Here is a 115,343-nt window from a genome sequence, read left to right as displayed (position 1 = left end):
GGCGTTGGCCAGCGCGATCCCGGCCAGCCGGTCCTCCGCGCTCACCCACAGGGTGGCCAGGAAGCCGGGCATGGAGCCCATGTGGCCGTACAGGAACCGTCCACCGCGCCGCGCGAGCTGCATCCCGAGGCCGTAACCGCCGTCCCAGTCCTGGCTGTCGGGCGCGGCGGCGGGCGTCCGCATCTCGGCCAGCGTCCCGGCGCCGAGCACCCGGTCGTCCCCGTCGAGGAGGAAGGCGGCGAACCGGGCCAGATCCGCGGCGGTGGACCACAGCTGCCCGGCCGGGGCCATCCGCCCGGTGTCCTTGGCCGGTTCGGGCAGCAGCACATCCGCCCAGGGGTGCACGGCCCATCCCGCGGCGTACGGGGAACGCGGCTCCAGGGACGTACGCGCCATGCCCAGCGGCTCCAGCACCTCGTCCCGCAGCACCTCGCCCCAGGGCGCGCCGCGCAGCTTCTCGACGAGCGCGCCGAGCAGCGCGAAACCGGGGTTGGAGTAGTGGTGGCGGCGACCGGCGGGATGGACCAGCGGGCGGTCGCCGAAGAGGTCCGCCGTCTCGGGCCGGAGAGTGCCGGGCGTCCGCTCCCACCAGGGGCCGCGTGCCTCGGCGGCGAGCCCCGAGGTATGGGCGAGGAGCTGGGCGACCGTCGCGCCCTCCGCCTCCGGCACCTCCAGATGCTTGGCCAGCGGATCGGCGAGGTCGAGCAGCCCCTCGTCACGCAGTCGCATCACCAACACAGCCACGAAGACCTTGGTGAGCGAGCCGATGCGGTACTGGGTGTCGGCGTCCGGCGCGAGGCCGTCCACACCGCTGCGCGCCCCCGACCACACCAGCCGTCCCTCCCGCATCACGGCGCCCACGAGTGAGGGGGCCCGGCCCTCGCTCTGGCCGACTGCGACGCGTCGCAGCAGGGCACGGCGGGTGGCGGGCAGCAGGTCCGCCCATGCGGCGGCGTCATCCGGTGCGGTCATGTCCGCACCCTACGGCCGGGGCACCGGGCGCGGAATCACTTCTGGCCTTGCCGCCGAGGTCAAGGTCTACCGTCCTTGCATGCGGATCGGAGAGCTGGCCGAACGGGCGGGGACCACCACCCGCACCCTGCGCTACTACGAGTCGCTCGGGCTGCTGCCCGCGCGGCGCACGGGCAATGGATACCGGGCGTACGACGAGGACGATCTGCGCCTGCTCCAGGAGATCCGCATGCTGCGGGACTTCGGCATCGGCCTGGAGGAGACCCGGCCGTTCCTGGAGTGTCTGCGCTCCGGGCATCCGGCCGGTGACTCCTGCCCCGCCTCGCTGGAGGTGTACCGGCGCAAGCTGGCCGAACTGGACGACTGCATCGCGCGGCTGACCGGCGTACGGCAGCGGGTGGAGGAGCAGCTCGCCCAGGCGGAGCGGGCGCGCGCGGCGCTGGCGGCGGAGGCGACGGCGCCCGGGGGAGCGCCCGAGCCGCGCTGTGCGCTGACGCCTCCGCACCTACCCACCAAGGCCCCTACGGGAGAAGGAGACTGAGATGACGACACAGACGCATACCGGGGGACGGACGGGAGCCGGGGGAGTGGCCACCGTCACGGACGGGACGTTCGCGGCGGAGGTGCTGGCGGCCGGGGTGCCGGTGCTGGTGGAGTTCACCGCCTCGTGGTGCCCGCCGTGCCGGATGATCGCGCCGGTGCTGGCGGAGATCGCGCGGGAGGAGGCACACCGGCTGAAGGTGGTGGAGCTGGACGTGGACGAGAACCCGCGCACCACGGCGGCGTACGGGGTGCTGTCGATGCCGACCCTGATGGTGTTCCGGGCGGGCGAACCGGTGCGCTCGATGGTCGGCGCCCGGCCCAAGCGCCGGCTGATGGAGGAGATCGCGGACGTGCTGTAGCGGGGCGGAGGGGGAGATCGGTCTCGGCGAGGAAGCGCAGCGTTGTGCGCAGACGCTCCTTGACCGAACCGGACTCCTCCAACATGGAACCGTGACATCATTCTTGACTTCTTAAGTTCAAGAACTGTCCACGGCCGACCGAGAAGCGAGAAGACAGGGGGATCTCATCTCACCTGTCATGTCGCAGCGCTGTGGCCCGCGGTGCGAGGGGGATGTCTCACGAGATGGCCGAGGACTTGTGTCTCACCAGGGTGCCCGGCCGTGCGGTTCGGTAGCGGGGCAGGGCGCGGCGGCTGACCGCGAAGGCCGAGCGCTGTATTCGGCGTGTTGGGGCGGTGCCGAGCCCTCTGGGTAGGCCACACCGCTCCGATAGCATGTTCGAGCTCACGACGTTCGCCCCCCATTCCCCCGTCGTTCACCGGAAAACCATGCCATCCAGCGCGATGAGTACGCAATTAACCAACATCGAGCAAATCGGCCAAACAATTGATATCTAGAGCATCGCGGGTGTTTTCGCGAATAAGCCGCAGAATGACGTTCGCCGCGTGGCGCCGACCGCGGACGATCCTGTGGGCCACGGCGGGTGTGGTGACCCTCGGATTCCTCATCGCGCTGGAGATCACCGCACGTCACTACGGCCTGCCGGGGCCGATCACCAACCAGGCGCAAGAGGTGATCTTCGCCCCCAAATCGGGGCCGCTGCTGTACGCCGGTATGGCGTTGATGATGGTGGTGCTCACCTGGCGGCAGCGGCTCATCGCCACTGGTGTCGCGATCGGCATCGATGCCGTCTTCTTGCTGGTGCGGTGGGCGGTCGACGCGAAGGTGACCGACGGCCATTTTTTCGGAAACGGCGCGTTGTGGGTGATGTTGGGCTATGCGGTCATCGCTGTCACCCACCGCACCGGCCGGGAACGTGTTCTGCTGCTGAAGGGCGTCGGGCTGGGCCTGCTGCTGGTGGCCGGCCGCAAGACCGGCGATACCTGGCTGCTCATCACGGCGAAGTCCCGCCCGACGGTGCTCGACCAGTACCTGGCAACCGCCGATCACGCGCTGGGCAACCCGTCATGGCTGGCAGGCCGGATCGTCGAGGCCACCGGCCCGATCGGCACCCATCTTCTCGACTGGGTCTACATACAGCTTGCGGTGGCCGCGGTTGTCATCACGGCGTACCAGCTGCGGAACGTGGCGGTCGAGCGCCGCTTCCCGAGCCACCATCTGGTGCGCACCTTCCTGGTGATCGGCCTCCTCGGACCGGGCATTTACATGATCTTCCCGGTGGTCGGGCCGATCTTCGCCTACGGCCCGGGCGCCTTCGGCACCGGCGGCGTGCACTGGGCGGTGGCCGACCTGTGGCCGCATACGCCGCCCCCGGTCAGCATCCCGCACCCGATGCCGTACGACGAGATCACCCCACGCAACTGCATGCCCAGTCTGCACACGGCGTGGGCTACCGCGATCTTCATTCATTCCCGCAAGGGCCCACGGGTTCTGCGCTTCGCGGGCACGTTCTGGCTGATCGCCACGCTCGGCGCGACGCTGGGCTTCGGCTACCACTACGGCGTGGATCTCATTGCCGGCGTGGTGTTCGCGATCACGGTCGAGGCGGCTCTGCGCTCGCTCGCACGTGGCTGGGACCGGTCAGGAATCCAGCTGGTCGCTTACGGCACCACGGTCTTCGCCGCGCTCTTGGTGTCCTATCGCTATCTGCCGGTGGAGATGGCCAAGCATCCGTGGGTGTTCGGACCCCTGCTCCTTCTGGCGATGGCCTCAGTGATCTACGGCTACGTGCGGACCACCAGACTGTGGGAGCCGAAGGCCGCGCCGGCGCTGCAACCGGAGCCGCAACCCGAACTGGTGTGACAACGACACGTCGGCGTCAGGTCTGGGCCATGTCGACGAAGCGAGAGTAGTGGCCCTGGAAGGCGACGGTGATGGTGGCCGTCGGACCGTTACGGTGCTTGGCCACGATCAGGTCCGCCTCGCCCGCGCGCGGGGACTCCTTCTCATAGGCGTCCTCGCGGTGGAGCAGGATGACCATGTCGGCGTCCTGCTCGATGGATCCACTTTCCCGGAGGTCCGAGACCATCGGCTTCTTGTCGGTGCGCTGCTCGGGGCCACGGTTCAGCTGGGAGAGCGCGATGACCGGCACTTCCAGCTCCTTGGCCAGCAGCTTCAGGTTTCGCGACATGTCCGAGACCTCTTGCTGACGGCTCTCGGGGCGCCGGGCGCCGCCGGACTGCATCAGCTGGAGATAGTCGATGACCACCAGCTGGAGGTCATTGCGCTGCTTCAGCCGACGGCACTTGGCGCGGATCTCCATCATCGACAGGTTCGGTGAGTCGTCGATGTAGAGCGGCGCCTGGGAGACATCCGGCATCCGGCGGGCCAGCCGCGTCCAGTCCTCGTCGGTCATGCTGCCGGAGCGCATATGGTGCAGCGCCACCCGGGCCTCGGCGGACAGCAGACGCATCGCGATCTCGTTGCGCCCCATCTCCAGCGAGAAGATGACGCTGGGCATGTTGTTCTTGATGGAGCAGGCGCGCGCGAAGTCCAGCGCCAGGGTGGACTTACCCATGGCGGGACGCGCGGCGATGACGATCATCTGGCCCGGGTGCAGACCGTTGGTCAGCGAGTCGAGATCGGTGAACCCGGTGGGCACGCCGGACATCTGACCGCTGCGCGACCCGATCGCCTCGATCTCGTCGAGCGCGCCTTCCATGATGTCGCCGAGCGGCAGATAGTCCTCGCTGGTGCGCTGCTCGGTGACGGCGTAGATCTCCGCCTGGGCGTTGTTGACGATCTCATCGACATCGCCGTCCGCCGCGTATCCCATCTGGGTGATGCGGGTACCGGCCTCGACCAGACGGCGCAGTACCGCGCGCTCATGGACGATCTCCGCGTAGTACTCGGCGTTGGCGGCGGTGGGGACCGACTGGACGAGGGTGTGGAGATACGAGGCGCCGCCCACCCGGGCGATCTCACCGCGCTTGGTCAGCTCCGCGGCGACCGTGATCGGGTCGGCCGGTTCGCCCTTCGCATAGAGGTCCAGGATGGCCTGGTAGACGGTCTCGTGGGCGGGGCGGTAGAAGTCATGGCCCTTGAGGACCTCCACCACATCGGCGATGGCGTCCTTGGAGAGCAGCATGCCGCCGAGCACGGACTGCTCGGCGTCGAGATCCTGCGGCGGAACGCGCTCGAAACCGGCGCCCTCCCAGGTGCTTCCCCCGTCTCCGTCGCGCCCGCGCTCATGCTGATCGCCACGGCCCCGGCCGCCGCCCTCACCGCGCCCGAACCGGGGGGAGGGGAATCGCTCGGCCGGACCGGAGTCCGCCCACGGGTCGTCCATGGGCTCGGGCACGCTCACCCCGCCACCTCCTCCCGTCCGCGGTAGGACCTCGCCGTGTCCTCTTTCATAGAGCACGGCTACGACATAACTGAGCGGCCGGCTTCCGGTCACGACGCGTCGAGTTCCGGTGGATTCGAGGGACGGAAACGGTGGCGGGCGCCGGACCACGGTAGGCCCGTGGGGACCGCCAGCCAACTTGGTTATCCACAGGCCATGTGGATGATGTGAGTCATCCTGTGGAGAACTCCCGTGAACCTGTGCACGGGTCGGGGGACAGTGCTGTGGACAAACGCACAATCACCCTGAAGTCACCCATCTGACCTGCTGTTTCTCTATCCAGGGGCTGTGCAGAAGAAAAACTTTCGCGCCCGGTGCAAGATCACGACAAAGGGCGCAGAGGAGATCGCGGCGTGCGCCGCCATGTAAGGACTGCTGACACCTTGCGTCTCTTACCTGTGGAAGATTACATTGCCCTCATGACACAGGCCCCCACGAGTTCCCGGAGCACCGCTCGGAGCAGCGTCCGGCGCCATGACCGCGAGATCCTCGCACTCGCCGTACCCGCCTTCGGGGCACTCGTGGCGGAGCCTCTCTTCCTCATGGTCGACAGCGCCGTGGTCGGTCATCTGGGCACCGCCCAGCTCGCCGGGTTCGGGGTGGCCGCCGCCCTGCTGTCCACCGCTGTCAACGTCTTTGTCTTCCTCGCTTATGCCACCACCGGGGCCGTGGCCCGCCGGGTCGGCGCCGGCGATCTGGCCGGAGCGATCCGCCAGGGCATGGACGGCATCTGGCTGGCCCTGCTGCTGGGCGCGGTAGTTGTCGCCCTCGCGTTTCCGGCCGCCCCCGCGCTGGCCGACCTCTTCGGCGCCTCCGACACGGCAGCCCCGTACGCCACCACCTATCTGCGCATCAGCGCCCTCGGCATACCGGCGATGCTCGTGGTGCTCGCCGCCACCGGGGTGCTTCGCGGCCTTCAGAACACCCGCACTCCGCTGTACGTGGCCGTCGGAGGCTTCGCGGCCAACGCCGCGCTGAACGCCACCCTGGTCTATGCGGCCGGGCTCGGTATCGCGGGCTCCGCCTGGGGCACGGTGATCGCTCAGAACGCCATGGCCGCCGTCTACCTCGTTGTGGTCGTCCGGGGAGCCCGGCGGCACGGCACCTCACTGCGGCCCGACGCCGCCGGGATCAGAGCCTGCGCCCATGCCGGAACGCCGCTGCTGATCCGCACCCTCTCGCTGCGGGCGGTGATGCTCATCGCCACGGCGGTCGCGGCGCGCCTCGGCGATGCCGATATCGCCGCCCATCAGATCGTGCTCAGCCTGTGGACCCTGCTGGCCTTCGCGCTGGACGCCATCGCCATCGCGGGCCAGGCCATCATCGGGCGTTATCTGGGGGCGAGCGACGCCGAGGGGGCCCGCGCCGCGTGCCGTCGCATGGTGCAGTGGGGTGTGATCTGCGGGGTGGTTCTCGGAGTGCTGGTGATCGCGTCCCGGCCGTTGTTCATCCCGCTGTTCACGACCGATCCCGTGGTACGGGACACCCTGCTGCCTGCCCTGCTGGTCGCGGCCGTCACCCAACCGATCTCGGGTGTGGTGATGGTGCTCGACGGCGTGCTGATGGGCGCGGGCGACGGACCGTATCTCGCCTGGGCGATGCTGATCACGCTGGCGGTCTTCGCCCCGGCGGCGCTGCTGGTCCCCGCGCTCGGCGGAGGACTCACCGCCCTGTGGTGGACCATGACCCTGATGATGGCGGTCCGTATGGCCACCCTGTGGCTGCGGGCCCGCTCCGGCCGCTGGATCGTCACCGGCGCCGTCCGCGCCTGATCGGATGACCGGGCCCACCCGCGAAACGGCGGAGGACCTTGGCCTCGCCGCGGCGGCGGACCCGGACCACCGGGCGACACCCACGAACCAACCCGACGCCGCCGTCGGCGGAAGGTACGTATTCCGCACAGCGCAGAGCTCGAAGCGCGCTACACAGCGGAGGGCCGCACCCCTGCAGGGGTGCGGCCCTCTCTTACGCTCAGCGGAGCGCCAGGGTCACGCGGCGACGACCTCGACGCCAACCTTGGCGGCAACCTCGGCGTGCAGACGCACGGACACCTGGTGAGCGCCCAGGGTCTTGATCGGCGACGGCACCTCGATACGGCGCTTGTCCACGTCCGGGCCACCCGCGTCCTTGATCGCCGAGGCGATGTCGGCCGGGGTGACGGAGCCGAACAGACGGCCGGCGTCGCCCGCACGGGTCTTCAGCTGTACCTTGACGCCCTCGAGCCGAGCCTTGACCTCGTTGGCCTGCTCGATCGTGGCGATCTCGCGGATGCGACGACCGCGGCGGATCTGCTCGACGTCCTTCTCGCCACCCTTGGTCCAGCGGATCGCAAGACCGCGCGGAACCAGGTAGTTACGGGCGTAACCGTCCTTGACGTCCACGACGTCACCGGCGGCACCGAGGCCGGAGACCTCGTGGGTGAGGATGATCTTCATGAATCGGTCACCCTTCCCTTATCGCGCGGTGGAGGTGTAGGGCAGCAGCGCCATCTCACGGCTGTTCTTCACGGCCGTGGCGACGTCACGCTGGTGCTGGGTGCAGTTGCCGGTGACCCGGCGGGCACGGATCTTGCCGCGGTCGGAAATGAACTTCCGCAGCAGGTTCGTGTCCTTGTAGTCGACGTAGGAGATCTTCTCCTTGCAGAACACGCAAACCTTCTTCTTAGGCTTGCGAGCAGGCGGCTTCGCCATTGTCTCTCTCCAGTGTGATCAAGAAGTTTGTGCTGGTCGCCCGGACCAGGCCGCGCGTTGTTTCACGTGAAACCGCGTGAAACAACGCCCACGGACCTAGAAGGGCGGCTCGTCCGAGTAGCCGCCGGAGTTGCCGGAGCCGCCGGAGCCGCCGCCCCAGCCACCGCCGCCGCCCTGGCCGCCACCGGCGGGTGCGCCGGTCGCCCAGGGGTCGTCGGCCGGAGCGCCGCCACCCTGCTGCTGGCCGCCGCCGGAGCCACCGCCCCAGCCGCCGCCCTGGCCGCCACCGCCGCCGTAGCCACCCTGTCCACCGCGTCCGGTGGTCTTGGTGACCTTGGCTGTGGCGTTGCGCAGGCTGGCGCCGACCTCATCGACATCCAGCTCGTAGACCGTGCGCTTGATCCCCTCGCGGTCCTCGTACGACCGCTGCTTCAGACGGCCCTGCACGATCACGCGCATACCGCGCTGAAGCGACTCGGCCACGTTCTCCGCGGCCTGTCGCCACACCGAGCATGTGAGGAAGAGGCTCTCGCCGTCCTTCCACTCGTTGGTCTGCCGGTCGAACGTACGGGGAGTGGACGCGACGCGGAACTTCGCGACCGCCGCACCGGAGGGGGTGAAACGCAGCTCGGGATCGTCGACGAGATTGCCGACGACCGTGATGACGGTCTCGCCTGCCATTGGGGTACCTCTCGGCGTACTGCTGGGCTGCTTGCTACTCGTTGCGATACGGCCCGGAGACCGATGAACGCCTCAGCGCTCAGTGGGTCTCGGGGCGGAGGACCTTGGTCCGGAGGACCGACTCGTTCAGGTTCAGCTGGCGGTCGAGCTCCTTGACGACCGCAGGCTCAGCCTGGAGGTCGATGACCGAGTAGATGCCCTCGGGCTTCTTCTTGATCTCGTACGAGAGACGACGACGGCCCCAGGTGTCGACCTTCTCGACCTTGCCGTTGCCCTCACGGATCACGGAAAGGAAGTTCTCGATCAGCGGGGAGACAGCGCGCTCCTCGAGATCGGGGTCGAGGATGACCATCACCTCGTAGTGACGCATGTGGAACCCACCTCCTCTGGACTCAGCGGCCACGGTCGTTCCGTGGCAGGAGGGTCGTAATGCGTTCCACGACAGTGCCTGTGCAGACACCACCGCAGACGGTACACACTACCCGCCCACTGCCTCCCGCTTGAAATCCGGGCTACTCACACCGCAATCTGTACACATCGGATGTGAGCGGCGTTACAGTTCGCCGCCCTGCCTATATGGGCCTACCTGGAGGTGCCCCATGGCACAGGCAGCACGACCGCAGCACGGCTTGTTCTCCTTCCTGGACACCGACGGCAAGTCGCACCCCGTCGAGAACACGCTCGCCGTGACCACTCTGGCGATCGGCGTGATCGCCTTTGTGACGGCTGCTTTCACCGGCCTCCACCTGCTCAGCTCATGGGCAGGGCTGGTCGGGATGGTCACTGGCCTCTGGGGCCAGCTGATCTCCGCGACCACCGGTGAGCGCTTCCTGCTGATCATCGGACTCGGTGCCTCCGCCGTCGGCTTCTACCTCGGTATGGCGCACGGAGGACTCTTCGGCGGCCTCCTCGGCTGATCCCGGCCGGGCCCGGGTTGCCCCCGGGCCCAAACGGGGCGCGTCCCGGTCGCAGTAGGCTTCGGCGCGAGAGCTGGAGCCCCGACCATGGGGACAAACCTGCCGAGGAGCGCCCCGCATGAGCCTGACCCTGAGGACGATCAGCCGAGAGCAACATCTGGCATACATCCAGAGCCTGCCCTCGGCCAGCCACATGCAGGTACCGGCATGGGCCGACGTCAAGTCGGAATGGCGCTCGGAGAACCTCGGCTGGTTCGACGCGACCGGCCAGCTTGTCGGCGTGGGCCTCGTCCTCTACCGCCAACTGCCCAAGATCAAGCGATATCTCGCCTATCTTCCCGAGGGCCCGGTCATCAACTGGTACGCGCCCAACCTCGAGGACTGGCTGCGCCCGATGCTCGCCCACCTCAAACAGCAGGGTGCGTTCTCCGTGAAGATGGGCCCCCCGGTGGTCATCCGCCGCTGGGACGCCGCCGCGATCAAGTCCGGTATCCAGAACCCGGATGTGAAGCGGCTGCGCGATGTCGAGGCCACCCATATCGAGCCGCGCGCCTTCGAGGTCTCCGACCGGCTGCGGCGGATGGGCTGGCAGCAGGGCGAGGACGGCGGTGCCGGCTTCGGTGACGTCCAGCCGCGCTATGTCTTCCAGGTACCGCTGGAGAACCGCTCCTTGGAGGATGTCCACAAGAGCTTCAACCAGCTGTGGCGCCGCAACATCAAGAAGGCCGAGAAGGCCGGTGTCGAGGTCGTCCAGGGCAGCTACGAGCACTTGGGCGAGTGGCAGCGGCTGTACGAGATCACCGCGGAGCGCGACCGCTTCCGTCCCCGCCCGCTCAGCTATTTCCAGCGCATGTGGACGACCCTCAACTCCGAGGACCCCAACCGCATGCGGCTGTACTTCGCGATGCACGAGGGCGAAGCCGTGGCCGCCGCCACCATGCTGATCGTCGGCGGCCATGTCTGGTACTCCTACGGCGCCTCCGCCAACCACAAGCGCGAGGTCCGGCCCTCGAACGCGATGCAGTGGCGGATGCTCCGCGACGCCTACGCGCTCGGTGCGACCGTCTACGACCTCCGCGGCATCAGCGACTCGCTCGACGAGACCGACCACCTTTTCGGACTGATCCAGTTCAAGGTCGGCACGGGCGGGCAGGCTGCCGAGTACCTCGGCGAGTGGGACTTCCCTCTCAACAAGCTGCTCCACAAGGCGCTTGACATCTACATGTCCCGCCGTTGACCCCGATTTCTTGCTTCCCCACACACGCTGCATACCTCCAATACACCGCGGCAACGAGAAAGGTTCCGGGACCGGCCAATGGCGCTCACCCTCTACGTCGACACCGCGCGCTGGCGGGCGCATCAGCAGACTGTGCTCCAGCAGTTCCCGGGGATCGTCCCGGTCTGCAAGGGCAACGGCTACGGCTTCGGCCACGAGCGGCTCGCCGAGGAGGCCGCCCGTTTCGGTGCCGACATCCTCGCGGTCGGGACCACCTACGAGGCCGCCCGGATGAAGGACTTCTTCAGCGGTGACCTCCTGGTGCTCACCCCGTTCCGCCGCGGTGAGGAGCCGGTACCGCTCCCGGACCGGGTGATCCGGTCGGTCTCCTCGGTCGACGGTGTCTATGGCCTCGTGAACGCGCGCGTGGTCATAGAGGTCATGAGCAGCATGAAGCGCCATGGCATCACCGAGCAGGACCTGCCGCAGCTCCACGCCGCGATAGAGAACGTCCGGCTGGAGGGGTTTGCCATACACCTCCCGCTCGACCGCACCGACGGCATCGACGCGGTCGAGGAGGTCATCGCCTGGATGGACCGGCTGCGGGCGGCGCGGCTGCCGCTGCACACCATGTTCGTCAGCCACCTCAAGGCCGATGAACTGGCACGGCTCCAGCAGCAGTTCCCGCAGACCCGCTTCCGGGCGCGCATCGGCACCCGGCTGTGGCTGGGTGACCACGAGTCGACCGAGTACCGGGGCTCCGTGCTCGATGTGACCCGCGTGGCCAAGGGGGACCGCTTCGGCTACCGCCAGCAGAAGGCGACCTCGGACGGCTATCTGGTGGTCGTCGCGGGCGGTACCTCGCACGGCGTCGGTCTGGAGGCACCCAAGGCGCTGCACGGGGTGATGCCCCGCGCCAAGGGCGTCGCGCGCGCCGGTCTGGCGACCGTCAACCGCAATCTGTCCCCGTTCGTCTGGTCGAGCAAGCAGCGCTGGTTCGCCGAACCGCCGCATATGCAGGTGTCGATCCTGTTCGTGCCGGGCGATGTCCCGGCGCCGCAGGTGGGGGATGAGCTGGTGGCCCATCTGCGGCACACCACCACGCAGTTCGACCGGCTGCTCGACCGCTGAGCCCTCGTCGGGGACCGGGCTCCTCGGGGAGCCCGGTCCCGGCCGTACGAGAAGCTCAGTCCCGTCCGGCCCCCGGCTTGATCATCGCGGCGCCCTCGTACTGCGCGGTGCGCCGGGCCTCCCCCAGCACAAACACATCCGGCGCCCGGTCCAGCACGCCTCCCGACGGATCGTCCGACCCGTCCCGGCGTACCGGGTCCCGGTCGGGCACCAGCGCGTCCCGCACCACCAGCGCGCACAGATAGAGCGTCCCCAGCAGATGCAGGGCGATCGCCAGCTGGTACCCCTCGGGGGGCAGTCCGCGGTGTTGATCACCGCTGCCGGTGTACGCGAGGTACATCCAGATCCCGAGGAAATACATCACCTCGCACGCCTGCCACACCAGGAAGTCCCGCCAGCGCGGCCGCGCCAGCGCCGCCAGCGGGATCAGCCACAGCACGTACTGCGGTGAGTAGACCTTGTTGGTGAGCACGAACGCCGCGACGATCAGGAAGGCGAGCTGGGCCAACCGCGGGCGCCGCGGGGCGCACAGCGCGAGGGCCGCCACCCCGGCGCAGGCCAGCACCATCAGTGCGGTGGCATAGGTGTTGACGTCGTCCATAGGGCTGCCGCTGCGCTGCGAGATGATCAGCCACAGCGACCCGAAGTCCACGGGCCGCTCCTGGCTGAAGGTGTAGAACATCGTCCAGCCCTCGCGCAGTTGCGGTCCACCGCCCTGCCAGCTGACCATCACGGGGACGTTCACCACGAGCCAGGCCCCCACGGCCCCGCCCGTCGCCGACCAGAAGGCCCGCCATCGCCCCGCGCGCAGACACAGCAGGAACAGCGGCCCGAGCAGCAGCACCGGATAGAACTTCGCGGCGGTCGCCAGCCCGAGCAGGATCCCGGCCTTCAGCGGACGGTCGCGCGACCACATGAGCATGGCCGCGGCCGTGAGGGCGACCGCGAACAGGTCCCAGTTGATGGTGGCGGTCAGCGCGAAGGCGGGGGCCAGCGCGACGAACAGCCCGTCCCAGGGGCGCCGCCGATGGGTACGGGTCACGCACACCGCCATGACCGCGGCGCAGACCATCAGCATGCCCGCGTTGACCATCCAGTAGATCTGCTCGCGGTGCTGCATGGCACTCTGGCTCGTGCCGTGGCCCGGGGTGAGCCAGGAGGCGACCTCCATGAAGAGCCCGGTGAGCACCGGATACTCCAGGTATTCCATCCCGCCCGAGATCTTCCGCGGAATGTGGTTGAAGTACGGGACGAGGTTGTCCGCGAAGCCCCGGCCGCTGTAGAGGTGCGGGATGTCGGAGTAGCAGGCGTGGGTGTACTGGGTGGTGGCGCCGAAGAACCAGCCGCCGTTGTAGCACGGCAGCTTCTGCACCATGCCCAGGGCGAACATCCCGATGGCGACGAGCGCGATGATCCGCACCGGGGTCCACCAGCTGGTGCCGAGCAGCGCCCGGCGCCCGGCCGGACCGCCGATCACCTCGCTGGCCGCCGCGGCGACCGAGTCCTCGGCGGTCGGCCGTACGGGCTGGGCCTGTGGGTCCTCGCGCACGCTCATGGAGCCATCCTGCCGTACGGCCCACAGGGGTGGTGCCAGGACCGCCCGGGCGGCGCTGAGCGGCCCCAGGAGACCACGGAAAGCCCGAGGAAGAGCCTGGCAGGCCGTACGTGGACCCATCGGCCGGGAGAAGGGGCCCCGAGGCACGGAAGGGCCCGGAACGGCGGCGGCCGTGCCGGAGCGGAATGCGCTCCGGCACGGCCGCCGGTCCGGTTGAGAGGCTCGGGAAGAGCTATTGCTCCCTGCGGTAGCCGGTCGGGCCACCGAAGATGCCGCCGCTGTCGTCACCGGATGGTTCGGTACTCGGTGTGGGCGACTCGCCCCCTGGACCGCCGCCCGGGCCTCCGCCCGGACCGCCATTGTTTCCTCCGTTGCCGTTGGCCCCGCCGTCGTTGCACCTGATGTCCAACGGGTCACAGCTCTCGGTGGGAGACGGACTCTCGGAGGGCGTCTCCGACGGCGTTTCGGAGGGCGTCTCGGACGGCTCCTCCGAGGGCGTCTCGGACGGCTCCTCCGTGGGCGTCGGGCTCGGGCTCGCATCGTTGCCGAAGACCTTCTCGCCGATCGGCTGGGCCGCCGGGAAGCTCTTGGCCGGCTTGCCCTTCAGAGCCTCGCGCATGTAGTCGGCCCAGATCTCGGCCGGGTACGACGCTCCGTGGATCGACTCCTGGCCGCCCACGCCACGCATGGACAGGAACTTCTGGCTCTTGGCCTTGTCGTTCACCCGCCACATGCCGATCGACGTGGACAGCTGCGGGGTGTAGCCGGAGAACCACGCCGACTTGTTCTCGTCGGTGGTACCGGTCTTGCCCGCCACCGGGCGGCCGATCTGCGCCGAGGTGCCGGTGCCCTTCTGGACGACGTTCTCCAGGACGTCGGTGACATTGTTCGCCACGTTCGCGTCGAAGGCCCGGGTGACCTTGGCCTTCTCCTTGTGGTTGTAGACCTCGCCGTCCTTGTCGTTGATCTTCTCGACCGAGTACGGCTCGGCCTGCTGGCCGCTGGCCGCGAAGGTCGCGTACGAGCCGGCGAGCCGGATGGCGCTGGGTGCGGAGGTGCCCAGGGAGAAACTCGGCGTGATCTCGGACAGCTGCTCCTTGCTGAGACCCGCCCGCAGCGCCGCGTCCCGCACCTTGTCGGTGCCGACGTCCATGCCCAGCTGGATGTAGGGCGTGTTCACCGAGTACTGCATCGCGGTGCGCAGGGTGATACGGCCCTTGTCCTCGTCACCGTCGTTTCGCTGGTGCCACTCCTTGTTGTGCTTGTCGCGCCAGATCTCTCCGTTGTAGTCGCGCAGGGTGAGCTTGTTGTCACCGTTGTAGACACTGCTCGGTGAGACCAGGGTGCGCTGGGAGGCGGGCTGCTCTCTTTCGCCCTGCGGATCCCGTTTTCCGTCGGTCATCGCCGCGGCCAGGACGAAGGGCTTGAAGGTCGACCCCACCTGGACACCGGTGTAGTCGGCGTTGTTGCGATAGTGCTCCAGCGCGTTCTTGCCCCCGTAGATCGCCTTGATCTTGCCCGTCTTGGGCTCCACCGAGGCACCGCCGAACTGCACATACCTGTCGCGGGCGCGCTTCGTATCGAGGTTCTCCTTGGAGACCTTCTCGACGGCCTTCTTGAGCTGGCCCACCTTGTTGCGGTCGAAGGTGGTGTGGATCTGATAGCCACCCCGGTCCAGCTTCGATTTGGAGATTCCGGTGTTGGCGATGATGTAGTTGTCGGCCAGTTCGGTCAGATAGCCGATCTGGCCCTGCTTGTTCGTCGCGACCCGCGGATCCCGCGGATTCGGGAAGCCCTTGGCGATCGCCTTCTCCGCATTGGCCTTGGTCATCCTGCCCACCTGGGCCTCACGCCTGAGGATCCAGGCCCAGCGCGCCTTGGCCCGCTTCTGGTTCGCGGTCTTGTCGGCGCTGGGGCCGTAGCCGCCGTTCGGGTCGTAGAGATTCGGGCCGTTCAGCGTCGCGGCGAGGAAGGCGGACTCACTGGCCGTCAGTTGCACGCAGTCCTTGTCGTAGTACGCACGGGCCGCGGCCTGGCAGCCGTAGGCACCGCGTCCGTAATACGCGGTATTGAGGTACCCAGCGAGAATGTCGTCCTTCTTCTCGGTCGTGCCCACCTTTATGGAGATGAACAGCTCCTTGACCTTACGCGTCAGCGTCTGCGACTGGTCCAGGTAGGTGTTCTTGACGAACTGCTGGGTGATGGTCGAACCACTCTGTGTCGCACCGCCGCGCGCCATGTTGACGACCGCGCGCGCGATACCCATCGGGTCGACGCCGGAGTCCTCATAGAAGCTGGCGTTCTCCGCGGAGATCACCGCGTTCTGCATGGACGACGGGATCTGGTTGAGCGGCACGATCTGGCGGTTGAGGTCACCGCCGCCCGAGACCACCATCTGCTTGCCGTCCGCCCAGTAGTACACGTTCTTCTGGGTCTTGGACGCGGCCTGGGCGGTGGGCACCTCCACCAGCCAAATCCCTATGCCCACGGCGCCGAGGAGCACCGCGAAGAAGAAGATGAAGGTGCCCGTCACCAGCCTCCAGGACGGGACCCAGCGCCGGAAGCCCGACTTGCCCGCCCGGGGGTAGTCGATGAAGCGCTTCTTGGGGGGCTGACCGCTGCCACGGCCCGCGCCCGGATCGGCCGCTCGTCTGCGGCCACCGCCGCGCTGGGCGGCTCGCCGGGCCTCCGCCCGGCTACCCACGGGACGCTCTTCCCCGCGCCGGCCGGACCCCGACCCGCTGGCGGAATGGTGTGTCGGTGCTGCGCGACGGCCGGACGACTGCTGTCCGGCTCGCCGGGCCGCTGCTCGTCCGCCGCCCTGGGGTTGTGGCGGCTTGCGACGGTGCTCGCTCATGGAACGACTACTCCTCGGGCAGGCTCTATCGCCTGAAAGCGGCAGATGGCTTCCGGTCCCCCCGATGTGCGATCCGGCCACGCGGGGCAACCGGACGCACTGCATCCGGGACGACGACGCATTGGAGCGTCGCATGGTTCCCGTTGGTCTGCATGGCGAACAGAGTACGCACGGTCAAAACCCACCCACCCGCCATGTTCACTCCATAACCGTCAGATTGAGTCCCACGAATTGATGATGTGACGCCGTTCACCGTGGTCCCTCTTGTCGCACCAGACTCGTGGTTCTATCGTCTGGATGTATCGAGCCGATACATCAGCTCGGCATAGCGACTCAGGAGACAGGGGAGGCGGACATGAGCAGACGCTCCGGCGTGCTCGAGTTCGCCGTCCTCGGCCTGCTCCGCGAGTCTCCGATGCACGGATATGAGCTGCGGAAACGCCTCAACACCTCGCTCGGGGTGTTCCGTGCGTTCAGTTATGGCAGCCTCTACCCCTGCCTCAAGACGCTGGTCGCCAACGGCTGGTTGATCGAGGAGCCCGGCAGCGCCCCCGAGGAAGCCCTCGCGGCGACCCTCGCCGGGCGCAGGGCGAAGATCGTCTACAGATTGACCGCGGAGGGCAAGGAGCGCTTCGAGGAGCTGCTCGCCCACACCGGGCCGGACGCCTGGGAGGACGAACACTTCGGGGTCCGTTTCGCCTTCTTCGGTCAGACGTCACGTGATGTGCGGATGCGGGTGCTGGAAGGACGGCGCAGCCGTCTGGAGGAGCGTCTGGAGAAGATGCGTGCCTCCCTCGCCCGCACCCGTGAGCGCCTGGACGACTACACCCTCGAATTGCAGCGCCATGGGATGGAGTCGGTGGAGCGCGAGGTCCGCTGGCTGAACGAGCTGATCGAGAGTGAGCGGGCCGGGCGCGATCAGCGCAGCGGTACCGCCGGGCAGGACCGGACACCGGAGCAGGAGCCGGACCGGTCGCCGCATCAGGACCAGTCAGGAGATACGGGCGGCCTGCCCCGGCACCGGGGTGGTTCCCGGCCGGATCCGTCCGATGACACCGCCATATGAGGCCCCCGCAATCCGAGCAGGGCTTCGTCCAGTACACACAGGGAGCAACCGGAATGGGTTCGGTTCGTGTAGCCATCGTCGGCGTGGGCAACTGCGCCGCCTCGCTGGTGCAGGGCGTCGAGTACTACAAGGACGCCGACCCGGACACCCGCGTGCCGGGTCTGATGCACGTGCAGTTCGGCGAGTACCACGTCCGCGACGTGGAGTTCGTGGCCGCGTTCGACGTGGACGCGAAGAAGGTCGGCCTGGATCTCGCCGACGCCATCGGCGCCAGCGAGAACAACACCGTCAAGATCTGCGACGTGCCGTCCACCGGCGTCACGGTCCAGCGCGGCCACACGCTCGACGGTCTGGGCAAGTACTACCGCCAGACCATCGACGAGTCCGAAGAGACCCCTGTCGACGTTGTGCAGGTCCTCAAGGACAAGCAGGTCGATGTTCTGGTCTGCTACCTGCCGGTGGGTTCCGAGGACGCCGCGAAGTTCTACGCGCAGTGCGCCATCGACGCCAAGGTCGCCTTCGTCAACGCGCTCCCGGTGTTCATCGCCGGTACCAAGGAGTGGGCGGACAAGTTCACCGAGGCCGGTGTGCCGATCGTCGGTGACGACATCAAGTCGCAGGTCGGTGCGACCATCACGCACCGGGTGATGACGAAGCTGTTCGAGGACCGGGGCGTCATCCTGGACCGCACCATGCAGCTGAACGTCGGCGGCAACATGGACTTCAAGAACATGCTCGAGCGCGAGCGCCTGGAGTCCAAGAAGATCTCCAAGACGCAGGCCGTCACCTCGCAGATCCCCGACCGGGAGCTCGGCGAGAACAACGTCCACATCGGCCCGTCCGACTACGTGGCCTGGCTGGACGACCGCAAGTGGGCGTACGTCCGCCTCGAGGGCCGCGCGTTCGGCGATGTCCCGCTGAACCTGGAGTACAAGCTCGAGGTCTGGGACTCCCCGAACTCCGCGGGTGTCATCATCGACGCCCTGCGCGCCGCGAAGATCGCCAAGGACCGGGGCATCGGCGGTCCGATCCTCTCCGCCTCCTCGTACTTCATGAAGTCGCCGCCCGTGCAGTACTTCGACGACGAGGCCCGGGAGAACGTGGAGAAGTTCATCAAGGGTGAGGTCGAGCGCTAAGAACATGCTCGCCGCATGATCACGGGCCTTCGGGTAATACACCCGGAGGCCCGTGTGGTGTGTGAAGGTGGCGTCATGCCTGTTGTGCGTGATCTCCGCGTACTGCTGCAACTCCGCGACTTCCGCCACCTCCTGGCCGTCCGCCTGCTGTCCCAGTCGGCTGACGGGGTCTACCAGGTCGCGCTGGCGACCTATGTGGTCTTCTCCCCCGAGAAGGAGACCTCCGCCACGGCCATCGCCTCCGCTATGGCGGTGCTGCTGCTCCCCTACTCGCTCCTCGGCCCGTTCGCCGGGGTGCTGCTGGACCGCTGGCGCCGTCGGCAGGTCCTGCTCTACGGCAATCTGCTGCGCTCCGGACTGGCCGTCGGAACCGCCGTTCTGGTGCTCGCCCAGGTACCGGACGCGCTCTTCTACGTCTCCGCCCTCTCTGTGACGGCCGTGAACCGCTTTGTGCTGGCAGGGCTCTCGGCCGCGCTGCCGCGTGTGGTGGACAGCCCGGAGCGGCTGGTGATGGCCAACTCCCTGTCGCCGACAGCGGGAACGCTGGCGGCCACCCTGGGCGGCATGGTGGCCTTCATCGTCCGCCTGTCGGGCCCGGGCGGCTCCTCGTCGGACGCACTGGTCGTCCTGCTGGGCGCCGCGCTCTATCTCGCCGCGGGACTCGCGACACTGGTGATGCCGCTCAATCTGCTGGGCCCCGATCCGGCCGTACTCCTGCCCCGGCTGCGCACCGCACTGCTGAGCACCGCACACGGTCTGGTCGCGGGCGTGCGGCATCTGCTGAAGCGCCGGGATCCCACTCTGGCGCTGACCTCGATGACGCTGATGCGCTTCTGCTACGGCGCGCTCACGGTGATGGTCCTGATGCTCTGCCGCTATGAGTGGGCCGGTAACGAGGCCGACGGGCTCGCCCTGCTCGGCCTGGCGGTCGGCGTCTCCGGCGCGGGCTTCTTCGCCGCCGCGTTGATCACCCCATGGGCGGTGGGCCGGCTCAGCGCCATCGGCAGCCACTCCCGCGCCGATGGCCAGCTCTCCTGGATCATGGTGTGCGCGGCAGCGGCCGCTCTTCTGGAACCGGGTCTCGGGCTGCCCTTCGAACCCGCGCCGATGCTCGTCGCCGCCTTCGTTCTCGGACTCACCACCCAGGGAGCGAAGATCGCCACTGACACTGTGGTGCAGTCATCGATCGACGATGACTTCCGCGGCCGGATCTTCTCCCTCTATGACGTCCTGTTCAATGTCGCCTTCGTGGGCGCCGCGGGCGTCGCCGCCGTCATGCTGCCGCCCGACGGGGTCTCGTCCCTGCTGGTGGTCTGTGTGGCGCTGCTCTACGCGGCTACGGCGACCCTGGTCCTGTTTCACGTGAAACAGGACCAGGGGAGGACGCGGCAGCGCGATGTTTCACGTGAAACGTAGACCCGCCGTTGGCCTCAGTCCTGCGACTGGGCCGCCCACCACTCCTTGAGCGCGGCAACGGCGGCGTCCCGCTCCATGGGGCCGTTCTCCAGCCGAAGCTCCAGCAGATGCTTGTACGCCTTGCCGACCTGCGGCCCGGGGGCGATACCGAGGATCGTCATGATCTCGTTGCCGTCGAGGTCCGGGCGGATCGCCTCCAGCTCCTCCTGCTCCTGGAGCTGTGCGATGCGCTCCTCGAGCCCGTCGTACGCACGGGAAAGCGCCCCCGCCTTGCGCTTGTTGCGGGTGGTGCAGTCCGAGCGGGTCAGCTTGTGCAGCCGGTCCAGCAGCGGTCCCGCATCGCGTACATAGCGGCGCACCGCGGAGTCGGTCCACTCGCCCGTGCCATAGCCGTGGAAGCGCAGATGCAGTTCAACCAGACGTGAGACGTCCTTCACCATCTCGTTGGAGTACTTCAGCTTGGTCATCCGCGACTTGGTCATCTTGGCGCCCACCACCTCGTGGTGGTGGAAGGAGACCCGGCCGTCCTTCTCGAACCGGCGCGTCCTCGGCTTGCCGATGTCATGCAGCAGGGCCGCCAGCCGCAGCACCAGATCCGGTCCGTTCTCCTCCAGATCGATGGCCTGCTCCAGCACGGTCAGCGAGTGCTCGTAGACATCCTTGTGCCGGTGATGCTCATCACGCTCCAGCCGCAGCGCGGGAAGCTCCGGCAGAACGCAGTCGGCGAGCCCGGTATCGACGAGCAACCGCAGGCCCTGGCGCGGGCGAGCCCCCAGGACCAGCTTGTTCAGTTCTTCACGCACCCGCTCGGCCGAGACGATCTCGATACGGCCGGCCATGGACGTCATCGCGGCAACGACGTCGGGGGCGACCTCGAAGTCCAGCTGAGCGGCGAACCGTGCGGCGCGCATCATCCGCAGCGGATCGTCGGAGAAGGACTCCTCGGGCGTCCCCGGCGTACGCAGCACCCGGGCGGCCAGGTGCTCCAGTCCGTTGTGCGGGTCGATGAACTCCTTCTGCGGAAGCGCCACCGCCATCGCGTTCACGGTGAAGTCCCGACGGATCAGGTCCTCCTCGATGGAGTCGCCGTAGGACACCTCAGGCTTCCGAGATGTCCGGTCATAGGCCTCTGACCGATACGTCGTGATTTCAATCTGAAAGCTCTGCTGTGACCCGTTTCCGCTGGGAGCGTCCTTCCGGCAGCCGACCGTGCCGAAGGCGATGCCGACCTCCCAGAGAGCGTCCGCCCAGGGACGGACGATCTTCAGTACGTCGTCGGGCCGGGCATCCGTCGTGAAGTCCAGGTCATTGCCAAGGCGGCCGAGCAGCGCGTCCCGGACCGAGCCGCCGACGAGGGCCAGCCGGAAACCGGCCTGCTCGAACCGGCGGGCGAGATCGTCAGCGACGGGAGAGACCCTCAGCAATTCGGCCACGGCACGGCGCTGCACCTGGCTGAGCTCATTGGTCGACTGCGGGGATCGGCTGTCATTGTTGGCGTTCGGCACAACAGCACAGGGTACGTGGCCGCGCGCCTCGGAGCCTCCAGATGATCGGCGCAACCGATCCCGTAACGATCTTGTGGAGCTCTCCACAGCACTTCGCCACAGCGGGCATCGTTACCATTCCGTGGACGCACATTGCGACGACCACTGACGACCACTGACGACGAGGGACGGGCGAGCGCGTGGCCGATGCGGCAGACCACCGGGGGACCACTTCCGCTCGTGCCCGTCGATGGCTGCGGCGCACGGCGGCATTCCTCGCGGCCGTACCGGTGCTTGCGGGCGCGACGCAGATCCCCGCGTCGCCCGCCGCCCACGCGGCCCCGGCGGAGCACACGGCCGGGACGGCACACACGGGCTCCGTGGCGCTGCCCGGGGGCAAAGTCACCCGCTCCCACTCCGTGGACGTCGCCATCACCTCGATGACGCCCACCGCGCCGGAGAAGGGCGACACCCTCACGGTCGGCGGAACCGTCACCAACGGCACCAAGACGGCGATCTCCGCCGCCCATGTCGGCCTCCATGTGGGTCAGCCCCTCAACGGCCGCAACGCGATCGACGATGCCGCCCGGCGCACCAGCTACACCCAGGGCGCGGACGGCACCGAGATCGGCGGCAAGTACATCAAGAAGATCGGCAAACTGGCGGCCGGTGCCAGCCGTGACTTCTCTCTCTCCATACCGGTCGACAAGCTGGACCTCGGCCAGGACGGCGTCTATCAGCTCGGGGTCTCCCTGACCGGACAGACGCAGAACCGGCCCTGGCCGCAGGTGCTGGGGATCCGGCGCACCTTCCTCCCCTGGCAGACCAGCGCGGCCGAGAAGAAGTCCCAGCTCACCTTCTTGTGGCCGCTCATCTCCGCCACCCATGTGACCCCTCGTACGGAGAACGACGAGGACCGCACCCCCATCTTCCGTGACGACCGTCTTGTGAAGGAGCTCTCTCCCGGCGGCCGGTTGCAGCAGATGGTGACGTTGGGGAAGAGCCTCCCCATCACCTGGGTGATCGACCCCGATCTGCTCGCCACGGTCGAGGCGATGACCCGGACGTACGAGGTCGAGGACCCCAAGGGTGGGGACGACACCACACCGGGCCGCGGGCAGGCCGTCGCCAAGCAGTGGCTCAACGATCTTCAGAAGGCCGTGGAGGACCAACAGGTGGTCGCGCTGCCCTTCGCCGACCCCGATCTCGCCTCCCTCGCCCACCGCGGCAAGAACTCCGGCGCCCTCGGCCACCTCCAGGACGCCACCGAGCTCGCCTCCTTGACCGTGCAGACCGTCCTCGGGGTGAAGCCGCGCACGGACTTCGCCTGGCCAGTGGACGGAGCGATCGACTCCTCCGTCGTCGATGTCGCCACCTCCGCGGGCGCCCACAACGTCATCGCCCGCAGCGACAGCCTCCGGGAGACCGGCGGCCTCTCCTACACCCCGACGGCGGCCCGGCAGATCGGCGGCGGCAACACGGCGGTGGTCGCCGACGCACGGCTGTCCACCGCCTTCAACGGCGACATGTCCACGCCGCAGAACTCCACGCTGGCCATCCAGCGGTTCCTCGCCCAGAGCCAGATGATCAGCCTCCAGGCACCGGACAAGCAGCGCAGTATCGTCGTCGCGCCGCAGCGAATGCCCACCGCCAGCCAGGCACAGGCCATGGCGGCGGCCCTGAAGGGTCTCCCCGGGCAGTGGAGCGAGCCCCTCGACCTGAGCCGGGCCGCGAAGGCCAAGCCCGACCCGAACGCCACCCAGCGGGTGCCCGGCGGCCATGCGTATCCCCGAGCACTGCGGAAACAGGAGCTGCCCTCCCAGGCGTTCGACGACATCCAGAAGACCCAGGGCACCCTCGACATGTTCGAGCGGATCCTCACCGCCGACTACCGGGTGGTCCCCCCCTTCGGGAACGCGATCAGGCGCGACATGTCCACCTCGTGGCGCGGTGAGGCCCAGCACGCGACCGGATTCCGGCATGACGTCCAGAGCTATCTGTCCGGGCTCACCAAGAAGGTGCGCCTGGTCCCGAAGACGGACATGACACTGTCCGGGCGGAGCGCCACCATCCCGGTGACCGTGCAGAACAACCTGGTGCAGGGCGTCAAGCTGCGGCTGGTCCTCCGCTCCCAGCAGGGCAACCGCCTGGCGGTCGGCGAACCCCAGGTCGTCACCGTCGAGGGCGGCCACAGCCAGTCCGTGAAGTTCGGCACCACGGCGAACGCGAACGGGCCGGTGTGGGTTTCGGCACAGCTGGAAACCCCGGACGGACAGCCGTACGGCGACGAGATGACGTTCCAGGTGAATGTCACCGAGATCACCTCGACCGTCATCCTCGTCATCGCCGGCGGTGTGCTGCTGCTGGTCCTCGCCGGCATCCGGATCTACGTCCAGCGCAAGCGGTCCGCCGCCGACGGCGATGACGAGGGCGATACGGAGCTGGACGCCGAAGACGGCAAGAGCGCCGAGGACTCCCGCGAAGCCGCGGAGACCGACGAATGTGACGCGTCACACGCTCTCGTGCCCGAGCAGCCGAGTGACCCGGCACCGGACACCGGATCGCAAAGCGCTGACCCGTCCGGCTCGGGTGAGAAAGTGGAGCATTGAGCAATGCCCGGGCCGACCGGCCGCAGCGGACGATGAGGTGGGGTAGCGATGAACGCGCCATATGACGGTGATGGCCAGGGGCCACCACCGCCGCAGCCATCCCCTCACACCCCCCACGACCCTTACGGACCGCAACCGCACCAGCAGGATCCGTATCTGGGCGACGCCCAAGCCCCTGCGGCCGATCCCCGTCAGGCGTACGGCCAGACGCACTACACGCAGGATCCCTATCTCCAGGATCCGTACGTCACCGGCACCTACACGCCCTACCCCCACACGTCCGCGTCGCAGGACGCGTATGGCCATGATCCGCTGACGGACCCGCTGTACGACCGGGCCGCGCCCGCCGCGCCGCCGCAAGGCGGCCATCCTCAACAGCCCTACCCCCAGCAGGCCGCCGCGCCGCGGGGCCACGACCCGCGTGCCTGGCCGCCCGCGGCCGGCCAGGCCCCCGCCGGCCCGCCGCAGCAGCAGTACGCCGACCCCGCGGCCCCGGGATACCCGGGCACGGACGTCGGCGGCTACGGGGCGGGGGAGCAGCCGCAGCGGGATGCCTTCGCACATCTCTACCGCGATCAGCAGCCCTACGAGCCCCGACCCTCCCAGGGCCATCCGCAGAGCCCCCAGGGCTATCCGTCCGCGCCCTCCCAGGGCCAGGCTCCGGTGCCCGGGCCCGCGCGGCCCGCGCCCGCGCCTGCGGCCGAGCCCGCGTCGGCCGCCGCGCCCACGGTGGCCGCACCGGTGATCACCGAGCCCGCCGCCGACGAGGCCGCTCCCAAGCGTTCCGGCGGACGTGCGGCGAGCCTGCTCCAGTCCAGTGCGCTGATGGCCGCCGGAACGCTGGTCTCCCGGCTGACCGGCTTCGTCCGGCAGATGGTGATCATCGCGGCGCTCGGCGCGGCGACCCTCGGCGACACCTACGCCGTCGCCTACACCCTGCCGACGATGATCTACATCCTCACCATCGGCGGCGGTCTGAACTCGGTGTTCGTCCCGCAGCTCGTCCGCGCCATGAAGGAGGACGAGGACGGCGGCGTCGCCTACGCCAACCGCCTGCTCACCCTGGTGATGGTGGTCCTCGGCGTCCTCGTCACCGTGGCCGTGTTCGCGGCCCCGCTGCTGGTGCGGATGATGTCCGCCGACATCGCCGACAACCCCCCGGCCAACGAGGTCGCGGTCACCTTCGCCCGCTACTGCCTGCCCACGATCTTCTTCATGGGCGTACATGTGGTCGTCGGGCAGATCCTCAACGCCCGCGGCCGCTTCGGCGCGATGATGTGGACCCCGGTCCTGAACAACATCGTCATAATCTTCACCTTCGGCCTGTTCATCTACGTGTTCGGCACGGCCAGCAGCTCGAAGATGGAGGTCAGGACCATCACGCCGGAGGGCATCCGGCTGCTCGGCGCCGGCACCCTCCTCGGGCTGGTCGTCCAGGCGCTCGCGATGTTCCCGTATCTGCGCGCCTCGGGCTTCCGTTTCCGGCCACGCTTCGACTGGCGGGGCCACGGCCTCGGCAAAGCCGCCAAGCTGGCCAAGTGGACCGTCATGTTCGTCCTCGCCAACCAGGTGGGTGTCGTCGTGGTGACCCAGCTGGCCACCTGGGCCGGTTCCAAGGCCGACAACCAGGGCTTCCCCGGCACCGGCTACCTCGGCTACTCCAGCGCGCAGCTCATCTGGGGCATGCCCCAGGCGATCATCACCGTCTCGGTGATGGCCGCCCTGCTGCCCCGGATCTCCCGCGCGGCCGCCGACGGGGACGCGGGCGCGGTCCGCGACGACATCTCACAGGGCCTGCGCACCTCCGCCGTCGCCATCGTGCCGATCTCCTTCGCGTTCGTCGCGCTCGGCATCCCCATGTGCACCCTGCTGTTCGGCGCCTCCGGCACCGAGGCCGCCCAGTCCATGGGCTACATGCTGATGGCCTTCGGCCTCGGCCTGATCCCCTTCTCGGTGCAGTACGTAGTGCTCCGCGGCTTCTACGCCTACGAGGACACCCGCACCCCCTTCTACAACACGGTGATCATCGCCGCCGTGAACGCCGCCGCCTCCGCCCTGTGCTTCCTGGCGCTGCCCGCCCGCTGGGCCGTCGTCGGCATGGCCGCCTCCTACGGGCTGGCCTACACGATCGGCGTAGGCGTGGCGTGGAAGCGTCTGCGCGTCCGTCTGGGCGGCGATCTGCACGGGCGCCATGTCGTGCGCACCTACACCCGTCTCGTGGGCGCCAGCGTCCCCGCAGCCCTCCTCGGCGGTGGGGCGGCCTACACCATCACCCAGTCCCTCGGCTCCGGCCTGGCGGGCTCCGTAGCGTCCTTGGCGGGTGGCGGTCTCGTTCTTATCGCGGTCTTCTACATTGCGGCGAAACGGATGCGGATCGAAGAGCTGACGGCCATGGTCGGTATGGTGCGCGGACGACTCGGTCGCTGATCATTGAGCACAACCATCGTCCGCCGTCGCGTGTCGTGCATAGCGGCGGACTGTGGGCACAATTGTCTTGGCTCGGACCAGGTGCAACGGATGGGGAGGCAGGAACGACGGTGGCGGAACGGAGCACGGCTGCCGTCGACGTGGCCGACAGCGGTGATGAGGAGCCGCTGACCGCCGAGGCGGGCAAGGCCACGGCCGACGGGGCGGGGACGGAAGAGAAGGCCGGCAAGGACACAGAGGCCGCTGGCACCCGGGAGACGGGCGCCGCGGCCGACGCGAACCCACCCGAATTGCACAGCGGTCACAAACTCGCCAGACGGTACCGTCTGGAGGAGTGCGTCACCCGTCTGGACGGATTCAGCAGTTGGCGTGCGGTGGACGAAAAACTGCGCCGTGCCGTCGGTGTGCACATCCTCCCGGCTGACCATCCACGGGCCCGTCCGGTCCTCGCCGCCGCCCGCTCGGCGGCGCTTCTGGGCGACCCCCGCTTTGTCCAGGTCCTCGACGCCGTCGAGGAGAACGACCTCGTCTACGTCGTCCACGAATGGCTTCCGGACGCCACGGAACTCACCACCGTGCTCGCCGCCGGGCCGCTGGAGCCGCACGACGCCTATCAGTTGGTCAGCCAGGTTTCCCAGGCGATGGCCGCCGCCCACCGCGAGGGTCTGGCCCATCTGCGCCTGAACCCCGGCTCCGTGCTGCGCACGGAATCCGGTCAGTACCGCATCCGCGGTCTGGCCGTGCTGGCCGCCCTGCGCGGTATCAGCGCCGACCACCCCCAGCGCACCGATACGGAGGCGATCGGCGCCCTGCTGTACGCCGGGCTGACCCAGCGCTGGCCCTACGAGAAGGACGCGTACGGGCTCGCCGGGCTCCCCAAGGGCGTCGGCCTGATCGCACCCGACCAGGTCCGCGCCGGAGTCCACCGCGGGCTGTCCGAGCTGGCGATGCGCGCCTTGGTCAACGACGGGGCCACCGCCTCCCGTCAGGACCAGCCCTGCACCACCCCCGAGGAGCTGGCCAAGGCCGTCTCGGCCATGCCGCGCATCCGGCCGCCCGAGCCCGCCTTCACGCCCTCTCCGGCCTATCAGCGCACCACGTACCAGCAGGGCGCCTACGGCCAGCCCCCGACGCGTGGCGGCACCTCGCGCCCTCCCGCGCCCTCTCCTGTGCCCCCGCCGCCTCCGTTGCAGAGCCGCACCGGAAAGGCCCTCAAGTGGGCCGTCTCCGCGCTTCTGATCGCGGCCCTCGGCCTGGGCAGCTGGCAGCTCGCCGACACCCTGCTGAAGGACGAGAACAAGCCGGACCCGGGCAAGTCCACCAGTGAGAAGGACGACGACAAGCCGGGGCAGGTTGCCAGCAAACCGATCGCCATCAAGGACGCGGTGGAGTTCGCTCCCGACGGCAGCCTCCAGAACGCCGAGCAAGCCGACCTCACCTATGACAAGGACCCGTCGACCTCTTGGCGCACCAGGGGCTACGACGATGGTCCCAATTTCGCCCCGAGCGTCAAGAAGGGCGTAGGGATCGTCTATGACCTCGGCTCGGAGCAAGAAGTCAGTGGTGCTTCCATCTCCTTGCAGTACGGCGGCCCGTTCACCGAGATCTCGCTGTACGCCACGGACTCCCTGAATCCGACCGCGTCGGCCAAGGACCCCGTCAGCTCGTTTACGCATCTGTACACGGGCAAGACGACGACGAAAGCGGCCGACCTGAAGGTCAAGAAGACGGTCAAGACGCGCTATGTACTCGTCTGGCTCACGGCGTTGCCGTCCTCTCCGCCGGAGCAGTACTACGCACGGCCCTTTAAGCAAGCCATCACGGAAGTGAAGTTCACCGGCTGAGCCCGGTTCGATCAGGGAGGGGGCTCGACGTTGGACGACGCCACCATCGGCGAGGCGAGCGACGCCGAGCTCCTTGCCCGGCATGTGAAGGGCGACCCGGACGCCTTCGGCGAGATAGTACGGCGCCACCGCGACAGACTCTGGGCGGTGGCGCTGCGCACCCTCGGCGACCGTGAGGAAGCCGCCGACGCGGTCCAGGACGCGCTCGTCTCCGCCTACCGTGCCGCCCACACCTTCCGCGGCCAGTCCGCCGTCACCACCTGGCTCCACCGCATCACGGTCAATGCCTGTCTGGACCGGGCACGCAAGACCGCCTCCCGCCGCACCTCCCCGGTCGCCGACACCGACCGGCTGGAGCAGCTTCTCGAACCGCATGAATCGGCCGCCGCCCCTGCCGAGCGCGGCGATCTCCACCGCGAACTCCTCCAGGCACTGCGTACCCTCCCCGCCGAGCAGCGCGCGGCACTCGTGCTCGTCGACATGCAGGGATATCCCGTGGCGGAGGCCGCGAAGGTCCTGGAGGTCCCCACCGGTACGGTGAAAAGCCGCTGCGCACGGGGACGCGCACGACTCCTCCCACTGCTGTCGCATCTCCACCCCAATGGGAGGGGTAGTACCTCTTCGGGCGGGGCAAGGAACCGGACGCAGGGGACGTCCGTCCCACCGACGGCAGGACCGAATGACACAGATGCCGTGAAGGGCGGAGGTGGGCGAGCGTGACATCCTCGACGGACACGGACGAGCACCCGGACGTCGCGGAGATCTCCGCACTCACCGAGGGGCTGCTCTCTCCGTCCAGGACCGTCGATGTGCGCACTCACCTCGACGGCTGTGTGCTCTGCGCCGATGTACGGTCCTCACTCGACGAGATCCGCTCACTGCTCGGCACCCTCCCGGGCCCGGTGCAGATGCCCGCCGATGTCGCGGGCCGTATCGACGCCGCACTCGCCGCCGAGGCGCTTCTCGACGCCACCGCCCCCGAGGCTTCCGAGGGCCGCACGGATGTTTCACGTGAAACTCCGGAGCCGTCGGCGTCGCCCCAGCAGGTTTCACGTGAAACGGCCGAGGACAGCGATCACGCGGCGGGAGCGTCCAAGCCGTCCGTGACCGCTGACCGGCCCGCCGGGCGGCCACGAGGCGCCACCGGACCAGGACGTGGATCCACCGGCCCCGGCGCCCGCTCCGGCCGTACCCGCCGCTGGCCCAGGATTCTCCTCGGATCCGCATGCGCCGTGGCCGTCATCGGCCTGGGCACGTTCTTCATCCAGGAAGCGACCTCGGGAGACGGCACCGGCTCCGGGCCGAACGCCAACCGCAACTCCACGGAGCACCAGGACACCGTCTCGGCCGGAACCCTCAAGGACCGGGTCCACGAGATGCTCACCGACCGTAAGACCGCCGCCTCGCCCGGTGGTCCCTACAAGGGCACCCCCGATGTGCCACTCCGTGCCGAGGACCCGAAGGTCCCGTCCTGCGTCCAGAAGGGCATCGGCCGTACAGAGCCGGCGCTCGCCGCACAGCAGGACACCTACGACGGCAAGGCCGCCTATATCGTCGTGCTGCCGCACCCCTCCGACAGCTCGCGTGTCGATGCCTTTGTGATCGACGCGTCCTGTGTCTCGTCCTCACCGTCCTCCACCGGAAAGCTCCTGGAGACCCGCACCTACCCACGGGGCTGAGGAACGGCCCACACGGGCCCCGCCGGAGCGCCACCCGGGAATGCCGGACCCGTAGGATCCGTTGGGTGGGGTGGCAGCGTTTTCCGGGGAATCCCGGGGGCCGCCGCCCAGTCAGCAATGGCAGTCGGCAGAGACAAGGAAGACATCCGTGAGCGACGTCCGCAACGTGATCATCATCGGTTCCGGGCCCGCGGGCTATACAGCCGCGCTCTACACCGCCCGCGCTTCCTTGAAGCCGCTGGTCTTCGAAGGCTCCGTGACCGCCGGTGGTGCTCTGATGAACACCACCGACGTGGAGAACTTCCCCGGCTTCCGTGACGGGATCATGGGCCCGGACCTCATGGACAATATGCGAGCCCAGGCCGAGCGCTTCGGTGCCGAGCTTGTCCCGGACGATGTGGCCGCGGTCGACCTCAGCGAGGACATCAAGACCGTCACCGACTCCGCGGGCACGATCCACCGCGCCAAGACGGTCATCGTCAGCACCGGCTCCCAGCACCGCAAGCTGGGTCTGCCGCGTGAGGACGAGCTCTCCGGCCGCGGTGTCTCCTGGTGCGCCACCTGTGACGGGTTCTTCTTCAAGGACCAGGACATCGCCGTCATCGGCGGTGGTGACACCGCGATGGAGGAGGCGACCTTCCTGTCGCGCTTCGCCAAGTCCGTCACCGTCGTCCACCGCCGGGACACCCTCCGGGCCAGCAAGGCGATGCAGGAGCGCGCCTTCGCAGACCCCAAGATCTCGTTCATCTGGGACAGCGAGGTCACCGAGCTCCACGGCGACGGCAAGCTCTCCGGTCTGACCCTCCGGGACGTCAAGACGGGCGCGACCTCCGAGCTGCCGGTGACCGGGCTGTTCATCGCGATCGGCCACGACCCGCGCACCGAGCTGTTCAAGGGCCAGCTGAACCTGGACGATGAGGGCTACCTCAAGGTGGACGCTCCCTCGACCCGTACGAATCTCCCCGGTGTCTTCGCCTCGGGCGATGTGGTGGACCACACCTACCGTCAGGCGATCACCGCGGCGGGCACCGGCTGTGCCTCCGCCCTGGACGCCGAGCGCTACCTCGCCGCCCTGGGTGACGGCGACGCCACCGTCTGACTCCGCTTCCCACCCCTGCACCAACCCACTAAGGAGATAGCCATGGCCGGTGCCACGGTCACTGTGACGGACGCCGACTTCGAGGAGACCGTCCTCAAGAGCGACAAGCCGGTACTCGTCGACTTCTGGGCCGCGTGGTGCGGTCCGTGCCGCCAGATCGCCCCGTCCCTCGAGGCAATCGCGGCCGAGCACGCCGACAAGATCGTCATTGCCAAGCTCAACATTGACGAGAACCCGGCCACCGCCGCCAAGTACGGCGTGATGTCCATCCCGACGCTCAACGTCTACCAGGGCGGCGAGGTCGCCAAGACCATCGTCGGCGCCAAGCCGAAGGCCGCGATCGAGCGCGACCTGGCCGACTTCATCGGCTGAGCCCTCAGCCACCCACACGAAGGGGCCGCCCCGGAGGGCGGCCCCTTCGTGTTTCACGTGGAACGCTCACAACGGACGGAGCGCCGGCTCTTTCTGAACCGCACCGAGCAGCCGGTCCAGGGCCAGTTCGACGTCCTCCTTCCAGGAGATCGTCGTTCTCAGCTCCAGTCTCAGCCGTGGATAGCGCGGATGGGGGCGGACGGTCTTGAAGCCCACCGCCAGGAGGTGGTCGGCGGGCAGGACACACGCCGGTTCCTTCCAGGTGGCATCCCCGAACGCCTCGATCGCCTTGAAGCCCCGGCGGATCAGATCCTTGGCAACCGTCTGGACCATCACCCGGCCCAGCCCCTGCCCCTGGTAGCCAGGCATCAGCCATGCCGTCATCAGCTGCACAGCATCGGCCGCGACCGGGCTTGTCGGAAAGGCCGTGGACCGGGGGACATAGGCGGGAGGCGCATAGAGCACAAAGCCCACCGGCACCTCATCGACATAGACCACCCGGCCGCAGGATCCCCACTCCAGCAGAACGGCCGAGATCCACGCTTCCTTCTCCAGCTCCGGCCGACCGGCCCTTACCGCGGCTTCGCCGCTGACGGGGTCGAGCTCCCAGAAGACACAGGCGCGACAGCGCTTGGGGATGTCCGGGAGGTTGTCCAGCGTGAGCGGTACGAGCCGACGCCCCATGAAGCCAGTCCCTCACTTCCATGGCCAGCCGCGGCACGGGCGGCTGACAGAGCACTACGCTCCCTGAGCAGACTGCCGACAAACCCGCCGACAGCTCCCAGGCCCAATCCTGTGGCCAACAGTCCGGTGCGGCTCACCGATCGCATGGCCCTGCCCTCCATATGAGGCACCTCCACATGGATCCGCCATACCTGGTCGCATCGTATCCGCGCGGCGAATGCACCGATACCGCGCTGAGGCAAAGAGCGGGCCGTGTTCCGAGATCATCGGAACACGACCCGCCCCGCACTGCCATTCCGTACGGCGGAGCGCCGTACGGCCAGTGCCTTACTCGTCCTCGTCGTCCGCCTCTGCGAGAGGCTGCTCCAGCACTGGTCCCTCGCCGGGGGCGAGGGACCCGAGAATGCGCTCCAGATCCTCTATCGAGGCGAACTCAACGACGATCTTTCCCTTCTTCTGGCCCAGGTCGACCTTCACTCGGGTCTCGAACCGGTCGGAGAGCCGTGACGCCAGATCGGTGAGTGCGGGGGACACCCGGTTACCGGCGCGCGGCCCCTTGCTCTTCGATGTCCCGCCCGAGCGGGATCCCATCAGGGTGACGATCTCCTCGACCGCACGCACCGACAGCCCTTCGGCGACAATGCGATGCGCCAGCCGGTCCTGCTCCTCCCCGTCTTCCACGGAGAGCAGAGCTCGCGCATGCCCGGCGGAGAGCACCCCCGCCGCGACCCTGCGCTGGACGGCCGGTGAGAGCTTCAGCAGCCGCAGCGTATTGGAGACCTGGGGACGCGAACGCCCGATCCGGTCGGCCAGCTCGTCATGTGTGCAGCTGAAGTCCTTCAGCAACTGGTCGTAGGCGGCCGCTTCTTCCAACGGATTCAGCTGGGCCCGGTGCAGGTTCTCCAGCAGCGCGTCGAGAAGAAGCTTCTCGTCCTCAGTCGCTCGGACGATCGCCGGAATCTTCTCCAGCCCCGCCTCACGGCAAGCCCTCCACCGGCGCTCGCCCATGATGAGCTCATAGCGCTCGGGCGCCAGCTGCCGCACCACAACGGGCTGGAGGAGACCGACTTCCTGGATCGAGGTGACCAGTTCGGCGAGCGCGTCCTCATCGAAGACCTCACGCGGCTGGCGAGGGTTGGGGGTGATGAAGTCCAGGGGCAGTTCGGCGAAATGAGCTCCGGCGACTTCCTCCGTCATCGCCACCGGAGCCGCCTCGGGCTCCGGTTCACGCGGCGCGGGCTCGGTTTCCTGTGAAACACCGTTGGTGGCCAGCGCGGCCACCTTGGCCGCCGCCACCCCACGCTCCTGGGTGAGCATGGGGACCGCGGTCGGTGAGGTGGTGCCCCCGGACGTGGTGACCGTTCCCGCCCCCGCCAGGGGTCCGGAGTTGTCCGCCCCCTTCGGCGCGGGAGGGATCAAGGCACCGAGCCCACGGCCCAGCCCTCTGCGTCGCTCACTCACTGAATCCCCTCCTGCATGCTGTGCTGGTCGTGCTGGCTGATCTCGGGAAGAGCATGAGCGTGCTGGCCGTCATACTGCACACTCACCCCCCTGAGCGCGATCTCTCTCGCCGCCTCGAGATAGGAAAGCGCCCCGCTGGATCCCGGGTCGTAGGTGAGGACCGTCTGCCCGTAGCTGGGGGCCTCGGAGATCCGCACCGATCTCGGGATGCTGGTTCTGAGGACCTCACCGCCGAAGTGGCTGCGGACCTCGTCCGCCACCTGCGAGGCCAGCCGGGTACGGCCGTCGTACATCGTGAGCAGGATGGTCGAGACATGAAGCTTGGGATTGAGATGGCCGCGGACAAGATCCACGTTCCGCAGCAGCTGGCCGAGCCCCTCGAGCGCGTAGTACTCGCACTGGATCGGGATCAGCACCTCAGCGCCCGCGACCAGAGCGTTGACCGTGAGCAGTCCGAGCGAGGGCGGGCAGTCGATGAGGATGTAGTCCAGCGGTTGCTCATAGGCCTGGATGGCCCGCTCCAGTCGGCTCTCCCGCGCCACCAGTGAGACCAACTCGATCTCGGCACCGGCGAGATCGATGGTGGCCGGAGCGCAGAACAGCCCCTCCACATCCGGGACCGGCTGCACCACATCGGACAGGGGCTTGCTGTCGACCAGGACGTCGTAGATCGAAGGGACCTCGGCATGGTGGTCGATCCCCAGGGCCGTCGAGGCATTGCCCTGTGGGTCGAGGTCGACCACCAGCACACGACCGCCGTGCAGAGCGAGTGAGGCAGCCAGATTGACCGTGGTCGTGGTCTTTCCGACTCCGCCCTTCTGGTTGGCCACCACGATCACCCGGGTCTGCTCCGGTCGCGGCAGCCCCTCGCCGGCCCGGCCCAGGGCTTCGACCGCCAACTGAGCGGCACGGCCAATGGGGGTGTCGTCCATCGGAGGAGGTGTTTCACGTGAAACATCCTCCCCCGCCGATTCGGTACGGGGGCCGGGGACCGGATCGGTCATCGGCCCCGCGATGTTGGCGTCGGACCGCAAGGATTCACTCTCCTCGACATCAGGCTCGCGATGAACAGAGCCTGCCATGCTTTTGGGGTCGTGAACCAGCGAGGCCCGTTCTCCTGTGGATGAATCCACGTCCTTACGGGGTCGGCGGTCGCGGGGCGAGGCCGCCGCACGACCGCGACTGATGATTCCATGCAGCAGGGAGCGACGTTTCACGTGAAACACGATGCATGGATGGACCTGGCGATCTGCCGCGACACTCCGGATTGCGTAGTTTAGGCAGCTTGTATGGAGCACTCCGGCCCTCCGTACGGAGGGCACTTCACATACGAATCACATCGGCTGCGCCACCGGATCAGCTCAGGGCCTGCGCCGCGGACTCCGTCGCGCCGCCTTGGCTCGCTTGGCGGCGAAACGCACACCTCCAGGGCTCTCCCCGACCTCGACCCGCACCACGGTGGACAGCGGGTCGACCACCCCCTCGCCGACATGCAGCACCGAGGTGCCCACCACACCCAGCTTCCCCAGTGCCGCACGGGCGTGCTTGAGCTCCTCCTCGGCGGTGTCGCCCTTCAGCAGGAGCATCTCTCCGTAGGGACGCAGCAGCGGAACTCCCCAGCCCGCCAGCCGGTCCAGTGGAGCCACCGCCCGTGCGGTCACCACATGGACCGGAGGCAGCTTGCCCAGGACCTCCTCGGCGCGGCCACGCACCACCGTCACATGGTCGAGTCCCAGTAGCTCCACCACTTCCTGGAGGAAGTTGGTACGCCGCAGCAGGGGCTCCAGCAGCGTGATCCGCAGATCCGGCCGGGTCAGGGCGAGCGGGATACCGGGCAGCCCGGCGCCCGAGCCCACATCGCAGACGGTGACCCCCTCCGGCACCACTTCGGAGAGCACGGCGCAGTTCAGCAGATGCCGCTCCCACAGCCTCGGCACCTCGCGCGGGCCGATCAGCCCGCGGGTCACCCCGACATCGGCCAGCAGCTCTCCGTAGCGGACAGCCTCCGGGAAGCGCTCACCGAATACCTCCCTCGCCTCGTCGGGCGCCGGGGGGAGCTCCGCTGCTTCCGTCACGGGGACCGTCCTTCCGTACCGAACACTGTGGCTGAACGCTGATGCAAGGCTGACAAGATTCGGCCCCGTCTGCGCGCAGACGGGGCCGTGTGCAATGAAGCCGGACCGGGTCAGGCCGGGAGCACGACCACGCAGCGCTGGGGCTCCTCGCCCTCGGACTCGCTGCGCAGCCCTGCGGCGGCCACCGCGTCGTGCACGACCTTCCGCTCGAAGGGCGTCATCGCCTTGAGCTTCACCGGCTGACCGGTGCCCTTCGCCTCTTCCGCGGCCTTGGTGCCGAGCGCGGTGAGCTCGGTGCGCTTACGGGCCCGGAATCCGGCGATGTCGAGCATCAGCCGACTGCGGTCGCCGGTCTCCCGGTGGACCGCGAGGCGGGTCAGCTCCTGAAGAGCCTCCAACACCTCGCCGTCGCGGCCGACCAGCTTCTGAAGATCACGGCTGGTCGATTCGCTGATGATCGACACCGCTGCGCGATCGGCCTCGACGTCCATGTCGATGTCGCCGTCGAGGTCCGCGATGTCCAGCAGCCCCTCGAGGTAGTCGGCAGCGATCTCCCCTTCCTGTTCCAGGCGGGTCAGGGTGTCGACACCCTCGGCGGCCGGGGTGGTGCCTTCCGTCACGGATGGACTCCTTCGTTACTTCTTGGAGGGGTGCTTGGGGCGCTGCTGGCCCTTGCGCTGCCCGGACTTCGTGGTGCGGGAGGAGCCGCCGCCGGCCGGCTTGCCGCCCTGCGCCGCCTTCTTCTCCGGCTTCTCTGCCTCGCCCTTGCCGGACTCCTTGGCAATCGAGGTCTTCGCGGTGCCACCGGACTGCGCCCTGGCGCGGCCCTGGCCCTGGGTGCTGCCCGCGGTGCGCTGCGACTTGGTCTGGCGCTTGGGCTGCTGACGGTTGGCCCGCGCGGTCTCGGCGGCCTCCTTGGCGGCGACCTCGGCAGGCTCCTCCTTCAGCTTGCCCTTCTCCCGCAGCCGCTCCTGGCGGGCCTGGAAGGCGACGCTGCCCGGGGTGGGGTTCCGGCGGATGACGAACATCTGCTGGCCCATGGTCCAGACGTTGGTGGTCAGCCAGTAGACGAGGACACCGACCGGGAAGTTGATGCCGAAGACGGCGAACATGATGGGGAAGACGTACATCAGCATCTTCTGCTGCTGCATGAACGGCGTCTTCACCGTGAGGTCGACGTTCTTGGTCATCAGCTGGCGCTGGGTGAAGAACTGCGACGCCGACATCAGGATGATCATGGTGATCGTCACGACCCGGACGTCCGTGAGGGAAGCGCCCAGCGACTCGACCTTCGAGGCCGAGTCCATGAACTTCACGGACAGCGGAGCGCCGAAGATATGGGCGTTACGGGCGCTCTCCAGCAGCGGCTGGTCGATGAAGGCGACCGTCTTGCCGTTCGCGATGTGGTTGAGCACCTGGTAGAGCGCGATGAAGAACGGCGACTGCGCCAGGATCGGGAGACAGCTCGAGAGCGGGTTGGTACCCGTCTCCTTGTAGAGCTTCATCATCTCTTCGGACTGACGCTGCCGGTCGCTCTTGTAGCGCTCCTGGATCGCCTTCATCTTCGGCTGGAGCGCCTGCATGTTCCGGGTCGCCTTGATCTGCTTCACAAAGAGCGGGATCAGGCAGATCCGGATCAGCACCACCAGGGAAACGATCGACAGACCCCACGCCCAGCCACTGTCCCGGTCAAAGATGAGGCTGTAGAACGAGTGGAACTGGACGATGATCCAGGAAACTACGTAATAAAGAGGGCCGAGGATCGTGTCCACGAATCAGGCTCCTTGGGCATTGGGCTGGGTCTCGGGCTGTGCGGCAGGCTCCACAGCCGGATGCCCGCCGAGGCGGTTCCGCAGCCGCTGGTGCCACACCGGACGCTTCCGGGGCGGGACGTGGTCGACGCCACCGAGCGACCACGGGTTGCAGCGCAGAATGCGCCAGGCCGTCAGCGCCGTTCCTTTCACCGCGCCGTGCCGGTCAATGGCCGTGTAGCCATAGTGCGAGCACGACGGGTAGTACTTGCAGACCGGTCCCAGCATGGGGCTGATGGTCCACTGGTACAGCTTGATCAACCACAGCAGCGGGTACTTCATCGCGGCACCCCTCCCAGTAGCCGCTGCACCGCCGTGTCGAGATCGCGGGCCAGCTGGTCGTGACCCGCCTCACCCGCACCGGGCAGTGCCCGTACGACCACAAGGCTACCTGCGGGAAAACGATCGAGTCGGTCCCGCATGAGATGGCGCAGCCTCCGCTTCACCAGATTGCGGACGACGGCGCCGCCGACCGCCTTGCTCACGACGAAACCCGCACGCGCCGGGGGAGCACTCCCCCCGGATGCGTGCGGGTCCCTGTCACCGCTGGTGAGGCCGCTGCGAAAGTGCACGACAAGGAGCGGGCGACCGGCCCTGCGTCCTCGGCGTACCGCGGCCGCAAAGTCCTCGCGCCGCCTCAGCCGATTCTCGGTAGGCAGCACGTCATGGACCTTGAGGTCAGGCTGCTCAGGCCGACAGGCGGGCGCGACCCTTGCTGCGGCGGGACGCGAGAATCGCGCGGCCGGCACGGGTGCGCATACGCAGCCGGAAGCCGTGGGTCTTCGCGCGGCGGCGGTTGTTCGGCTGGAAGGTGCGCTTGCTCACTCGGGGGCTCCAGAAATGAATCGGGTGGTGGCGGGAGATCGCCTGGCTGTCACCGTGCGCCCACGAGTAGCTCGCAATACGCCCGAGTGCACCGCTTCACGATCGTGGATCATGGTGTCCGCGATCCTTGCCCATCGGAGGCAGGCGGCAGCAGCCATCGACAACTCGACCTGGTTACGGTACGCGCGGTTACGCCATCCGGTCAAACCGGTGGACGCCACACCCACGCCACCCGCCGCGTCACCTGGGGGCAAGGGAACGCCCGGCGACATTGCATGGCACATTTGTACACACCCTGTGGACAACGACTTGAACCGTGCACCCCGGCCTGACTACCGTGGCCAGGCTCCGATTCCTTCACGCCCGTCCCGAGAACCACACATTCGTGGGACCTGTCGGCGTCCCCCACCCAGCGAGTGAGAGAGCGTGCCCTGTGGCTGACGTACCCGCCGATCTTGCCGCAGTGTGGCCACGTGTGCTCGAGCGGCTGCTGGGAGAGGGCACGGGACAGGGCGGACAGGGTGTCGAGGCCAAGGACGAACACTGGATCAAACGGTGCCAGCCGCTGGCTCTCGTCGCAGACACCGCTCTGCTGGCCGTCCCCAATGAATTCGCCAAGGGCGTACTGGAGGGCAGGCTCGCCCCGGTGGTCAGCGAGACGCTGAGCCGGGAGTGCGGCCGCCCCATCCGTATCGCGATCACCGTGGACGACTCCGCCGGTGAGCCGGTCGTCCCGCAGCAGCCCCAGCGGGAGCAGCGCGAGACGTATGAGAGCCGGGATCAGCGCGAGGCGTACGAAAGCTACGACGGCCGGGAGCACTACGGCCGCCCGCCGTCCGCCGATGAGCTGCCCACCGCCCGCCCCGCCTACCCCGGCTATCAGCAGCCGCGCCCCGAGCCCGGCGCCTGGCCGCACCAGCGGGACGACTACGGCTGGCAGCAGCCCCGGCTCGGCGGCTTCACCGAGGCCGACCCCTATTCCTCGCAGCCCCCCTCCGGCTACGACCAGCCGCCGTACGACCAGCAGCCGCCGCGCGGCGACTACCGGGGTCCGGGCATGGAGCGCCCCGGCCCGGGCGGTGGTCCCGGTGGCTCGGGTGCCGCGGGTGGCACCGGCGTTCCCGGCGGCGGCCCCGGCGCGGCCCCCGAGCGCCCGCCGTACGAGCAGCAGCGCCACGATCTTCCCGATCCGCTGGAGCGCGCCCGCGGCGGACCGCCCGTGCTGCCCTCCCAGACCGGTGCGCCCGGCCCCTTGGCCGCACAGCCCGCGCCCGCGTCCGGCCCCGGTGAGCCGACCGCGCGGCTGAACCCCAAGTACCTCTTCGACACCTTTGTCATCGGCGCCTCGAACCGTTTCGCGCACGCCGCGGCGGTCGCGGTCGCCGAGGCGCCGGCCAAGGCGTACAACCCGCTGTTCATCTACGGGGAGTCGGGGCTCGGCAAGACGCATCTGCTGCATGCGATCGGGCACTACGCGCGCAGCCTCTATCCCGGCACCCGGGTGCGCTATGTGAGCTCTGAGGAGTTCACCAACGAGTTCATCAACTCCATCCGCGACGGCAAGGCGGACGCGTTCCGCAAGCGCTACCGCGACATGGACATCCTGCTGGTCGACGACATCCAGTTCCTGGCGAGCAAGGAGTCGACGCAGGAGGAGTTCTTCCACACCTTCAATACGCTCCACAACGCGAACAAGCAGATCGTGCTGTCCTCGGACCGGCCGCCCAAGCAGCTGGTGACCCTGGAGGACCGGCTCCGCAACCGCTTCGAGTGGGGGCTGATCACGGATGTGCAGCCGCCGGAGCTGGAGACGCGTATCGCGATCCTCCGGAAGAAGGCGGTGCAGGAGCAGCTGAACGCACCACCCGAGGTGCTGGAGTTCATCGCCTCGCGGATCTCCCGCAACATCCGTGAGCTGGAGGGCGCGCTGATCCGGGTGACGGCCTTCGCGAGCCTGAACCGGCAGCCGGTGGACCTCGGTCTCACCGAGATCGTCCTGAAGGACCTGATCCCCGGCGGCGAGGACGCGGCCCCGGAGATCACCGCCACCGCGATCATGGCCGCGACCGCCGACTACTTCGGACACACGGTGGACGACCTGTGCGGCGCCTCGCGCAGCCGGGTGCTGGTCACCGCGCGGCAGATCGCGATGTATCTGTGCCGGGAACTGACCGATCTGTCGCTGCCCAAGATCGGCGCGCAGTTCGGCGGCCGCGACCACACGACCGTCATGCACGCCGACCGCAAGATCAGGGCGCTGATGGCCGAGCGGCGCTCCATCTACAACCAGGTGACCGAGCTGACGAACCGCATCAAGAACGGCTGAAAGAACGGCTGACGGCGCGGACGCACGGCTGCCGCGACCCGCTCTCAGGGCGCTCCGGGACAACAACTCCCGGGGCGCCCTTCGTCATTCGATGCCCGGGCCGTTCGATTCCGCGTCGGGGCGAAGCGATTCTCCACAGCTGTGCGGCGAATCCCCCGTCCACACCCTGGGGACTGGTGAGTTGTCCCGATCGCATCCACAGGCTGGGCTGTGAGGATGGCGTCGACCGAGGTCAGCCGGTTGTGGAATTGTGGCAAACCGAAGTCCACAGACTGTGGACGAACGCGTTGCCCACAGGGCGTGGATCACGTTGTCCACTGCCCGCCCACAGGCGGAGGGCGGTTGCCCACAGCTTTTCCCCATCGTCGTCCACTGTTCGGCAACGAAATGGACACGGTCACCGGCTCGAGTGAAAGGCATCACACCAAGGGGGCGGGTTGGGCTGTGGGGAACCTGGGTAAAACTGGGGACAGCGTTGGGGAGAACCGGGCGTTGTCTGTGCATCGCATGTGCAGAACTCTCCGGCATCCACAGATCGCCCCGGTTGTCCACGGCCTCCGCCCACAGGCCCAGTGGATAAAAAACCGCTCCTGGCCTGGGACGACGGAGTTTTCCACGGTTTCCACAAGCCCTACTACTACGACCACAGAGATGTAGCGGGGAAATCGCTTCGAAGTGGGGCCTGTGCACAACCTCGGGCCGAGCCGCCCGACACCCCGGGCGCCGACTTGACCCCGAGCCGCACCGACTGTCGGCGGCGTACGTCAGACTGGTCCCCGGCGACTCAGCCGACGACGAAGGCCAGCAGGGCGAGCCAGCAACAGCAGGAGGCGGTTCCGGTGAAGATCCGGGTGGAGCGCGATGTACTCGCGGAGGCAGTGGCCTGGACGGCCCGCAGCCTTCCGGCCCGTCCGCCGGTGCCCGTTCTCGCGGGCATCCTGCTGAAGGCGGAGGACGGCGCGCTCAGCCTCTCCGGCTTCGACTACGAGGTCTCGGCCCGTGTCTCCGTGGAAGCCGATGTGGAGGACGACGGCACGGTCCTCGTCTCCGGCCGTCTGCTCGCCGATATCTGCCGCGCCCTCCCCAACCGCCCTGTGGAGATCTCCAGCGACGGTGTGCGCGTCACCGTCGTCTGCGGCTCGTCGCGGTTCACCCTCCACACCCTGCCTGTGGAGGAGTACCCGGCGCTGCCGCAGATGCCCACCGCGACCGGCACCGTCCCCGGTGATGTCTTCGCCGCCGCCGCCGCCCAGGTCGCCATCGCGGCCGGCCGTGACGACACCCTCCCGGTGCTCACCGGCGTCCGGATCGAGATCGAGGGCGACACCGTCACCCTGGCCTCCACCGACCGCTACCGCTTCGCGGTCCGCGAGTTCCTGTGGAAGCCGGAGACCCCCGATATCTCCGCGGTCGCCCTGGTGCCCGCCAAGACGCTCCTCGACACCGCCAAGTCGCTGACCAGCGGCGACACCGTCGCGCTCGCGCTGTCCGGTTCAGGCGCCGGTGAAGGTCTGATCGGCTTCGAGGGCGCCGGGCGGCGTACCACCACCCGGCTGCTCGAAGGCGATCTGCCCAAGTACCGCACCCTGTTCCCGACCGAGTTCAACTCCGTCGCGGTGATCGAGACCGCCCCGTTCGTCGAGGCCGTCAAGCGTGTGGCCCTGGTCGCCGAGCGCAACACCCCGGTGCGGCTCAGCTTCGAGCAGGGGGTGCTGATCCTGGAGGCCGGTTCGAGCGACGACGCACAGGCTGTGGAGCGCGTCGACGCCCAGCTCGAGGGTGACGACATCTCGATCGCCTTCAACCCGACCTTCCTGCTGGACGGCCTCAGCGCGATCGACTCCCCGGTCGCCCAGCTCTCCTTCACCACGTCCACCAAGCCCGCCCTGCTGAGCGGCAAGCCGGCCATCGACGCCGAGGCGGACGAGGCGTACAAGTACCTGATCATGCCGGTCCGGCTGAGCGGATGAGTGCGAGCGAATGAGCGGGTGTAGCCCACAACTGTGCGGCAACCCTCGGGCGTAGGCTCGGCCTCAGGTGCGTTACGCAATGTCTACGGCATAAGGATCAACTGATGGAGCTCGGTCTCGTCGGCCTCGGCAAGATGGGCGGCAATATGCGCGAGCGCATTCGCCGCGCAGGCCACACCGTGATCGGATACGACCGCAACCCGGATGTCGCCGATGTCCACAGCCTCGACGAGCTTGTGGGCAAGCTCAAGGGGCCGCGCGTGGTGTGGGTCATGGTCCCGGCGGGCGTTGCCACCCAGATCACCATCGATGAGCTGGCTGAGCTCCTCTCACCGGGCGACATCGTCGTCGACGGCGGAAACTCCCGCTGGACCGACGACGAGAAGCACGCCGAGCAGCTCAACGCCCGGGGCATCGGCTTTGTCGACTGCGGTGTCTCCGGCGGCGTCTGGGGCCTGGAGAACGGCTACGCGCTGATGTACGGCGGTGCACCCGAGCATGTGGCCCAGGTCCAGCCGATCTTCGACGCGCTCAAGCCCGAGGGCGACTACGGCTCGGTCCACGCGGGCAAGGTCGGCGCGGGCCACTTCGCCAAGATGGTCCACAACGGCATCGAGTACGCGATGATGCAAGCCTTCGCCGAGGGCTGGGAGCTGCTGGAGGCCGTGGACTCCGTCACCGACGTCCGCGAGGTCTTCCGCTCCTGGCAGGAGGGCACCGTCATCCGCTCCTGGCTGCTGGACCTGGCCGTCCGCGCCCTCGACGATGACGAGCACCTGGGCAAGCTGAAGGGCTACGCGGCGGACTCCGGCGAGGGCCGCTGGACGGTGGAGGCCGCGATCGACAACGCGGTGCCGCTGCCCGCGATCACCGCGTCGCTGTTCGCCCGCTTCGCCTCCCGCCAGGACGACTCCCCGCAGATGAAGATGATCGCCGCGCTGCGCAACCAGTTCGGCGGCCACGCGGTCGAGAACTCGAAGTAATCCGCCCCACGGGGGCACAGCACTGCCGGGGGAGGTCGGCGCAGCCCACCATGCATGTCACGCATCTGTCGCTCGCCGACTTCCGCTCGTACACCCGGGCCGAGGTCGGCCTCGGCCCGGGTGTCACCGCCTTCGTCGGGCCCAACGGCGAGGGGAAGACCAATCTCGTCGAGGCGGTCGGCTATCTCGCCACCCTCGGCAGCCACCGGGTCTCCTCCGACGCCCCGCTGGTGCGGATGGGCGCCGAGCGGGCCGTCGTCCGGGCCGCGGTGGTCCAGGGCGACCGGCAGCAGCTGGTGGAGCTCGAGCTCAACCCCGGCAAGGCCAACCGCGCCAGGATCAACCGCTCCTCGCAGGTCAGACCGCGTGATGTGCTGGGCATCCTGCGCACGGTCCTGTTCGCGCCCGAGGATCTGGCCCTGGTCAAGGGTGACCCGGGTGAGCGCCGCCGCTTCCTGGACGAGCTGATCACCGCCCGCGCCCCGCGGATGGCCGGGGTCCGCTCCGACTACGACCGGGTGCTCAAGCAGCGCAACACCCTGCTGAAGACCGCCGCGCTGGCCCGGCGGCACGGCTCGCGCGGCGGTGGCGGGGACGCGGCGCTGTCCACCCTCGATGTCTGGGACCAGCATCTGGCACGGGCCGGTGCCGAGCTGCTCGCCCAGCGCCTGGAGCTGATCTCCGTCCTCCAACCGCTGGCCGAGAAGGCGTATGAGCAGCTCGCCCCGGGCGGCGGACCGGTCCTGCTGGAGTACCGCTGCTCGGCGGGCGAGGACCTGGCCGCGCCCGTCGGCCGCGAGGAGCTCTACCAGCGGCTGATCACCGCGCTCACCGAGGCGCGCAAGCAGGAGATCGAGCGTGGTGTCACCCTGGTCGGCCCGCACCGTGACGACCTTCTCCTGAAGCTGGGCAGGCTCCCCGCGAAGGGCTACGCCAGCCATGGCGAGTCCTGGTCGTACGCCCTTGCGCTGCGCCTGGCCTCCTACGATCTGCTGCGCACCGAGGCCGGTGAGCCGGTCCTGGTGCTCGACGACGTCTTCGCCGAGCTGGACGAGCGGCGCCGGGAGCGGCTGGCCGAGCTGGTCGCCCCCGGTGAGCAGGTGCTGGTCACGGCGGCGGTGGAGGACGACGTTCCACAGCTGTTGACGGGCGCGCGCTACGCGGTGTCCGGGGGCGAGGTACGGCGCGTATGACCGACGCCCCGCAGCCGCCGACACCGCCCGAGCCCTCGGGGGTCGATCTGGCCCGGGTCGCGCTGCGCGCCGCCAAGGAGCAGGCGCGGGCGCGCGGTGCCGCGGCCCAGCAGAAGAAGCAGGCGCGCCGCGGGGGCTTGCGCTCCGGCGCGCGCGCCGACGGCCGCGATCCGCTACCGCTCGGCGCCGCCATCAACCGGCTGATCACCGAGCGCGGCTGGGAGGCCCCGGCCGCCGTCGGCGGGGTGATGGGCCGCTGGCCGCAGATGGTCGGCCCGGAGGTGGCCCAGCACTGCGAGCCGCAGCGGTACGACGAGGATGCCCGGGTGCTGACGGTGCGGTGCGACTCCACGGCGTGGGCGACCCAGCTGCGGCTGCTCGCCCCGCAGCTCGTGGCCCGGCTCAACGCCGATCTCGGCCAGGGCACCGTGAAGTTGATCAAGGTGCTGGGCCCCGGTGGTCCGCCCCGCCGCTACGGCCCGCTGCGCTCTCCGGGGTCCACCGGACCGGGCGACACCTACGGCTGAGCACGCCCCGTCAACGGCTGAGCACAGGGTGACGGCTGAGACCCCGGTCACCGTAGCCGGTGGTTGACAGCCAGAAGCGCTGAGTGGCGGTGTGAGCCTCTTGGAGCCCGTCCCCAGATATGGGGAGTCGGCGGCGACCGGTTCAGGGCGGCACATGCGGACTCAGGCGCCAGCAAGCCCCCATTCTTGTCGGCGCTACCGGTAGACTGGGCGGGTACACCGTCGCTTGCGCGCCGAAGCGCTCGCGGACACATGTTGAACGACGCAGCCGCTCCCGCCTGCCCCGGAGACGGCTTGTGCTGTGCCAGAAAGGGCGCTTCGTGGCCGATTCCGGCAACCCCATCGAAAACATTCCGTCCGATGACGGCGAGGGCCTGGCCCCGCCGTCGTACGACGCCAGTGCGATCACCGTCCTGGAAGGTCTGGACGCGGTCCGCAAGCGACCCGGTATGTACATCGGTTCCACCGGCGAGCGCGGCCTCCACCACCTCGTCCAGGAGGTCGTCGACAACTCCGTCGACGAGGCCATGGCCGGTCACGCGGACACCATCGACGTGACGATCCTCCCCGACGGCGGCGTCCGCGTCGTCGACAACGGCCGCGGGATCCCGGTGGGCATCGTCCCCTCGGAGGGGAAGCCGGCCGTGGAGGTCGTGCTGACCGTCCTCCACGCGGGCGGCAAGTTCGGCGGCGGCGGCTACGCCGTCTCCGGCGGTCTGCACGGCGTCGGCGTCTCCGTCGTCAACGCCCTGTCGACGAAGGTCTCGGTCGAGGTCAAGACGGACGGATACCGCTGGACCCAGGACTACAAGACCGGTGTGCCGACCGCGCCCCTGGCCAAGAACGAGGCCACGGAGGAGACCGGCACGACCGTCACCTTCTGGGCCGACGGGGACATCTTCGAGACCACCGAGTACTCGTTCGAGACGCTGTCCCGGCGCTTCCAGGAGATGGCGTTCCTCAACAAGGGCCTGTCGATCTCGCTGACGGACGAGCGCGAGGCCCATGTGGACGAGGAGGGCAAGCCGCTCTCCGTGCGGTACCACTACGAGGGCGGCATCGTCGACTTCGTCACGTACCTCAACTCCCGCAAGGGCGAGCTGGTCCACCCCACGGTGATCGGTTTCGAGGCCGAGGACACCGAGCGGATGCTCTCCCTCGAGATCGCGATGCAGTGGAACAGCCAGTACACCGAGGGTGTCTACAGCTTCGCCAACACCATCCACACCCATGAGGGCGGTACCCACGAGGAAGGCTTCCGGGCCGCACTGACGTACCTGATCAACAAGTACGCGCGCGACAAGAAGCTGCTCCGCGAGCGGGACGACAACCTCACCGGTGAGGACATCCGCGAGGGTCTGACCACGATCATCTCGGTGAAGCTGGGCGAGCCGCAGTTCGAGGGCCAGACGAAGACCAAGCTGGGCAATACGGAGGCCAAGACCTTCGTCCAGAAGATCGTCAACGAGCACCTCGCCGACTGGCTGGACCGCAACCCCAACGAGGCGGCCGACATCGTCCGCAAGGGGATCCAGGCGGCGACCGCCCGGGTCGCGGCCCGCAAGGCGCGCGATCTGACCCGCCGCAAGGGGCTGCTGGAGACGGCGTCGCTGCCGGGCAAGCTCAGCGACTGCCAGTCCAACGACCCCGAGAAGTGCGAGATCTTCATCGTCGAGGGTGACTCCGCCGGCGGCTCGGCCAAATCCGGGCGTGACCCGCAGTACCAGGCGATCCTCCCGATCCGAGGCAAGATCCTCAACGTCGAGAAGGCCCGGGTCGACAAGATCCTGCACAACAACGAGGTGCAGGCGCTGATCTCGGCGTTCGGCACCGGTGTGCACGAGGACTTCGACATCAGCAAGCTCCGCTACCACAAGATCATCTTGATGGCGGACGCCGACGTCGACGGTCAGCACATCAACACGCTGCTGCTGACCTTCCTCTTCCGCTTCATGCGGCCGCTGGTCGAGGCCGGGCACGTCTTCCTGTCCCGTCCGCCGCTCTACAAGATCAAGTGGGGCCGGGACGAGGTCCAGTACGCGTACTCCGACCGCGAGCGGGACGTGCTCATCCAGGCCGGCCGCGAGCAGGGCAAGCGCATCAAGGACGACTCGGTCCAGCGCTTCAAGGGTCTGGGCGAGATGAACGCCGAAGAGCTGCGCGTGACCACCATGGACATCGATCACCGTGTGCTCGGCCAGGTCACCCTGGACGACGCGGCGCAGGCCGACGACCTGTTCTCGGTCCTGATGGGCGAGGACGTCGAGGCACGGCGCTCGTTCATCCAGCGCAACGCCAAGGATGTCCGCTTCCTCGACATCTGAGTCGGCCCCCAGCCGCAGACGACAGAAGGACTTGACCAGCAATGGCCGACGAGAACACTCCGAACACGCCTGAAGACCCCGCCGAGGGCGCCGGACTCCGCGTGGAGCCGGTGGGTCTCGAGACGGAGATGCAGCGCTCCTACCTCGACTACGCGATGAGCGTGATCGTGAGCCGTGCGCTGCCCGACGTCCGGGACGGCCTCAAGCCGGTGCACCGGCGCGTGCTCTACGCGATGTACGACGGCGGGTACCGCCCCGAGAAGGGCTTCTACAAGTGCGCCCGCGTCGTCGGCGACGTCATGGGTACGTACCACCCGCACGGCGACTCGTCCATCTACGACGCCCTGGTGCGACTGGCCCAGCCGTGGTCGATGCGCATGCCGCTGGTGGACTCCAACGGCAACTTCGGCTCCCCGGGCAACGACCCCGCGGCGGCCATGCGGTACACCGAGTGCAAGATGGCCCCGCTGGCCATGGAGATGCTCCGGGACATCGACGAGGACACCGTCGACTTCCAGGACAATTACGACGGCCGTAACCAGGAGCCCACGGTTCTGCCGTCCCGTATCCCCAACCTGCTGGTCAACGGCTCGGCGGGGATCGCGGTCGGTATGGCCACCAACATTCCGCCGCACAATCTGCGCGAGGTGGCCGAGGGTGCCCAGTGGTTCCTGGCGAACCCGGAGGCCACCTCGGAGGAGCTGCTCGAGGCTCTGATCGACCGGATCAAGGGCCCGGACTTCCCCACCGGGGCGCTGGTCGTCGGCCGCAAGGGCATCGAGGAGGCGTACCGCACCGGCCGTGGCTCGATCACCATGCGCGCGGTCGTCGAGGTCGAGGAGATCCAGGGCCGTCAGTGCCTGGTCGTCACCGAGCTGCCCTACCAGGTCAACCCGGACAACCTGGCCCAGAAGATCGCCGACCTGGTGAAGGACGGCAGGATCGGCGGCATCGCGGACGTCCGTGACGAGACCTCCTCGCGCACCGGCCAGCGCCTGGTCATCGTGCTCAAGCGGGAGGCGGTCGCCAAGGTCGTCCTGAACAACCTCTACAAGCACACCGATCTGCAGACCAACTTCGGCGCCAACATGCTGGCGCTGGTCGACGGGGTGCCGCGCACCCTCTCGCTGGACGCGTTCATCCGCAACTGGGTCACCCACCAGATCGAGGTCATTGTCCGCCGGACCCGCTTCCGGCTGCGCAAGGCCGAGGAGCGCGCACACATCCTGCGCGGTCTGCTCAAGGCGCTGGACGCCATCGACGAGGTCATCGCGCTGATCCGGCGCAGCGACACGGTCGAGATCGCGCGCGAGGGCCTGATGGGCCTGCTGGAGATCGACGAGATCCAGGCGAACGCGATCCTGGAGATGCAGCTGCGGCGGCTGGCCGCTCTGGAGCGCCAGAAGATCGTCCAGGAGCACGATGAGCTCCAGGCGAAGATCAACGAGTACAACGCGATCCTGGCCTCGCCCGAGCGGCAGCGGCAGATCATCAGCGAGGAGCTCACCGCGATCGTCGAGAAGTTCGGCGACGACCGGCGCTCCAAGCTGGTCCCCTTCGACGGCGACATGTCCATCGAGGACCTGATCGCCGAGGAGGACATCGTCGTCACCATCACCCGTGGCGGCTATGTGAAGCGCACCAAGACCGAGGACTACCGCTCCCAGAAGCGCGGCGGCAAGGGGGTGCGCGGTACGAAGCTGAAGCAGGACGACATCGTCGACCACTTCTTCGTCTCGACCACCCACCACTGGCTGCTGTTCTTCACCAACAAGGGCCGGGTCTACCGGGCGAAGGCGTACGAGCTGCCGGACGCGGGCCGGGAGGCCCGCGGCCAGCACGTCGCCAACCTGCTGGCGTTCCAGCCGGACGAGCAGATCGCGCGGATCCTGGCGATCCGTGACTACGAGGCGGTGCCGTATCTGGTGCTCGCCACGAAGTCGGGTTTGGTGAAGAAAACGCCGCTGAAGGATTACGATTCGCCTCGCTCCGGCGGTGTGATCGCCATCAACCTCCGGGAGATGGAGGACGGTCGCGAGGACGAACTGATCGGTGCCGAACTGGTCTCCTCCGCGGATGACCTGCTGCTGATCAGCAAGAAGGCCCAGTCCATCCGGTTCACGGCCACGGACGAATCGCTGCGGCCGATGGGCCGGGCGACCTCCGGTGTGAAGGGCATGAGCTTCCGCGAGGGCGATGAACTCCTCTCGATGAATGTCGTGCGGCCAGGTACGTTCGTCTTCACCGCCACCGACGGTGGGTACGCGAAGCGGTCGAACGTGGATGAATACCGCGTCCAGGGTCGCGGCGGCCTCGGAATCAAGGCCGCGAAGATCGTGGAGGACCGTGGTTCCCTGGTCGGTGCGCTGGTGGTCGAGGAGTCCGACGAGATTCTGGCCATCACGCTCAGCGGCGGTGTGATCCGTACGCGGGTCAGCGAGGTCAGGGAGACGGGCCGTGACACCATGGGCGTCCAACTGATCAACCTGGGCAAGCGCGATGCCGTCGTGGGCATCGCTCGTAACGCCGAGGCCGGTCGTGAGGCTGAAGAGGTCGAGGAGGAATGCTCCGAGGCCGGGATCGAGGCAGCCGAGGGGGCCGCGCCCGAGGCGGCCGAGGGCTCCGCGCCCCCGGCGGACGAAACCGAGGAGTAAGTCGTGAGTGGAGCCACGGGTGCCGCGGGAGGCGGTGCGAACGCCGGAAGGCTGCCCGGACCGGGAGTCCCGTCCTCAGCGGGCGGGGCGTCCGCTCCGGACGGCGCCCGTGGCGCCGACCCTCAGCGGGGCACAGTGACCGACACCCGCAAGCTGCGGCCCCAGCGGCCGCCGGAGCCGGATGAGCAGCGCTCGGCGAGCCCGCTGCCCGGTGAACGGCCCTCCGGCGGGGCGCCCGCACAGCCGTACCACCCGCCGCAGGCGTACGCCCCGCCGTCCGGTGGCGGCAAGGCTGCCGGGGGCCGGGCCACCGCGGGCGTCCGGCGCCCCCGCACCGGCGCGGGAGCCCGTCCGGTGCCGCGCACCCGCAAGGCGCGGCTGCGGGTCGCCAGAGTGGACCCGTGGTCGGTCATGAAGGTCAGCTTCCTGCTCGCGATCGCGCTGGGCATCTGCACGGTGATCGCCACGGCGGTGCTGTGGATGGTCATGGACGCCATGGGCGTCTTCAGTGCCGTGGGCGGCACGATCAGCGAGGCCACGGAGTCCCAGAAGGGCACCGGGTTCGACCTGGAGACCTTCCTGTCGCTGCCGCGTGTCCTGGGGTTCACCTCGATCATCGCCGTGATCAATGTGGTGCTGGCGACCGCGCTGGCCACCCTGGGCGCGTTCATCTACAACCTGTCCGCGGGCTTCGTGGGTGGAGTGGAGCTGACGCTCGCCGAGGACGAGTAGCGGCCCGCCCGTTACCGATTTTGGGACAGGGCTGGTGGTGCGCTAATCTTTCGGTGCAGCGCGGGGCTATAGCTCAGACGGTTAGAGCGCTTCCCTGATAAGGAAGAGGCCACAGGTTCAAGTCCTGTTAGCCCCACCGACGCGAACGGCCCGGATGGAGAATCTCTCCGCCGGGCCGATCTCGTAACGGCGTCCGGGGAGTTGATGTCCGGTTGTTGTCGGGCCGATGGCCGGCATAGGTCACCGAACGGTATCGATCGGTGTGTATCATCGGGCGCCAGAGGTCCCCTACGTCAAGAAAGAGACGAGGTAGCGCGGTGAAGAAGCTCCTCCTGGTCGCACTGGCCGCCATCGGCGGGCTCCTCGTGTACCGCCAGATCCAGGCGGATCGCGCCGAGCAGGATCTGTGGACGGAGGCGACCGACTCCGTGCCCGCAGGTTCGGGCGTGTGACCCCCACGAGTCCCGGTACGGGGCCTCGACCGCTGGAGCGGTCGGGGCCCCGTCCGCTTTACTGGCGACCGTGGCGGGGATGATGCGCGGGGGCTCGGGGATCTGCTGACGGGGGCCATTGCGTTCACTCTCGCAAACGAATTGCTTGCACACGCAAACTGGGCGGGTTCGCGGCCACGGCCGGTACGACGAGGAGTGACGCGCGATGAGGGACCGCAGCAGGGTCAGGTCGGGCCTCGCCGCGGTGGCGGCGCTGTGTGCGGTGGTGACGACGCAGGGGCAGGCCCTGGCGGCGCCCGCCGACGCCGGCGCGGGACCCCGGGGGTACGACACCCAGGGCACCCGGATACGCGGCGCCGGGGACGCCGCCGGTGCCCCGGCGCTCGACGCGGGACGCACCTACACCGACAGCATCGGACCGGGTGAGAAGCGGTACTACGCCGTCAGACTCGACGCGAAGTCGGCCGCCTATGTCTCCGCGGTCGCCGCTCCCCGGCCCGGTACGGGTGGGGCCTCGTTCCGTGACGGCGTCCGGGTCACCCTCCAGGATCCGGCGGGCGGCACCTGCGACGCCAAGGCGTCCCGGGGCGAGAGCAACGGCGTGGCCTACCCTCTGGCCGACCACGTCACCCGGCAGATGGACAACGGTCTGCTGTCGTCCTGCCGTAAGGCGGGCCGCTATCTGGTCACGGTGGAGCGTCAGGCCGGGGCCCAGGACCCCTCCCGCTGGCCGTTGGAACTGCGGCTGATGGTGGAGCCCCCGGTGAAGGGCGGGTCCACGGGCGGTACGCCGGAGGGGAGTTGGCGGACCGATCCGCCGCAGCCGCCGAGCGGCACCCCGCGGCACCACGAGGGCGGCCAGGGGTTCGGTGACGCGCCGACGGTGTCCACAGGTGTGTGGAGGGATGACTTCCGGCCGGGCGAGACGCATTTCTACCGGGTCCCGGTCGACTGGGGCCAGCAGCTCTCCGCCGTCGCCGAACTGCCCGCGGACGGCGAGGACAAGAGCTCCTCACTCCTCGACAACGCCGTGTCCCTCCGGGCGTACACCCCGGCGCTCGGGCTCGCCGAGCGCGGCACCGTCGGCTTGGGGAAGAGCAAGGCTTCGGGGACGCAGGTGAGCACCGCGCCTGTGGCCTACGGAAACCGCTATGCGAAGACCGACTACTCGGTCCGTGCGATGAGCGTGGCAGGCGGGTACTTCCTCGCGGTCACACTCAGCCCCACCGAGGTGGCCCCGCAGGTGAAGGGCACGGTGCCGGTCACCTTGCGGGTGCGGGTCGCGGGCACCGGGCGTGGTGGGCCGGACTACCAGGGCGACGCGCTGAAGCAGGGCTTCGGCCTCACCGAGGCCGACAGGAAGGCGGCGCGGCAGGGGACGTTGTCCGTGGGGGACGACGCGATGTCCGTGTCGGCCGACGACGGGAACAGGTCCACACTCCGGCTGGTGGGCTGGACGGGGCTCGGTGCGGGAACGGTCCTGCTGGCCGGGCTCGGCACCTGGACCGTGACCGCGCGCCGCCGTACGGCGGCGGGGGAGCCGGATGAGGGGGCGCTCGGCGGGGCGGACGAGGTCGCGCCGGGTACGGGCGCGGGTGCCGGTCCGGATGCCGGTCCGGGTGCTCAGGCGGGTGCTCCGGCGGTGGGGGAGTCGTCGACGGGGCAGCAGCGGTACGGGCCGCCGTCGGGCTGGTAGCGGGGCGGCGGCAGCGCGTTCTCGCGGTCGGCACTGCGTGCTAGGGCTGGGCCGGGCTCAGCCGGCGACGATCAGCGCCCAGGTACCGACGGCGAAGCACACGGCCGCGGCGATCAGGATCGAGACCGTCGCCTTCCGGGACGGCCCGGGACGCCGTGCGGCCCTGCGTGGAACCCGCGGCTGCTGAGCGGTGTATGGACGAGTAGAAGGGTGAGCGAGTGGCGCCGCGGAGGGCGTCGCGGTCGGTACGGGGGTGGGCGTATGGAGATGAGGAGAGCCCGGCGGCTCGGGATGGTGCGCGGGCAGCGGTGGCTGTACGGGCGGCTGAGGGGCCTGCGGCAGCGGGGCGACGGTCGAGGGCGTCGCGGGGGTGTGCGGCTGGGAGGCCGACAGCTGAGGCACCGGATGATGGGGTGTCAGGGGATGTGGTGTCGGCGGGTGCTGCGGAGGCAGCGGCCCCTGAGCGGGATGGGCCGGTGCCGCGGGCCGCTGCTCCTGCGGCTGCGACGGGGACTGCGGCTGGGGCTGGGGCTGTGGACGGGGCGGCGGGAGGGTGAAGCTGCCGGTGTCCGACATGGAGGGCTGTGGGGCAGCGGGTTCCGCCGGTTCGGCGGCGGGCCGGGAGTCGTGCGCCGCGTCGGCGGTCTGCGCCGTCCGGGCCGCCTCCGCGGTCTCGCCGGGCGGATCCGCCTTGGCATGGCGGCGCCTCGGTCGGGTCGGACCGTCGGGTCCGAATCCCGTGGGCAGCGGACCGAGCTGATCGAAGATCTCGATCGCCTCGTCGTCGATATCGGCCTCGGGCAGCGACTCAACAGCGGTCGCCAGTGCCTTGCGTGCCCCGATGGCCGTGCGGAAGCGGTCGTCGGGGTCCGGTTGCAACAGCCCCGCCACCACCTGCCACAGCGGCTCCGGCACCTCCGCGGGCGGGTTCGGCACCCCCTGCTCGCTGAAGCGCGTCACCAGCGCCTCCGCGTCCGGCTTGTGCCCGCTGAGCAGATAGAGCGTCACCAGTCCGACGGCGAAGAGGTCCGCCGGGAAGTCGGGGTCGTCGCCCATCATCTGCTCCGGCGCGAAGTAACCGGGCGTGCCCATCACATAGTTGGCCTCCGTGAGCCTGGGTTCGCCCTTGGTCAGCGCGATGCCGAAGTCGGACAGCCGCACATGCGGCCGTCCCGTCCCGGTGGCCTCGAGCAGGATGTTCGCGGGCTTGATGTCCCGGTGCACCACACCCTCGGCGTGTACCGCGGCCAGCCCGGAGAGCAACTGGTCCAGCAGGGTGCACACATAGCGCGGCGGCAGCGGGCCGTAGTCACCGATGAGATGGGCGAACGAGCCGCCGCCCACCAGATCCATGGTGAACAGCACCTTGTCGTCGTCCGCCGCCCAGCTCGCGGGCGCCAGCACATGGGGATGGTCGATCCGCAGCGCCTGCTCCCGGACGAAGCGCAGCAGCGTATGGGCGTCGCGTTGCTGGAGCACCTTCGCCGCCACATACCGCCGGCGGCGGTGGTCCCAGACCCGCCAGACGGCGCCCACTCCCCCGCGCCCGATCGGGTCCACCAGCTCGTACCGGCCCGCGAAGATCTCACCCATCGCGCCGTGCCCGCCCCGTCATCGACTCGTCAGCAGTCCATCAGACCGTCAGCTCTGGTGCGCCTCGTAGTGCGCGACCGCCTCGGCGGTCCGCCCGGCGCCGTACACACGGAGAAAGTCTGCCAGCTCGGGATGGGTGGAGGCGAGGGAGTTCGCGGCATCGATGATGTCCCCCGCGGCGGCCACGGACCGCAGCAGCGACTGGATCTCGCGGACCACGCGCCGCACGGTCGGGGCACCCGTGCTGGCCGCGGTCTGGGTGGAGTTGAGGACCGAGCCACCCGCGCTCTTCTTGATCTCCTCCATGCGCTCCGCGGCCTCCGCCGCGCTGACCCTGCCGTCCGCGGCCTGGCTGGACAGCTCCTGGAGGGCCTGTACGCGCTGGACCACCGCCGGGTTGCCGATCTTTGCCCGCTGACCGCTCATGAGCTGCGACAGCATGGGCGCGGAGAGACCGAGCACGGCGGCGAGACGGGCCTGGTTGAGACCGAGATCGTCGATGAGACGGCGAAAGAGCGCCCCCAGCGGTTCCCCGTACCAGCTGCGCTGCAGCTCCCGTGCACGCGCCGTGGCATCCTGCTGTGTTGCGTCCATCTGGTCTCCCCTTCGCTTCGCTGCCGCGAATCTTGCGTGGCATCCTACGGAGAGCGGTACGTGCGAGCGATACCCGGTCGGGAAAGGCTGCCGACACCAGGTATCCTGATCGGCGACGGGGCCTTAGCTCAGTTGGTAGAGCGCCGTCTTTGCATGGCGGATGTCAGGAGTTCGACTCTCCTAGGCTCCACGTCAGTAGAGGTCTCCTGACCTGCGGAAACGCGCGTCAGGAGACCTCTCGGTGTTTCTGGCGTCAGCGCCGGTCTGTTGTGTCGCCCCCGTACGGCGTAGACCAGGAATCGGGATAAAGGCGATGGAAAGGCGAGCTTCACCGTCATGTGGAGCGCGGTCTGCATTTATCTGCATCTAGGCGATCACATGGTTTGCCGCTTGCCGGGGATCGTGCGGGACCAACCAGCCGGAATTTCAGCCAACAGGCCCTTGAGAACGTCCGGTTCGGCGCCTTCGTAGCCCCAGGTGGTCCAGTGGGCCGCATCGCCGCCCGGCGCGGGGGGCAAGTGCGGTCCGCGTAGCGGATATTGGCGAGCGGGTGGTGATGAGGTTCGTTGTGCGGCCGTGGCCCCGCGGCCCCGGTGTTGCCACTCCCGGCGTTGTTCCGCGCAACACCCGCGCGATCCTCCAGGCTGTCGCTCACAACTCGGGCAAGTCGCCCGGGAATCGTCTGATCGGCGTGAGTCGCCGTGGAGAGGGACGAGATGGGTGAGCTGCATCCGCTGGGGGACAATCTGCCCGAGGAGTGCCGGGCGTTCGCGGTCGAGCTGAGACGGCTCTTCGACGGGCTGGGGGTCTCGGTGCGCAGATACGCCGTGCGACGGCACCGGGATCCCAGTACGGTCTCGCGCTTCCTGAGCGGGACGCGCATCCCGCCGTGGGAGTTCGTCTTCGATCTGTTCACGGATCTCGCGGCCAGGCGGGGCGCTGCCGTCACCCCCGCCGCCATCGAGCTGATGCGTGATCTGCACCGGGCCGCGGTGCGCACCAGCCGGTCCCCCGCCCACGCCATGGAGATCCTCCAGGTACAGCTGGCGGACGCGGACCGGGCGGCGCGGTGTTCGCTCGCCCATCAGGACGCGCTGGGCGAGGTGCTGCTCGACCGCAAGCACCGCATCGCCGACCTGGAGGTGCGGCTGAACCAGGCCGAGGCGGCCTGGGCGACGGAGCGTGCCCGCGCGGACGCGCTGGAGCGGGGGTTACCGGACCGCGAGGAGTTGATCAAGGAGCGGGACAAGCTGGAGCGGGAGGTGCGGCGGCTCAGCGAGGAACTGGCGGAGGTGCGCCGACGCGGACGGCTGGCGGAGGACCGCTGTCTGGTGCTGGAGCGCCAGCTCGCCGTGGTGGAGGCCCAGCGTCCCGCCGCGGTGCCGCGGCCGGACGAGGAGCCGGGCGTCACGGTGGGGCCCATGGCCCCGCCCGGCGGCGGTCCGCGTCCGAAGATCCTGGTGGTCGACGACCAACCGAACAATCTGCTGGCCATGGAGGCCGTGCTCGCCACACTCGACCAGGAGCTGGTGACCGCGAGCTCCGGTCAGGAGGCTCTCAAGGCGCTGCTCGATCATGACGACTTCGCCGTGATCCTGCTCGATGTGCAGATGCCGGAGATGGACGGCTACGAGACGGCCGCCCACATCAAGCGGCGCCCGCGGAACCGGGACATCCCGATCATCTTCCTGACCGCGATGGGCGCCGATCCGGAGCACTCCTCGCGCGGATACGCGGCGGGGGCGGTGGACTACATGGCCAAGCCGTTCGACCCCTGGGCGCTGCGGGCCAAGGTGTCGGTCTTCACCGAGATCTTCCTGGAGCGGCGGCAGCGCCGCTCCGGTGAGCGCGGCCCGGGGGAGTGAGGCCGGATGGATGCCCGGACATGGCGGAGGGGCGGAAGACCCCGGTCCTCCGCCCCTCGGCGCGCTCCGTGCCGCTCCACCACCGTGCTCCGGCCCACTCGCCGACCGGCACCACCGGCCACCGGCGTCACCGGTCGGCTCCTGGCTCACCGGCCGACCGGCGCCCACTGGTACCGACGGGTGAGACCGTCAGCGCTGGTCGTCGTCCTTACCCGTCTCGGCCTCGGCCTGCTTGGCCTGCACCTCCGGGTCCAGGGTGTCGCGGCCGTCCACGGTCGTCAGCCGCTCGCGGTCGCCCACCTCGGTCGCCGCCGGGGGCTCCACCAGCCAGTCGGGGTTGGCCTGCCGGTCCCACCACTTCCAGGCGGCGAAGAGACCCGCGCCGATCAGCCCGATGAAGGTGGTCCGCTTGGCCGCTCGTGCGGCCCGGGCCCGGCGGCGGCGTTTTCTGGCCAACTTCTCGATCTCGGCGGCCGTCACATGGGTGCGCAGCGCGGCAACGGCCGCCGCTGTGCGGATCAGGGCCTCCTCGCGGGCGGGGCCGGCGGCCGCGCGCACTCCGGCCACCGCGTTCTCCACCCGGGGCGCGGTGTACTCGGCGGCCTGCTGTGCGGCCTTGCGGGTGCGCTTGGCGGCACGGGTGGCGGCCGCGTCCACCTTGGGCGGCAGACTCCCCCGGGCCTGGGAGAGCCGTGGCGCGATATGTGCGTGGTACTGCGTACCGGCGCTGCACCGGGCCTGGTGTGCGGCGTGCGAGACCTTCGGCGCCAGCCGCACGCGCGCCTGGTGCGCGTAGCGGGTGGCGGTGTCCTTGGCCGTGCCGGCGTAGGGCGCCACCGCCTCCGCGGCGTGCAGGACGCCGCTCTTGGCGGTGCCGGTCGCGGCTCGCACGCTGTCAATGCGGGTCACGGGATCCTCCTCCTCGGTGGCGTTGGTCATTGCTCCGGGGTTCAGAGTTCTGTGCTCAACCTGCGCAGTTTCGTGTTTCCATCCCAAGAAAGATCATGCCTGTTTGTGGAGATCATGCCCGTTCGCCGCACGCACAGCATGTGAGGCCGGGCATCCGGGTCATAGCGGAGATTCTTCCGGAAATGCCGTGGATCGGCGCGCCGTAGGGGGTCTTCACGGATACCCCTCGCCCTCGGGTCCGTGCGAGGATCAGGAGACGGAAGTGAAAACGATGGAAGGTAGATCGTGGCCGAGCAGCTTTTCGCCACTCTGAAGACGAACAACGGCGACATCGTGGTCCGGCTGCTGCCGAACCACGCGCCCAAGACGGTCAAGAACTTCGTGGAGCTCGCCGAGGGCAGCCGCGAGTGGACCCACCCGGCCACCGGCAAGAAGGCCAAGGAGAAGCTCTACGACGGCACCGTTTTCCACCGGGTCATCAGCGGCTTCATGATCCAGGGCGGTGACCCGCTGGGCAACGGCACCGGTGGCCCCGGCTACGAGTTCGGTGACGAGTTCCACCCGGACCTGGCCTTCAACAAGCCGTACCTGCTGGCGATGGCCAACGCCGGTCCCGGCACCAACGGCTCGCAGTTCTTCATCACCGTCGCCCCGACCACGTGGCTGACCGGTAAGCACACCATCTTCGGCGAGGTCGCCGACGAGGGCAGCAAGAAGGTCGTGGACACGATCGCGGCCGCCGGGACCAACCCGCGCACCGACCGTCCGCTCCAGGACGTCGTGATCGAGTCCGTCGTCGTGGAGACCCGCGAGGGCTGATCTCCCCCGCACGGGAACTCCATGCCCCGCTTGTCCGTGTGAACAAGCGGGGCGGAGGACGTGACCGAGCGTGTGGACAGGGGGCGAGAGGACACCATGGAGGACCAGGCGGTCTGCTGTTACCGGCATCCGCAGCGGGAGACCGGCATCACCTGCACCCGCTGTGAGCGCCCGATCTGTCCGGAGTGCATGATCAGCGCCTCCGTCGGATTCCAGTGCCCGGACTGTGTGGGCGGCCGTGCCTCTGCCGGGGCGGGCCCGGCGGCGCACGGCCCCTCCCCGCGCGCGTCCCAGCCGCGCACCCTGGCGGGCGGCGTGATCACCTCCGACCCACGGCTGGTCACCAAGATCCTGGTCGGCCTCAACCTCGTCATATGGTTCGCGGTGCTGGCGGTCGGCGACCGGCTGGTGAACGATCTGGACCTGGTCGGCTATGCCTCCCTGCCCCATAGCGGCGAAGCGGTAGGAGTCGCCGACGGGCAGTGGTACCGGCTGGTGACCTCGGTCTTTCTCCACCAGGCGCCGATGCATATCGCCTTCAACATGCTCTCGCTGTGGTGGATCGGCGGTCCGCTGGAGGCCGCGCTCGGCCGCGCCCGCTATCTGTCCCTCTACCTGCTCTCCGGTCTCGGCGGAAGCGCGCTGTCCTATCTGCTCGCCGCGGAGAACCAGCCCTCGCTGGGCGCCTCCGGCGCGATCTTCGGCCTGCTGGGCGCCACCGCCGTGCTGATGCGGCGGCTCCAGTACGACATGCGGCCGGTCATCGCGCTGCTCGCGCTGAACCTGCTCTTCACCTTCACCTGGGCCGGTATCGCCTGGCAGGCCCATGTCGGCGGGCTGGTCGTCGGCACGGCGGTGGCGTACGGCATGGTGCACGCCCCGCGCGAGCGGCGGGCACTGGTGCAGTGGGGGACCTGCGCGGTGATGCTGATCGCGATGGTCGCGGTGATCTGGATCCGTACGCTCCAGATCCCCACCTGAGCTCAGCAGGCCCTTCGAACGGGTCTGGCTCGGTCAGTTGTCCACAGCAGGCGGTGGATCTTGCGCACCCTGTGGAGAACATCTGTACGTGCCCCTGCTGACCTGCATTTTCGCAGGAAAGTGCAGGTGTGAACGATCGAACAGGGATGCCTCACCGGTCACACCGGCGTCAACGCGGCAGAGGTTATCCACAGATCTTCTGAGTTTTCCCCGCCTGTGGATAACCCTGTGGACAGAGATCGGACAGCGCTACCGAAGGGGCCGCGGAGGGGCCTACTTCCACTGCGTCGAGACGACGAACCCCGCGGCGATGAAGCCGAAGCCGACGACGATGTTCCAGTTGCCCAGCGACTCGATCGGCATGTCCCCCTTGGTCATGTAGAAGACCACGATCCACACCAGGCCGATCAGGAACATCGCCAGCATCAGCGGCGCCACCCAGCGGCGGCCGCTGTTCAGGTTGATGTTCGCCGCCTGCTTCGCCGGAGGCGGGGTGAAATCGTCCTTCTTGCGGATCCGTGACTTCGGCACGAGGAACTCTCCTGTCGATGCGCTGCGTGACCGCGCGGGGATGTAAGCGGACGGCGCCGGGGCGGGACAGCGATGGGGACCACTTCCCTCCCCCACACGTCAGTTAGCGTAGTCCTTCCGCGGCGTCGTAAGGAGTAAGGGTACGTTGAGCAATTCCGCTGACTCCCCCACCCCGGGCTTCCGCCGACCCGCCCTCCGCCCCGCCCGGCTGCTGACCGCCTCGGTCTTCGCGCTCGCCGGACTCATCTTCTGGACCAGCTTCAACACGGCCCAGGGGACCAACATCCGCAGTGATGAATCGATGCTGCGGCTGTCCGACCTGATCCAGGAGCGCAGCCGCAAGAACCACACCCTCGACGACAGCGCGGCCCGGATGCGCTCCGAGGTCGACGCTCTCGCCCGCCGTGGCGACGGCAGCACCAGTGCCGAGCGCCGGAAACTGACCGAGTTGGAGGAGACCGCGGGCACCAGGAAGCTCACCGGCCCCGCGCTCACCGTCACCCTCACCGACGCCCCGCCCAACGCCACCGCCCTGATCCCCGGCGTCCCCGAGCCGCAGCCCAACGACCTCGTGATCCACCAGCAGGACCTCCAGGCCGTGGTCAACGCGTTGTGGCAGGGCGGGGCCAAGGGGATCATGGTGATGGACCAGCGCCTGATCGCCACCAGCGCGGTGCGCTGCGTCGGCAACACCCTGATCCTCCAGGGCCGGGTCTACTCGCCGCCTTACAAGATCACCGCCGTTGGTGACCGGGGCAAGCTGCGCACCGCGCTCGCCGCGTCCCCCGCCATCCAGAACTACCGCAGCTATGTCGACGCCTACGGCCTCGGCTGGAAAGTCGACCAGCACGACACGGTGACTCTTCCCGGCTACTCCGGCACAGTGGACCTGCATCAGGCACAGCCCATCGGGTAGCGCTTGGGGGGCCGGTGACCACTCGGGTGATCATCAGAACGCTCAGTGAACTCTGCGTCACCATCGGCGCCTTGATCATTCTCCTGGTGGTCTACCTCCTCTACTGGACCTCCGTCCGCGCCGACCGCGCGATGGACAGCGAGATCGACCACCTCCAGGACCGTTGGTCCACCGGCTCCGTCACCGCCGGGGGCGCTCGCACCTCGGCCGCACCACCCCGCTATGAGCCCGGCGCCTCCTTCGCGGTCATGTACATCCCTCGGTTCGGCACCGGCTGGGCCAAACCCGTCCTCCAGGGCACCGACGCCGACACCCTGAAGAAGGGGCTCGGCCACTACTCCCGCACCGCCCGCCTCGGCGCCACCGGGAACTTCGCCGTCGCCGGGCACCGGCGCACCTACGGCGATCCGTTCAAGGACTTCCCCGCGCTGCGCCCCGGCGACGCCGTGGTGCTGACCAACGGCACCACCTGGTTCACGTACCGCGTCGACCGGCGCCCCTACCGCACCCGCCCCAGCGACACCGGGGTGATCGACCCGGTGCCGCGGGCCTCCGGATTCCGCCGCCCCGGCCGCTATCTGACGCTGACGACCTGCGACCCGGAGTGGGGGCACAGCCACCGGCTGATCGCCTGGGCGCATCTCGACGCAACCCGCCCGGTCGCCGGGGGCAAGCCCGCCGCTTTGTCCGGCTGACCCTCCCGGGAGCTCCTCGGCCCTTTACTCTGGTGCTGCACTCCGGTGCTGCAATCGACTCCGTCATCGGTGAGTAGGGATGGCATGTACGGCTGGATCTGGCGGCATCTGCCGGGGAACGCATGGGTGCGGGCGCTGATTTCGCTCGTGCTGGTGCTGGCGATCGTCTTCGTGCTCTTCCAGTACGTCTTCCCGTGGGCGGAGCCGCTGCTGCCGTTCAACGACGTGACGGTCGACGAGGGAATGGCGGGTCGGCGGTGAGCGCGCGCATCCTGGTCGTCGACAACTACGACAGCTTCGTCTTCAACCTCGTCCAGTACCTCTACCAGCTCGGCGCCGAGTGCGAGGTGGTGCGCAACGACGAGGTCGCCCTCGCGCACGCCCAGGACGGCTTCGACGGCGTACTGCTGTCGCCCGGGCCCGGCACCCCCGAGGAGGCCGGGGTCTGCGTCGACATGGTGCGGCATTGCGCCGCCACCGGCGTACCGGTGTTCGGCGTCTGCCTGGGGATGCAGTCCATGGCCGTCGCCTACGGCGGAGTCGTCGGCCGCGCCCCGGAGTTGCTGCACGGCAAGACCTCGCTGGTCACCCATGAGGAAGCGGGCGTCTTCAAGGGGCTGCCGTCCCCCTTCACCGCCACCCGCTACCACTCGCTCGCCGTCGAGCGGGGCACCGTCCCGGACGAGCTGGAGATCACGGCCTGGACCCAGACGGGCATCGCCATGGGGCTGCGCCACCGCGAACTGCGCGTCGAGGGCGTGCAGTTCCACCCCGAGTCGGTCCTCACCGAATGGGGCCACCGCATGCTCGCCAACTGGCTGGTGGAGTGCGGCGACAGCGGAGCGGTGGAGCGGTCCGCGGGGCTCGCCCCGGTGGTCGGGGCGGTCGGCGGCAAGGCAGGCGAGTGACCGCACTGCGCCCCGAGCGCGAGGGCGCGGCCTATGGCGCCCAGGAAGCCGCCCCGCACGCGTCGTACGAGCCACCGGGGCCGTACGACGCCCACGGCGGCTCCGACGCGTTCGCGGCGTCGGCGGAGCGGCTGGACGACCCCCTGAACGACCCGCTGCCCGGGGCGGCCCCGCAGGGAGCCACCGGCCACACCCTGGGCACCGCCTCGCTCCCCGGGCGGCCCCCGGATCCCACACCCCCCAGACGCCACCGCCGCCCTCCCCCCGAGGAGAACGCGCCGGGCGGCCCCGCCGGTCCGGCGGAGATGGTGCCGCTGGACGGCGTACCACCCCCGACCGGTCGGCGCCGCCGCCGACCGGCCGCCACAGGGCCCGGTGAGGCGGAGGAGGTCCCCGGGCCACCCACGGGGCGCCGCAGGGCGCGAGCGACCCCCTCAGAGCCCCGCAGGGCCGACGAGACCGCCGTCCTGCCCCCCGTCGCCGGCCCCGCGCCCGCCGCGCCGCCGCGGGGCGACGACGAGACGGTGGCCCTGCGCGCCGTGGCGCCCCGGACCGCACCCCCCGGCAGCGACGAGACCATGCCGCTGCGGAAGGTCGGCCCCGGCACCACGGCCCCAAGCGGCACCACGGCCCCAAGCGGCACCATGGCCTCCAGCGGCACCACGGCCCCAACGGGCACACCGGGCACATCCGATGGGCCGCCGCCAACCGGCGGCCGCGCCGCCCGCCGCAGGGCAGCCCAGGAGGCCGCCCGGAGCGGAGGCCGGCGCGGCGGCGCGAGCGGCCCGCGAACGGGCGTCACCGCACCCTCCGGCACCGCGCCCCGCACCCGTATGGAGGCCAAGCGCGCCGCGCGGGCGCGCAAGGACAGCCCCGGGGTCGTCATGAGCCGGGTCGTCGGCGAGCTGTTCATCACGCTCGGCGTGGTGATGCTGCTCTTCGTCACCTATCAGCTGTGGTGGACCAACATCCGGGCCCATCAGCAGGCCAACGGCGCCGCCAACAACCTCCGCAAGCAGTGGGACGAGAACGGTGACGGCGACCGTGCCCCGGGCGCCTTCTCCCCCGGCCAGGGGTTCGCGATCATCTACATCCCCAAGCTGGATGTGAAGGCGCCGATCGCCGAGGGGATCGACAAGCACAAGGTTCTCGACCGCGGCATGGTCGGCCACTACGCCAAGGGCAAGCTGAAGACCGCGATGCCCTGGGACAAGAAGGGGAACTTCGCGCTCGCCGGGCACCGCAACACCCATGGCGAGCCGTTCCGCTACATCAACCATCTCAAGCCCGGCGACGAGATCATCATCGAGACCCAACGCCGCTACTACACCTACGAGATGGACGACATCCTCCCGCAGACCTCCCCGTCCAACACGGGCGTCATCGGGCCGGTGCCGGCCGGTTCGGGCTTCACCAAACCGGGCCGCTACATCACGCTGACCACCTGCACCCCGGAGTTCACCAGCACGTACCGGATGATCGTGTGGGGCAAGATGGTCGACGAGCGCCCGCGCAGCGAAGGGAAGCCGGACGCGCTGGTCGAATGAGCGCGCCTGAGCGGGAACAGCCAGAAAAGGGGTACGACGCGGTGGCACGGACCGACCACGACCAGCGGCGGGGCCGGGCCCCCGATCCGCCCGCCCGGCCCACCGGCCGGACCCCCCGCGGGCAGATAGCGGCTGCCATCGGCGTGCTGGGCGAGCTGCTGATCACCGCGGGTCTGATCCTCGCCCTCTTCGTCGTCTACTCGCTGTGGTGGACCAATGTGCTCGCCGACCGTGAGGCGAAGAAGCAGGGTGACCGGGTGCGGCGGCACTGGGCGGAGCAGGGTCCGGGCAGGCTGGACACCAAGGACGGCATCGGCTTCCTGCACGTACCGTCCATGAACAACGGCGAGGTGCTGGTCAAGGAGGGCACCAGTACCACGACCCTGAACGACGGTGTCGCGGGCTACTACACGGACCCGGTCAAGTCCGCGATGCCCTGGGACAAAAAGGGCAACTTCGCTCTTGCCGCCCACCGGGACGGCCACGGTGCCAAGTTCCACAACATCAACAAGGTCCACGACGGCGACGCGGTCGTCTTCGAGACCCGTGACCGCTGGTACGTCTACCGGGTCTACGCGACGCTCCCCGAGACCTCGAAGTACAACGTGGACGTACTCGACGCGGTCCCCAAGGAGTCGGGCAGGAAGAAGCCGGGCCGCTACATCACCCTCTCGACCTGTACGCCGGTGTACACCTCGCGAAACCGCTACATCGTGTGGGCCGAACTGGAGCGCACCGAGAAGGTGGACGCACGCCGCACGCCCCCCGAGGAGCTGCGCTAGCCGGCGGAGTCGTCAGGACCACGGGGAAGCCCCCGGCGCCCTCCCAGGAGGGCGCCGGGGGCTTCCCCGTCGATGAGCTCGGCCGAGCCCGCGGCGGACTATCCGGTGGGGGTGGCGCCGCTCGGGCCGCCGAAGATCCCGCCGTCATCACCGCCGGGGCCACCGCCGGGGCCACCGCCGTTGTCGCCCTGACCGGCGACCGTGATGAGGTTCACGGACTGGCCCTTGGGTACCTCGGTGCCCGCGGGCGGCTGGCTGGTCACCACGGAAGCGGTGTCGTCCTGCGGCCCGGCGATGCTGCCCACGTTGAGCCCGAGTTGCTTCAGGGCCTTCTTGGCGTCCTTGAGGGACTGGCCGGCCAGGTTGGGCACCTGCACGTTCTCCGGCTGCGCGGGAGCCTTGGCGACGGTCAGGGTGATCTGCGAGCCGGGCGCGACCTCCTGGCCGCCCTTGGGCGTCTGATCGGTGACCGTGCCCTCCTCGACATCGCCGTTCTCGGCCTCGATGACGTCGACCTTGAGGCCCTTCTTCTGGAGCGCCGTCTTGGCGTCCTCGAGCTTCTTGGTGGTGACGTCCGGGACAACGATCTTGGACTCGGCCGCGGCCACGGTCAGCGTGACCGTGCTCTTTTTGGCGACTTTCGTACCGCCCGTGGGGTCCTGGGCCAGCACCGTACCGGCGGGCTGCGGAGACTCCTTCTGCTGCGGGACGACCTCGAAGCCCTTCGCCTCCAGCTGCTGGGTCGCGGACGCGATCTGGCTCCCCGTGACGTCGGGGACCTCGACCTTGGCCGCGGGCTTGGCGCCCTTGGACATGGTCAGCCGGACCGTGCCGTCCCGCTCGATCTCGCTGCCGCCCGTCGGATCCTGCGAGCAGACCGTGTTCTTGGGTTCGTCGCAGAACGTCGTGCCGGCCTTCTCGACCTTGAAGCCGCCGTTCCTTCCCTGCTCCTCGGCGGAAGCGAAGGTGTCGCCCTTCAGGGACGGGACCTCGACCTTGTTGTTGTCGTTGCCCCCACTGAAGATCGACTTCCCGATGAAGATCGCGCCGACCAGGACCAGTATCCCGGCGAGCACCAGCAGGATGGTCGAGAGATTGCTCTTCTTCTCCGGCGGTCCCCCACGGCCGCGGCCCCGGTCGGGGCGCTCGTCGTAGCCCATCCCGCCGTCGTCGTCGCGCATCGGCGGCAGCATCGAGGTCTGCGCCCCGGAGTCCTGCGGGCGCAGCATGGTCGTGGGCTGGTCGTCGGCGCCGTAGCCGACCGCGCCGAGCGCCGCGGTGGCGGCGACCGGCTGGCCCTCCAGCGCGGCCTCGATGTCGGCGCGCATTTCGTCGGCCGACTGATAGCGGTAGTCCGGGTCCTTGACCAGCGCCCGCAGGACGATGGCGTCCATCTCCGGGGTGATCTCGGGGTCGTACGCGCTCGGCGGCTGCGGCTCTTCCCGTACGTGCTGGTAGGCCACGGCCACCGGGGAGTCGCCCACGAAGGGCGGACGTACGGTCAGCAGCTCGTAGAGCAGACAGCCGGTGGAGTACAGGTCACTGCGGGCATCGACGGTCTCGCCCTTGGCCTGCTCGGGGGAGAGGTACTGGGCGGTGCCGATCACGGCGGCCGTCTGCGTCATGGTCATACCGGCGTCGCCCATGGCGCGGGCGATGCCGAAGTCCATCACCTTGACCTGCCCGGTGCGCGTCAGCATGACGTTCGCGGGCTTGATGTCGCGGTGGACGATGTTGTTCCGGTGCGAGTACTCCAGGGCCTGGAGGATGCCTGTGGTCATCTCCATGGAGCGCTCGGGGAGCAGCTTTCTGCCCGAGTGAAGCAGCTCACGCAGCGTGGAGCCGTCCACGTACTCCATCACGATGTACGGGATCGAGACCCCGTCGACGTAGTCCTCGCCGGTGTCGTAGACCGCGACGATCGCCGGATGGTTGAGCGAGGCGGCCGACTGGGCCTCTCGGCGGAACCGGGCCTGGAAAGACGGGTCGCGGGCGAGGTCCACCCGGAGCGTCTTCACAGCGACAGTGCGGCCGAGGCGGGTGTCATGGGCGAGGTAGACCTCCGCCATGCCACCGCGGCCGAGCACTGAGCCCAGCTCATACCGGCCGCCGAGGCGACGCGGCTCTTCCATAGCTACTCCAGCCCTCTTCCGTCATTCCCGACCGCACCTGTGGGGGCCGGTCAAGTGCTGCTCGCGCATACCGTACCCGGCACATCCAACGCGACCCGGCCACAGCCGCTACTTGATACCGGACCGGTACGGCGACGTGCGGGATTGGTATCAGGGCGTGACCGGCGTCACTTCTCGCTGTCCAGTACCGCCTTCATCACGTCCTTGGCGATCGGTGCGGCGAGCCTGCCGCCCGCGATGTCGTTGCGGATGGTGTCGGAACCCTCGATGACGACCGCGACCGCGACGGGGGAGCCGTCCTCGCCCTTGGCATAGGAGATGAACCACGCGTAGGGGTTCTTGCTGTTCGCGACACCGTGCTGAGCGGTACCGGTCTTGCCGCCGACCTCGACGTTCGGGATCTGGGCCTTGGTGCCGGTGCCCTCGTCCACGACGGTCTTCATCATGTCCTGGAGCTTGCGGGCGTTCTCCGGGGAGACCGCCTGGCTCATCTCCTCCGGTTTGTTCTGCTCGATGGTGCTCAGGTTGGGGGCGCGCAGCGAGTCGATCATGTACGGCTTCATCAGCTTGCCGTCATTGGCGATCGCGGCGGCGACCATGGCCATCTGGATCGGGGTGGCGCGGGTGTCGTACTGGCCGATGGCGGACATCGCGTTGGACGGCCGGTCCATGTCCTCGGGGTAGACGCTGGCGTTGGCGCGGACCGGCGTCAGGAACTCCTTGCCGAAGCCGAACTTCTCGGCCTGCTCCCGCATCTTGTCCTTGCCGAGGTCGTCACCGAGCTTGCCGAAGACCGTGTTGCAGGAGTAGCGCAGGGCCTGCCGCAGGGTGGCGTTCTCGCAGGGGATGTTGCCCTCGTTGTCCAGGTTCTTGGTGGAGAGCGGAAGCCGCCAGGGCAGCGGCGACTTGGTCGGCGCGTTGATGTCCGTGTACTTCCCGTTCTCCAGCGCCGCGGCGGCGGTGACGACCTTGAACGTGGAACCGGGCGGGTAGGTCTGCCGCAGCGCCCGGTTGAGCATCGGGTCGTCCTTGTTGTCCTTCGGCTGGAGCGCCTTCCACTCCTTCGCGTCATCCGCGCCCGCGATCGTCGAGGGGTCGTAGCTCGGGGTGCTGGCCAGGGCGAGGATCTTGCCGGTGCGCGGGTCGAGCGCCGCGACGGCGCCCTTCTTGTTGCCCAGACCCTCGTACGCCGCCTTCTGGGCCTTGCCGTTCAGGGTGGTGATCACGTCACCGCCCCGCTGCTTCTTGCCGGTGATCATGTCGATCGTCCGGTTGAAGAACAGGCGGTCGTCGTTGCCCGTGAGGAAGGGGTCCTCGAGCTTCTCGATCTGGTTGGCGTCGTAGGCCTGGGAGGCGTAGCCGGTGACCGGCGCCCACATCTTGCCGTTCTTGTACGTGCGCTTGTACTTGAAGTCGGTGCCGTTGGTCGCGACGGAACCGGTGATCGGCTGGCCGTCCACGATGATGTTGCCGCGCTTCTGGCTGTAACGGGCCATCAGTACACGGTGGTTGTGCTTGTTGTTCTTGAGCTCGTCGGCCTGGACGTACTGGATCCAGTTGTCCCGGACCAGCAGGGCGAGGACCAGCAGTCCACAGAAGATCGCGATACGGCGCAGGGGCTTGTTCACGGGCGGACCACCTGAGTCATCTCGGCGTCTGTGGACGGAGCGGGGGCCGGGGCGGGGCGGCGCGCGGTGTCGCTGATCTTGATGAGGATCGCGACCAGGGCCCAGTTGGCGAGGACCGAGGAACCGCCGTACGCGAGGAACGGCATGGTCATACCGGTCAGCGGGATGAGCCCCATCACACCGCCCGCCACCACGAAGACCTGGATGGCGAAGGCCGCGGACATGCCGATCGCTAGCAGCTTGCCGAACGGGTCGCGGGCGGCCAGGGCGGTCCGTACGCCCCGCTCCACGATCAGGCCGTACAGCAGCAGGAACGCCATGGTGCCGGCCAGACCCAGCTCCTCGCCGACGGTGGCGAGGATGAAGTCCGAGTTGGCGGCGAAGCCGATCAGGTCCGAGCTGCCCTGGCCCAGACCGGTGCCGAAGACACCGCCGGAGCCGAAGGCCATCAGCGCCTGCGCGATCTGGTCGGTGGTGCCCTTCTCGAAGGCCGCGAACGGGTCGAGCCAGGCGTTCACACGCTCTTGGACGTGAGGCTCGAAGGTGGCGACGCCGACCGCTCCGGCCGCGGACATCAGCAGACCGAAGACGATCCAGCTGGTGCGCTCGGTCGCCACGTACAGCATGACGACGAACATGCCGAAGAACAGCAGCGAGGTACCGAGGTCGGTCTCGAAGACGAGGATGAGGATGCTCATGCCCCAGACCACGAGGATCGGACCGAGGTCACGGCCGCGCGGCAGGTACAGCCCCATGAAGCGGCGGCTGGCCAGCGCCAGGGCGTCCCGTTTCACCATGAGATAGCCCGCGAAGAAGACCGCGATGACGATCTTCGCGAACTCAGCGGGCTGGATGGAGAAGCTGCCCACGGTGACCCAGATGCGGGCACCGAACTTGGCCGGGAAGAACATCGGCATGACCAGCAGCACCAGCGCCGCGGCCATGGAGATGTAGGTGTAGCGCTGGAGGATCCGGTGGTCCTTGAGCAGGATCAGCACGCCCACGAAGAGGGCGACACCCATCGCCGAGTACATCAGCTGCTTGGGGGCCGCGGCGGCGTAGACCTGGTCGATGCTCGCGGCCCGCTGGGCCAGCCGCCTGGACTGGTCCAGCCGCCAGATGAGCACCAGCCCCAGCCCGTTGAGCAGAGTGGCGATCGGCAGCAGCAGCGGGTCGGCGTACGGCGCGAACTTCCGCACCACGAGGTGGCCGACCCCGGCCAGCAGGCCGAGCCCGATGCCGTAGCTGAGCATGCCCGAGGGCATCTCGTCGCTGAGTGCCAGGCCCGCGTTGGCGTAGGCGAAGACCGGAATGATCACCGCGAAGACCAGCATGGCGAGCTCGGTGTTGCGCCGGCTGGGCGGCCCCACCGTGCTGATCGTGGTGGTATTGGAGGTGCTGCTCATACGTGGACGGCCCCTTACGGCTTCACTGCTGGGCGCTGCTGCATTGCGGGACCAACTCCCTCTCCTCTTCCGAAAGGGTGGGGCCGGGCTTCGGAGTAGGAGACTTCGTCGGTGTCGGCTTGGAGGTGGCCTCGGCGGCCCGCGTCTGCACCTCGTTCGTTTTGCTGTCGTTCTGTGCCGGCCCGCCGCTCCCGGCGGATCTGCCCTGGCTGGGCGTCGCCTTGTCGGAGCCGCCGCTGTCCCGGCCGTCACCGCCGGTGAGGTCCTTCTGCCGGTCCTCGGCCTTCTTCTGGGCGTCCGCCTTCCGGCAGGCCCCGGCGAGGGTGGCGAGATCCTTGGTCTTGTCCCGGGCCTGGCCGAGATTGCTCACCGCGATGGTGTCCTCCACCCGGCCGCGCTGGTCGGTCGGGAGGTACTTGAGTTCGATCTCGCGGTGGTCCTCATGGACCTTGTTGAGCTTGATCCAGGCGAGGTCCTGGCTGATGCCCTGGTAGATCGCGACATGGTCGCCATTGGCGCCCACGTAGTACTGGGTCTGGGTCCAGCGGTAGCCGCCGTAGAGCCCGCCACCGATCACGGCCAGGCCCAGCGCGATGTACAGCGAGCGCTTGACCCATGCCTTGCGGCCGCTCTTCTTGGTCAGATCACCGCTGGCGTAGTCCCCGTAACTGCCCTCGGGCGCCATGTCGACGTCCGGTCCGCTTCCGGGCGGGCCGAACCCGCCCTGGGCGTCGCCCTGATGCGGAACGGAACGGTTGGACCGGCCGAGCTCGGCCGCGCGGCCGGCGGGGGTGGAGGCGGCACCGCCGTCGCCCAGGGGGACCTGGTTCTCGGCGACCGCGCCCACGATGACCGGGGTGTCGTTGAGCTGCGCGGCCGGGGTGTCGTTGCCGTCCACGTCCAGGACGTCGGCGACGATGCAGGTGATGTTGTCGGGGCCGCCGCCGCGCAGGGCGAGCTGGATCAGCTCCTGCACGGTCTCCTGGGGGCCCTGGTAGCTGGCGAGGGTGTCCTCGAGCGTCTGGTGGCTGACCACTCCGGACAGACCGTCGGAGCAGATCAGATAGCGGTCCCCGGCCCGGACCTCACGGATGGAGAGATCGGGCTCGACGTGGTCGCCGCTGCCCAGGGCGCGCATCAGCAGGGAGCGCTGCGGGTGGGTGCCCGCCTCCTCCTCGGTGATCCGGCCCTCGTCGACCAGGCGCTGCACCCAGGTGTGGTCCTGGGTGATCTGGGACAGCACGCCGTCGCGCAGCAGATACGCGCGCGAGTCGCCGACATGCACCAGGCCCAGCCGCTGGCCGGTCCACAGCAGGGCGGTGAGCGTGGTGCCCATGCCCTCCAGCTGCTGGTCCTCCTCGACCATCACGCGCAGCTGGTCGTTGGCCCGCTGCACGGCGCTGCCCAGGGAGGTCAGGATGTCCGAGCCCGGGATGTCGTCGTCGAGCTGGACCAGGGTGGAGATCACCTCGGAGCTGGCGACCTCGCCGGCGGCCTGGCCGCCCATGCCGTCGGCGATGGCGAGCAGCCGGGGCCCGGCGTAACCGGAGTCCTCGTTGCCCTCCCGGATCATGCCCTTGTGCGATCCGGCCGCGAAACGCAGTGACAGACTCATGCGCACCTCGCCCGTCGGCTCCGGGTACAGCCCCTTGCCAACCACGCTGCCCACCCTCCGGTCGTCATGGTCCTACTACTTCCGCAGCTCGATGACGGTCTTGCCGATGCGGATCGGCGCGCCGAGCGGAATCGGTGTCGGTGTGGAGAGTCGGGTCCGCTCGAGATAGGTGCCATTGGTGGACCCGAGGTCCTCGACGATCCACTGGCCGTCACGGTCGGGGTAGATCCTGGCATGCCTGCTGGAGGCGTAGTCGTCGTCCAGCACGATTGTTGAATCGTGCGCACGGCCGAGGGTGATGGTCTGCCCCTGGAGGGCGACCGTGGTGCCGGTCAGCGTGCCCTCGGAGACCACCAGCTTGGTGGGGGCGCCGCGGCGGCCGCGGCCCCCCGACTGCTGGCGCTGCGGCGGCGGAGTGGCCTGCTGCCGCTGTTGCGCTTGCTGCCGGTCCGGGGCGCCGCGTCGCGCCGCACCGCGCTGGGTCACGCGGGTCCCGAACAGGTCGCTACGGATGACCTGAACGGCCACGATGACGAACAGCCACAGTACGGCGAGGAAACCCAACCGCATGACCGTGAGGGTCAGCTCTGACATTGCCCCCGCTTCACCCTTCGGCTTGCCGGTAAACGATGGTGGTGCTGCCCACGACGATCCGCGAGCCGTCGCGGAGCGTAGCGCGCGTGGTGTGCTGTCCGTCCACCACGATGCCGTTGGTCGACCCGAGGTCCTGAACGGTCGGCGGGGTACCGACCCGGATCTCGCAGTGTCGGCGGGAGACACCTGGGTCGTCGATCCGCACGTCAGCGTCGGTGCTGCGGCCCAGCACCAGAGTGGGCCGCGAGATCTGATGGCGGGTGCCGTTGATCTCGATCCAGCGCCGTGTCTGGCCCTGGGGCTGCGGGCCGGGGCCCGCTCCGGTTCCGCCGGTGCGGGGCACCGGACGGGCGCCGGGGGGCGCGGCGGGCATCGGCGGCGCACCCGCCGGCTGGGCGGGGTAGCCATGACCACCGGGGCGCTGGTGCGGGGCACCGGCGCCGCCGCGGGCCGAAGCGGCGGCCGCCTGCGGGTTCTGGGACTCGCTGGAGGCCAGCGTCCGGCTGCGCACCCGGTACAGGCCGGTGTCGAGGTCCTCTGCCTTTTGCAGATGGACCTTGATCGGGCCCATGAAGGTGTAGCGCTGTTGCTTGGCGTAGTCGCGCACCATACCGGACAGCTCGTCGCCGAGTTGTCCGGAGTATGGGCTGAGGCGGTCGAAGTCGGGCGCGCTCAGCTCGACGATGAAATCGTTGGGGACGACGGTCCGGTCGCGGTTCCAGATAGTGGCGTTGTTGTCGCATTCGCGCTGGAGCGCGCCCGCGATCTCGACCGGCTGGACCTCGGACTTGAACACCTTGGCGAAGGTGCCGTTCACGAGTCCCTCGAGTCGCTGCTCGAAGCGCTTCAGTACTCCCACGGGGCACCTCCTTCCTCAGTCGTGCTCAGTGTCGTCCTGGTACTGCTTACTGATCGTATCCACGCGTCGGGAAATCGGGTGGTTCCCCTTCCTGGCCCTGTGGAGCAGTGTCACCTCTCACAGGATCGTAGAGGTGCCCTCACGACAGTGTCCCGCAACCGCGACGCTCTCAGAGTGGGCGGGGGCGGGGCCATCGGATACAGGTGTGATTCCACCCTGCACAGCGTGCTAATGTTCTGGATGTCGGAAGGCGCGCCGCCCCGAACCGGAGGGATCCGAGGATCCACCGGGGAGCGGAGGAGCATCGTACGGCAGCACCCATGCGCGGGTGGCGGAATAGGCAGACGCGCTGGATTCAGGTTCCAGTGCCCGAAAGGGCGTGGGGGTTCAACTCCCCCCTCGCGCACCAGTCGAAGCGGGCCTCTCCAGAGTGACAAAAGTCGCTCGGGAGGGGCCCGCTTCGCGTTTGGCTCCGGATGCGCCGGCGGTTCGGGTTCGTCGGCGGAAGGGCCTCCCTGGTCCAGGGAGGCCCTTACTCAGTGCCCTCGCGGCCAGGCGGACCGGGAACGGGACGGCCTGGGTCGGTCGGGTGGACCGGAGCGGCTCAGGCGGCGAAGCGGGAGGCGAGGACCTTGGCCTTGGCGGCCGCGTCCTCGTGGGCCTTCGCCTTGGAGGCGTCCGCCAGCTCGATCAGGTTGGCCATGGCCGGATTGGTACGGGCCAGCGTGAGCTCCGGCACAACGAACTCGACCTCGAGGCCGAGTGCGCCGTTCAGAGCCTTGTCGAGGTAGGTCGTGACGAATTCGAAGCTCTCCCGCGGGGTGCCGGGGCCGTAGCCCCCGCCACGGCTGGCGACGACGACCGCCGGGGTGCCGGAGGTGGTGGTCTGCTCCGCGCCCGCGGTGCGACCCATGATGATCACGTGGTCCAGCCATGCCTTGAGCGTGGAGGGAATCGTGAAGTTGTACATCGGGGCGCCGATCAGGACCGCGTCGGCCCGCTCCAGCTCACCGGCCAGGGTCTCGCGCAGCGCGAAGGCGTCGTGCTGCTCAGGAGTGCGGTCATCGGCGGGCACGAATCCGGCGTGGGCGGCGGCTCCGTCGAGGTGGGGCAGCGGCTCGGCGACCAGGTCGCGGTAGATCACCGTGCCGTCCGGATGCTGGGCCTCCCACTCCTTGCGGAAGGTGGCGGTGACAGCGCGAGAAGCGGAGGCGTCGCCGGGCCAGACGGACGAGTCGATGTGCAGAAGCGTGGGCATGGGGTGTCTCCGTGTGACGAGGGGCGGCGTAGGGCCGCTCTTTTCTACGTACCTACTGATAGCACAGTAGCTTACTTTTTCGCAGTCCCGAACGATGGCGCAGTAGTCTGTATTCCATGGCGGACGGCGGTGGGTGCGAGCAGCGCAACGAGCAGGCGTGCAAGCAGGTCGATTCCTCGATGACGCGCGTCTTCGAACTGTTCGGAAAGCGGTGGACCGGGCTGATCGTCGCGGTGCTGACCGAACAGGAGGCGTACTTCGCGGATCTGCGGAGGGCGATCCCCGGAATCAGCGAGCGGATGCTGTCGGACCGGCTCACCGAGCTGGCCGCGGCGCGGCTGGTGGTGCGGGAGGTCGATGCGGGACCGCCGCTGCGGGTGGCCTACCGGCTGACGGACACGGGCCGGGCGCTGGAGCCCGCGCTGAAGGAGCTGGCGCGGTGGGCGGAGAACCATCTGCCCGAGGGCGGTGGCTGCCCGGAGCAGTTCCGTCGCTGAGCGCTCCGGCGCTGTGGGCTTGTTGCTTGCTGTTCCTGAGCGTGTGAGCTGGGGCTTCGGCACGTTCGAAAGGGTTTTCCACAGGCTCTGACGGGCCGGTGCGGCGGGCGGTACGGTCTGGGCAGTCGAGGTGATCCGGTCGTCGGAGCCGGTCGGACGCTCGGTGCGGTGCGGATGCCGCCGGCGCGTGGGCGACGGCGGACGAGGGGAACGGGGGGCGCCATGACGGGCGATGAGAGCACCGGAAGCGGCGGGGGCGACAGCGGCACGATCGGTGCGGCCGCGGGCGTGGGCGCGGTCGGCACGGGCACGGATGTCGGTGGCGGTGCGCGGGCGGGCGGAGCGGTCCGCCGGCTGCCGCTGGTGCCGGGCTTCGCCGCCTGGCACGGAGATCAGCCGTCACCCAAGCAGGAGGGGAAGGCGCTGCGGAAGCGGGTACCGCGCTCGGTGCATGCCGAGGCACCGCCCGCCGTCGGCCGGCCGGACGCGGTGACGGCGGTCGAGCGGTCCAACGCCGGACGGCTGCCGGAGCTGACCCCGATACGGGTGGGGCGGATGGTCGCCACCCCCTTCTCCTTCCTTCGCGGTTCGGCCGGGCTGATGGCGCACGATCTCGCGGCCACCCCGGTGACCGGCATAGGGGCCCAGCTGTGCGGGGACGCCCACGCCGCGAACTTCGGGCTCTACGGAGACGCCCGTGGCGGCCTGATCATCGATCTCAACGACTTCGACGAGACCGTGCACGGTCCGTGGGAGTGGGATGTGAAGCGGCTCGCGACCTCGCTGGTGCTCGCCGGGCGGGAGGCCGGAGCGGACGAGGACGTCTGCCGGGCCGCGGCCCATGACGCGGCGGGGGCCTATCGCCGCACGGTGCGGCTGCTGGCCAAGCTGCCCGCGGCGGACGCGTGGAACGCGATCGCGGACGAGGAGTTGGTCTCGCACACGGACGCCAGGGATCTGGCGGGGACGCTGGAGCGGGTGGCCGAGAAGGCCCGGCGGAACACCAGCGCGCGGTTCGCCGCCCGCGCCACGGAGGCCGTGCCGGAGGAGGATTCGCCGGGCCGACCCGGGGCCCGCCGCTTCGTGGACGCGCCGCCGGTGCTGCGGCGGGTGCCGGACGACGAGGCGGCGGCGGTGGCGTCGGCGCTCGGCGAGTATCTGGGGACGCTGTCCGAGGACCGGCTGCCGCTGCTCGCCCGGTACGAGGTGCACGACGTGGCGTTCCGCGTCGTCGGGACGGGCAGCGTGGGCACGCGGTCGTATGTGGTGCTGCTGCTCGACCACCGGGGCGAGCCGCTGGTGTTGCAGGTGAAGGAGGCTCGTCCGTCGGTGCTGCTGCCGCATGTGCGGGCCGCCGGGTTCGCGGTGCCGGAGGCCGGACACGAGGGGCGGCGTGTGGTCCTCGGCCAGAAGCGGATGCAGGTGGTCAGCGACATCCTGCTGGGCTGGACCACGGTGCGGGGGCGGCCGTATCAGGTGCGGCAGTTCCGGAACCGCAAGGGGAGTGTGGATCCGGCGGCACTGGCCGCCGACCAGATGGATGACTACGGGCGGATGACCGGGGCGCTGCTGGCGCGGGCGCACGCCCACAGCGCCGACCCGCGGCTGCTGGCCGGTTACTGCGGCAAGGGGGAGGAGCTGGACGAGGCGGTGGCCGCCTTCGCGGTGGCGTACGCCGACCGCACCGAGGCCGACCACGCGGAGCTGGTCGCGGCGGTGCGCTCCGGGCGGGTCGCGGCGGAGCTGGGGGTGTGAGGTTCGGGCGCGGCCGGGGGCCGGACGTAGGCTGAGCGGGTGACGAACCCGGAAGCGCAGCAGCAGGCACAGCAGTCGGTGTCCGAAGCCGAGCCCCAGGCGGAATCGCAGGACGGGTCCGAGGAGGCCCGGTCGGCCGAAGAGGCGCAGGCCACCGAGCGCCTCGAGCGGGCGGTGCGGGCGGCCGAGCAGGCGCTGATCGAGTTCGAGATCGCGGTGGAGACCTTCCGGGTGGAGGTGGAGAACTTCTCCCGGCTGCATCACCAGCGGCTCGGGCCGATGTACTCGCGCCTCGACGAACTGGACGCACTGATCGCGGAGGCGGTCGCGCAGCGCACCGGTGACCCCGAGGACCTGCGCAGGGCGCGGGAGGCGCGGGGGCTGGTGCAGCCGATGCCGGGCGTGGAGGAGCTGTTCCACGGCTGGATCGACTCCGACGGCCTCTCCCCGGAGGCGGCCGCGATGCTGACCGAGAAGCCGGTGCAGCCGCCGCCGCGGGTACGGCCGAGCGAGGAGGCGCGCCGGATCTACCGGGAGCTGGCCCGCAAGGCGCATCCGGATCTGGCCGAGGAGGAGGCCGAGCGGGAGCGGCGCGGGGCGTTCATCGTGCGGGTCAACGCCGCCTATGCGGCCGGAGATGTGGAGACCCTGCGCACGCTGGCCGACGAGTGGGCGGCCGGACCTCCGCCGCCGGAGCGGCGCGCGAGCCGGAGCGAGGAGCTGTACGCCCGGCTGGAGTGGCTGGCCGAGCGCAAGGAGATGCTGGCCGCCGTCGCCGCCGAGCTGGAGTCCAGCGCGATCGGCGCGATGATCAAGATGGCGCCGGAGGATCCGGACGGACTGCTGGACGAGATCGCCGAGCAGCTGCTCGCCCAGGTCTCCGAGAAGGAGGCCCGGCTGGCGGAGCTGGCGCGGTAGTAGGTTTTCTGTCGGCTGACGGATGCCGCAATGGCGTGTGAGAGGTGTGTGTGATGCATTTTGCCCAGCTTCCCCAGGTGGAGGCCGCGGCCGTACCCGCCGACGGCTTTCTGCTGGACGTCCGGGAGGACGAGGAATGGGCGGCCGGGCATGTCGAGGGCGCGCTGCACATTCCCATGGGCCAGGTCGTCGCCCGGTTCGGTGAGCTGACCGAGGCGGTGGGCGACGGTCGGCGGGTGCATGTGATGTGCCGGGTCGGCGGGCGTTCCGCGCAGGTGACGCAGTATCTGGTCGCGCAGGGCCTGGACGCGGTGAATGTGGACGGCGGCATGCTCGCCTGGCATGTGGCGGGCCGCCCCATGGTCTCCGGCCAGGACAACAGCCCCGAGGGCGCGTTCGTCCTCTAGCGGGGCGTTCTCCGGCGGCCGGTCATGGTGGCCTGCCCCGCTGGATACCGGTCCGGGCCGTGGGGCGCGTCGGCCGAGCTCGGTCCGCGCCCGGCGCCTGTGGCCGGGCGGGGGTGGTCGTGGTGGAATCGTGCGTCGCCGTTGTGTCGTGCGGTGCGGCCCACCTGCCCCGGCTGAGCCGGTGGGCGCGCTCACATCAGCGTTCGTTCGCGGGAGTTCGGCCCGCCCGGGCCCGGCCCACGTCGCCTGACCGGGGGAGTTCGTCCCATCGGGGCCGGACGGGGCGTCAGGCGACGGGGTGGGTGGCGAGGAGGGTGCCAAGGGCTTCCTCGTACGCGGCGGCCGGGCCGAGCGACAGCTCCAGCTGCTTGGCCCAGGCGTGATAGCGGTGCAGCGGATAGTCGGTGACCGCGCCGAAGCCGCCATGCAGATGCTGCGCGGTCTGCACCACGCGCCGTACGCCCTCGGCGGCCCACATCTTGGCGACGGCGACATCCGCCGCGAGCGGAAGGGCGCCGCCCGCCGTCGGCCGCTCCTCCTCCCTGCCGAGCCGCCAGGCGGCCTGCCAGAGGGTGACCTCCATCGCCCGCAGATCGATATAGCGGTCGGCGGCCTGGACGGCGACCGCCTGGAAGGTGGCGAGCGGATGGCCGAACTGTTCGCGACCGCTGACATAGGAGCTGGTCATCTCCAGCACCGCCGTGCCCAGGCCCAGGGCGAGGGCGCAGGTGCCGGTGGTGAGGACGTCCCGCAGCCACTCCCAGGCGCCGTCCGCGGACAGCACTTCGGCGGCGGACAGCCGCACCCCGTCCAGGCGGATTTCGGCCTGCCGCTCACCGCTGGTGGACACCTGCTCGTCGAGGACAACGCCGTCCTGGCGGCGGGGGACCAGTGCGAGGACCGTGTTGCCCGCGCCGGTATGGGCGGGGATCAGCACCCGGTCGGCGCCATGGGCCCAGGGGACGGCGGTCTGGACGCCGTCCAGCACCCAGCGGTCGCCGTCCTGACGGGCCTGGACGGCGAGTTCGGCCGGGTCATGACCGGTGCGCCCGTTCGGCGCGACAGTGAGCGCCAGCTCACCGCGCACCACCCGGGGCAGAACGTCGGCGCACAGCTCCGCGTCCCCGTACTTCTGCACGGCCAGGGCCGCCGCCCCGGACTCCAGCAGCGGCACCCGGGCCAGCACCCGGGCGGACTCCCGCAGCACCAGGCACAGGGCGATGAGGTCCAGCCCCGAACCGCCGTGGCCCGGGTCGAGCGTCAGGCCGAGGAGATCGCCTTCGGCGAGCCGCTTCCACAGCGCCCGGTCGAAGTCCTCCGCCACGGCCCCGCGGATCAATGCGGGGCTGGGCACACTGTCCGGTTCGACGGAGGCGAAGACGGCCTTCGCCGCCTCGACGGCAGCCTGCTGCTCCTCGGTGAAGGTGAAGTCCACTGTTCGTCCTCCCGCGCCGCGGCTCTGTCCGACGGCCGGTCAAGATAGAACAGGTTCTACAAGAAGGGAACGGTCACCACCGCGCTTCAGCGGTCGAAGTCCAACTCCACCCGCTCACCGACCGGATGGGACTGACAGGCCAGCACATAGCCCGCCTCCACCTCGTCCGGCTCCAGCGCGAAATTCCGGTCCATCCGCACCTCACCGGAGACCAGGAACGCCCGGCAGGTGCCGCACACCCCGCCCTTGCAGGCATACGGTGCGTCAGTGCGGTTGCGCAGCACGGTCTCCAGCAGCACTTCCCCGTCCTGCACCGGCCAGGTGCCCGAGCGCCCGTCCAGGGTCGCGGTCACCGAACTGTGCGAGGCGATATCGACCGGCCCCGGCACGGTCGAACCGGTCTCATCGGCGGTGTCGACATGGAAGATCTCCTGATGGACCCGGCCGCGGGCCACCCCCAGGCCGCGCAGCGCCCGCTCGGCGGCGCTCACCAGCCCATGCGGACCGCAGAGGAACCAGCCGTCCACCGACCCCACCGGCAGCAGCGCGGGCAGCAGCCCGGTCAGCCGCTCCTCGTCCAGCCGCCCGGAGACCAGCCCGGTCTGCTGCTCCTCCCGGGAGAGCGCGCACACCAGCTGGAACCGGTCGGGCCAGCGGTCCTTGAGGTCGGCGACCTCCTCCAGGAACATCGTGGACGCGGCGGTGCGGTCGCTGCGGATCAGACAGAACCGGGCCTCGGGCTGCCGCTCCAGCAGCGTCGCGGCGATGGAGAGCACCGGGGTGATACCGCTGCCGCCGACCACCGCGGCGAAATGGCCCGGCCGGGGAGCGAGCACAAACCGGCCCGCCGGCGCCATCACCTCCATGACCTCGCCGACGGCCAGCTCCTTGAGGGCGTAGGTCGAGAACTCGCCGCCCTCGACCAGCCGCACCCCCACCCGCAGAAACTCCGGGCCCTCCGCCCCGGGCGCCGGTGTGCAGATCGAGTACGTACGCCGGATCTCGGTGCCGTCCACGAACCGCCGCACCGCGATGTGCTGTCCGGGGACGAAGCGGAAGGTCTCCCGCAGCGCGGGCGGCACCCGCAGGGTGACGGCCACCGCGTCATCGGTGAGCCGCTCGACCGCCACCACCCGCAGCGGGTGGAACGCGCCATGGTGTGTGGTGGCCTCCACCACCGCTTCCGCGGCCATCACAACTCCTTGAAGTGGTCGAACGGTTCACGGCATGCCTCACAGCGGCGCAGCGCCTTGCACGCGGTGGAGGAGAAGCGGCTGAGCAGCTTGGTCTCGGTGGAGCCGCAATGCGGGCAGCGCACCGTCAGGTCGACGGCGACCGGCCCGCCCGCCTCCGCCCGCCGCGGCGAGGGCGGCGCTATCCCGGCCTCGGCCAGCTTGCGGCGGCCCTCCGGGCTGATCGCGTCCGTGGACCAGGGCGGGGAGAGCACCGTACGGACCGCCACCTCGGGGATCCCGCGATCGTGCAGCACCCGCTCGATATCGGCGCTCATCGACTCCAGCGCCGGGCAGCCGGTGTAGGTGGGGGTCAGCTCGACCTCGACCCGGCCCGGCCCCAGCACCCGCAGCCCGCGCACCACACCCAGCTCGGCGAGGGAGACCATGGGCAGCTCGGGATCCGGCACGGATCCCGCCAGCCGCCGCAGCTCCTCCTCGAGCGCGGTGGTGCCGGAGGCGTGGGCTGCCGGGGTCACCATGTCGCCCCCGGGTGACTGCGGTGCAGATGCTGCATCTCCGCCAGCATGCGGCCGAACGATTCGGTGTGGACGCCCTGCCGCCCGGCACCCGCGGCCCACGCACCCCGCCGTGGCCCCTCGGGCACGGCCAGCGTGGCGCGCTCCAGGACCGAGGTGAGGCGGGCCAGCCATGCGGTGTGCAGGGTGTCCCACTCCACCTCGCACCCTTCCACCGGCTCGAACAGCTCGCCGGTGAACCGCCACAGGGATTCCAGCGCCACCCGCATCCGCTCATGGCTTTCGGCGGTGCCGTCGCCGAGCCGCAGCGTCCAGTGCTCGGCGTGGTCGCGGTGGTAGGCGACCTCCTTGACCGCCTTGGCGGCGAGCGGGGCGAAGGGGCCGCCGCCCCGCGCCAGCCGCTCGTACAGCAGCTCCTGATAGGTGGAGAAGTAGAGCTGGCGGGCGATGGTGTGGGCGAAGTCCCCATTGGGCTGCTCGACGAGCTGCACATTGCGGAACGCCCGCTCCTCGCGCAGATAGGCGAGCTCGTCCTCGTCACCGGCCAGGGAGAGCAGCACCCGGGCCTGGCCGAGCAGATCAAGGGCGATATTGGCGAGCGCCACCTCCTCCTCCAGCACGGGGGCGTGGCCCGCCCACTCTCCGAGCCGGTGGGAGAGCACCAGTGCGTCATCGCCCAGGGCGAGGGCCGCGGTCACAGGTGCTGCACCCCTTCCGGGATCTCGTAGAAGGTGGGGTGGCGATAGGGCTTGTCGGCGGACGGCTCGAAGAACGGGTCCTTCTCGTCCGGCGACGAGGCGGTGACCGCGGTGGAGGGCACCACCCAGATCGACACCCCTTCCGAGCGGCGGGTGTACAGATCGCGGGCATTGCGCAGAGCCATCTCGGCGTCCGGCGCGTGCAGACTTCCGGCGTGGGTGTGGGAGAGCCCGCGCCTGCTGCGGACGAACACCTCCCACAGCGGCCACGCACCGCTCGGGCCACCACTCATGATTGTTCCTCCCCGTGCTTGGCCGCGTACGCGGCGGCTGCCTCGCGCACCCAGGCGCCTTCCTCATGGGCCCGGCGCCGCTGGGAGATCCGCTGGGCGTTGCACGGGCCATTGCCCCGCAGCACCTCGTGGAACTCGTTCCAGTCGATCGCTCCGAAATCGTGGTGGCCCCGCTCCTCGTTCCACCGGAGATCGGGGTCGGGGAGGGTCAGGCCGAGCGACTCGGCCTGCGGGACGCAGATGTCGACGAAGCGCTGGCGCAGCTCGTCGTTGGAATGGCGCTTGATCTTCCAGGCCATCGACTGGGCGGAGTGGGCCGAGGCGTCGTCCGGCGGGCCGAACATCATCAGCGACGGCCACCACCAGCGGTCCACCGCATCCTGCGCCATGGCGTGCTGGGCCTCGGTGCCCTTGCTGAGGGCCAGCAGCAGCTCATATCCCTGGCGCTGGTGGAAGGACTCCTCCTTGCAGATCCTGACCATCGCGCGGGCGTAGGGGCCGTAGGAGCAGCGGCACAGCGGGACCTGGTTGGTGATCGCGGCGCCGTCCACCAGCCAGCCGATGGCACCGACATCGGCCCAGGTCAGCGTGGGGTAGTTAAAGATCGAGGAGTACTTCTGGCGGCCGGTGTGCAGCTTGTCGAGCAGCTCGTCCCGGCTGGTGCCCAGGGTCTCCGCGGCGCTGTAGAGATACAGGCCGTGGCCCGCCTCGTCCTGCACCTTGGCCATCAGGATCGCCTTGCGCCGCAGCGAGGGGGCGCGGGTGATCCAGTTTGCCTCCGGCTGCATGCCGATGATCTCGGAGTGGGCGTGCTGGGCCATCTGCCGGACCAGTGACGCCCGGTAGGCATCGGGCATCCAGTCGCGTGGCTCGATGCGCTCGTCAGCGGCCAGAGCGGCGTCGAACACCGCCTCATACGCCCCGGCGTCCGCCGCCATCGTCGTCATGCGAAGCCCCTTCGCCATCCGTCCCCACCGACCGGCCAACCGACCGACCGATCGTTCGGTTCAATGGTGAGCCGCCGGAACGTAGGGTGTCAAGCCTGTGGATAACGCCGAGGGCGCTGTGCCGGCGGTTCCGCATGGGTACCGTTCCGGGGCGTAGGGGCCGCGGAGCGCGCGGCCGGACGGGCGGGCGCGAGCACCGGACACCATCGGGAGCGGGGCGGTATGGCGGAGACGGACGACGAGACGGCGGGACGGCTCGCCGTGCTCTCCCTGCCCGCTCAGCTGATCATCGCGGTGGCCACCGCGGTCGCGGCCGTCGCGGCGGCCATCCACCTCGGGATGGCGTTTCTGAACGTCTCGCCGCCCAATACGCTCAGCAAGCAGCACGGCGAGGCCATCGAGGACTACATCTATCCGGAGTTCGAGCGGAACTGGAAGCTCTTCGCTCCCAATCCGCTGCAGCAGAACATCGCCGTACAGTCCCGCGCCGAGATCCGCACGCCCGACGGCGGCACCGCGACCACCGGGTGGAGAAACCTCTCAGCAGAGGACGGCGCGGCCATCCGCCACAACCCGCTGCCCAGTCACACCCAGCAGAACGAGCTGCGGCGGGCCTGGGAGTTCTATGTCTCCTCGCATGATGAGCAGGACCGGTCGACCGGGGCCCGCGGTCCGCTCTTCGAGCAGTACATGCGCCGGATCGTGATGCTCCGCTTCGGCCGGGAGGAGGGCGGCGGCACCGTGGAGCGGGTGCAGGTGCGGTCCGCGACCACGCCCCTGGCCGCACCGCCGTGGAGCGACGAGAAGATCGACACCAAGACGCTCTACCGCGTACTGCCGTGGTGGACGGTGACCGGCGACGACCTTCCGGAGGCGAAGAGCCGGTGACCGTGCCCGCTGTCCCCGCGCACTCCTCCGAGCCCGACCCCGCGTCCGTCTCCGGAACCGTATCCGGCCCCGACCCCGCGTCCGGCGCCACGCCGCCGCCCGCCCCGGAGCGGCCGTCCGCCGGACCTGGTGCCCGCGCCCCGCTGAGCGCCCGGCTGCATTCCGCCGTGGCCCGCGGTCATGCCCGCGTCAGTGGCTCGGCTCTCGGCCCCTACCAGACCGCGATCGTCCGGATCGGCTTCTCCTTCACCTGGCTGCTCTTCCTGCTGCGCGAATGGCCCCACCGCCGGGAGCTGTACGGGCCCGGCGGCCCGATGAGCTGGGACATGGCCCACCGGCTGCTGGACACCAACCGCGCCTTCAGCGCACTGATATGGACCGACAGCACCCTCTGGTTCGAGATCGTCTACACCCTCGGCATCGTCTCGAGCGCGCTGCTGCTGCTCGGCTGGCGCACCCGCACCATGTCCGTGCTGTTCATGCTCGGGGTCCTGTCGCTCCAGAACCGCAGCATCTTCATCGGGGACGGCGGTGACAACCTCATCCATCTGATGGCGACCTATCTGGCACTGACCCGGTGCGGGCAGGTGTGGTCGCTGGACGCCCGCCGGACGGCGCGGCAGAAGGAGCCCTCCCGCGATACGACGGGCATCGTGCTCTGGGCCGTGCTGGGGCTGGTGCTTCTCTGGGCGCAGCTGTTCACCGAGGCCCGGCTCTTCCTGACGGCCGACGGGCCGTTGCCCGGCGTCGGCTGGGGCACCGTCCTGTGGGGGCTGTGGATCGTCCAGGCCGGCTGGTGGCTGGTGCGGCGCTACGCACCGGGGGAGCCGCGCACCGTCCTGGATGTGCTCGCCAATCTGGCGCACAACGGCGCACTGCTGGTGATCATGGGCGAGGTGTGTCTGCTCTACGCCTCGGCAGGCTGGTACAAGATCCAGGGCTCGCGCTGGCAGGACGGCACCGCCCTCTACTACCCGCTGCATCTGACCTACTTCTCGCCCTGGCCCGGGCTCGCCGACTTCATGGCGTCCAACGGCACGCTGGTGCTGGTGCTCACTTACGGAACCGTCATCATGCAGGTCGCCTTCCCCTTCACCCTGCTCAACCGGCGGGCCAAGAATGTGATGCTCGTCCTGCTGATGATGGAGCACCTGGGCATTGCGATCATGCTGGGGCTGCCCTTCTTCTCGCTCGCCGCGATCGCCGCCGACGCGGTGTTCCTGCCCACGGCTTTTCTGCTCTGGAGCGGAGCGAGGGCAGCCCGGCTCCGGGACCGGGTGCTGGCGCGGGTCCGGCGGCTGCGCGGGCCACGGGCTCCGGAGCGCGCTGAGGAGCCCCAGGCCCGTACGCTCATCGGGTGAGCAGCGACATCCACCCCGGCGACATCAACCCTGGCGGCATCCAGGCCGACAACATCCACGCCGGCGACATCCGTCCGCAGGAACCGGTCCAGTACGACGAGGGCTTCACCCCCGAGATCGGGGTCGGCCCGCACCCCCGCCCCTGGCCGTCCGGGGACCGCTACGACCCGGAGCTGCTCGAACACGGCGACCGCCGCAATGTCGCCGACCACTACCGCTACTGGACCCGTGAGGCGATCGTCGCCGATCTCGACACCCGCCGCCATGACTTCCATGTGGCCATCGAGAACTGGAGCCATGACTTCAATTGCGTATACGGAAGGGGTGTTGAGGTCCTAGCTTCGTGGTCATGAAGACCACGGAGCCCGAAGGGCCTTACTCCGCAGCCGAGTTGCCCCACTCCTACGCGATCGCCGAAGCAGCCCGCACCGCCGAGGACGTACCGCGCGCGGCCACGTACGGACGCCAGAGCCAGAAGAAGGAAGCCGACTCTCAAGGCTCGCCCCAAGCCCAGCGGAACGCCACTCACGCACTGTGCATAGCTCGCGGGTACACGCACGACCCGGAGACGGACCACTTCGAGGACATCGGGAAATCCGGCTACGACCCGTCGGCCCGCCGCCCGGGGTATGACGCCCTGATGGAAGCCGTACGGGCGGGGAAGTACGACGTGGTTGTGATCACGATGCTCTCGCGCCTCACGCGGCAGGGTGCGTTGGAGGCGATGAAGATCGAGGCCGAGATGCGCGCCCATGGCGTCACCCTCGTGAGCGTCCATGAGCCCTACTTGGATACGTCCACGCCGGTCGGTATCGGGATCTTCGCCATCATCGCCGGACTCGCTCAGCAGGAGTCGGAGAACAAGTCCGTGTTCATCACGGGCGCGAAGGAAGAGCACCGGAAGGTCGGCGGTCACGTCTCCGGAGGCACGCCGTACGGGTTCGAGGCGACACGTATCGTCCGCGACGGCTTCAAGATCACTCGGCTTGTCCCTCATACCGAGGAGCGGGAGCACGTCGAATTCATGGTCAAGTCAGCGATGGCCGGTAAGTCGGCCCACTGGATCGCTCGTGACCTCAATGACCGGGGAGTGCCTACCAAGCTGACCAACATGGGTGATAAGGCCGCTAACCGTCTGGCTGCGTCCAAGAAGGCGACACTCAACGAGAAGAAGAAGGACAAGCCGCCCCGGTGGACCGCTCTCGCGGTGCTCCGGGTTCTGCGTGATCCCCGGCTTGCTGGTTTCGCCATGGAGTGGATTGGTCGGAAGGCGCCGAACAAGAAGACCGGTGAGAAGGGGAGTATCGGGAAGCGAGTGCCGCTCCGTGGGGAGGACGGCGCTCCCATCGTGGCCCATGAAGGGATCATCAGTGCCGAAACCTGGTACGAGCTGCAAGACGTCGTGAACGGGCGCAAGATGACTCACAGCAACAAACGCGGAACGGATTCCCTGCTCGGCGGGTGGGGAATCCTTCGCTGCGACGTATGCGGTGAAGGAATGTTCCAGTCCCGTACCCATGGTGTCTACCAGTGCTACGTACGCGCTGCCGCTCCGAAGGGACACGGTGGACTCAACATTCGAATGGCAGCAGCGGACGACGCCGTGGCACGCAGGGTGTGGGGGAAGCTGCAAGCACTCAGCAGTGATCCGGAAGAGCTGGACGAGGAAGAGACGGCGCTGCTGCGCGAGGTGGCACGACGCTTCGCACACCAGCGAGACACGTCAGGACTCCAGCAAGAGCGGGCAGCGACAGAATCCGCACTCGCCTACACGCGGGAGTCACTGCGGACGGTCTACAAGGACCGTCGGGAAGGCGCGTACAGGGGCACCGTCGGCGAGGAGATGTTCCACGACTCCCGTAGGCGCCTTGAGGAGCAGGAAGCCCGCTGTGAGGCCCGGTTGGCTGAGCTCGACAAGGAAACCGAGCGAGCGACGACGCTACCGCTCAGTGACTGGCTCGGAGACAGCGACGGCGATCCCCTCGGGGAGGGGGCGCCTTGGGCAGTTTGGGACATGATGGAACGCCGGGCATTCTTGGCCCTGTTTGTGGATCGCGTGCACATCACGCCTGCTGTTGGTCGAGGAAGGCACGCGAAACCGGAAAAGCGTGTGCGGATCGACTGGGCCCGCAAGCCGAAGAAAGAAGAGGAAGTAAAGTAGCTCCGCCAGCATTAGGCTCCGCTTTGAGGTGGAAGCGGGGCATAATGCTGTGTGGGCTTCGGAAGTCAAGAAGTGCTCTGTTCGTTCCGCGGCGTGAGTTCCTTTATGGCGGGCTTTCGGTAGCGCATGCTCAGGCCGCCGTCTGCGGGAGTGAACTCCACGGTTTCGATGGACAGTTCGCACAGCACTTTGTCGTGGGAATTGAGCAGTGTGTTTCTGATGTTCTGAATATTCTCAGCAAGTAGCCACGAAGTGGAATGGAATTTGAAGACTCCCAAGAAGAAATTATCGGCGAGCCGAAAGAAGATGTTTGTGCTGGGATGCGGGCCGTAGCCCGACTTGGCTTGGGCTCTCCGGTCAGCGGCACTTTGGGGGCATTTGCAGAGCTTCCCGATGCGTTCATCAGGCGACAGGAAGTGAATTCCGTCGCAGTGGTGAATGAGCCCTGCATGACCCCACAGCTTCAAGTCTGACGTGACGGCCTCAGGCCCCTCCACGACAATCGGAACGGACCGTGCTGCCGTCATCACCTCAACGTGACTCTGAATGCCCGTCGTCCTCTCTTCCGGAGTCCCACCGAGGAGTAGCGCGATGCCCGCCGCCGTGTGGTGGGCAGCGGTCGTTACGCGCCACCTGGCCAATGACTCGGGCCGACGGTCCACCATGCGACCGGAGCGAAAGACCCCCGCTATCTGATGCTCAGTCAAGACGTACTTTCACCGCCCCGATGCTCACGGGCGATCTCCCGGTTCCGTTCGAGGTCTTCCGCGATCCCGGTGGCGATGAGCGCGGCTCCGGGGGTGTGGCCGGAGCCGACGTAGCGCCAGTGGGCGTCCCTGATCACGTCTGGATCGGCGAGTTGGGTCCTGTCGCGCTGGTGGTCGGCTCGTTCGGTGCGCAGTGCCGCGTACGTGGTCGAGTACGCGCGTGACTTGGTGAGGATGTGGCCCCGGTAGCCGAGCGTGTGAGCCCACGCGCGCAGCCGTAGCGGCTCCAGTTCGAGGAGCCCGCCCAGGCGCCAGCAGGCGCGCATCAGGGTTCGCACGTGGGCCGACACGGGGGCCGCCTCGATCTCGTCGAGGTTGGCAATCTGATGGTCGAGTCCGGCCCCGGTGTCGGTGGCCCCCTTGGTGACGTATTTGGCGACGTACGCGGCTACGGCGTCATCGGCCAGGCCCTCACCGTCGCCGAAGGCACGGAGCGGCCGGGCGTCGAGTTCGGTGCCCCAGCGCAGTTCGTGTTCTCCCAGGGCCACGCTGTAGGGGGTGTGGAGGTGGACCGCCGCCGCAGCAGTGCGGACCACGGCCAGAAGCACGTCAGCCGTTGCCCAGGCCGGGGGCGGATCGTCCGAGCCGTGTACGCCGTCGAGACGCACCACAGCGTGGACATGGACGGCCGCGCGCTTTTGGTACTCGGCGACTTTGGCGTAGGAGATGCGGAGGCTGCGGCGCAGGCCGGTGCGGGTGTGGCCGACGCGGGCAGCGAGGTGGTTGTACAGGTTGTCCGTGAACGCCTTCCACAGCCGACCCGCGTGCGCGTGCCACAGGATGTGTGCCGCGTAGTCGTAGCAGTCGGGACACAGCGGCTGTCCAACGAGCCGTTCGGTGCCGTCGTGGACGGCCGGGCAGCCCAGGGGGCGTCCGTGTTCGCACTGGCCCGCATCCCGGCGCGGTCGGCAGCGCTGCCCGTCGGTGGTGGTGCGGTGGACGGGGCCGAAGCTGGGTGCGGTGAGGGTGAGGAACAGTCGGGGCCGCTCGCGTACGTCGGCGGGTACGGTCTTGCCGCCGAGGAGTCCGGCCCGTACCAGGTGGAAGGTGTCGCCCGCGTGGAGGCGGGAGCAGGGGGCGCAGACGGTAGCGCGGCGGTTGCGGCAGCGGATCAGGAGCCGTTCGCCGGGCTCGTTGCGGGTGTCGTAGTGGTGGAGCAGCTCACCCGTGAGCGCGTCGCGGGTGGTGGTGGATCCGGTGAGGTGGATGGGGTGGGCGCACCCGCCGGTGGCGGTGATCTGGTCCAGCCAGCGGCTGAAGCCGGGGTCTTGGACGAGGCGTATCAGGTCTTGGTCAACTTCGGAGAGCTGACGCAGGCGCGCCGCGCGGTCAAGAGCGGCGCGCCTGTCAGCCGAGGTGGTCTCGGCGGTGATGGTGGGGACCTCCCGGGGTGGGCCGCCGAAGCGGCACGGTGGGTTGGGGTTGGGTGGGTGTCGTCCATGGCGATCACTCCAGTGGTTCGAACTGGTTGGGTGGCTAGCGGATGGTTCCGGTGCCCCGGCAGCAGCGGCAGCGCCGCCGGTGGCCGGTGCGGGAGATGGGGTATCGCTCGCCCTTGCAGATGGGGCAGCGGACACGGCGCATGGGCATGGGTGGGGCCTCCCCAGGGGGTCTAGCTGCTGTGGGTGAAGCCGGAGAGGAGCCAGTTCACGAGGCCGTCGGCGGTGAAGATGACGGGGGTTTGGCCCAGGTACATGCCGAACAGGCCGATCACCACTGCTATCCACCAGCGCACTTCACCGGAGCGGACCAGGAGCACGGTGGCGAGCCCGAAGAGCAGCACCAGCGGGAGAGCCGCTTCCTCGCTCATGCGCGTCCACCCCCTTCCAGGTCCTCCAGCGCGCGGACGACCCCGGGCAGGCGAGGCGCCATCCCCGCGTACTCAGCCGCTGTCACCTGAGCCTGCGCAGGCGTGGTCAGCTGGGAGCGCCCGCGCATCCAGCCGCCGAGTTCGCCCGTGGTCACGGCGACGCCCTGTTCGGCCTCGGTGATCGACTGCGCGACCGCCACGGCATCCTTGTTGAGGTCACCCAAGGCCATCTCGGCTGTGGCAGGGTCGTTGACGCGGTGGCAGATCCGGCCGCCCAACTGGGCCCGAAGCGCGGTCACCCCGGGTCCGAGGTCGGAGCCGACCCGCTGTCCGGCCACCAGCAGATGCACCCCCAGCGCCGCACCGAGCTGCGCCAGGCGCAGGAGGTAGGTCGAGCACTGTTCGGCCTCGGCTCGCTGTTCCTTGCTGCCGTTGGTCAGGTACAGCTCCGCCAGCTCATCGACGATCACCACCACGGGGACCGGGCGTTCCTTCTCCGGCAGGTCCCATATCGACCGGGCTCCGGCCGCACGGCAGGTGCGCATGCGGTCCTGCATGTCCACCACCAGGGCCCCGAGAACCGCGGTGGCCTCCCGGCGGCAGGTGGCCAGCACCGACAGCCGCTGTTCGAACAGGCCCAGTTCCATGCCGCCCTTGCAGTCGATCCCGACCAGGGCAACCGGCTGCGGGGCAAGCTCGGTGATCACCCGCGCGATCAGCGTGGACTTCCCCGAACGCGTCGCGCCGACGATCAGCCAGTGGGGCACGCGCCGGAAGTCCATCACCCACGCGCCCCCGGTCTCCAACGCGCCGAGCACCGCTGACAGCAGCGACGCCGACACCTCCCCCATGGGCCGGTCGGGATGGGCCAGCGGATCACTGGCCGTCGCCGTGATCACCACGACGCCCCGTTCGGGCGAGACGACCCGCACCGCGTGCATGCGCCAGGCGTGCGCTAACGCATCAGCCGCCGTCAGGAACGGGGCTGGAGTCTGCCCCGCGTGCAGCCGCACCCGCAGCGACAGCCCATTGGGGGTGGGGCGGGGGAAGGAGCAGCGCGGTGCCTTGGTGCGCAGGGGTTCGCCCTTGACCGCCAGGTCTCCCAACAGGAGCCGATTGGGCTTGTGGGAGACCGTGAGGTCGTTGAGGTGAGCGACCTTGCGCCAGGTGAACACCACGCGCAGTGCGGTGCGGGGGTAGCCGGTCAGGTACCAGTGCCAGTCCGGCCGACGCTCTTGCAGATGCATGGCGGTGGCCACGGTCCAGCTCACCACCAGCAGCACGGCAGCGATCAGCAGTGGCCCGGTCATGCGCCACCGCCCTTACCCGCCGTCGCCGACGCGGCCGGAGCCGGTACGGGCGTGATGGCAGCGGCTCGGAAGCTGACGCCATGCCGGTCGCCCATGGCCCAGGCGAACGCCTCAAGGCCCGTCACACGCACCTCCAAGCCCTCCACGACTCCCTTGGGTTCTCCGGGTACGGCGATTTCGATCACCGACACCCGCCGCCTGTCCTGCCGCACCGTCACGGCGACGGTGTAGATGGTGTTGCCGTCCCGGTCCTTCTTGACCTCCTTGCTTTCGAAGTCCGCGATCTTCGGTTCGGGTCCGACCGCGCACCGCAGTACGCCGAGCCGGGTGGTGTCCACAGGGATGGACTGCATGGGTTGTTGGCCTCCTTGGCCGTCCAGACGCCAGACGAGACGTCATCTGACGTCACTCGTGCTTACGAGTTGCCAACTATGCATGCCTTGACGACGGGAGGCAAGTACTTATGCTTACGAGTGACATCAGGTCACGTCAGGACCGCCGACCCACAGGTGACGAGGAGAGCCCGGCATGGGAGAGATCCAGCGACCCGGAGCGCTGTACCAGCAGGTTGCCGCCGAAATCCGCAGCGGCATCGCGGCAGGCGAGTACAAGCCCGGAGCCCCGCTCCCCTCAGAGGCCCAGCTCATCGAGCGCTACAAGGTCAGCCGCCCCACCGTCCGCAAGGCCATCGCCGCACTCCGCGCCGAGGGGCTTATCGAGGTCATCCACGGCAAGGGCAGCTACGTCCGTGCCCTCCCCGCCCCCGCGGTCACCATCGCGCGGACCATCACCCGCAGCGGGAAGACCTTCCGCACCGGCCACCAGGCGTGGCAGCAGGTTGAGGAACCGGCCATCTACCGCACCAGCACCACGGCGGCCACGGGCCCGTTGCTCGGACTCGGCGAGGGAGAAGCGCTCTTCGGCGTTGACCGGCTGCTGACTGACCCGGAGACGGGTACACGAGCCGCGCATCGCGTGCTCATCCCGTTCGCCACCGCCGCCGACGAAGCCGAGCAGCTAGGCGAAGCGCCGGACACTGAGCCGGAAGAGATCTATGCGGTCCTTACCGCCGCCGGGCACAAGCTGACCTGGCAGGAGACCGTGAGTGCCCGCATGCCGCTACCCGACGAGCGCGCCACGCTCCAGGTCCCCGACGCCACTCCGATCATGCTCACCGCCCGCGTCACCCTCGGCAACGACGACCGCCCGCTGATCCTCGAAGAGCTCCGCGCCAGCGCCGACCGCGCCCAACTCGCCTACCGGATCACCGCCGACAGCCCCCGCCAGCTCCACGCCGTCTGAGCCCCATCAGGGCGCACTGTCGAAACCTGTCTTCACTTACTCAAGGGCGCGCCTGCGGCGCGCCGGGCGGTCTGGCCGCCCCGCCGGGCTGCGGCGTGGCCGCCGGTCCCGTTGGGCGCCCACCGCCCACACACCACAGCGCCATGAGTGTGCAGGCACGGCCGACCGCCGTCGGGGCTGGTGCGTTGTGGCTGGTGGCCGACGGCCTACGAGGCTTTTAGGCAGCCACCACGGGGCGAGCCTCTAAGAACAGGGGGCCAATCGGTCGCAAACGCGGGCAGGATCACAGACCCGCCCGATTCGCCGGGCCAGCGTAAGGCCCCCTGTTCTCTCGCCCCGTGGCAGCTCCCGCCCAAAAGCCTCTACGGCCGGCGGCGTGCCCACAGCGCACCACTCAGGCACCGCGCGCCCACCACCGGCCGCCCCACTCAACTCGCTCTGCCCAACCTCGCCGCCGCCACCCGCGCCAGCATGGCTATCTCACGCGCCGTCGCCGCCGACAGCTCCAGCCGCACCACCCCCGCTCCCTCTGCTCCGGCAGAGGCCCGAAGCCGCGCCCCGGTCGTGTCCACTCCGACGAGCCGTAGCGCGTCGTCCAGCTCGGAAGCCGCCTCCCGTGCGTCCCGCCAGCCGCTCATGTAGTCCACTCCGCGCACCCACATCCCCCCGTCCAGGTCTGCCGCCTCACTGTCGAACCCGTCGCCCCCAGGGCCGCACATCCGTCAAGTCCCCTTCACTACATGCCATCTGACAATGAACGTGGCGGGCCGCGTCGAACGAGAACACGACGACGACCCCGGTACCATCGGCACCGGGGTTCGTCATTGATCCCCAGCCGGACCACCCCGAGCTGACCAGGCGGAAGGGGTGGTCCGGTGTTGCTTCTTCGGTTGTTGCGCGTGATCCAGACCGGAGTTGTCTCAGTACTGCTGACGACCACCGGGGTAGCGGACCGAATTCCGGCATTCGGGGGCATCCACCGGCGGAGTCTCCGCAGCGAGTGCGAAGCACAGGCCCGCGTGGAGCTGTTCCGCCTCATCCACCGACAGCACCAGCGGAGCGAGCGCCACATGCTTGCCCAGCCGGGCGATCCCGAGTGTCACCGTGAGACAGCCGTCCAGATCACGGGATACGCGCAGTCCCACAGGGGTGGCCTGGAGCCGCCACCCGGACGAGATCCGCCGATCCGGGCTCACTTGTCCACCTCGCTCGCTTCAGCCGGTCCATCGTCGTCGGACACCGGCAGACGCCTGCCACGGCTCTCCGCGACCCGGAGAGCATCACGTAGTGCCTCAACCAGACGGTTGGAGAGGAAGCGCAGTTCTCCGGCCTCTGCCTTCGGATTACCGAGCATTGCGCCAGCGTGATCAAGGAGTTGAGAGCCCATGCGGAGCTGCACCGCTTCCATGTCGTCCGCAAGCTGCGACATGAACCCCTCGCCGTCCGTACGGGACACCAGGTAGCACGGATTGCCAGTAGGCCCCGACCAAGGGAGCAGACGCGGTTGTGCACTCACCTGGCCACCACCACCCCGTGCGGAGCACACGCAGACTCCGCCCGAGCGCGAATCTTCCGACGCTGCTCCTGCTGACGCTCATGCGCCACGACATACGGCCGGACAAGGCCCACGTCCTCACCCCGCAACACCGGCTGACCCGGCACCGCGAATACACGCGGCAGCTGGAGAGTTGGAGCGTCATGGCAGCTCGGAAAATGCGTCACGGTGGTGCGAGCACGCCCCGGGCCAGGCCGCACGGCTCTCCCCAGCAGTTCGAAGATCCTTCCCCAACAGTTCCGCACGTCGACCTGCTTTCCTCAGGTTGGCCACGCCCCGGGGTCCCGCACGCACTGCCGGGGTCTTTCGTTCTCGACAGTCAACGGCTGTCTTGGGCACGGCGGCAGCGTTCAGCCGGGGGTTCATATGCACACAGAGGGTTCACGCCCAGAGGCTGGGGGGTTCACCATGAACCCCCCAGGCAGTGAACTGCTCTGACAGGATGAGCACCTGACGTGATGTTGGGAGTGACGGCAAGGGTGACCAGAGAGCCGAATCGCCAGTTGGCCGCCCTGATGAAGGAAGCCGGGGCCTCCAACAAAGGCTTAGCCCGCCGCGTCTGTGAAGTTGCAGCGCGACATGGTGAGCAGCGGGGCACAACGCATGTGTCCGTGCAGCGGTGGCTCGATGGCGGTGGAATTCAGCCCCAGACTGCCCTGTTCGTGGCCGAGGCTTTGAGCGAGAAACTACAGCGGAGAGTCACACCAACTGAAATCGGATTCTCCGCCGCCACACCGGTCGTCTCCACAACGCCCAACGCAAGCTATGCGGAATCGCTGCCCGAAGCGCTGAGCGTCCTTGACGACCTTGCACGGATGCGGCCAGAAGACACGTCTACTGGCGAACTCCTCTTGTCCGAACCTGACTTTGATCACGCCGCTCTCACATGGCTCGTTTCACGACCCGACGGACTAAGTAGCGACTCCACCGCGTCACGCCGAGTGGGCATGAGGGACATCGCGGCCATCCGTACTGCGGCCGGATACTTCATGCAGCTTGATTTCCAGTTCGGCGGCGGACACGCACACAAAGCATTCCGCCACTACTTCCGTGAGGAAGTCCTCCCACTCCTGGGAGGAAGCTACAGCCCGAAGGTAGGCAAGGCCCTCTTCGAAGCTGCGACGGAGATTTCGCAACTCCTTGCGTGGACTGCGTACGACAGTGGGAACCATACGCTCGCAGGTCGTTACCTCATGTCGACTCTACGCCTGACTCAGGTCGTCGACGACCGAATGATGGGCGCACGCATCCTTGCCAATATGAGCCACCAGGCCAATTACTTGGGTCAGGCGTCACGTGCGGTACGTCTCGCCCGAGCGGCCGTCGAGGGCGGCCGAACCCACTCCACGCCGCGCGGGATGGCTCTCTTCGCGGCACACGAAGCCCGAGCCCTCTCTACGGCGCAGGATCGGAAGGGAGCGGCGCGAGCGATGAACGAGGCGGAGCGCTTCTTCGACCTCGCTGACACCGGAAGTGACCCGGAGTGGCTTTCCTACATGGACGAGGCAGAGCTAGTAGGCGAGTTCTGCCACTGCTTCCGCGACCTCGGGCAAGGCCGTGAGGCCGTGCAGTTCGCAGAGCGCGCCGTAGCCCTCACGGACCCTAAATATGCTCGCACGCTCGGTTTCTGCCGCATGGTGCTGGCGCAGAGTCAGCTGCTAAATGGTGAGCTGGAAGCGGCCATCGCTACAGCAAGTCTCGCCCTTGACGGCGGAGACGCCCTTCAGTCCGCGCGCTTTCAGCGATACATCACCGACTTCCAACGGACTGTGGCCACCAATACCGGAAACCTCGCCGTGCAGCAGTTCAACGAGCAGGTACGTGAGGCCATGGCATACATGGGCGGCAGCTAGGCGTCTCAGCCCGGACTCCAATTACGTGGCATTTCATCATCTCGCAGGGAAGCGATGCGACGAGCGTATTCCTCGGCTACTTCGGCGCTTTCGGATACGTTCTGCATGAGCCACGTGGTCATGTTGAATTCCTGAACAGCCCGCAAGGTAGAGAAGCCAGACCAATCACGCAGATCCCTACCGTACGAACCAACGAAGTCCGCATATTGCTCACGTGTTTGCCACCCCAGACTGTGATGCTCAGTCGCGGTGACCATCAGGTCCCACTCGGGGTGATCGAAGCTGAACCGCTCAAGGTCGATGAGGATTACGCGGCCCTTCCGGTCCACCATGAGGTTCTGAACATGCGCGTCCCCATGGACAGGGCCCTTCTCCGAGTCGAAGTGGAGGCCCGCGATCCGGTCGCCCAACTCCTGGCCCCGCTTGCTCAGAAATTCGCGATCGTCATCCGGTATCGCGGTCGCCGCCTCGATGCGCCGATCGGTGCGGTCCAAGACGGGAAACGGCGGCAGGCTCAAGCCGTCCGGCAGACTCAGCGAGTGGAGATCACGCAGGACCGATCCCAACTCCCCGTAGGTTGCCTTACGGTCGCCCTCCTCGATCAGGTTCCAGAACGTCACAGGGTGGCCGTCGATGATCAGCGGCTGCTCCACATCATCGATGATGCGCACCACCGGGAACCCCTCACGCGCCAGCCAGCGCGACACCTCTACCTCGCCCTTCGCAGAGGGCAGGTACTCCGTTGATCTCGCGATGCGCACGACCACCGGATGTGCGGCCAGCCGGAAGAGCGCGTTCTCGCCCAAGCGGATCAGTTGGGCTCCGTCATCGTTGAAGCCCACTCGCCGACACGCAGTCGCCATCACCTGCGCAGCGCCTGTCGATGAGAACCCCTCTCCTGAACCCCGCGCAGCACCAGACGGCATGCGTCCTCGGCTCCTTTCCCTCACGCCGCCCAGCCCGGGGACCTACAAGGCCGTCAGCGACTCACGGCAGCCATCAGTGCGACGGTACCCACACCGCGGGAACGAAGACGTGACGGGGCATGACGATCAGCCCACATACAGCACGTCGCCCCCGCTCTCAGCAGAGAGCAGGGGCCACGTGAACGGGGCGATGGCGACCTGTGATGGCGGACCGCCGCTTTTCTCTACCCTGGGAGGGTGAGTGAAGACGAGGTCACGAGGGTCATACGGCAGTGGCGAGAAGCCATGCCGGATGCGGTGCTGGTGGACGGATTCCATGCGTTGAAGCACGCGCTTCGCTTCGGGGCAGATGTCCGTGTCGCGATCTCCAGTGACAAGGGCTCCGCTTTGGCACTGGCAGACGAACTGGCCGATGACCTTAGGGTCCGGATCAGCGATCTCGTGACCGAGGTACCAGCGCAGATTTTCCGAGATCTCGTTCCCAGGGTGCACCCCACGCAGGTCGCTGCCCTGGCTGTCAGGCCCAGCCGCCATGCGAACCTGGACCACCTGTCGAGGCTTCCGCGGTCGGCGCCGGTCGTCGTCCTGGACAACCCACGCAACCTGGGAAATGTCGGCGCTGTGGTCCGTCTTGCCGCCGGTTTCGGGGCTACAGGGGTGGTCACTACTGGTGACATGGACCCATGGCACCCCAGCGTGGTCCGGGCGGGTGCGGGCCTTCACTACGCGACCGCAGTGGAACGGCTTCCACTCGGAGACCTGCCACCAGGCCCCCTGTATGCGCTTGACCCGGAGGGAGAGGACATCAGGTCCGTAGTGCTCCCGGATGACGCGCTGCTGGCGTTCGGCTCTGAGCGACACGGCATCTCGCCTGAGGTCCGAGACCGGGCGACCAAGCTAGTGGCACTCCCCATGCGGCCTCAGGTGTCCAGCTACAACCTCGCCACGAGCGTGGCCATGGCTCTTTTCCACTGGGGAGGCCCGCCGCCCCCAGCCCGGAGCGGTCAGGACGACGCCCGATCCTCCAGAAGCGTTATGTAGCCGATACTTCAACATCGGGAGCGTAGTGCGCACGGCCAACGCGTTCCTGGCGAAGGAGATCCATATCGTGGGGCGGCGCCGCTGGAACCGGCGCGGGGCCATGGTCACCGACCGCTATCAGCATGTCCGCCATCACCCGGACACCGCCGAGCTCACCGCCTGGGCGGCCGCCGAGGGGCTTCCGGTGATCGGGATCGACAACCTCCCCGGGGCGGTGCCGCTGGAGACCACCGAACTGCCGCGCCGCTGTGTGCTGCTCTTCGGCCAGGAGGGGCCGGGACTGACGGAGGAGGCCCGCCGCCACGCGGCCCTGGTGTGCTCGATCGCGCAGTTCGGCTCCACCCGCTCGATCAACGCGGGCGCGGCGGCGGCCATCGCGATGCACAGCTGGGTGCGGATCCACGCGGCGGCCGGCTGAGCCGCCGCGCGGACCCGGCCGGCGCTACGCCTGGCGCCGCACCTCGATCATCCGGAAGCGGCTCGCCACAAAGGCGCTGTCGCACAGCGTGGCATTGGCCGACGGATTGCCGCCGGAGCCGTGGAAGTCGGAGAAGGCCGCGGTCTGGTTCACATAGACCCCGCCGGTCAGATTCAGCGACAGCTGGGCGCACTCCTCCAGACATGCCTCCTCGACCAGCCGCTCCACCTCCGGTGAGGTGGTGTACGCGCCGACGGTCATCGCGCCCTTGTCCCGGGTGGTCCGCCGCAGCAGGGCGACCGCGTCCGCCGTGGAGTCGACCGCGACGGCGAAGAACACCGGGCCGAAGCACTCGCTCAGATACGGCGCGTCCCCGTCTGCCCCCTCCCAGAACTTCCGGGCCCCGTCCGCCTTCACCATCAGCGGTGTGCGGACCGTGGCGTCCGGGAACTCGGGGTGGGTCACCGCCCGCGAGGCGAGGGCGACACCGCCGAGACCCGTCGCGGCCTCCAGCCGCTCCTGCACCCGGGGACCCACGATCGCGCCCAGCAGCGCGCTCGCCCGGGCGTCATCGCCCAGCAGCCCCTCGACCGCCGCTCCGAGATCGGCCACCACCTCGTCGTACGACTTGGGCCCGGCGTCGGTGGTGATGCCCTCCCGGGGGATGAGCAGATTCTGCGGGGTGGTGCACATCTGGCCGCTGTAGAGGGACAGCGAGAACGCCAGATTGGCCAGCATGCCTTGATAGCCGTCGGTGGAGTCGATGACGACCGTGTTGACCCCGGCCTTCTCGGTGAAGACCTGGGCCTGGCGGGCGTGGGTCTCCAGCCAGTCACCGAAGGCGGTGGAGCCCGTGTAGTCGATCACGCGGATCTCGGGGCGCACCGCCAGGACCTTGGCGATGCCCTCGTCCGGCCGCTCGGCGGCCAGCGCCACCAGATTGGGGTCGAAGCCCGCCTCGCGCAGCACCTCGCGCGCCGTCCGGACGGTCAGCGCCAGCGGCAGCACGGCCTGCGGATGCGGCTTGACCAGCACCGGATTGCCGGTGGCCAGCGACGCGAAGAGCCCGGGGTAGCCATTCCAGGTGGGGAAGGTGTTGCAGCCGATCAGCAGCGCGATACCGCGTGGGACGGCGGTGAACGTCTTGTTCAGCCGCAGCGGGTCGCGCTTGCCCTGCGGCTTGGACCAGTCCGCCGCCTCCGGGGTGCGCACCTGCTCGGCGAAGGCATAGGCCACCGCCTCCAGACCGCGGTCCTGGGCGTGGGGGCCGCCCGCCTGGAACGCCATCATGTACGCCTGGCCACTGGTGTGCATCACGGCCTGGGCGAACTCATGGGAGCGGGCGCTGATCCGGGCCAGGATCTCCAGGCACACCAGGGCGCGTGCCTCCGGACCGGCGTCCCGCCAGGCGGGCATCCCCGCCTTCATCGCCGGGAGGAGTACATCGATATCCGGGTGCGGATACTCCATGCCCATCTCCACGCCGTACGGCGAGACCTCGGAGCCCGTCCAGCCGTCGGTGCCCGGCTGGTCCAGGTCGAAGCGGGCGCCGCGCAGGGCTTCGAACGCGGCGAGGCCCTCGGGGATGCCCAGGCTCGGGCGGGCCGTCTTGCCTTCCGGGCCGTAAGCCTTCGGGTGCTCGGGGTGCGGGGACCAGTACGCGCGGGTACGGATCGCCTCCAGTGCCTGGTCGAGGGTGGGGCGGTGCATCTCGGTCAACTGCGCTGTGGTGAGTCCGGTGGTCACGACTGACCAACTCCTCGTCGAGCTGGGATTGAGCTGGGCTGGGATGGTCGACAGAGTTAGATTAACCGAACGATCGGTCGGGACAAGAGGGCCTGGCGAACCTGTGGATAACTTCGTCCGAGAGGATCAGCGGCATGACTGCGATCGACCGGGGACCGGCGCATACCAGCACCGTCGCCGTCATCGGCACCGGCACCATGGGCCAGGGAATCGCCCAGGTGGCGCTGGTCGCCGGGCATCCCGTACGGCTCTACGACACCGCACCGGGCCGGGCCGGCCAGGCCGTGGAGGCCATCGCCGCCCGGCTCGGCCGACTGGTCGACAAGGGCCGCCTCCCCGCGGCCGACCGTGACGCGGCACTCGGCCGCCTCACCGCCGTGGCCGCGATCGAGGAGCTGGCCGACGCGGATCTGGCCATCGAGGCGATCCTCGAGGAACTGGGCACCAAACAGCAGCTGTTCACCGCGCTGGAGTCCGTTGTCTCCGACCGCTGTCTGCTGGCCACCAACACCTCCTCGCTCTCCGTCACGGCCGTCGCAGGCGCCCTGCGCCTGCCCGGTCGCCTCGTCGGCCTGCACTTCTTCAACCCCGCCCCGCTGCTGCCGCTGGTCGAGGTCGTCCGCGGCGCCGCCACGGACCGGGCCGCCGCCGACCGCGCGTACGACACCGTCGCGGCCTGGGGCAAGACCCCGGTGCGCTGCGCCGACACCCCCGGCTTCATCGTCAACCGGCTCGCCCGCCCCTTCTACGCCGAAGCCTTCCGGGCCCATGAGGAGCGCGCCGCCGACCCCACCACCATCGACGCCGTGCTGCGTGAGTCCGGCGGCTTCCGGATGGGCCCCTTCGAGCTGACCGATCTGATCGGCCAGGACGTCAACGAGGCCGTCACCCGCTCGGTCTGGGAAGCCTTCTTCCACGATCCGAAATTCACCCCCTCCCTCGCGCAGCGGCAGCTCGTGGACGCCGGGCGCCACGGACGCAAGTCCGGCCACGGCTGGTTCGACTACGCCGAGGGCGCCCAGCGCCCCGCCCCGCACACCGCCGAACCCTGCGAGGCCCCCGAGAAGGTCGCCCTGCACGGGGATCTGGGGCCGGCCGCCGCCCTCGTCGGGCTCATCGAGGAAGCCGGGATCACCGTCACCCGCGAGCCCACCGGGGGCCATCTCGCCCTGCCCGACGGCACCCGCCTGTCGCTGACCGACGGCTCGCCCGCCACCACCGACCCCGCCGCCTGCATCCGCTTCGACCTCGCCCTGGACTACCGCACCGCCTCACGGATCGCCCTCGCTCCGTCGGAGGCCGCCTCCCCGGAGTCCGTACGGACGGCGATCGGGCTGTTCCAGGCGCTCGGCAAGGAGGTCAGCGTCGTCCGGGACGTCCCCGGCATGATCGTGGCCCGCACCGTCGCGATGCTCGTGGACTTCGCCCTGGACGCCGTCGCCCGCGAGGTGGCGAGCCCGGAGGACATCGACACCGCCATGCGGTCCGGTGTCAACTACCCGCGCGGCCCGCTCCAGTGGGGCGACGACCTCGGCGCCCTCTGGGTGCGCGACACTCTGCGCAACCTCCACCACTCCTTCCCCACCGGCCGCTATGCGCCCTCCCAGGCGCTGATCCGGCGTGCCGCCGCTCAGGAAAAGCTGCTCTAATCATGACCATGGCCAAGCGCGACACCTACACGCCCGAATCGCTGCTCGCGGTTGCCGTCGAGGTGTTCAACGAGCGCGGCTACGACGGCACCTCCATGGAGCATCTGTCCCGTGCCGCCGGAATCTCCAAGTCGTCGATCTACCACCACGTCAAGGGCAAGGAGGAGCTGCTCCGGCTGGCTATAAGCCGTGCGCTGGACGGCCTGTTCGGCATCCTCCAGGAGCCGGGCGCCCGTGAGGGCCGCGCGGTGGAGCGACTGGAGCACGTGGCCCGGCGCACCACCGAGGTGCTGATGGCCGAGCTGCCGTATGTGACGCTGCTGCTGCGCGTCCGGGGCAACACCGACACCGAGCGCTGGGCCATGGAACGCCGCCGCGAATTCGACCACCAGGTCGCCGAGCTGCTCAAGCAGGCCGCGGCCGAGAGGGACCTGCGGGCGGATGTGGACGCGCGGCTGGCCACCCGGCTGCTCTTCGGCATGATCAACTCGATTGTCGAGTGGTACCGGCCGGGCCGCGGCGGCGCCGCGACCTCCGACGAGGTCGCCGACGCCGTGGTCCGCACCGCTTTCGCGGGGCTGCGCACCCAGGGCGAGGGGCGCTAGCCGCCTCGCCCCGCGCGGGCGCGGGTCACGGCTCGGAATCCAGGTCCGTCTCCTCGAACACCAGCAGTGTCCGGGTGCTCAGCACCTCCGGTATCGCCTGGATCCGGGTGAGGACCAGCTCGCGCAGCGAGCGGTTGTCCGGGGTGTGGACCAGCAGCAGCACATCGAAATCCCCGCTGACCAGGGCGATATGGGCCGCTCCCGGAAGCTCCCTGAGCTGCTCGCGCACCGTGCGCCAGGAGTTCTGGACGATCTTCAGCGTGATGTAGGCGGACGCGCCCTGCCCGGCCCGCTCCTGGTCCACCCGGGCGCTGAAGCCGCGGATCACCCCGTCGTCGATCAGACGGTTGATCCGGGCGTAGGCATTCGCCCGCGACACATGTACCTGATCGGCCACGGAGCGTATCGAGGCCCGGCCGTCCGCCCGGAGGAGACGGATGATGTCGCGGTCGATGGAGTCCAGTGGCCGTGCGGGCGGTTTGCCGTCCGAATGAGCCATCTGTTCGTCCCGCATACCGCCCCGCCTCCCCTTCATGGACATCCTGTCTTCATCTCAAGGGGTGCGGAACCGTTTGTCCACAGGCTGGGGTCGCCTGTAGCCAAAATGCGTCGGCGACCGAACAATCGGTAGGGAGGGGTGCCGCTGTGGCCTGCCTCACGTTCCAGCTGTCCGCCCGCCTGTCTTCCACCTACCACCCTCGAGCGAGGTGCTGAGCACCACCTCCCTCAAGTCCCGGAGGTCGCGTCATGACGGTCCTTGAGCAGCCCGGTGCCTACCGGCCCACTCCCCCGCCCGCCTGGCGTCCCCGCGTCGACGCCGCGCCGCTGCTGCCGGACGCCGAGCCGTACCGCCTGCTGGGCACCGCCGCTGCCGCTGACGTCCCCGCCGACCTGCTCACCAGGCTCCACCGCGAGCTGGTGCACGGCCGCCGGTACAACGCGCAGGCCACCGCCCTCACCCGGCAGGGCCGGCTGGCCGTCTATCCCTCCTCCACCGGACAGGAAGCCTGCCAGGTCGCCGCCGGACTGGTGCTCGAAGAGCGCGATTGGCTCTTCCCCAGCTACCGCGACACCCTCGCCGCGGTCGTCCGCGGCCTCGACCCGGTCCAGGCCCTCACCCTGCTGCGCGGCGACTGGCACTCCGGTTACGACCCCCACACCCATCGCGTCGCCCCCCTGTGCACCCCGCTCGCCACCCAGCTGCCGCACGCCGTCGGGCTGGCCCACGCCGCCCGCCTCAAGGGCGACGACGTGGTGGCGCTCGCCCTCGTCGGCGACGGCGGCACCAGCGAGGGCGACTTCCACGAGGCCCTCAACTTCGCCGCCGTCTGGCAGGCCCCGGTTGTCTTCCTCGTCCAGAACAACGGCTTCGCGATCTCCGTCCCGCTCGCCAAGCAGACCGCCGCGCCTTCCCTCGCTCACAAGGCCGTCGGCTACGGCATGCCCGGCCGCCTCGTCGACGGCAATGACGCGGCCGCCCTCCACCGCGTCCTCGACGAGGCCGTGCGCCGGGCCCGCGGCGGCAAGGGCCCCACCCTCGTCGAGGCCGTCACCTACCGCATCGACGCCCACACCAACGCCGACGACGCCACCCGCTACCGGACCGACGCCGAGGTCGAGGCATGGCGGGCGCACGACCCGATAGCGCTCCTGGAGGACGCCATGCGGGACCGCGATCTGCTCGACGAGCGGAGTGTGGAAGCCGTGCGCGAGTCCGCGGAGCGGCTCGCCGCCGATCTGCGCGAGCGGATGAACCAGGATCCGGTCGTCGACCCCATGGAGCTCTTCGAGCACGTCTACGCCAACAAGACCAGCCAGCTGCGCGAGCAGGCGGCCCAGCTGCGCGCCGAGCTCGACGCCGAGACCGGGGCCGACGAGTCCGAAAAGGGTGCACGATGACCACCGCCACAGCCGCCGGGACCGGCACCGCCCGCAAGCCCGCCACCATGGCTCAGGCCCTCGGCCGCGCCATGCGCGACGCCATGGCCGCCGACCCCTCCGTCCATGTCCTCGGCGAGGACGTGGGCACCCTCGGCGGTGTCTTCCGCATCACCGACGGGCTCGCCAAGGAGTTCGGCGACGACCGCTGCTCCGATACGCCGCTGGCCGAGGCGGGCATCCTCGGCACCGCCGTCGGTATGGCGATGTACGGGCTGCGGCCCGTCGTCGAGATGCAGTTCGACGCCTTCGCGTACCCGGCCTTCGAGCAGCTCATCAGCCATGTCTCGCGGATGCGCAACCGCACGCGCGGCACCATGCCGCTGCCGATCACCGTACGGGTGCCGTACGGCGGCGGTATCGGCGGGGTCGAGCACCACAGCGACTCCTCCGAGATCTACTACATGGCCACCCCCGGCCTCCAGGTCGTCGCCCCCGCGACCATCGCCGACGCGTACGGGCTGCTGCGCGCCGCCATCGCCTCCGACGACCCCGTCGTCTTCCTCGAGCCCAAGCGGCTCTACTGGTCCAAGGGCGACTGGTCGCCCGACCGGCCGGACGAGGTCCCGCCCATCGGGCGCGCCGTGGTCCGGCGGCCGGGCGGCGGTACGGCGGGTGGTTCCGGACCGGGCCGGAGCGCCACGCTCATCACCTACGGGCCCTCCGTCCCGGTCTGCCTCGAGGCCGCCGAGGCGGCCCGCGCCGAGGGCTGGGACCTCGAGGTCGTCGACCTGCGCTCGCTCGTGCCCTTCGACGACGAGACGGTATGCGCCTCCGTACGCCGCACCGGCCGCGCGGTTGTCGTCCACGAGGCCACCGGCTTCGGCGGTCCCGGCGGGGAGATTGCCGCCCGGGTCACCGAGCGGTGCTTCCACCACCTCGAGGCGCCGGTGCTGAGGGTCACCGGGTTCGACATCCCCTACCCGCCGCCCATGCTGGAGCGGCACCATCTGCCCGGTGTGGACCGAGTGCTGGACGCCGTCGCCCGCCTTCAGTGGGAGTCGGAGTTCACCGAGGGGAGGGCCGTCTGATGGCTGTGGTGCGGGAGTTCACCCTTCCGGATCTGGGGGAGGGGCTCACCGGCGCGGAGATCGTGCGGTGGCTGGTCCAGGTCGGCGATGTTGTCGCCATCGACCAGCCGGTCGTCGAGGTCGAGACCGCCAAGGCCATGGTGGATGTGCCGTGCCCGTACGGCGGGGTGGTCACCGCTCGCTTCGGCGAGGAGGGCACCGAACTGCCCGTGGGCGCGCCTCTGCTCACGGTCGCTGTTCCGGAGGGGGCGGATGAGCCGGGGGCGGATCGGGGTTCCGCGGGTGCTGGGGCTGCCTCGGGTGGGGCCGCCGCTGACGGTGGGTCGGGCAATGTGCTCGTCGGGTACGGCACGACCGCACCGGCCGCGCGCCGTCGCCGGGTTCGGCCCGGCGCGGTCTCCCCGGCCGCGGTCTCCCCGGATGCCGGTGCCGGTGCCGGTGCCGGTGCCCGTGCTGGTGCCGGTGCCGCTGCCCTTCAGGTCACCGGTGACCGGCGTGCCGACGGGCCCCTCCCCGTGATCTCACCCCTGGTGCGGCGGCTCGCCCGTGAACACGGGCTCGATCTTCGCGGGCTCACCGGCTCCGGGCCGGATGGGCTGATCATGCGTGCCGACGTCGAGCGGGCGGTGCGGGGTTCGGCGGTGGGTGGCGCTGCCGTGGGCGGCGTTGCGGCGGACGGTGCGGTGGCGGACGGCCTGGCCGTGACCGCGGCTTCCGCGGCGCGGGAGGAGCGCGTTCCGTTGCGGGGCGTGCGGGGCCTGGTCGCCGACAAGCTGGCGCGGAGCCGTCGGGAGATCCCCGACGCCACCTGTTGGGTGGACGCCGACGCCACGGAACTGCTCGCCGCCCGCGCGGCGATGAACGCCGCCGGGGGCCCCAAGGTCTCCCTGCTCGCCGTCCTGGCCCGTATCTGCACGGCGGCGCTTGCCCGTTACCCCGAGCTCAACGCCACGGTGGACATGGAGAGCCGGGAGATCGTCCGGCTCGCCGATGTGCACCTCGGCTTCGCGGCCCAGACCGATCGCGGGCTGGTCGTACCGGTCGTACGCAATGCGCATGCCCGGAGCGTCGAGCAGCTCTCCGCGGAGATCGCCCGGCTGACCGAGGCCGCCCGCGCGGGGTCGCTCGCCCCGGCCGAGCTGACGGGGGGCACGTTCACCCTCAACAACTACGGCGTCTTCGGGGTCGACGGATCGACGCCGATCATCAACCACCCGGAGGCGGCGATGCTCGGCGTCGGCCGGATCGTCCCGAAGCCGTGGGTGCACGAGGGTGAGCTCGCGGTGCGGCATGTGGTGCAGCTGTCGTTCACCTTCGACCACCGGGTGTGCGACGGGGGGACGGCCGGGGGGTTCCTGCGGTACGTGGCCGACTGTGTGGAGCGGCCGATGGTGCTGTTGCGGGGGCTGTAGCGGCTGGGCGGCGGGTGCTCCCGGGTGCTCCCGGGTGCTCCCGGGGGCGCGGCCGGATGCGGGCCCGGGGGCTCCGGGCCGGGCCCCGTGCGTCGGTGGGCGTGTGTGGGCGTGTGTGGGTGTGTGCCGGGAGATGCCCCGGTGCGCCGGTGGGGGTGCGGTTGGGGCGCGCTGATCGGGCGATACTCGTGGGGTGACTCCAGGTGCGTATGACGCTGTGATCCTGGCCGGGGGCGCCGCGCGGCGGCTCGGTGGGGCAGACAAGCCCGCCTTGCGGGTGGGCGGACGGGCTCTGCTCGACCGGGTGCTGGCCGCCTGCCGGGGTGCCGGGGAGACCGTTGTGGTCGGACCGCGCAGGCCGACCGCGCGGCCCGTCCGCTGGGCGCGGGAGGAGCCCCCGGGCGGCGGGCCGGTGGCCGCCCTGGACGCCGGCGTACGGCACACCAGCGCACCCGTGGTCCTCGTCCTCTCCGCCGATCTGCCCTTCCTTACCTCCGAGACCGTAAAAGCCCTGCTCACCGGCTTGGGGGAGGGTGACGGCGCGGTGCTCACCGACTCCGCAGGACATGAGCAGCCCCTGGTCGCCGCCTACCGCGCCGAGCCGCTGCGCCGTGAGATCGCGCTCCTCGCCGCCGAGCACGGCGGCCTCTCCGGGCTTCCGCTCCGTCTGCTCACCTCCGAGCTCTCCTTGGGCCTCCTCCACCACCCCACCGCGTCCTTCGACTGCGACACCTGGGAAGACATCACGACGGCCCGCGCGCGGATCAGGGAGCATGGAGTCGTGCTGGATGAATGGATTGCCGCGGTCAAGGCCGAACTCGGGATCGACCTCGATGTCGACACCGCCGCCCTTCTCGACCTGGCCCGGGACGCCGCGCACGGAGTCGCCCGGCCCGCCGCCCCGCTGACCACCTTCCTCGTCGGCTATGCCGCGGCCCAGCAGGGCGGTGGACCCGAGGCGCTGGCCGACGCGATGCGCAAGGCGTCGGCGCTGGCCGCCCGTTGGGCCGATGAGACCGGGACACCGGAGCAGTCGGCGGGATGACACGGCGCGACCGGGCGGGGGACGACGAGGCGCTCGACCGCGAGGTCGACGAGGCGCTGGCGCTGGCCAACGACGAGCGTGAGACGCCCGCGGCCCCGGCCGAGGACACCGACGCGGAACGGGACTGGGCCAGCCCGGCCCTCGACCTCGCCCGCGGACGTACACCCCCGGAGCGCGAGCGGACCCGGACCGGCCGCCGGGACCGGTCACCGGGGCGCGGCCACCCGGCTTCGGGCGGGGCCGGGGGTGCGGGGGCGGAGGCCCTGGACCCGTCGGGGTCCCCCATGCCGCAGGCCAGGGGCGCGGCGCGGCGCCGATCTCCGGCCGACCCCGCGTCCGAGGGCACCGGCGCCCGAACGCGACGCTCCGGGACCCCTGCACCGGAGGACCCGTACGGGGAGGACAACCCCGGCCCACCCATCACCCCGCGCACCTGGTCCGACGCCCGCGCCACCGCCGGTGCCGCCGCGGCCGCCATGACCGCCACGGTCGTTCGGCCGCTCGCCGAGGCGCTCGGGCATGTCCTCGCCGAGCCCCTGGCCGCCCTCACCGACCTCCCGCCGTTCGACACCTCCGCTATGGACGGCTGGGCCCTCGCCGGTCCCGGGCCCTGGCGGCTTCCCCGCCACAAGCACCTCGGCGAGCACCTCCAGGAGCCCGGTGAGCCCGGTGAGCCCGGTGAGCCCGGCGAGAGCGAGTACGGGATCCTCGCCGGGCACGCGGCCCCCGCCCCACTGCCCGACGGCCATGCCGTCCGCATCGCCACCGGCGCCCGGATCCCGCCCGGTACCACCGCCGTCCTGCGCTCCGAATACGGCACCGACACCGGCGACGGCTGGCTCCACGCCGCCCCCGCCCACCCCGTCGCCCTCGGCCAGGACATCCGGACCCGCGGCCAGGAGTGCCGCAGCGGCGATCATCTGCTGCCCGCGGGCACGCCGATCACCCCCGCCGTGCTGGGGCTCGCCGCCGCCTCCGGCTATGACGAGCTGGCCACGGTCCGCGGCCCCCGCGTCGATGTCCTCGTCCTCGGCGATGAGTTGCTGACCGAGGGGCGGCCCCGGGACGGCCGGATCCGGGACGCGCTGGGCCCCATGATCGGCCCGTGGCTGCGGGCGCTCGGCGCCGAGGTGCTGGCGACCCGCCGACTGGCAGACACCGCGGACGCGGTCCACGCGGCGGTGGCGGAGTCGACCGCCGATGTGGTCGTCACGACGGGCGGCACCGCTGCCGGACCGGTGGACCATGTGCACCCCACACTGCGCCGCCTCGGCGCGAAGCTGCTGGTGGACGGGGTGCGGGTACGGCCAGGGCATCCGATGCTGCTGGCACGGCTGGCGCCCGGACGGCATCTGGTCGGTCTGCCGGGCAACCCGCTGGCCGCCGTCTCCGGTCTGCTGACGCTCGCCGAGCCGCTGCTGCGCACGCTCGGGGCGCGCCCGGCGGCCGAGTCGCGCTGGATGCCGCTGGCCGCCGCCGTGCACGGGCATCCGGTGGACACCCGGCTGGTGCCCGTGGCGTTCCGGCGCGGGGCGGCGCTTCCGCTCCGCTTCAACGGTCCGGCGATGCTGCGCGGTATCGCCGCGGCGGACGGGCTAGCGGTGATCCCGCCGGGCGGTGCGGAGCGCGATGACGAGGCCGAGGTGCTGGCTCTGCCCTGGTCGGGAGGGTACGGCAGCACACCGGTCACGCCCCCGGCCGGCACGGTCAGGAACACGGCCGGGAGCACGGCTGAGAACCCGGCCGCGTACCCGGCCCCCGGCACATCCGATGACGACGAAGACGGCATACCCACCCCGGAGGCCCCCGCGTGAAGCTGCCCAGCCAGGACGCGGCCGCCCGTACCCCGGAGGACACCAGCCACCGCGTCCGTCTGCCCCACTTCCCCGCGGGCCCGCTGCGCCAGGTCGTCCGCAGGGTGCTGCTCGCGCTGTTGGTGATGGTGCTGACCGTGGTCATCGTCTACACGGACCGCACCGGCTACCACGACAACTCCGACGAGAGCGTCGACTTCCTGGACGCCGTCTACTACTCGACCGTCACGCTGTCCACCACCGGCTACGGTGACATCGTCCCGTACAGCGACAGCGCACGGCTCAGCAACATCCTGCTGGTCACCCCACTCCGCGTGATCTTCTTGATCATCCTGGTCGGCACCACCCTCGAAGTCCTGGCCGAACGCACCCGCGAGCAGTACCGCTTGAACCGCTGGAGGTCCGCGTTGCGCGATCACACCGTTGTCGTCGGCTTCGGGACCAAGGGGCGGTCCGCCGTACAGACCCTCTGCGCGACCGGGCTGCGCAAGAACCAGGTGGTGGTCGTCGACCCCAACCACAAGGTGATCGAGGCGGCCAACGCGGAGGGATTCGCGGGTGTGGTGGGCGACGCGACGCGCAGCGATGTGCTGTTGCGGGCGGAGGCGCAGCGGGCCCGTCAGTTTGTGATCGCGACCCAGCGGGACGACACCGCGGTGCTGGTCACCCTGACCGCCCGCCAGCTCAACAAGCGCGCCAACATCGTGGCGGCGGTGCGGGAGGAGGAGAACGCGCCGCTGCTGCGCCAGTCGGGGGCCGACGCGGTGATCACGAGCGCGAGCGCGGCGGGTCGGCTGCTGGGGATGAGTGTGCAGAGTCCGACCGCGGGCGCGGTGATCGAGGATCTGATCCAGCAGGGCAGCGGTCTCGACCTGGTGGAGCGCACGGTGGTCAAGGCGGAGGTGGGCCGTTCGGTGCGGGATACCGATGACCTGGTGGTCTCGGTGCGGCGCGGTCATCGGCTGCTGGCGTACGACGACCCGGACGCGAGCCCGCTCCAGGCGGCCGACCGGCTGATCACGATCGTACGCGCGCCGACGCCGCAGGAGGAGTGAGCGGCCGGAGTAGCCTCGCGGCCATGCATGCGATCACAATTCCCGAACCCGGTGGCCCGGAAGCCCTCGTCCGGACGGAGGTGCCCGATCCGGTGCCCGGTGAGGGGGAAGTCCTCATCGATGTGGTGGCCAGTGGCGTCAACCGTGCCGATCTGCTGCAACGTCAGGGCGTCTACCCCCCGCCGCCCGGCGCCTCTCCCTACCCCGGTCTCGAGTGCTCGGGCCGGATCGCCGCGCTGGGCGCGGGGGTCACCGGCTGGGCGGTGGGGGACGAGGTGTGCGCGCTGCTCGCGGGCGGCGGATATGCCGAGCAGGTGGCGGTTCCCTCGGGGCAGGTGCTGCCGTTGCCGGAGGGGATCGACGTGGTCACCGCGGCGGCGCTGCCCGAAGTGACCGCGACCGTATGGTCGAACGTCTTCATGATCTCCCATCTGCGGCCCGGCGAGACGCTGTTGGTGCACGGTGGCTCCAGCGGAATCGGCACCATGGCGATCCAGCTGGCGAAGGCGGTCGGGGCCCGGGTCGCGGTGACCGCGGGAAGCGCCGAGAAGCTGGCGGCCTGCGGTGAGCTGGGGGCCGACATCCTCATCAACTACCGCGAGCAGGACTTCGTGGAGGAGATGCGCCGGGGCACCGACGGCGCGGGCGCGGACGTCGTCCTGGACATCGTCGGCGCCAAGTACCTCGCCCGGAACGTGGAGACGCTCGCCGTGAACGGCCGGTTGGCGATCATCGGCTTGCAGGGCGGGGTGAAGGCCGAGCTGAACCTCGCCACCCTGCTGGCCAAGAGCTGTGCGGTGATGGCCACCGGGCTGCGCGGCCGCTCGCTCGCGCAGAAGGCGGCGATTGTCGCGGCGGTGCGGGAGCATGTCTGGCCGCTGATCGGCAGTGGCCGGGTCCGTCCGATCGTGGACCGGACGATTCCGATGCGGGAGGCCGCGGAGGCGCACCGGCTGCTGGACTCCAGCGAGCATGTGGGCAAGGTGCTGCTCACGGTCTGAGCGGCCGACCCCCGGGGCCGGAACCCCAGCCCCCGGGGCCGGAACGCCGAGACCCGTGAGCGGAACGCCGAGCCCCGGGGGGCGGAACCCGGACAGCGGCGCCCGGAATGCCCGGTGTATTGCTCTATGTGAATCTGAACCCGTTACGCACTGGTTCAGCACGGGAGAGTGACGACCGTGAACCCTGCGCTCCGCACCCTTCCCGCCGCGGTCCTGCTGGTGGGGGCCGTACTGTCGGCGGCCCCCATGGCGCGGGCCGACGACGGCGGGCTGGCCGGTACTCACGCCGGGGAGGGCCGCACCCACCCGGGGCGGACCGATACCTCCACCGCCTCGCCCCCGGACGACGACGGCGGGGTGAACGAGGAAGGGGAGGGCGGCAGGTCCTGGCAGCTGGTGCCCCGATGGACACCCTCCTCGCTGACGGTCCCGGAGACGGGTGAGCCGCCGATGGCCCGGGATCTGGCGCCGTCGGAGCGCCGTTACGAGACGCGGCGTACGGCGGCCGAGCCCGGCGACCAGGCGATGCGGGTGCTGCCGTTGGGCACCGGGTTGGCGCTGACCGGACTCGGGCTGGGGCTGGCGTTCCTGGGGCTGCGGCTGCGCCGTCAGTGAGCGCCCGCCCGGGATTCCGGGGCGGACGGGCCCCCTCGCCCCCCGCACGGGGTGCCGGTACGGAACAATGGGGGTATGAACCAGCCGATGAACGAACGATCGCAGGAGAGCCCGCACGTCCTGGTCGTCGGTCCGGACGGCATGGCGCTCGGCGGTGTCACTCCTGGTGAGGGCAGTGGTGACGACGAGTCGCGCGAGGTTCCCGTGACGGACATGGTCGAACAGCCGGCGAAGGTCATGCGGATCGGCAGCATGATCAAGCAGCTTCTGGAGGAAGTCCGAGCGGCACCTCTCGACGAAGCCAGCCGGGTCCGGCTCAAGGAGATCCACTCCAGTTCGGTGAAGGAGCTGGAAGACGGGCTGGCGCCCGAGCTGATCGAGGAGCTGGAGCGGCTGTCGCTGCCCTTCACGGATGAGGTGGTTCCCACCGAGGCGGAACTGCGCATCGCTCAGGCCCAGTTGGTCGGCTGGCTGGAGGGTCTGTTCCACGGCATCCAGACGACGCTGTTCGCCCAGCAGATGGCGGCGCGCGCCCAGCTGGAGCAGATGCGCCGGGCGCTGCCGCCGGGGGTCGGAGGGCTCGAGGAGGACGAGGGCATGCCGCCGCACGGCGGTGCCCGTTCGGGTCCCTATCTCTGACGGTTTCCGCGGTCTGCCGCGTGGCGGGCCGTCCCGGGACGAGTGCCCGGGGCGGCCCGTCGTCCTAGGTGGCGCACCCCGGGAAATGGCCCATGATCCGCGCCTCCCAGTGGCCCCTGACGGTGGTCCGGCCGGCTTCTAACCTGGGAACGGTCAGCGATCGTCCCCTACCGGAGAGAGCCGTCCCATGCGCGTTTTTGTCGCCGGTGCCACCGGCGCCGTCGGCCGGCTTCTGGTCCCCCTGCTCCTGAAGGCGGGCCACCAGGTCACCGGAACCACCCGTACCGCCGAGGGCGTCGAGCGGTTGCGGGCTCAGGGAGCGCAGGCCGTACGGCTCGATGTCTTCGACGCCGAGGCGGTGCGCCGGGCGGTCGCGGAGGCCGCCCCGGACGCCGTGGTCCACCAGCTGACGGCCCTGGCGGAGGCCGACACCGCCGAGAACGGCCGGATCCGCAGGGAGGGCACCCGCCATCTCGTCGACGCCGCGCGGAGCGCGGGGGTGCGCCGGATCGTCGCCCAGTCGATCTCCTGGGCCTACGCGCCCGGGGACGCCCCGGCGGACGAGCGCACCCCGCTGGACCCGGTGGCGTCGGGGCGGCGGGCTTCGATGGTGGGAAGTCTGCGGGCCCTGGAGGAGGCCGTGGCCGAGGCCGGGACGCATGTGGTGCTGCGCTACGGCACCTTCTACGGGCCGGGCACCTGGTATGCGCCCGGTGGCCCGCTGGAGGCCGTGCTGCGCGGCCGGGAAGCGGGCGATCCGGCGGCGGCACTGGTGGGCGGGGTGGTCGCGGGGGACGCGGTGAGCTCGTTCGTCCATGTGGAGGACGCCGCCCGTGCAGCGGTCGCCGCGCTGGGCTGGCCGAGCGGGCCGGTCAATGTGGTGGACGACGAACCGGCGGCGGCCCGGGAGTGGCTGCCCGCTTTCGCCGCCGCGGTGGGTGCGCCCGCCCCGGCGCCGGTGGCCGGGCGCGGCCGGGCGGGCTGGGAGCGGGGTGCCGACAACGCGCTGGCCCGCCGTCTGGGCTGGAAGCCGGTCCACCCGAGCTGGCGGACCGGCTTCGCCGCGATATGAGGCCGTCGGGCCGGTGAACGGCCCTCAGGCGGTGCGGATCAGTCGTCCGGCATACCGGTGGAGACGGTCAGCTCGATGGTGTCCGTGTCCGGGTCGTACGGCTCGGAGTTCCGGTACGTGTAGTTGAGGACGGTGCCCTTGCCCCAGAGGTTCTCGTCCTCGGTGGTGACGCGGTACTTCCAACCCGCCTTCTGAATGCACTTCTTGACGGAGTCGATGTACTTGTTCTGGAAGTCCGGCACCGAGTAGGTGCCCTTGTCGTCGCTGTGCTCGTACGCGTCCGTGCATTCTTCGGGGTCGATGGTCATGTTCTTGTTGCCCATCCGGAAGCCCGCGGGGGTCGCGGTGGGCTTCTTGGTGGGCTTCTTGCTCTCGTCGTCCTCCGAGCCACCGCCCCCGCTGAGCGCGATCACCACGACCAGGCCGATCACCGCGATCGCCGCGACGACCGCGGAACCGATGATCACGCGCTTGTTGCTGCCGCCGCCGCCCCCGTTGGAGGGCGCCGGGGACGGGGAGGGCGAGATGTTGTACGGCGGCGGGGTGGAGGGACCGCCGGTGTAGGCGGCCGTCGGGGTCTGCGGGGTCTGGTAGCCCTGCTGGCCCACCGCCTGGGTGGGCGGCGGGGTGGACGGGCCGAAGGCGCCGAACTGGCCGGTGGGCTGCGGCGGCTGGTACGGCGTCTGGACACCGCCCTGGCCCGCGGTGGCGGCCTGCTGCTGGTCGACGGGCGGGAAGACCGCCGAGCCGACACCGGAGCCGCTGCGGGCCGGCGGGCCACCGCTGATGATGATCGGCGAGGCGCCGGTCTGGCCGGTGCGGGAGACCCGGGAGCACTCGTCGCGCATCGCCTCGGCGGTGGGG

104 protein-coding genes, 3 tRNA genes and 4 pseudogenes (2 of these 111 running past the window's edge) are annotated in these 115,343 nt (G+C 69.4%); 64 read left to right on the top strand and 47 right to left on the bottom strand.

The genetic code is table 11. The features are described from left to right. Positions 1–972, bottom strand: the 5' portion of a protein-coding gene (locus tag JK363_RS06250) for a serine hydrolase domain-containing protein (protein ID WP_201872269.1). It extends 420 nt beyond the left edge of the window; only the first 972 of its 1,392 coding nucleotides appear in the window; it begins with the start codon at positions 970–972; the stop codon falls past the left edge of the window. A 79-nt stretch (positions 973–1,051) separates the two neighbouring features. Between JK363_RS06250 and JK363_RS06245 the strand changes: the two genes are divergently transcribed. From JK363_RS06245 to JK363_RS06235, 3 genes are all read left to right on the top strand, one after another. Next, positions 1,052–1,513 carry a MerR family transcriptional regulator gene (locus tag JK363_RS06245; protein ID WP_201872267.1) on the top strand — a complete coding sequence of 154 codons (462 nt, stop codon included), beginning with the start codon at positions 1,052–1,054 and terminating at the stop codon, positions 1,511–1,513. A 1-nt stretch (position 1,514) separates the two neighbouring features. Continuing rightward, on the top strand, positions 1,515–1,874 hold the full coding sequence (trxA, locus tag JK363_RS06240) for a thioredoxin (protein ID WP_215910554.1): 360 nt from the start codon (positions 1,515–1,517) through the stop codon (positions 1,872–1,874). A 531-nt stretch (positions 1,875–2,405) separates the two neighbouring features. After that, positions 2,406–3,737 carry a phosphatase PAP2 family protein gene (locus JK363_RS06235; protein ID WP_201872579.1) on the top strand — a complete coding sequence of 444 codons (1,332 nt, stop codon included), beginning with the start codon at positions 2,406–2,408 and terminating at the stop codon, positions 3,735–3,737. 16 nt (positions 3,738–3,753) lie between these two features. Here the strand turns inward: JK363_RS06235 and dnaB are convergent, their stop codons facing one another. Continuing rightward, on the bottom strand, positions 3,754–5,241 hold the full coding sequence (dnaB, locus tag JK363_RS06230; protein ID WP_201872265.1) for a replicative DNA helicase: 1,488 nt from the start codon (positions 5,239–5,241) through the stop codon (positions 3,754–3,756). A gap of 458 nt (positions 5,242–5,699) precedes the next feature. Here dnaB and JK363_RS06225 point away from each other — a divergent pair, with 458 nt between their 5' ends. Continuing rightward, on the top strand, positions 5,700–7,052 hold the full coding sequence (locus JK363_RS06225; RefSeq protein WP_201872263.1) for an MATE family efflux transporter: 1,353 nt from the start codon (positions 5,700–5,702) through the stop codon (positions 7,050–7,052). A gap of 216 nt (positions 7,053–7,268) precedes the next feature. On the opposite strand, the gene rplI is transcribed toward JK363_RS06225, so the two are convergent. From rplI to rpsF, 4 genes are all read right to left on the bottom strand, one after another. Next, the gene (rplI, locus tag JK363_RS06220) at positions 7,269–7,715 is read right to left on the bottom strand and encodes a 50S ribosomal protein L9 (RefSeq protein ID WP_201872262.1); all 447 of its coding nucleotides are present in this window, start codon (positions 7,713–7,715) and stop codon (positions 7,269–7,271) included. Between the two features lie 18 nt (positions 7,716–7,733). After that, positions 7,734–7,970 (bottom strand): 30S ribosomal protein S18, encoded by a 237-nt coding sequence (rpsR, locus tag JK363_RS06215; RefSeq protein WP_003978893.1) that lies wholly within the window; start codon positions 7,968–7,970, stop codon positions 7,734–7,736. A 96-nt stretch (positions 7,971–8,066) separates the two neighbouring features. Then, positions 8,067–8,651 carry a single-stranded DNA-binding protein gene (locus JK363_RS06210; RefSeq protein WP_201872260.1) on the bottom strand — a complete coding sequence of 195 codons (585 nt, stop codon included), beginning with the start codon at positions 8,649–8,651 and terminating at the stop codon, positions 8,067–8,069. Between the two features lie 79 nt (positions 8,652–8,730). After that, a complete protein-coding gene (gene rpsF / locus JK363_RS06205) occupies positions 8,731–9,021 on the bottom strand; it encodes a 30S ribosomal protein S6 (protein WP_123106135.1) in 291 nt (96 codons plus the stop codon). Between the two features lie 229 nt (positions 9,022–9,250). Between rpsF and JK363_RS06200 the strand changes: the two genes are divergently transcribed. The 3 genes from JK363_RS06200 (at position 9,251) to JK363_RS06190 (ending at position 11,915) form a co-directional block, all read left to right on the top strand. Continuing rightward, a complete protein-coding gene (locus JK363_RS06200; protein ID WP_201872252.1) occupies positions 9,251–9,568 on the top strand; it encodes a hypothetical protein in 318 nt (105 codons plus the stop codon). Between the two features lie 118 nt (positions 9,569–9,686). Next, complete coding sequence (locus JK363_RS06195) at positions 9,687–10,805, top strand: lipid II:glycine glycyltransferase FemX (RefSeq protein ID WP_201872250.1); 1,119 nt, start codon at positions 9,687–9,689, stop codon at positions 10,803–10,805. 78 nt (positions 10,806–10,883) lie between these two features. Next, a complete protein-coding gene (locus JK363_RS06190; protein ID WP_201872245.1) occupies positions 10,884–11,915 on the top strand; it encodes an alanine racemase in 1,032 nt (343 codons plus the stop codon). Positions 11,916–11,970: 55 nt separating this feature from the next. On the opposite strand, the gene JK363_RS06185 is transcribed toward JK363_RS06190, so the two are convergent. Continuing rightward, positions 11,971–13,470, bottom strand: a complete 1,500-nt coding sequence (locus JK363_RS06185) for a glycosyltransferase family 87 protein (RefSeq protein ID WP_201872244.1) — start codon at positions 13,468–13,470, stop codon at positions 11,971–11,973. A 232-nt stretch (positions 13,471–13,702) separates the two neighbouring features. Further along, entirely contained in the window at positions 13,703–16,327 is a 2,625-nt protein-coding gene (locus JK363_RS06180) for a transglycosylase domain-containing protein (protein WP_201872238.1), read from the bottom strand. Between the two features lie 355 nt (positions 16,328–16,682). On the opposite strand from JK363_RS06180, the gene JK363_RS06175 reads away from it, so the two are divergent. The 3 genes from JK363_RS06175 to JK363_RS06165 all read left to right on the top strand — a co-directional run bounded on the left by JK363_RS06175 (position 16,683) and on the right by JK363_RS06165 (position 19,945). Beyond that, a complete protein-coding gene (locus tag JK363_RS06175) occupies positions 16,683–17,393 on the top strand; it encodes a PadR family transcriptional regulator (RefSeq protein WP_201872236.1) in 711 nt (236 codons plus the stop codon). A 53-nt stretch (positions 17,394–17,446) separates the two neighbouring features. Continuing rightward, positions 17,447–18,529, top strand: coding sequence for an inositol-3-phosphate synthase (locus tag JK363_RS06170; RefSeq protein WP_201872235.1), 1,083 nt, complete (start codon positions 17,447–17,449; stop codon positions 18,527–18,529). 75 nt (positions 18,530–18,604) lie between these two features. Further along, complete coding sequence (locus JK363_RS06165; RefSeq protein WP_201872227.1) at positions 18,605–19,945, top strand: MFS transporter; 1,341 nt, start codon at positions 18,605–18,607, stop codon at positions 19,943–19,945. Positions 19,946–19,959: 14 nt separating this feature from the next. Here JK363_RS06165 and JK363_RS06160 read toward each other — a convergent pair whose 3' ends face one another. Next, positions 19,960–21,450 carry a CCA tRNA nucleotidyltransferase gene (locus JK363_RS06160; RefSeq protein ID WP_201872226.1) on the bottom strand — a complete coding sequence of 497 codons (1,491 nt, stop codon included), beginning with the start codon at positions 21,448–21,450 and terminating at the stop codon, positions 19,960–19,962. 179 nt (positions 21,451–21,629) lie between these two features. Here JK363_RS06160 and JK363_RS06155 point away from each other — a divergent pair, with 179 nt between their 5' ends. The 7 genes from JK363_RS06155 (at position 21,630) to trxA (JK363_RS06125) (ending at position 31,459) form a co-directional block, all read left to right on the top strand. After that, complete coding sequence (locus tag JK363_RS06155; protein ID WP_201872223.1) at positions 21,630–24,038, top strand: DUF6049 family protein; 2,409 nt, start codon at positions 21,630–21,632, stop codon at positions 24,036–24,038. 48 nt (positions 24,039–24,086) lie between these two features. Beyond that, a complete protein-coding gene (gene murJ / locus JK363_RS06150; protein ID WP_201872221.1) occupies positions 24,087–26,465 on the top strand; it encodes a murein biosynthesis integral membrane protein MurJ in 2,379 nt (792 codons plus the stop codon). Positions 26,466–26,575: 110 nt separating this feature from the next. Then, positions 26,576–28,309 carry a protein kinase family protein gene (locus JK363_RS06145; RefSeq protein WP_201872214.1) on the top strand — a complete coding sequence of 578 codons (1,734 nt, stop codon included), beginning with the start codon at positions 26,576–26,578 and terminating at the stop codon, positions 28,307–28,309. A gap of 30 nt (positions 28,310–28,339) precedes the next feature. Beyond that, positions 28,340–29,029 carry an RNA polymerase sigma factor SigM gene (gene sigM / locus JK363_RS06140; RefSeq protein WP_201872212.1) on the top strand — a complete coding sequence of 230 codons (690 nt, stop codon included), beginning with the start codon at positions 28,340–28,342 and terminating at the stop codon, positions 29,027–29,029. Continuing rightward, positions 29,026–29,988 (top strand): RsmA family anti-sigma factor, encoded by a 963-nt coding sequence (locus tag JK363_RS06135; RefSeq protein WP_201872209.1) that lies wholly within the window; start codon positions 29,026–29,028, stop codon positions 29,986–29,988. The genes sigM and JK363_RS06135 overlap by 4 nt, the downstream gene beginning before the upstream one ends. A 148-nt stretch (positions 29,989–30,136) precedes the next feature. Beyond that, positions 30,137–31,087, top strand: a complete 951-nt coding sequence (gene trxB / locus JK363_RS06130; RefSeq protein ID WP_201872207.1) for a thioredoxin-disulfide reductase — start codon at positions 30,137–30,139, stop codon at positions 31,085–31,087. A gap of 42 nt (positions 31,088–31,129) precedes the next feature. Beyond that, the gene (trxA, locus tag JK363_RS06125) at positions 31,130–31,459 is read left to right on the top strand and encodes a thioredoxin (protein WP_009716492.1); all 330 of its coding nucleotides are present in this window, start codon (positions 31,130–31,132) and stop codon (positions 31,457–31,459) included. A gap of 66 nt (positions 31,460–31,525) precedes the next feature. Here the strand turns inward: trxA (JK363_RS06125) and JK363_RS06120 are convergent, their stop codons facing one another. The 9 genes from JK363_RS06120 to rpmH all read right to left on the bottom strand — a co-directional run bounded on the left by JK363_RS06120 (position 31,526) and on the right by rpmH (position 38,315). Next, entirely contained in the window at positions 31,526–32,143 is a 618-nt protein-coding gene (locus JK363_RS06120) for a GNAT family N-acetyltransferase (protein ID WP_009716491.1), read from the bottom strand. Positions 32,144–32,470: 327 nt separating this feature from the next. Then, a complete protein-coding gene (locus JK363_RS06115) occupies positions 32,471–33,604 on the bottom strand; it encodes a ParB/RepB/Spo0J family partition protein (protein WP_201872205.1) in 1,134 nt (377 codons plus the stop codon). Continuing rightward, positions 33,601–34,686 (bottom strand): ParA family protein, encoded by a 1,086-nt coding sequence (locus tag JK363_RS06110; RefSeq protein ID WP_201872202.1) that lies wholly within the window; start codon positions 34,684–34,686, stop codon positions 33,601–33,603. Before JK363_RS06110 ends, JK363_RS06115 begins: the two co-directional genes overlap by 4 nt. A 279-nt stretch (positions 34,687–34,965) precedes the next feature. Then, entirely contained in the window at positions 34,966–35,679 is a 714-nt protein-coding gene (gene rsmG / locus JK363_RS06105) for a 16S rRNA (guanine(527)-N(7))-methyltransferase RsmG (RefSeq protein ID WP_201872200.1), read from the bottom strand. 110 nt (positions 35,680–35,789) lie between these two features. Then, the gene (locus tag JK363_RS06100) at positions 35,790–36,299 is read right to left on the bottom strand and encodes a Jag family protein (RefSeq protein WP_201872198.1); all 510 of its coding nucleotides are present in this window, start codon (positions 36,297–36,299) and stop codon (positions 35,790–35,792) included. A 15-nt stretch (positions 36,300–36,314) separates the two neighbouring features. Beyond that, the gene (gene yidC, locus JK363_RS06095; protein WP_201872196.1) at positions 36,315–37,451 is read right to left on the bottom strand and encodes a membrane protein insertase YidC; all 1,137 of its coding nucleotides are present in this window, start codon (positions 37,449–37,451) and stop codon (positions 36,315–36,317) included. Positions 37,452–37,454: 3 nt separating this feature from the next. Further along, positions 37,455–37,772, bottom strand: a complete 318-nt coding sequence (yidD, locus tag JK363_RS06090; RefSeq protein WP_030827780.1) for a membrane protein insertion efficiency factor YidD — start codon at positions 37,770–37,772, stop codon at positions 37,455–37,457. Further along, positions 37,769–38,152 carry a ribonuclease P protein component gene (rnpA, locus tag JK363_RS06085; protein ID WP_201872194.1) on the bottom strand — a complete coding sequence of 128 codons (384 nt, stop codon included), beginning with the start codon at positions 38,150–38,152 and terminating at the stop codon, positions 37,769–37,771. The genes yidD and rnpA overlap by 4 nt, the downstream gene beginning before the upstream one ends. Positions 38,153–38,177: 25 nt before the next feature. Beyond that, a complete protein-coding gene (gene rpmH / locus JK363_RS06080; protein WP_003956500.1) occupies positions 38,178–38,315 on the bottom strand; it encodes a 50S ribosomal protein L34 in 138 nt (45 codons plus the stop codon). A 433-nt stretch (positions 38,316–38,748) separates the two neighbouring features. Between rpmH and JK363_RS45155 the strand changes: the two are divergent. From JK363_RS45155 to JK363_RS06025, 12 genes and pseudogenes are all read left to right on the top strand, one after another. Beyond that, a pseudogene (locus tag JK363_RS45155) lies at positions 38,749–39,052 on the top strand (chromosomal replication initiator protein DnaA); the annotation flags it as partial. 182 nt (positions 39,053–39,234) lie between these two features. Continuing rightward, positions 39,235–40,641 (top strand): annotated as a pseudogene (dnaA, locus tag JK363_RS06075) (chromosomal replication initiator protein DnaA); the annotation flags it as partial. An 839-nt stretch (positions 40,642–41,480) separates the two neighbouring features. Continuing rightward, on the top strand, positions 41,481–42,611 hold the full coding sequence (dnaN, locus tag JK363_RS06070; RefSeq protein ID WP_201872185.1) for a DNA polymerase III subunit beta: 1,131 nt from the start codon (positions 41,481–41,483) through the stop codon (positions 42,609–42,611). Between the two features lie 104 nt (positions 42,612–42,715). Further along, the gene (gnd, locus tag JK363_RS06065) at positions 42,716–43,594 is read left to right on the top strand and encodes a phosphogluconate dehydrogenase (NAD(+)-dependent, decarboxylating) (protein WP_201872183.1); all 879 of its coding nucleotides are present in this window, start codon (positions 42,716–42,718) and stop codon (positions 43,592–43,594) included. 50 nt (positions 43,595–43,644) lie between these two features. Continuing rightward, positions 43,645–44,787, top strand: a complete 1,143-nt coding sequence (gene recF / locus JK363_RS06060) for a DNA replication/repair protein RecF (protein ID WP_201872178.1) — start codon at positions 43,645–43,647, stop codon at positions 44,785–44,787. Next, positions 44,784–45,314: a DciA family protein gene (locus tag JK363_RS06055; RefSeq protein ID WP_201872175.1), complete on the top strand. Its 531-nt coding sequence runs from the start codon at positions 44,784–44,786 to the stop codon at positions 45,312–45,314. Before recF ends, JK363_RS06055 begins: the two co-directional genes overlap by 4 nt. A 296-nt stretch (positions 45,315–45,610) precedes the next feature. After that, positions 45,611–47,638 (top strand): DNA topoisomerase (ATP-hydrolyzing) subunit B, encoded by a 2,028-nt coding sequence (gene gyrB, locus JK363_RS06050; protein ID WP_307821627.1) that lies wholly within the window; start codon positions 45,611–45,613, stop codon positions 47,636–47,638. 41 nt (positions 47,639–47,679) lie between these two features. After that, on the top strand, positions 47,680–50,292 hold the full coding sequence (gene gyrA, locus JK363_RS06045) for a DNA gyrase subunit A (RefSeq protein ID WP_201872169.1): 2,613 nt from the start codon (positions 47,680–47,682) through the stop codon (positions 50,290–50,292). Between the two features lie 3 nt (positions 50,293–50,295). After that, complete coding sequence (locus JK363_RS06040) at positions 50,296–51,024, top strand: DUF3566 domain-containing protein (protein ID WP_201872167.1); 729 nt, start codon at positions 50,296–50,298, stop codon at positions 51,022–51,024. Between the two features lie 62 nt (positions 51,025–51,086). Then, a tRNA-Ile gene (locus JK363_RS06035) sits at positions 51,087–51,160 on the top strand. A gap of 181 nt (positions 51,161–51,341) precedes the next feature. Beyond that, positions 51,342–51,476: a DLW-39 family protein gene (locus tag JK363_RS41905; RefSeq protein ID WP_003958712.1), complete on the top strand. Its 135-nt coding sequence runs from the start codon at positions 51,342–51,344 to the stop codon at positions 51,474–51,476. Positions 51,477–51,681: 205 nt separating this feature from the next. Beyond that, the gene (locus tag JK363_RS06025; RefSeq protein WP_201872165.1) at positions 51,682–53,172 is read left to right on the top strand and encodes a hypothetical protein; all 1,491 of its coding nucleotides are present in this window, start codon (positions 51,682–51,684) and stop codon (positions 53,170–53,172) included. A 57-nt stretch (positions 53,173–53,229) separates the two neighbouring features. Here the strand turns inward: JK363_RS06025 and JK363_RS06020 are convergent, their stop codons facing one another. Together JK363_RS06020 and JK363_RS06015 are read right to left on the bottom strand one after the other, a co-directional pair. Beyond that, complete coding sequence (locus tag JK363_RS06020) at positions 53,230–54,765, bottom strand: serine/threonine-protein kinase (protein ID WP_201872163.1); 1,536 nt, start codon at positions 54,763–54,765, stop codon at positions 53,230–53,232. A 48-nt stretch (positions 54,766–54,813) separates the two neighbouring features. Then, positions 54,814–55,359: a helix-turn-helix domain-containing protein gene (locus JK363_RS06015; RefSeq protein ID WP_201872159.1), complete on the bottom strand. Its 546-nt coding sequence runs from the start codon at positions 55,357–55,359 to the stop codon at positions 54,814–54,816. Between the two features lie 117 nt (positions 55,360–55,476). Between JK363_RS06015 and JK363_RS06010 the strand changes: the two genes are divergently transcribed. Both JK363_RS06010 and JK363_RS06005 read left to right on the top strand, forming a co-directional pair. Beyond that, positions 55,477–55,549 (top strand) — tRNA-Ala (locus JK363_RS06010). A gap of 526 nt (positions 55,550–56,075) precedes the next feature. Then, a complete protein-coding gene (locus tag JK363_RS06005) occupies positions 56,076–57,224 on the top strand; it encodes a response regulator (RefSeq protein ID WP_201872576.1) in 1,149 nt (382 codons plus the stop codon). A gap of 189 nt (positions 57,225–57,413) precedes the next feature. On the opposite strand, the gene JK363_RS06000 is transcribed toward JK363_RS06005, so the two are convergent. Further along, entirely contained in the window at positions 57,414–58,133 is a 720-nt protein-coding gene (locus JK363_RS06000; protein WP_201872158.1) for a DUF5324 family protein, read from the bottom strand. Positions 58,134–58,418: 285 nt separating this feature from the next. On the opposite strand from JK363_RS06000, the gene JK363_RS05995 reads away from it, so the two are divergent. Further along, complete coding sequence (locus JK363_RS05995; protein WP_201872157.1) at positions 58,419–58,952, top strand: peptidylprolyl isomerase; 534 nt, start codon at positions 58,419–58,421, stop codon at positions 58,950–58,952. 96 nt (positions 58,953–59,048) lie between these two features. Further along, entirely contained in the window at positions 59,049–59,933 is an 885-nt protein-coding gene (locus tag JK363_RS05990; RefSeq protein ID WP_201872574.1) for a rhomboid family intramembrane serine protease, read from the top strand. 273 nt (positions 59,934–60,206) lie between these two features. Here JK363_RS05990 and crgA read toward each other — a convergent pair whose 3' ends face one another. After that, positions 60,207–60,464, bottom strand: coding sequence for a cell division protein CrgA (crgA, locus tag JK363_RS05985; RefSeq protein ID WP_201872155.1), 258 nt, complete (start codon positions 60,462–60,464; stop codon positions 60,207–60,209). A 145-nt stretch (positions 60,465–60,609) separates the two neighbouring features. Here crgA and JK363_RS05980 point away from each other — a divergent pair, with 145 nt between their 5' ends. The 6 genes from JK363_RS05980 (at position 60,610) to JK363_RS05955 (ending at position 65,312) form a co-directional block, all read left to right on the top strand. After that, positions 60,610–61,380 (top strand): DUF881 domain-containing protein, encoded by a 771-nt coding sequence (locus JK363_RS05980; protein WP_201872153.1) that lies wholly within the window; start codon positions 60,610–60,612, stop codon positions 61,378–61,380. Positions 61,381–61,394: 14 nt separating this feature from the next. Next, a complete protein-coding gene (locus tag JK363_RS05975) occupies positions 61,395–62,075 on the top strand; it encodes a class E sortase (protein WP_201872152.1) in 681 nt (226 codons plus the stop codon). Positions 62,076–62,144: 69 nt separating this feature from the next. Next, a complete protein-coding gene (locus JK363_RS05970; protein ID WP_201872627.1) occupies positions 62,145–62,336 on the top strand; it encodes a hypothetical protein in 192 nt (63 codons plus the stop codon). Beyond that, positions 62,333–62,983 carry an aminodeoxychorismate/anthranilate synthase component II gene (locus JK363_RS05965; RefSeq protein WP_201872151.1) on the top strand — a complete coding sequence of 217 codons (651 nt, stop codon included), beginning with the start codon at positions 62,333–62,335 and terminating at the stop codon, positions 62,981–62,983. Before JK363_RS05970 ends, JK363_RS05965 begins: the two co-directional genes overlap by 4 nt. Then, positions 62,980–64,530, top strand: coding sequence for a class E sortase (locus JK363_RS05960; RefSeq protein ID WP_307821626.1), 1,551 nt, complete (start codon positions 62,980–62,982; stop codon positions 64,528–64,530). Before JK363_RS05965 ends, JK363_RS05960 begins: the two co-directional genes overlap by 4 nt. Beyond that, complete coding sequence (locus JK363_RS05955) at positions 64,527–65,312, top strand: class E sortase (RefSeq protein ID WP_201872149.1); 786 nt, start codon at positions 64,527–64,529, stop codon at positions 65,310–65,312. Before JK363_RS05960 ends, JK363_RS05955 begins: the two co-directional genes overlap by 4 nt. Before the next feature lie 98 nt (positions 65,313–65,410). Here JK363_RS05955 and pknB read toward each other — a convergent pair whose 3' ends face one another. From pknB to JK363_RS05925, 6 genes are all read right to left on the bottom strand, one after another. Continuing rightward, positions 65,411–67,444 carry a Stk1 family PASTA domain-containing Ser/Thr kinase gene (gene pknB, locus JK363_RS05950; protein ID WP_201872148.1) on the bottom strand — a complete coding sequence of 678 codons (2,034 nt, stop codon included), beginning with the start codon at positions 67,442–67,444 and terminating at the stop codon, positions 65,411–65,413. A gap of 167 nt (positions 67,445–67,611) precedes the next feature. Then, positions 67,612–69,072, bottom strand: coding sequence for a peptidoglycan D,D-transpeptidase FtsI family protein (locus JK363_RS05945; RefSeq protein WP_201872146.1), 1,461 nt, complete (start codon positions 69,070–69,072; stop codon positions 67,612–67,614). Continuing rightward, the gene (locus JK363_RS05940) at positions 69,069–70,478 is read right to left on the bottom strand and encodes an FtsW/RodA/SpoVE family cell cycle protein (protein WP_201872144.1); all 1,410 of its coding nucleotides are present in this window, start codon (positions 70,476–70,478) and stop codon (positions 69,069–69,071) included. The genes JK363_RS05945 and JK363_RS05940 overlap by 4 nt, the downstream gene beginning before the upstream one ends. 22 nt (positions 70,479–70,500) lie before the next feature. Further along, positions 70,501–72,093, bottom strand: coding sequence for a PP2C family protein-serine/threonine phosphatase (locus tag JK363_RS05935; RefSeq protein WP_215910602.1), 1,593 nt, complete (start codon positions 72,091–72,093; stop codon positions 70,501–70,503). 75 nt (positions 72,094–72,168) lie between these two features. Continuing rightward, the gene (locus JK363_RS05930) at positions 72,169–72,687 is read right to left on the bottom strand and encodes an FHA domain-containing protein FhaB/FipA (RefSeq protein WP_201872141.1); all 519 of its coding nucleotides are present in this window, start codon (positions 72,685–72,687) and stop codon (positions 72,169–72,171) included. 10 nt (positions 72,688–72,697) lie between these two features. Continuing rightward, entirely contained in the window at positions 72,698–73,546 is an 849-nt protein-coding gene (locus JK363_RS05925) for an FHA domain-containing protein (RefSeq protein ID WP_201872140.1), read from the bottom strand. A 322-nt stretch (positions 73,547–73,868) separates the two neighbouring features. On the opposite strand from JK363_RS05925, the gene JK363_RS05920 reads away from it, so the two are divergent. Further along, positions 73,869–73,955: transfer RNA gene (locus JK363_RS05920), tRNA-Leu, on the top strand. 195 nt (positions 73,956–74,150) lie between these two features. Here the strand turns inward: JK363_RS05920 and JK363_RS05915 are convergent. Further along, positions 74,151–74,804 (bottom strand): FMN-dependent NADH-azoreductase, encoded by a 654-nt coding sequence (locus JK363_RS05915; protein ID WP_201872139.1) that lies wholly within the window; start codon positions 74,802–74,804, stop codon positions 74,151–74,153. 116 nt (positions 74,805–74,920) lie between these two features. Between JK363_RS05915 and JK363_RS05910 the strand changes: the two genes are divergently transcribed. The 4 genes from JK363_RS05910 to JK363_RS05895 all read left to right on the top strand — a co-directional run bounded on the left by JK363_RS05910 (position 74,921) and on the right by JK363_RS05895 (position 78,381). After that, complete coding sequence (locus JK363_RS05910; protein ID WP_201872133.1) at positions 74,921–75,301, top strand: winged helix-turn-helix transcriptional regulator; 381 nt, start codon at positions 74,921–74,923, stop codon at positions 75,299–75,301. 222 nt (positions 75,302–75,523) lie between these two features. After that, on the top strand, positions 75,524–77,056 hold the full coding sequence (locus JK363_RS05905) for a DUF2252 domain-containing protein (protein WP_201872132.1): 1,533 nt from the start codon (positions 75,524–75,526) through the stop codon (positions 77,054–77,056). 39 nt (positions 77,057–77,095) lie between these two features. After that, positions 77,096–77,974 carry a hypothetical protein gene (locus JK363_RS05900; protein WP_201872131.1) on the top strand — a complete coding sequence of 293 codons (879 nt, stop codon included), beginning with the start codon at positions 77,096–77,098 and terminating at the stop codon, positions 77,972–77,974. A gap of 53 nt (positions 77,975–78,027) precedes the next feature. Next, positions 78,028–78,381: a rhodanese-like domain-containing protein gene (locus JK363_RS05895; protein ID WP_201872130.1), complete on the top strand. Its 354-nt coding sequence runs from the start codon at positions 78,028–78,030 to the stop codon at positions 78,379–78,381. Positions 78,382–78,667: 286 nt separating this feature from the next. On the opposite strand, the gene JK363_RS05890 is transcribed toward JK363_RS05895, so the two are convergent. The 6 genes from JK363_RS05890 to paaA form a co-directional block, all read right to left on the bottom strand. Further along, complete coding sequence (locus JK363_RS05890; protein ID WP_201872129.1) at positions 78,668–79,816, bottom strand: acyl-CoA dehydrogenase family protein; 1,149 nt, start codon at positions 79,814–79,816, stop codon at positions 78,668–78,670. Positions 79,817–79,902: 86 nt separating this feature from the next. Then, a complete protein-coding gene (locus tag JK363_RS05885; protein WP_201872128.1) occupies positions 79,903–81,009 on the bottom strand; it encodes a 2Fe-2S iron-sulfur cluster-binding protein in 1,107 nt (368 codons plus the stop codon). After that, complete coding sequence (gene paaD / locus JK363_RS05880) at positions 81,009–81,530, bottom strand: 1,2-phenylacetyl-CoA epoxidase subunit PaaD (RefSeq protein ID WP_201872125.1); 522 nt, start codon at positions 81,528–81,530, stop codon at positions 81,009–81,011. Before paaD ends, JK363_RS05885 begins: the two co-directional genes overlap by 1 nt. Continuing rightward, the gene (paaC, locus tag JK363_RS05875) at positions 81,524–82,225 is read right to left on the bottom strand and encodes a 1,2-phenylacetyl-CoA epoxidase subunit PaaC (protein WP_201872118.1); all 702 of its coding nucleotides are present in this window, start codon (positions 82,223–82,225) and stop codon (positions 81,524–81,526) included. Before paaC ends, paaD begins: the two co-directional genes overlap by 7 nt. Beyond that, on the bottom strand, positions 82,222–82,518 hold the full coding sequence (paaB, locus tag JK363_RS05870; RefSeq protein ID WP_201872114.1) for a 1,2-phenylacetyl-CoA epoxidase subunit PaaB: 297 nt from the start codon (positions 82,516–82,518) through the stop codon (positions 82,222–82,224). Before paaB ends, paaC begins: the two co-directional genes overlap by 4 nt. After that, on the bottom strand, positions 82,515–83,465 hold the full coding sequence (gene paaA / locus JK363_RS05865; protein ID WP_201872112.1) for a 1,2-phenylacetyl-CoA epoxidase subunit PaaA: 951 nt from the start codon (positions 83,463–83,465) through the stop codon (positions 82,515–82,517). Before paaA ends, paaB begins: the two co-directional genes overlap by 4 nt. Before the next feature lie 222 nt (positions 83,466–83,687). Between paaA and JK363_RS05860 the strand changes: the two genes are divergently transcribed. From JK363_RS05860 to JK363_RS05845, 4 genes and pseudogenes are all read left to right on the top strand, one after another. Next, positions 83,688–84,353, top strand: coding sequence for a DUF5819 family protein (locus tag JK363_RS05860; protein WP_201872110.1), 666 nt, complete (start codon positions 83,688–83,690; stop codon positions 84,351–84,353). After that, entirely contained in the window at positions 84,350–85,714 is a 1,365-nt protein-coding gene (locus JK363_RS05855) for an HTTM domain-containing protein (RefSeq protein WP_372444717.1), read from the top strand. The genes JK363_RS05860 and JK363_RS05855 overlap by 4 nt, the downstream gene beginning before the upstream one ends. Positions 85,715–85,767: 53 nt before the next feature. Then, a pseudogene (locus tag JK363_RS05850) lies at positions 85,768–86,022 on the top strand (rRNA methyltransferase); the annotation flags it as partial. A 41-nt stretch (positions 86,023–86,063) separates the two neighbouring features. Beyond that, complete coding sequence (locus JK363_RS05845) at positions 86,064–87,875, top strand: recombinase family protein (protein WP_201872108.1); 1,812 nt, start codon at positions 86,064–86,066, stop codon at positions 87,873–87,875. Between the two features lie 65 nt (positions 87,876–87,940). On the opposite strand, the gene JK363_RS05840 is transcribed toward JK363_RS05845, so the two are convergent. The 5 genes from JK363_RS05840 to JK363_RS05820 all read right to left on the bottom strand — a co-directional run bounded on the left by JK363_RS05840 (position 87,941) and on the right by JK363_RS05820 (position 92,115). After that, a complete protein-coding gene (locus JK363_RS05840) occupies positions 87,941–88,582 on the bottom strand; it encodes a recombination directionality factor (protein ID WP_268981009.1) in 642 nt (213 codons plus the stop codon). Beyond that, on the bottom strand, positions 88,579–89,958 hold the full coding sequence (locus tag JK363_RS05835) for a replication initiator (RefSeq protein ID WP_201872570.1): 1,380 nt from the start codon (positions 89,956–89,958) through the stop codon (positions 88,579–88,581). Before JK363_RS05835 ends, JK363_RS05840 begins: the two co-directional genes overlap by 4 nt. A gap of 296 nt (positions 89,959–90,254) precedes the next feature. After that, positions 90,255–90,452 (bottom strand): hypothetical protein, encoded by a 198-nt coding sequence (locus tag JK363_RS05830; RefSeq protein ID WP_201872104.1) that lies wholly within the window; start codon positions 90,450–90,452, stop codon positions 90,255–90,257. Further along, positions 90,449–91,762 (bottom strand): FtsK/SpoIIIE domain-containing protein, encoded by a 1,314-nt coding sequence (locus JK363_RS05825; protein ID WP_201872103.1) that lies wholly within the window; start codon positions 91,760–91,762, stop codon positions 90,449–90,451. Before JK363_RS05825 ends, JK363_RS05830 begins: the two co-directional genes overlap by 4 nt. Beyond that, entirely contained in the window at positions 91,759–92,115 is a 357-nt protein-coding gene (locus tag JK363_RS05820; protein WP_201872101.1) for an SCO3933 family regulatory protein, read from the bottom strand. Before JK363_RS05820 ends, JK363_RS05825 begins: the two co-directional genes overlap by 4 nt. Positions 92,116–92,290: 175 nt before the next feature. Between JK363_RS05820 and JK363_RS05815 the strand changes: the two genes are divergently transcribed. Next, positions 92,291–93,064 carry a GntR family transcriptional regulator gene (locus JK363_RS05815; protein ID WP_201872099.1) on the top strand — a complete coding sequence of 258 codons (774 nt, stop codon included), beginning with the start codon at positions 92,291–92,293 and terminating at the stop codon, positions 93,062–93,064. Between the two features lie 428 nt (positions 93,065–93,492). Here the strand turns inward: JK363_RS05815 and JK363_RS05810 are convergent, their stop codons facing one another. The 3 genes from JK363_RS05810 to JK363_RS05800 all read right to left on the bottom strand — a co-directional run bounded on the left by JK363_RS05810 (position 93,493) and on the right by JK363_RS05800 (position 94,493). Further along, positions 93,493–93,783 carry a hypothetical protein gene (locus JK363_RS05810; protein ID WP_201872096.1) on the bottom strand — a complete coding sequence of 97 codons (291 nt, stop codon included), beginning with the start codon at positions 93,781–93,783 and terminating at the stop codon, positions 93,493–93,495. 201 nt (positions 93,784–93,984) lie between these two features. Then, positions 93,985–94,260 carry a hypothetical protein gene (locus JK363_RS05805; protein WP_307821625.1) on the bottom strand — a complete coding sequence of 92 codons (276 nt, stop codon included), beginning with the start codon at positions 94,258–94,260 and terminating at the stop codon, positions 93,985–93,987. After that, positions 94,257–94,493, bottom strand: a complete 237-nt coding sequence (locus JK363_RS05800; RefSeq protein ID WP_307821624.1) for a hypothetical protein — start codon at positions 94,491–94,493, stop codon at positions 94,257–94,259. Before JK363_RS05800 ends, JK363_RS05805 begins: the two co-directional genes overlap by 4 nt. A gap of 605 nt (positions 94,494–95,098) precedes the next feature. On the opposite strand from JK363_RS05800, the gene JK363_RS05795 reads away from it, so the two are divergent. Beyond that, positions 95,099–96,472: an NsdA family TPR-like regulatory protein gene (locus tag JK363_RS05795; protein WP_201872093.1), complete on the top strand. Its 1,374-nt coding sequence runs from the start codon at positions 95,099–95,101 to the stop codon at positions 96,470–96,472. 5 nt (positions 96,473–96,477) lie between these two features. On the opposite strand, the gene JK363_RS05790 is transcribed toward JK363_RS05795, so the two are convergent. Continuing rightward, on the bottom strand, positions 96,478–97,398 hold the full coding sequence (locus JK363_RS05790; RefSeq protein WP_201872090.1) for an aminoglycoside phosphotransferase family protein: 921 nt from the start codon (positions 97,396–97,398) through the stop codon (positions 96,478–96,480). A gap of 285 nt (positions 97,399–97,683) precedes the next feature. Here JK363_RS05790 and JK363_RS05785 point away from each other — a divergent pair, with 285 nt between their 5' ends. Both JK363_RS05785 and JK363_RS05780 read left to right on the top strand, forming a co-directional pair. Then, positions 97,684–98,439 (top strand): TrmH family RNA methyltransferase, encoded by a 756-nt coding sequence (locus tag JK363_RS05785; protein ID WP_201872566.1) that lies wholly within the window; start codon positions 97,684–97,686, stop codon positions 98,437–98,439. Positions 98,440–98,446: 7 nt separating this feature from the next. Beyond that, a pseudogene (locus JK363_RS05780) lies at positions 98,447–98,857 on the top strand (TrmH family RNA methyltransferase); the annotation flags it as partial. Positions 98,858–98,881: 24 nt separating this feature from the next. Here the strand turns inward: JK363_RS05780 and paaN are convergent. Beyond that, entirely contained in the window at positions 98,882–100,603 is a 1,722-nt protein-coding gene (paaN, locus tag JK363_RS05775; RefSeq protein ID WP_201872088.1) for a phenylacetic acid degradation protein PaaN, read from the bottom strand. 134 nt (positions 100,604–100,737) lie between these two features. Between paaN and JK363_RS05770 the strand changes: the two genes are divergently transcribed. Both JK363_RS05770 and JK363_RS05765 read left to right on the top strand, forming a co-directional pair. Continuing rightward, the gene (locus JK363_RS05770) at positions 100,738–102,252 is read left to right on the top strand and encodes a 3-hydroxyacyl-CoA dehydrogenase (protein WP_201872083.1); all 1,515 of its coding nucleotides are present in this window, start codon (positions 100,738–100,740) and stop codon (positions 102,250–102,252) included. Positions 102,253–102,254: 2 nt separating this feature from the next. Beyond that, the gene (locus JK363_RS05765) at positions 102,255–102,857 is read left to right on the top strand and encodes a TetR/AcrR family transcriptional regulator (protein ID WP_201872082.1); all 603 of its coding nucleotides are present in this window, start codon (positions 102,255–102,257) and stop codon (positions 102,855–102,857) included. Between the two features lie 25 nt (positions 102,858–102,882). Here JK363_RS05765 and JK363_RS05760 read toward each other — a convergent pair whose 3' ends face one another. Next, on the bottom strand, positions 102,883–103,371 hold the full coding sequence (locus JK363_RS05760) for an Lrp/AsnC family transcriptional regulator (protein WP_201872080.1): 489 nt from the start codon (positions 103,369–103,371) through the stop codon (positions 102,883–102,885). Between the two features lie 233 nt (positions 103,372–103,604). Between JK363_RS05760 and pdhA the strand changes: the two genes are divergently transcribed. The 10 genes from pdhA (at position 103,605) to JK363_RS05710 (ending at position 114,479) form a co-directional block, all read left to right on the top strand. Beyond that, positions 103,605–104,756, top strand: a complete 1,152-nt coding sequence (gene pdhA / locus JK363_RS05755) for a pyruvate dehydrogenase (acetyl-transferring) E1 component subunit alpha (protein WP_201872078.1) — start codon at positions 103,605–103,607, stop codon at positions 104,754–104,756. Further along, positions 104,753–105,826 (top strand): alpha-ketoacid dehydrogenase subunit beta, encoded by a 1,074-nt coding sequence (locus JK363_RS05750; RefSeq protein ID WP_201872076.1) that lies wholly within the window; start codon positions 104,753–104,755, stop codon positions 105,824–105,826. The genes pdhA and JK363_RS05750 overlap by 4 nt, the downstream gene beginning before the upstream one ends. Continuing rightward, a complete protein-coding gene (locus JK363_RS05745) occupies positions 105,826–107,238 on the top strand; it encodes a dihydrolipoamide acetyltransferase family protein (RefSeq protein ID WP_201872074.1) in 1,413 nt (470 codons plus the stop codon). The genes JK363_RS05750 and JK363_RS05745 overlap by 1 nt, the downstream gene beginning before the upstream one ends. 193 nt (positions 107,239–107,431) lie before the next feature. Continuing rightward, a complete protein-coding gene (locus JK363_RS05740; protein WP_307821623.1) occupies positions 107,432–108,283 on the top strand; it encodes an NTP transferase domain-containing protein in 852 nt (283 codons plus the stop codon). Continuing rightward, positions 108,280–110,097 carry a molybdopterin molybdotransferase MoeA gene (locus JK363_RS05735; protein ID WP_201872072.1) on the top strand — a complete coding sequence of 606 codons (1,818 nt, stop codon included), beginning with the start codon at positions 108,280–108,282 and terminating at the stop codon, positions 110,095–110,097. Before JK363_RS05740 ends, JK363_RS05735 begins: the two co-directional genes overlap by 4 nt. Then, on the top strand, positions 110,094–111,152 hold the full coding sequence (locus JK363_RS05730; protein ID WP_201872070.1) for a potassium channel family protein: 1,059 nt from the start codon (positions 110,094–110,096) through the stop codon (positions 111,150–111,152). Before JK363_RS05735 ends, JK363_RS05730 begins: the two co-directional genes overlap by 4 nt. 23 nt (positions 111,153–111,175) lie before the next feature. Next, positions 111,176–112,153, top strand: a complete 978-nt coding sequence (locus JK363_RS05725; protein ID WP_201872068.1) for an NAD(P)H-quinone oxidoreductase — start codon at positions 111,176–111,178, stop codon at positions 112,151–112,153. Between the two features lie 177 nt (positions 112,154–112,330). Beyond that, positions 112,331–112,768, top strand: a complete 438-nt coding sequence (locus tag JK363_RS05720; protein WP_201872625.1) for a hypothetical protein — start codon at positions 112,331–112,333, stop codon at positions 112,766–112,768. A 75-nt stretch (positions 112,769–112,843) separates the two neighbouring features. Continuing rightward, complete coding sequence (locus JK363_RS05715) at positions 112,844–113,407, top strand: bacterial proteasome activator family protein (RefSeq protein ID WP_201872066.1); 564 nt, start codon at positions 112,844–112,846, stop codon at positions 113,405–113,407. A 187-nt stretch (positions 113,408–113,594) separates the two neighbouring features. Continuing rightward, on the top strand, positions 113,595–114,479 hold the full coding sequence (locus JK363_RS05710) for an NAD-dependent epimerase/dehydratase family protein (RefSeq protein WP_201872065.1): 885 nt from the start codon (positions 113,595–113,597) through the stop codon (positions 114,477–114,479). A 38-nt stretch (positions 114,480–114,517) separates the two neighbouring features. Here JK363_RS05710 and JK363_RS05705 read toward each other — a convergent pair whose 3' ends face one another. Beyond that, positions 114,518–115,343, bottom strand: partial view of a protein kinase domain-containing protein gene (locus JK363_RS05705; RefSeq protein ID WP_201872063.1) — the final stretch only. It continues 827 nt past the right edge of the window; 826 of the gene's 1,653 nt are visible here — the last part of the coding sequence; the start codon falls outside the window, past its right edge — the gene reads right to left on this strand; its stop codon occupies positions 114,518–114,520.

The sequence above is a fragment of the Streptomyces coffeae genome, assembly GCF_016741875.1.
Lineage (GTDB): Bacteria > Actinomycetota > Actinomycetes > Streptomycetales > Streptomycetaceae > Streptomyces > Streptomyces coffeae.
Note: the sequence above shows the minus strand (reverse complement) of the source record. Positions and strands in the feature narration are given on the sequence as shown.

Bases quoted from the DNA above. Each gene is read 5' to 3' on its own strand.
- murJ (WP_201872221.1), top strand. From the start codon at position 24,087: ATGAACGCGCCATATGACGGTGATGGCCAGGGGCCACCACCGCCGCAG.
- JK363_RS05845 (WP_201872108.1), top strand. From the start codon at position 86,064: ATGAAGACCACGGAGCCCGAAGGGCCTTACTCCGCAGCCGAGTTGCCC.
- JK363_RS05910 (WP_201872133.1), top strand. From the start codon at position 74,921: ATGGCGGACGGCGGTGGGTGCGAGCAGCGCAACGAGCAGGCGTGCAAG.
- JK363_RS06210 (WP_201872260.1), bottom strand. From the start codon at position 8,651: ATGGCAGGCGAGACCGTCATCACGGTCGTCGGCAATCTCGTCGACGAT.
- JK363_RS05815 (WP_201872099.1), top strand. From the start codon at position 92,291: ATGGGAGAGATCCAGCGACCCGGAGCGCTGTACCAGCAGGTTGCCGCC.
- JK363_RS06110 (WP_201872202.1), bottom strand. From the start codon at position 34,686: ATGGCAGGCTCTGTTCATCGCGAGCCTGATGTCGAGGAGAGTGAATCC.
- JK363_RS05800 (WP_307821624.1), bottom strand. From the start codon at position 94,493: ATGTCGCAGCTTGCGGACGACATGGAAGCGGTGCAGCTCCGCATGGGC.
- JK363_RS06190 (WP_201872245.1), top strand. From the start codon at position 10,884: ATGGCGCTCACCCTCTACGTCGACACCGCGCGCTGGCGGGCGCATCAG.
- paaD (WP_201872125.1), bottom strand. From the start codon at position 81,530: ATGGTGACCCCGGCAGCCCACGCCTCCGGCACCACCGCGCTCGAGGAG.
- JK363_RS06175 (WP_201872236.1), top strand. From the start codon at position 16,683: ATGAGCAGACGCTCCGGCGTGCTCGAGTTCGCCGTCCTCGGCCTGCTC.
- JK363_RS05825 (WP_201872103.1), bottom strand. From the start codon at position 91,762: ATGACCGGGCCACTGCTGATCGCTGCCGTGCTGCTGGTGGTGAGCTGG.
- trxA (WP_215910554.1), top strand. From the start codon at position 1,515: ATGACGACACAGACGCATACCGGGGGACGGACGGGAGCCGGGGGAGTG.
- JK363_RS06025 (WP_201872165.1), top strand. From the start codon at position 51,682: ATGAGGGACCGCAGCAGGGTCAGGTCGGGCCTCGCCGCGGTGGCGGCG.
- JK363_RS05990 (WP_201872574.1), top strand. From the start codon at position 59,049: ATGGAGGACCAGGCGGTCTGCTGTTACCGGCATCCGCAGCGGGAGACC.
- JK363_RS05715 (WP_201872066.1), top strand. From the start codon at position 112,844: ATGAACCAGCCGATGAACGAACGATCGCAGGAGAGCCCGCACGTCCTG.
- pdhA (WP_201872078.1), top strand. From the start codon at position 103,605: ATGACGGTCCTTGAGCAGCCCGGTGCCTACCGGCCCACTCCCCCGCCC.
- JK363_RS05810 (WP_201872096.1), bottom strand. From the start codon at position 93,783: ATGTGCGGCCCTGGGGGCGACGGGTTCGACAGTGAGGCGGCAGACCTG.
- paaA (WP_201872112.1), bottom strand. From the start codon at position 83,465: ATGACGACGATGGCGGCGGACGCCGGGGCGTATGAGGCGGTGTTCGAC.
- JK363_RS06015 (WP_201872159.1), bottom strand. From the start codon at position 55,359: ATGGACGCAACACAGCAGGATGCCACGGCGCGTGCACGGGAGCTGCAG.
- gyrA (WP_201872169.1), top strand. From the start codon at position 47,680: ATGGCCGACGAGAACACTCCGAACACGCCTGAAGACCCCGCCGAGGGC.
- paaB (WP_201872114.1), bottom strand. From the start codon at position 82,518: ATGAGTGGTGGCCCGAGCGGTGCGTGGCCGCTGTGGGAGGTGTTCGTC.
- JK363_RS06225 (WP_201872263.1), top strand. From the start codon at position 5,700: ATGACACAGGCCCCCACGAGTTCCCGGAGCACCGCTCGGAGCAGCGTC.
- trxA (WP_009716492.1), top strand. From the start codon at position 31,130: ATGGCCGGTGCCACGGTCACTGTGACGGACGCCGACTTCGAGGAGACC.
- JK363_RS05955 (WP_201872149.1), top strand. From the start codon at position 64,527: ATGAGCGCGCCTGAGCGGGAACAGCCAGAAAAGGGGTACGACGCGGTG.
- recF (WP_201872178.1), top strand. From the start codon at position 43,645: ATGCATGTCACGCATCTGTCGCTCGCCGACTTCCGCTCGTACACCCGG.
- JK363_RS05860 (WP_201872110.1), top strand. From the start codon at position 83,688: ATGGCGGAGACGGACGACGAGACGGCGGGACGGCTCGCCGTGCTCTCC.
- JK363_RS06195 (WP_201872250.1), top strand. From the start codon at position 9,687: ATGAGCCTGACCCTGAGGACGATCAGCCGAGAGCAACATCTGGCATAC.
- JK363_RS05935 (WP_215910602.1), bottom strand. From the start codon at position 72,093: ATGAGTCTGTCACTGCGTTTCGCGGCCGGATCGCACAAGGGCATGATC.
- JK363_RS05710 (WP_201872065.1), top strand. From the start codon at position 113,595: ATGCGCGTTTTTGTCGCCGGTGCCACCGGCGCCGTCGGCCGGCTTCTG.
- JK363_RS05940 (WP_201872144.1), bottom strand. From the start codon at position 70,478: ATGAGCAGCACCTCCAATACCACCACGATCAGCACGGTGGGGCCGCCC.
- JK363_RS05790 (WP_201872090.1), bottom strand. From the start codon at position 97,398: ATGCCGTCTGGTGCTGCGCGGGGTTCAGGAGAGGGGTTCTCATCGACA.
- JK363_RS05770 (WP_201872083.1), top strand. From the start codon at position 100,738: ATGACTGCGATCGACCGGGGACCGGCGCATACCAGCACCGTCGCCGTC.
- JK363_RS05885 (WP_201872128.1), bottom strand. From the start codon at position 81,009: ATGGCCGCGGAAGCGGTGGTGGAGGCCACCACACACCATGGCGCGTTC.
- JK363_RS05895 (WP_201872130.1), top strand. From the start codon at position 78,028: ATGCATTTTGCCCAGCTTCCCCAGGTGGAGGCCGCGGCCGTACCCGCC.
- JK363_RS05765 (WP_201872082.1), top strand. From the start codon at position 102,255: ATGACCATGGCCAAGCGCGACACCTACACGCCCGAATCGCTGCTCGCG.
- JK363_RS06055 (WP_201872175.1), top strand. From the start codon at position 44,784: ATGACCGACGCCCCGCAGCCGCCGACACCGCCCGAGCCCTCGGGGGTC.
- JK363_RS05930 (WP_201872141.1), bottom strand. From the start codon at position 72,687: ATGTCAGAGCTGACCCTCACGGTCATGCGGTTGGGTTTCCTCGCCGTA.
- JK363_RS05905 (WP_201872132.1), top strand. From the start codon at position 75,524: ATGACGGGCGATGAGAGCACCGGAAGCGGCGGGGGCGACAGCGGCACG.
- JK363_RS06235 (WP_201872579.1), top strand. From the start codon at position 2,406: ATGACGTTCGCCGCGTGGCGCCGACCGCGGACGATCCTGTGGGCCACG.
- JK363_RS05735 (WP_201872072.1), top strand. From the start codon at position 108,280: ATGACACGGCGCGACCGGGCGGGGGACGACGAGGCGCTCGACCGCGAG.
- JK363_RS06120 (WP_009716491.1), bottom strand. From the start codon at position 32,143: ATGGGGCGTCGGCTCGTACCGCTCACGCTGGACAACCTCCCGGACATC.
- gnd (WP_201872183.1), top strand. From the start codon at position 42,716: ATGGAGCTCGGTCTCGTCGGCCTCGGCAAGATGGGCGGCAATATGCGC.
- JK363_RS06165 (WP_201872227.1), top strand. From the start codon at position 18,605: ATGCCTGTTGTGCGTGATCTCCGCGTACTGCTGCAACTCCGCGACTTC.
- JK363_RS06245 (WP_201872267.1), top strand. From the start codon at position 1,052: ATGCGGATCGGAGAGCTGGCCGAACGGGCGGGGACCACCACCCGCACC.
- JK363_RS06020 (WP_201872163.1), bottom strand. From the start codon at position 54,765: ATGGGTGAGATCTTCGCGGGCCGGTACGAGCTGGTGGACCCGATCGGG.
- yidD (WP_030827780.1), bottom strand. From the start codon at position 37,772: ATGAAGTACCCGCTGCTGTGGTTGATCAAGCTGTACCAGTGGACCATC.
- JK363_RS06170 (WP_201872235.1), top strand. From the start codon at position 17,447: ATGGGTTCGGTTCGTGTAGCCATCGTCGGCGTGGGCAACTGCGCCGCC.
- JK363_RS05750 (WP_201872076.1), top strand. From the start codon at position 104,753: ATGACCACCGCCACAGCCGCCGGGACCGGCACCGCCCGCAAGCCCGCC.
- pknB (WP_201872148.1), bottom strand. From the start codon at position 67,444: ATGGAAGAGCCGCGTCGCCTCGGCGGCCGGTATGAGCTGGGCTCAGTG.
- rpsF (WP_123106135.1), bottom strand. From the start codon at position 9,021: ATGCGTCACTACGAGGTGATGGTCATCCTCGACCCCGATCTCGAGGAG.
- JK363_RS06185 (WP_201872244.1), bottom strand. From the start codon at position 13,470: ATGAGCGTGCGCGAGGACCCACAGGCCCAGCCCGTACGGCCGACCGCC.
- JK363_RS05785 (WP_201872566.1), top strand. From the start codon at position 97,684: ATGCCGGATGCGGTGCTGGTGGACGGATTCCATGCGTTGAAGCACGCG.
- JK363_RS06180 (WP_201872238.1), bottom strand. From the start codon at position 16,327: ATGAGCGAGCACCGTCGCAAGCCGCCACAACCCCAGGGCGGCGGACGA.
- JK363_RS05760 (WP_201872080.1), bottom strand. From the start codon at position 103,371: ATGCGGGACGAACAGATGGCTCATTCGGACGGCAAACCGCCCGCACGG.
- JK363_RS05745 (WP_201872074.1), top strand. From the start codon at position 105,826: ATGGCTGTGGTGCGGGAGTTCACCCTTCCGGATCTGGGGGAGGGGCTC.
- JK363_RS06200 (WP_201872252.1), top strand. From the start codon at position 9,251: ATGGCACAGGCAGCACGACCGCAGCACGGCTTGTTCTCCTTCCTGGAC.
- JK363_RS05830 (WP_201872104.1), bottom strand. From the start codon at position 90,452: ATGAGCGAGGAAGCGGCTCTCCCGCTGGTGCTGCTCTTCGGGCTCGCC.
- rpsR (WP_003978893.1), bottom strand. From the start codon at position 7,970: ATGGCGAAGCCGCCTGCTCGCAAGCCTAAGAAGAAGGTTTGCGTGTTC.
- rplI (WP_201872262.1), bottom strand. From the start codon at position 7,715: ATGAAGATCATCCTCACCCACGAGGTCTCCGGCCTCGGTGCCGCCGGT.
- JK363_RS05820 (WP_201872101.1), bottom strand. From the start codon at position 92,115: ATGCAGTCCATCCCTGTGGACACCACCCGGCTCGGCGTACTGCGGTGC.
- JK363_RS05725 (WP_201872068.1), top strand. From the start codon at position 111,176: ATGCATGCGATCACAATTCCCGAACCCGGTGGCCCGGAAGCCCTCGTC.
- JK363_RS06005 (WP_201872576.1), top strand. From the start codon at position 56,076: ATGGGTGAGCTGCATCCGCTGGGGGACAATCTGCCCGAGGAGTGCCGG.
- JK363_RS05915 (WP_201872139.1), bottom strand. From the start codon at position 74,804: ATGCCCACGCTTCTGCACATCGACTCGTCCGTCTGGCCCGGCGACGCC.